The sequence below is a fragment of the Micromonospora sp. CA-248212 genome (genome assembly GCF_050948405.1).
GTDB lineage: Bacteria > Actinomycetota > Actinomycetes > Mycobacteriales > Micromonosporaceae > Micromonospora.
Map to the genome: position 1 here is coordinate 4,358,913 of NZ_CP192023.1, position 115,343 is coordinate 4,474,255.

Genomic DNA, 115,343 nt, shown 5'->3' on the forward strand with positions numbered 1-115,343 from the left:
CGCGGTGCGGGCGAGCAGCACCAGGCGGCCGGCGCCGGCGCGGGCCAGCCATTCCGCGACGGTCAGGCCGATCCCGCCGAACGCCCCAGTGATCAGGTACGTGGCCTCGCCGTGGACCGGCGGCCGACGGCGCAGCGCCTCGGCTGGCAGTGGGGGCGCGGGGGTCAGGCGCAGCGCGTACCGACGGTCCGCGCGCAGCGCCTGCTGGTCGTCGTAGCCGTCCTGTGCGTCGGCCGGGCCGACGCCGGACGGGTCGCCGGGGACCAACCCACCCGTGGTCAGCGCGGCCAGCAGCATCAGGTCCTCGCCGGGTCGGCGCCGCGGGTCCAGGTCGATCGCCCCTCCCCACCGGTCCGGGTGCTCCAGCGCCAGCACCCGGCCCAGGCCCCACAACGTGCCGGCGACCGGGGCGGCCGCGTCCGGGACGGCGGTCGCCGTGCTCACCCGCAGAGCGGCGCGGGTGACGAGGCTGAGCCGGGCGTCGGCGCACGCCGGGTCGTCGAGCATCGCGCGCAGGAGGGCGAGGGTCGTCAGGTCCGCGCGCCCGGCGTACTCCTGAAGGCTCGCGGCGTCGCAGTCCTTGGACCCCGGCGCGTCGAGCCCGGTCAGGACCACCGCGAGCCGGGGACGACCCGGGCCGGCGGACCAGGTGGCGACCAACTCCCGGACGGCGTCCGGGTCCGGACGGCAGTCCGACCCCTGGCCCACCACCGGCGGCGCCGCCACCGTCACGGCGGCGTCGCGCTCCCGCAGCAGCGCGGCCAGCCCGGTCACCAACGCGGCATCCGGACCCGTCGGGTCGGCCACCAGCAGGTAGCTCTGTCCGGCCAGGTCGGCCGGCGGCTGCGGGGACGGCCCGGGCAGGGGCACCCAGGTCTGCTCGTAGAGCAGGTCGGCCGGGACCTCCCAACGGGCCGGCGCGGGCACCGACGCGACTGTCACGTCCTGCGCGTACCCGATCGGGACGCCCCCGGCGTCGAGCAGGTCGACGGCCCCGGTCAGCACGTCGCCGACCGCCCGCACGGACCCGACGCGGACCCGCACCGCCCGTACGCCGCCCGGGGGCAGGACGTCACTCGACGTCGCGGCCGTGCCACCGAGCGCGCCGCAGCCGGCCAGCGTCGACCCGTTCTCCGACTCCGCCCCGCCCGCCACCGTGACCGCGACCCGCGCGGCGTCGAGCACCTCGGGCCAGCCCGCGCCGTCCGGCACCGGGACCTCCGGCGCGGTCTCGACGTCGTTGTCCCCGTCGGGGTACGGGCGGCCGGCCGGCCACCGGCGCCGCAGCACCCCGCTGGCGTGGCGGATCCACGGCGCGGCCAGCGCCTCCCGGGCCGCGGTGGCCCCGACCAGCTCCCAGTCGGCCGAGCCGTCGTCCCGCGCCGTGACCGTGAGCCGCAGGTGACCCCGCTCGCCGGTCGGGACCGACGTGTGGACGCTCAGATCCTCGGCGCACCGCCACCCGCCACCGAGGCAGTCCGTGGCGGCCCGGACCGCCACGTCCAACACCGCGCCGAGACCCGGCGACTCACCGGCCAGCGCCTCGGGCGTCACCTCGTACGCCGGCACGGGTCCGGGCAGGCGGCGGCCGACGCCCGGGATGTCGCCGGCCACGACGGCGGCCCCGGTCTCCTCGGCGGCGGCCGCGACCGGCGCGGCGACCGGCCCGACCTCGCGGAACCAGTAGTGCGCGCCGCGCCACGGTGTCGTCGGCAGCGGTACCGCGCGCACGTCCTCGCCCTCGTGGAAGGCCCGCCAGTCCGGACGTGCGCCCCGCAGGCTCACGCTGCCGACCGCGCCGAGCACCTCACGCAGGTCCTCACCGCCCCGCCGCAGGGTGGGCACGAACGCGCAATCCGGCTCGCCGGCGAGCGAGCGGGCCGCGAGGGCCGTCAGCACGGGCGCGGGCCCGAGCTCCACGAAGGTGCGCATGCCCGCGTCGTGCAACGCGCGCACCCCGTCGCGGAAGCGGACCGCGCCGGCCGCGTGCCGCAGCCAGTAGTCCGGGCCCAGGTCGTCGTCGCCGAACAGCCGACCGGTGACGTTGGACGCCAACGGAATGCGCGGCGGGCGGAACGACAGCCCGGCCAGCACCGACCGGAACGGCTCCAGCATGGGTCGGATCAGCGGCGAGTGGAACGCGTGCGACACGGCCAGCCGCCGGGTGCGGACGCCGTCGGTCGCCAGCCGCTCCAGGACGGTGGCCAGATGCGCGGCGTGACCCGAGATCGTGACGTCGCCCGGCCCGTTGACCGCGGCGACCGCGACCGTGCCCGCGTACCCGTCGATCGCCGCGACGGCGACCTCCTCCGCGCAGCCCGCGGCGGCCATCGCGCCGCCCGCCGGCAGCTCCGCCATCAACCGCGCCCGCGCGGCCACCAGCGTCGCGGCGGCGGGCAGGTCCAGCACACCGGCGACGCAGGCGGCGACCAGCTCGCCGACGCTGTGGCCGGCCACCGCGGACGGTCGCAGGCCCCAGGAGAGCCACATCTGGGCCAGGGCGTACTCGACCGCGAACAGCGCCGGCTGCGTGTACCGGGTGTCGTCGAGCGGCGTCGGACCGTCGGCCCACAGCACGTCCGCCAACCGGCGGGGCAGCTCGCTGTCGAAGAGCGCCGCGGCCTCCTCGAACGCGGCGCGGAAGGCGGCGTTCCCCAGCAGCCCGCGGGCCATGCCCGGGTACTGGGCGCCCTGGCCGGTAAACAGCCAGGCGACCTTGCGATCGCGGCGGCGGGGCAGCGCGGCGACCGTCAGCCCGCGCGGGTGGCGGCCCTGCGCGTACGCCGACAGGACGTCCGCCAGCTCGTCGGTGTCGGCGGCGGTGACCGCGAGGCCGTGCGTCTGGACCGCGCGGCCGACGTGCGTCGTGTAGCAGGCGTCGCCGAGGGACACCGCGTGCGGACCGCGGAGCCACCGCGCGTGCCGGTCGGCCAGCTCACGCAGCGCCTCCTCGGTACGCGCGGAGGCCAGGAACAACCCGTACGGCGGTTGGGCACCAGCCCGAGCGGCACCGGCCGGCGGCGCCGCCAGCACCACGTGCGCGTTCGTCCCGCTCGCCCCGAAGCTGCTCACCCCGCCGGTGCGCGGGTGGCCCCGATCCGGCCACGGCGTACAGGTCACGGGCACCCGCACGTGCAAGGCGGACCAGTCCAGGTTCGGGTTGGGCTCGTTCAGGTGCAGGTGCGGTGGGATCTCGCCGTTCGACATGGCGAGCACGACCTTGAACAGGCCGGCCATGCCGGCGGCCGGCTCCAGGTGCCCGATGTTCGTCTTCACCGAGCCCACCAGCAGCGGGTCGTCGGGTCGGCGGTGCCGACCGATGACGGCTTCCAGCGAACGCAGCTCGATGGGATCGCCCAGCGAGGTGCCCGTCCCGTGCGCCTCGACGTAGTCCACGCCGTCCGGCCCGACGCCGGCCTGGCTCATGGCCGCGGCGACCACGTCCTGCTGCGCGAGCGGGTTCGGCACGGTGAGGCCGCTGGAGCGACCGTCGTGGTTGACCGCCGAGCCGCGGACGACCGCGACGATCGGGTCGTTGTCGGCCAGCGCGGCGGAGAGCCGCTTGAGCACCACGACACCGGCGCCCTCCCCGCGGGCGTAGCCGTCCGCCGACGCGTCGAAGGTCTTGCACCGCCCGTCGGCGGAGAGCCCGCGGAACTTGCTCATCATCACGAAGCCGTACGGGGACAGCAGCAGGTTCACCCCGCCGGCCAACGCCAGGTCGCACTCCCGCAGCCGCAGCGCCTGGCACGCCTCGTGCAGCGCGACCAGCGACGACGAGCAGGAGGTGTCGACGACCTTGCTCGGCCCCCGCAGTCCGAGCAGGTACGAGATGCGGCCGGCCAGGAAGCTGGGCTCGCCGGTGAGCTGGTAGAAGTCGACGTCGTCGATGTCGCCGACGCTCTGCCGGGCGCGTACGTAGTCGGTCGTGCTCAGTCCGAAGTAGACGCCGGTGCGCGAGCCGTCGAGCCGGTCGGGCGCGTAGCCGGCGCGCTCCAGCCCTTCCCAGCAGATCTCCAGCGCGATGCGGTGCTGCGGGTCCATGCCCAGCGCCTCGCGCGGGGAGATCCCGAACGCCTCCGGCTCGAACCGGTCGACCTGGTCGAGGAAGGCGCCCCGGATCGTGTACGCCTTGCCCGGCGCCTCCGGGTCCGGGTCGTGGTACGCGCCGGCGTCGGCGCGCTCCGCCGGGAACTCCGAGGTCGTGTCCACCCCGTTGCGCAGCAGCGTCCAGAACTCCTCCGGCGAGTGCGCGCCGCCGGGGAACCGGCAGGCCATCCCGACGATGGCGATCGGTTCGTCCAACCAACCGTCCCGACTGTCGGCAAGGCGGCGGCGCAGGTCCTCGATGGTGCGCAGCGCGTCGGCCATGAGCCGGCGGCTGTCCGGTGTACGGGAAGCGGTCGTCGACATCTCAGCCCCCCTCCGCGAGCGCGGCCGACAGCCGCGCGATCAGCTCGTCCTCGGACATCGCCGCCAGGTCGTCGTCGGCGTCGTCGGGCCCGCCGGTCGCCGTGGTGGCCGGCGTGGTGGCCGGCGCGCTCGACCGGTCCACAGCGGCGGCCGGATCGAGCAGCGTCAGCAGGTGGTCGGTGAGGGCCGCCGCGTTGGGAAACTCGAACGTGAGCGTCGCCGGCAGGTCCACCCCCAGCGCGCGCTCCAACCAGCCGCGCAGGCTCAGCGACATCACCGAGTCCATGCCGAGGTCGAAGAAGCCCTGGTGGGCCAGCACGTCCACCCCGGACGCCTCGCCCAGCACCTCGGCCACCGCGTCGAGCACCGCCTCCAACAGGCGCTCGGCCCGTTGCTCGGCCGGCAGCGCCAGCACGACGGCGGCCAGCGGCGCGACCGGCGGCCCGTCCTCCTGCGATCGGCCGTCGCCCGCCACGGATTCGCCGCCCACCTCGGCCAGGAACGCGCGGTCGGCCCGCTCCCGGCACACCCGCGCGTACCGGGGCGCGTCCACGTCCGCCACCGTGACCTGGGTCAGGCCCGCCCGGAGCGCCACCTCGAAGGCCTCGCCCAGCTCCGCGCCGGCCAGCGGCCGCAGGCCGCTGTCGACCATCACCATCCGGTCCCGGCGGGACAGCTCGGCCGGGTCGTCGACGGGCATGAACCGCACCACCTGGACGGGTAGACCGGCCCGCTCCCGCGCCGTGGTCACCGCGTCGACCGCGCCCTCGGCGGCGGCCCGCGCGGCCATCCCGGTGGCCCCCAGACCGCGGCCGCCGCGCCGGTCACGCAGAACAGCGGCGGCGCGAGGTCCCGGGTCGCCAGGTCCAGCCGGTGTACGACCGAAGCCCAGCGCACGGCCGACGACACCGCGCCCTCGTCGAGGGTGTCGAGCGGGGCGGCCGGCGCGGGCTTCCCGACCAGCAGCACGCCACCGAGCGGGGCGCCCAACGCGTCCGGCGTCAGGTCGGCCGCGAGATCCGCCGCGCGGTCTGCCGCCGATCGTTCGTCCGCCCCACGGTCCGCCCTCGTGAGGTCGATCCGTCGCACCTCCACGCCGGCCGCTGTCAGCTCGGCGAGCCGTACGTTCCCCGGGGACGCACCGTCGGACGGGGTGGCGTCGAGCGGGGTGGCTTCACCGACGATCAGCCGACGCAGGCCACGGCGTACGAGCACGTCCACGAACGGTCGGCTGGCCGGGTGCAGCGCGTCGGTCACCAGATACCAGGCGTCCGGATCACAGTCGAACTCGGGCAGCGCGGTCGGCAGCGGGTCCGCCGTGGACAACCGTCCGGCGTACCAGGCTCCTTCGCGCAGGAGCAACTCGTCCTCGACCGGCTCGGTCGCGGGCCCGCGCGGCGCCGTCAGCGCACCGGCGAGCCCGGCAGCGTCGCCGGGAGTCCAGCCGGGGTCCTGCTGGCCCGGCTCGCCGCCGACCTGACGCGGCGCGGTGCCGAGCAGGCGCGGGTCGACGTCGACCAGACCGCCCCACCCGGGCGCGGCCTCCATGGCGAGCACCCGCCCGGCCGCCCACACCGCCGCCTGCGCCGGGTCCGCCTCGCCGGCACCGGTCGGCTGGTACGCCCCGGCGGTGACGACGCGCAACCGCCCGGACGGCACGTCGAGTCCGGCGCGAAGCTGACGGGCTGCCCGCACGACACCCGCTACCAGGACCTCGACCGGCACACTGCCGGGTGCGGCCGCCGCGACCAGCACGATCCCGTGGTCCGGCGGAACATCGGCCCACGGCGGCAGGTCGCCCTCCCCCACGCCGGCGGTCGGCCTACCGCCCCGGTCGTCGTCGGGGCCCGCGCCGGCGGACGGTGGCCGCCAGGTCACCTCGACGCCGGCGAGCCGCAGACCGTCGACCACCCGCTGACCCGCCTCGACGGACGCGCCCGTGAGCGGGACGACGAGCCACCGCCCGGCCGCCGCCTCCGGGGCGGGGGGCAGGACGCGACGCCACCGGACGGTGAACGTACGCGCGGCGCAGCGGTCCCGGACATCGTCGGGCAGGGTGGTGCCGGTGAGCGCCGGAGTGGTCGGGACAGCCGGCGTCGTGGTCACGGAGGCCGACCGCTGGGCGACGGCCGCCGAACCGGTCGCCGGGTCCGACGTATCCGCCCAGTGCCGGCGTCGCTGCCACGGGTAGCGCGGCAGCACCGCCCGGTACGGGCGGCGGCCGAACAGCCTCTCCCAGTGGATGCCGACACCGACCACGTGGAGCTGGGCGATGACGTCGAGGAATCCCTCCGGACGGCCCAGGTCCGCACCGACCGCCAGGAGGCTCGCCTCCCCACCCGCGGCGACAGCCGCGGCGTCCGACCCGCCGTCGACCGCGAGCCACACCCGCTCCCCCGCCGCCGCGAGCGACGCGGCCAGCGCGTCCCAGCCCGACGCCGGTGACCGGGCGGGCACCGGGTGCGGACCGGACACCGGACCGCCCGCCGAGGCCAGCCACAGCACGGGCGTCGAGGAGGTGTCGGTGGGTGCCGCCACGGTGACGGTCGTGCCGTCGAGCGCCGCGCCGATCGCCCGCGCCCGGTCGAGCGCACCCGCCGCGCACGCCGCTGCCAACTCACCGACGCCACGTCCGACGACCGCGTCGGGCCGTACCCCGTATGCCTCCCAGACGGCGGTGAGAGCGAGTTGGACGGCCAGCACGGCGGCCGGCTCGCCCCGATCCGCGTCGCCGGCGGTAAGCGCCGTACGCAGCGCGCCGCTGTCGTCGAGCGCGTCCAACGTGGCCCGGAAGGCGGGCTCGTCGCGATCGAGGGCACGCCAGTCGACCGGCGCGCGGTCCCCGTACACGAGGACCAGGCGCTCGGACTCGTCGGACACCGCGCCCTGGTGCGCGCCGTCGCCACCGGACAGCCCGGCGGCGAGGTCGGCGATCCCGCGACCGACCACCGCCAGCCGGTGCTCCAGGTGAGCGCGCCGGGTCGCCGCTGCGTGGCAGATGTCGGCGATGTCCGCGCCGCCCTGCGCGGACAGCACGTCCGCGAAGCTCTCCCGGGCGGCGGCCAGGGCGCCGTCCCCGGCGGCCGACAGAACCAGGAGGTGAGCCCGGCCGGAAATGATCGCGCCGGCCCTGGCGGACGCGGCGACGCCCGGTGTCCGGTGCCCGTTCGGCGACGCCGGGGTGGCCGGCCCGCTGAGCACCACGTGGGCGTTGGTCCCGGTGAATCCGAACGCGCTCACCCCGGCGACCCGGGGTCGCCCGCCGGTGGCCGGCCACGCCGTCGTGGACGTGGTGATCCGGACCGGCAGCCGCGCCCAGTCCACCTGGGAGGTGGGACGGGTGACGTGCAGGTGCGCGGGCAGCTCGCCGTGTCGCAGCGCCAGCGCGGTCTTGATCAGCCCGGCGATACCAGCGGCCGCCTCCAGGTGGCCGATGTTGGTCTTGACGGACCCGACCAGCAGCGGCCGGTCCGGCTGCCGCCCGCCGCCGAGCGCACGCGCGATCGCCCGCAGCTCCACGGCGTCCCCGAGTACCGTGCCGGTGCCGTGCGCCTCCAGGTAGTCCACGTCCGACGCGGCGACACCACCGGCGGCGAGCGCCGTGCGGATCAGCTCCTCCTGCGCCTCGCCGCCGGGCACGGTCAGGCCGCCGCTCGCGCCGTTGTGGTTGACCGCGCTGCCACGGATCACGGCGTAGACCCGGTCGCCGTCGCGCTCGGCCTGCGCGAGTGTCTTGAGCACCACCACCCCGGCACCCTCACCGCGCCCGTAGCCGTCGGCGCTGGCGTCGAAGGTCTTGCAGCGACCGTCGGGCGACAGCGCGCCCGCGGCCGACATCGCCAGGTGCACGGTGGGCCTCACCATCACGTTCACCCCGCCGGCGAGCGCGACGTCGGCCTCCCCGGCGCGCAGGCTCTGCACGGCCAGGTGCACCGCGACCAGCGACGACGAGCAGGCCGTGTCGATCGCCAGACTGGGGCCGCGAACGTCCAGGAAGTACGACAACCGGCCGGCCGTGCCGCTGAAGGAGTTGCCCGTGCCGTAGTAGAGGTCGACGTCCCGGGCCCGCCGGGTGAGCAGTTGCTGGTAGTCGGTGGTGTTCATGCCGACGAAGACGCCGACCCGGGCGGATCGCCGGTGCTCCCGCGTGACCCCGGCGTCCTCGAGCGCTTCCCAGGCCACCTCCAGGAAGAGGCGCTGCTGCGGGTCCATGGCCCGGGCCTCCCGGGCCGAGATCCGGAAGAACGCGTTGTCGAACAGGTCGACCCGGTCCAGGAAACCACCACGGCGGGTGACCACGGTGCCGGGGGCGCCGGGACCGGCGCCGAGCAGCGCCTCGGCGTCCCACCGGTCCGCCGGCACGTCGCCGGTGGCGTCGACCCCGTCGGACAGCAGCCGCCAGAACTGCTCGGGACCGTCGGCCCGCGGCAGCCGGCAACCGATGCCCACGATGGCCACCGGCTCGGCCGGCCCGCGTACGACCGACGCGACCGGAACAGCCGCCGCCGCGGCGATCGGCGGTGACGCAGCCTGGCGGGGCGGCTCAACCGGGCGCGCCGGCTCTGTTGACTCGGCGGGAGGCGGCGGCCCGGCCGGGAGTGCCTCGGCGACAAGGTGGTCGGTGAGAGCGTCGATGGTCGGGTGCTCGATGCCGACGGCAGCCCCGAGGACAGCGCCCAGCTCGCGTTCGAGCCGGCTGACGAGCGCGACCAGGGCTAGCGAGTCCATGCCCAGCTCAAAGAAGCCGCGCCCGCGCGCCAGACGGCGGCCGGGCTCGTAGCCGAGGGCCTCGGCGACGGCATCGTTGACCAGGGCGGCGATCCGCTCCCGCTCCACCGGGGTGCGAGCGCGGGCGCCGGCCCCGTTGGTGCCGTCACGGCCGCCGATGCCGCTCCCGCCACCGCCGACACCCGCGCCCGCGGCATCCGTACCGCCGGCAGTCGCGCCGTTGGCAGTCGCGCCGTTGGCCGTCGCGCCGTCGGCCGTCGCGCCGCCGACACCGCCCCCGCCGGCGACACCGTTGACGGTCGTACCGCCGACACCGGCGCCGTTGGCGGCCGCACCGGTGCCGCGTCGCTCGCCGACACCCTCGCCACCCCGGCCACCGGCACCGTTGGGCGCGGCGGTCGTCGGCACACCGACACCGGCCAACGTCTGCACGACGGTGCCGTCCGGCGCGATGAGGCGTACCTCGGCCCGCAGCTCACCGAGCGCCACGCCGGCGACGCCGTGCGCGGAGCCGACGGGATCCGTCCCCACCGCCTGCGGTGCGGGCAGGGCGACGGACTCGGGGGTCGGCAGCCAGTACCGCTCCTCGGAGAGCCGGACCGGCGGCAGCGGCCGGTACCGCCGACCCTCGCCGTACACCGCTGCCCAGTCCACCGCGACACCGGCGGTGTACGCCTCGGCGAGGGCTCGGGTCAGGGTCTCCACCGGCGGTCGGCCCCGCGCCAGGCTGCCGATCGCCGCGCCACGACGGGAGCGGGCCACGAGTGACGCCGCCAGCGGCCCGGTCAGGACCGGATGCGGACCCAGCTCCACGAAGACCGCCGGCCGCCGGGACAGCAGCCGGTCGATCGCCGGCCAGAACAGCACGGGCTCGCGCACGTTGCGGCCCCAGTAGGCCGGCCCGAACTCCGGTACGACGCCGCTCGGGTCGACGCTGGACAGCATCGGCACACGCGGCTCGGCCGGTGTCAGGCCGTCGAGCCGGCGCTCCAACTCGTCGCCGTACGCCGCGACCGCCGGACTGTGGAACGCGTAGTCGCCGGCCAGCGGCACGCACCGCACCCCGGCGGCGGTCAGGTCGGCCAGCAGCCGGTCCACGGCGACCGTCGGGCCGGCGACCACGACCGAGCGAGGCCCGTTGACCGCGGCGATCACCACCTCGGCGTACCGGCCGATGGTGGCGGTGACCTCGTCGGCGGAGAGCGCGATGGCGGCCATCCGTCCGCTGCCGGACGCCGGCTGCAACAGCTCTCCCCGCAGCACGATGACCCGCAGCGCGTCTTCCAGCGGCAGCGCGCCGGCCGCGCAGGCCGCGGCGACCTCCCCCATGCTGTGGCCGACGACCGAGTCCGGCGGAACACCCCACCGGGCCCAGAGCCGGGAGAGCCCGATCTGGATCGCGAAGATCGCCGGTTGGGCGAACCGGGTCTCGGACAACCGGCTGCCGGTGCGGCGACCCAGCTCCTCCAGCAGCGACCATCCGGCGATCCGCCGGGTCAACGCGTCGCATTCGTCGAGCGTGGCGCGCATCGTCGGGTCGGCGCGGTAGAGGTCGAGACCCATGCCGGGGTACTGCGAGCCCTGGCCGGAGAACACCTGCACCACGTACGCCGGACCGTCGTGCAGCAGTTCGCCGCTGACCGCGTTGGCGGACCTCTCGCCGGCCTGGTGACCGGCCAACGCGCCGCGCAGGTCGGCGGCGCTCCCGCCGGTCAGAGCGAGCCGGTGCGTGTGGTGGCTACGCCGGGCACCGATGCTGAACAACAGGTCGCCGAGCTGGTCCGGCTCCGCCGTCGCGGGGTCGTCGAGCAGTGCCGCGTGCCGGGTGACCTGGTCGGCCAGCGCCGACCCGGAGGGGCCGGACAGCACCAGCACCGGCCACGACACGGGCGCCGGCGGCTGCGCGGCGCGCTCCTTTGGGGGCGCGGCGAGCACGACGTGCACGTTGCTGCCGGACAGACCGAACGCGCTGACGCCGGTGAGGCGGTGGGGTGCGTGGGGCAACACCGTGCGGGTGGTGGGGACCGCCAACCCGGAACCGGACCAGCCGAACCGTGGCGTCGGCTGCGCCAGCTTGATCTGCGGCGGCACCACCCCGGTACGCGCGACCAGCAGGCCCTTGAGCAGGCCGAGGATGCCGGCGGCGGAGTCGAGGTGGCCGAAGTTGGCCTTGTGCGAGCCGACGAGCAGCGGGCGCTCCGGCGCACGTTCGGGACCGAAGACCGCTGCCAACGCGCTGAGCTCGATCGGGTCACCCAGCGGCGTGCCGGTGCTGTGCGCCTCGACGTACTCGATGTCGGCGGGCGACACGTCGGCGTCGCGGAGCGCGTTGCGCAGCAACTGCTCCTGGGCCAGGGCGTTGGGCGCGGTCAGGCCGGCGCTGCGGCCGTCGTGGTTCGTCGCGCTTCCCTTGATCACGCCCCAGATCTGGTCGCCGTCGGCGACGGCGTCCGCGTACCTCTTGAGGACGACGACCGCGCCGCCCTCGCCGCGCACCACGCCGTCGGCGTCCGCGTCGAACGGGCGGCAGAGCCCCTGCGGTGACAGCGCCTGGATACGTCGCATGTAGAGGGTCAGCTCCGGACCGACCATCAGGTTGACCCCACCGGCCAGCGCGGTGTCGCAGTCGCCCGCCGCCAGGGCACGCGCGGCGAGGTGCACCGCCAGCAGCGACGACGCGCAGGCGGCGGTCAGGGTCATGCACGGCCCGTTCAGACCGAACGTGTACGCCACCCGGCCTGACCCGAAGCTGAACTCCTTGCCGCTGGCGTAGTGCGCCCCCACGTGGTCGACGCCGAGGGTGCGGGCGTGCAGGACGGCGTAGTCCATCGCCAGGATGCCGAAGTAGACCCCGGTGTTGCTGCCCGCCCAGGCTGACAGCGGCACACCGCTGTGCTCCATGGCACGCCAGGCGAGCGTCAGCAGGAGCCGCTGCTGCGGGTCCATCTCGCGCGCCTCGTGGGGTGAGACGCCGAAGAACTCGGCGTCGAACAGGTCGATGTCGGGCAGGAACCCGCCGGTGCCGACCGTGTCGAGCGAGGCGGCGCCGGGTCGCCCGGCCGGGACGGGGCCGGTGACGTCACGCCCCTCGTCCAGGACGCGCCACAGCGAGTCGAGGTCGTCCACTCCGCCGGGGAACCGGCAACCGACGCCTACCACCGCGATGTCGGTGGCACCTGCCCTGGCGGCTGAGCGACGGTCGCGGCGCATCCCCACGGCACCCCCCACGCGCATCCGTTCGGTGAACTGTAGCGGCCATTCCCCGCCTGATGATTTCCCTGTACGTTGAAGTACATCGGACGAGAAGCGAGATGTCAATGCTGATAGATCACGTCCTGGTTGCCGAAGAAGCACGGAATAACGGGCGTTCAGGTCCACCGTCGTTGACGGTGTTCGGCTTCCCGGCCGCCGGTGGCTCAGCGTCGCATTTCACCAGGTGGAGGCGGTGGCTGCCGGCCGGAGTGGTCGTCGAGCCGGTGGAGCTGCCCGGCCACGGCACCCGCCGACAGGAGCCGGCGATCGACGACTGGCCCCGGCTGGTGACCGCCGCGTGCGACGCGGTGCGCGGCCGCCTGTCGGGTCCGTACGCCCTGGCCGGGCAGAGCTTCGGCGCGCTGCTGGCGTACGAGGTGGCGGCGACGCTGGCGCGCACCGGCCCGGGCCCCGAGCTGGTGATCGTCGCGGGGCGCAACGGGCCCGCCGCCGGTCTCGCCCACCGCCCTCTGCACGGGTTGGACGACGACCGGCTGATCGAATCGCTGGGACGTCTCGGCGGCACCCCGGCCGAGGTCCTCGCCGAACCGGCGCTGATACGGCTCGCCCTGCCGGTGCTGCGGACCGACCTGCGGCTGGCGGAGACCTACGCCCGCCCACCCCGGACGGCGTTGGGGTGTCCGATCGCCGCCCTGGTGGGCCGCCACGATCGGATGGCCGACGCGGCGGGCGCGCTGGCCTGGCAGCAGGAGACGGCGGAACGCTTCGACCTGACCGTCGTGGACGGCGGGCACTTCATCCTCGACCACCCGCAGGTCGTCGACGCCGTTACGGCGCGGATGACCGAGCTGCTTCGGCGGGTGGGTCGATCCGGGGCCGGTACCACCAGCGGTTGACCCGCCCGGCCACCACCACGGCCAGCACCGCGAGAACTGTCCCGGCCAGCAGGTCGACGGCGTAGTGCTTGCGTAGGTACAACGTGGACAGCAGCAACCCCAGGCCGATCGGCAGGTACCACCAGAACAGGCGACGGGCGTCGCGCCACAGATACACCATCAGCACCACCGTCATGGCGGTGTGCAGGCTGGGAAAGAGATCCCGCGCCGGACCCTGGACGGCGGTGATGGCGTCCAGCGCGCCGCCGATCGATCCCTCGTGACCGGGGAGCGGGTCGGCGTAGACGTCGGTCTGGTAGATGTGCGGACCCACCCCCGGCACCAGCACGTAGCCGGAGTAGCCGACCACCGCGGTGATGGAGATCGCGAGCGCGAAGTCGTGGTACTCGCGCACATGGCCCCGCACGTACGAAAAGATGGCGTACGCCCCCTGGGAGAGGCCGTAGCTCAGGTAGCAGATCGCCATGAACAGCGTCAACGCGGGCGAGCCGAGGGTGTCGTTGAGCCAACGGCTCACGTCGCCGCCGAAGACCGCGCGGTCGAACTCGATCAACGCGGGGTCGACGAGCGGAAAGTCCAGCTCCGGGGTGATGTCGCGCAGACTTGAGTAGATCACCAGGCAGGACAGGAACGGCACCGCCGTCCGGGCGACCCCGCCGACGAACCTGGCCACCCTCGCCGGGCCGCCCACCCGCGCGTCGAGCACCGCCGGCCCCGACGCGGCGGCGCGGCGGCGCCGGGACAGCGCGAACCCGGCGATCAGCGCGCCGACCAGCACGGTCGACGCGGCGATCATCGCCCAGGAGACCGCGCCGGTGACGAGGGCGAGCGCGGCGACGAGGGTGAGGGCCACCGCGAAGAGGCACTCCTCCGGCCACAGCAGCGGATCGCGCCGGCTGTCGCCCCGGTCCCGTGCGACTGCCACGGGCCGGGGCGTGCCAACGGTCATGCCGTCTCGCTCTGCGGGTTCGAGGAGCGCCAGAGAACCGGGCAGAACTGCGGGTCGCTGTAGTCGGGCAGACCCGCCTCGTCACGGCGTACCAGGGAATCGTGGTTGTAGACGACGAGGTCGCCGTCGGAGCGGTGGAACCGCCGGTAGCGGTTGTCGCCGTCCTGCAGGTGCAGAGAGATGGCGCGCCGGGGGCGCGGACTCCGGTTGGCCCCACTGCCGTGGTACGTACGGCAGTGGTGGAAGCTCATGTGGCCCTTGGGGATGTGCATCGGGATCTTGTTGACCTGCGCGCCGTTGTACTCGGCGTTGTTGACGAGCAGATCCTCCAGCTCGGAACGGTCGCGCTCGGCGAAGTGCCGCGTGGTCTTGTCGTCGCCCCCGACCTCCTTCCAGGTGTGGCTGCCGTCGACCATCGTGATCGTGCCCATCTCCTCGGTGCACTCGTGCATCGGGATGAAGGCGGTCAGCATCCGCTCGGAGGTGCAGGTCTGCCAGTAGTGACGGTCGAAGTGCCAGGGCACGATGTTGGTCGGCTCGCCGGGGCTCGGCGGCTTGAGGATCAAGGTGCTCTGGAACACCCGGATCTCGGCCGCCTCCGCCAGCCGCGCCGCGACCGCGCCGATGATCGGCTTGCGCAGGATCGCGGCGACCTCGTCGCTCTCGTAGTGCACGTAGTCGTTGTGTCGCTGCACGTCGCCGTGTTCCGGCTCCCAGTAGGCCAGCTTCGCCGGCCGCCGGGGCAACCGCCGGTCGCGGTGACCCGCGTAGAACCGCTCGGTGGCCTCGACGAGCGTGTCCACCTCGTCGTCGGTGAGCAGCTTCTGGCTGAGGTACCAGCCCCGCTCGGCGTACGACCGGACGTCCTCGTCGGTGGGCAGCGCGGCCCGCTCCTCGTCGGTCAGCGTGAATTCCGTCGTTGTCATCGCGCTCCTCTCATCGTTGATCCGTGGTGGTGACCGCCGCCGCCGGGTCCGCCTCCCGGACCCGCGCCGTGGAGGGCGGACCGAACATCAGGCTGACGTTGTGTCCGCCGAACGCGAAGGAGTTGGACAGGACCGCGCGGGGCCGGACCGGACGCGCCTGACCCCGCACGTGGTCGAGGTCGCAGGCCGGGTCCGGATCGTCCAGGTTGTTGGTCGGCGGCAGCATCCCGTAGGTGACCGCCAGGGCCGTCGCCGCCGCCTCGACGGCTCCGGCGCTGCCCAGCAGGTGCCCGGTCACGCCCTTGGTGGAGCTGACCGCCGGGGCGTGCGTACCGAATGCGCTGTGGACGGCGCGGGTCTCGGCCAGGTCGCCCCGTTTGGTGCTCGTGCCGTGGGCGTTGATGTAGTCGACGTCGGTGGGCGCGACGCCGGCGTCGGCGACCGCCCGGCGCATGCTCTGCGCGGCGCCGGCGCCGTCCGCCCGCGGCGACGTGGGGTGGAAGGCGTCGGTGGTGGCGCCCCACCCGATGATGTCGGCGTAGCCGGCAACCCCGCGCGCGTCCGCGTGCTCGGCGCGCTCGACGACCAGGATCCCGGCGCCCTCGCCGAGCACGAAGCCGTTGCGTCGCCGGTCGAACGGGCGGCTCGCCTGCGTCGGGTCGGACCAGCCGGTGGCGAGCGCCCGCGCGTTGGCGAAACCGGCGGTGCCGGTCGGCCCGAGCGGTGACTCCGCCCCACCGCACACGACCACGTCCGCGTCGCCGGACCGGATGAGTCGCAGCGCCTCCGCCACGGCGTGCGCGCTGGCCGCGCAGGCGGTCGCGATGCACGAGCTGTAGCCCTGGATGCCGTACCTGATGGCAATGCGCGCGGCGGCCATGTTGGGGAGGAAACCCGGATAGAGGTACGCGCTCACGGCGGTGCGGCCGCGCTCCTCGCGGGCCTTGGCCTGCGCCTCGTAGGTGGTGAGGCCACCCGCGCCACTGGAGACGACCACGGCGACCCGCAGTGGGTCGACGTCGCGGCCGACCTCCAGGCCGGCGTCACGCATCGCGTCGTCGGCGGCGGCCAGACCCATGATCAGGAACCGGTCGGCGGCCAGCACCTCGTTGGGCGGCAACACGGTGGTGGGGTCGATGTCCGGGGCGATCCCGACCACCTCCGTGGCGGCGGCCGCGCCGTGCCCCTCGGGCGGGCGCACCAGCCCGGAGCGCCCGTTGCAGATCGCCGCGAAGAAGTCCGTTACCCCCCGCCCGACGGGCGTCACCAGCCCCATACCGGTGATGGTGGCCGAGGGTCGGGTCGATCCGGTCATGTCAACCGCCTTGTCCGCCGCCGGTCGGCGGCCTGGTCATCTCGTGGTCCGGCGTGAGCAGCAGGGCGGTCGCGCCGGTGGGCTGGGCCGGGTCGGTGTCGTGCTCGACGACGATCACCAGCGCCTCCGCCGCGTCCCCGTCGGCGAACAGGCCCTCCGCCACCGCCCGGCCCTCGCCGAACGGATCGCCGCTCGGGCTGAGCGACACGACCGGTCCGGTCAGGGCCCACTCGGTGGCGACGTGGCCGAGGACCGAGTTCGGCACGGATTGGAAGAAGTACATCGGCGACACCCGCCGGCCACCGTCCACCTCCCCGGCGATGGCCGCCGCGGTGGCCTGGTCGGCGTACGCGCTGACCAGGACGACGGCGGTCGGCCCGTGGGCACCCGCGCCGGCGCGCCGTCGCAGGCAGCGGCTGGCGACGGCCACGACGAGCGGGGGGAACGGCGAGGCGACGAACCCGCGGACCGCGGGTGGCCGGCCGGCGTCGCCGGGCTCGGGCCACGCCGCGCGGGCCAGCTCACGGACCGCGCCTGAAGCGGTGTCGAGGCCGGTCACACCGCCCCCAGCACCAGAGCGGTGTTGGCGCCACCGAACGCGAAGTTGCAGCTCAGGGCGTACCGGCCGACCATCGGGCCGGGCTCGCGCACCACCCGTACCGGGCACTGCGGGTCCGCCTCGATAAAGCCGGCATTGACCGGCAACCGGCCGGCGTCGAGGGCCAGCGCGGTGACCGCGAACTCCAGCAGGCCGGACGCCTCCAGGGCATGCCCGTGCACGGACTTGGTCGAGCTCACCGCCACCGACTCGACCGCCGTGCCGAGGCCGACGCGCAACGCGCTGCTCTCGGCCGCGTCGGCACGTGTCGTGCCGGTGCCGTTGGCGTTAACGTACGCCAACTCCTGCGGCGTCACGCCGGCCCGGGCCAGGCCGGCGCGGATGGCCGAGCCCATCCCGGCGCCACCCGGATCGGGCTGGCAGACGTGGTAGGCGTCGCCGGCCCGGGCCCAGCCGGCCAGCCGGGACCGCACCCGACCGCCCCGTCCCTGGGCGGCGGCCGCCGACTCCAGCACCACGGCGACGACCGCGTCGCCCAGCAGCATGCCGCGCCGGCCGTTGCTGAACGGGCGGACGGCGCCGTCGTCGGCCAGGGCCCGGCCGGCGTCGAAGAGGGCCTGGTGGTCGGCGTCGACGAGGAAGCCCCCGGCGACCACGGCCCGCTCGCACCGACCCCGGGCGATCATCGAGGCGGCCTCGGCCAGCGCGGTGCTGCCCGCCACACACGCCGACGTGTAGACCCGCGCGACGCCGCCGAGGCCGGTTCGCCGGGCCACGGTGGCGGCCAACACGGCCGGCCCGTTGCCCGATCCTCCGGCGCGGACCACGCTGGTGCCCGTGCCGGTAGCGAAGTACAGCGCGCACTCGCCGCGCCGGTGTGCCAACCCGGCGTCGTCGCAGGCGTCCGCCACGACGGCGACCACCTCGGCGGCCAGGTCTTCGGTGTCGGCGAGGGTGGCCGCCGCTCGTACCCGGCTACGGCCCGGGTCGAAGCGACGGACCTCGCCGAACGCGGGCTTCCCGGCCAGCACCGCCGCCAGCAGCGGCGCGGGGCCGCGGCCGTGGGCCGTCAGGAGGCCCAGTCCGGTGACCACGACAGTCGAGCGGGTCACTCCGACTCCGCCGCCGTCAGGGTAAGACGACTGAGGATCTCCGCCGCACCGGTCACCGTGGACATCGCCGCCAGCTCGTCGTCGTCGAGGTCGAGGTCGAGGCCGTAGCGCCGCTCTATCTCGTAGACCAGCCGGGCGAGCTCCAGCGAGTCGATGCGCTCACGCGAGGCGTCGACACTCCGGTAGCCCACGTCGGCGAGGATCGACAGGATCTCGTCGCGGCGATCGCTGTCGCCCACCCTCACTCCGCCGAGGTGGCCGGTGCGACGGGGGCGCTCCGCGCTGGCTCCGCGCGCCCGGCCACCTCGGCGGCGAACCGGTCGAGCGTGTAGTCGGCCAGCTTCTCCAACTCCTCGTCGGTGAACTTGACGCCGAAGGTGTCCTCGACGCGGACCGCGAGTTCGGCGACGGCCAGCGACTCCAGGTCCAGCCCGGCGGGGCCGAGCACCGTGTCGCCGGTGACGTCGTCGACGTCGTAGTTCATCTGGGCCAGCGCATCGACGATGGACTGGCGAACCTCATCTGACATTGCTTGACTCCTCCCATGGAATGGGTCGTGGTGCGGATTGCGACGATCACCGGCGACCCCAGGGGCCGGGCGTCGGAGCATCTGGTCAGCACCGCTGCCGACCTGCTCGGCGTGCCGGCCGCCAACGTTGGCGTGGCACGGGACCAGACCGGCCGGCCGAGGCTCACCGGCGCGGCACGCGGGCTGCACGCGAGCATCAGCCACGGGCGCGGCGTGGTGGCGGTGGCCGTCTCCGCGGTGACTCCGGTCGGCGTGGACGTCGAGCGCGAACGCGCGCTGCCCGGCGCGGCGTTGGCTCGACGCTGGATGGCGCCGGCCGACGCCGACTGGCTGACCGACCAGCCGGAGGCGCTGCACACCAGCGCGTTCCTCTGGCTGTGGACCCAGAAGGAGGCCATCGGCAAGGCGCGCGGCACCGGCCTGCGCGGCGGCGGCCTGCGGCAGCCGCTGGTGCTGCCGCCAGTCTGGCCGGATCCGCCGGGGTCGCTGCCGCTGCGCCCCGTGCCCGGTAGCCGGGCCGGGGTGGCCTGCGGCACCCTCCCCGAGGGCCTGGTGCTGGCCGTCGCCGGACAGGACCGACCGGACCAGGGCGACACCGGTGGCATCCGACTGCTCGTCGACCCACCGGAGGCGCCCGCGTCATGACGGCCGGTCGGCCGCCGCGCCACCCACGTCCCGTCCCGGGGCATCATGACGACGTCGGCTCGGCCGACGCCCGACGCAACACGGCGACGTCGCGGACCAGCTTGCCGCTGGACGTACGCGGCAGCCGTTCCAGGATCTGCCACCGCAGCGGTCGCTTGTACGGGGCCAGGACGTCCTCCAACGCGGCGTCCAGCTCACGGCCGGTCAACGGCTGGTCGACGGCCGTGTACGCCTCGATGGCGCCGCCGTCGAACGTCACGACCACCTCGGTGACGCCGGGCAGGTCGAGGATGGCCTGTTCGACTTCGGTGAGGTCGACCTTGAGGCCCCCGATGGACACCTGCGAGTCGAGGCGACCGCGGATCGTGACCAGCCCCGTGGCGGGGTCGAGCGTGGCGGCGTCACGGGTGCGTAGCCAGCCGTCGGACCAGCGACTCTCGTCGACGAGCCCCACGTACGGGGTGACCGGCCGACGGACCTGCAGCTCACCGTCGACGACCCGTACGTCGATCCCGGGCGCCGGGCGTACGCCGGGCCGGTGCGCGCCGAACAGGTCGGTGGCGATGACGCCGACCTCGGTCATCCCGTACATGTTGCCCAACACGGTGTCGTAGCACTCCGCGAAGCGCTCGGGAACGCCGGGCCGGACCAGCTCGCCCGCCGTGGTCATCCGTACGAACTGCGGCAACGGCCCGGCGGGACGGCCGGCCATCAGCATTTCGAGGTGGACGGGCACGCCGATCACCGTGGTCGGCGTGGAGTCCCCCGCGATGACGCCCAGCACGCCGCCCACCGTCATCCGCTCCGGCAGCGTGAGCGTGACGCGGGCGTGCAGGGCGTAGAGCAGGCCGCCGACCAGGCCGAGCACGTGCGCCATCGACGCGAGCAGCACGAGCCGCTCGCCGGGGCGGGGCACGCCGTCGGTGAGCGTGTAGCGCTCGATCTCGGCGACGAGGTCGTCGACGGTGCGGCCGATGACCTTCGACGGGCCGGTGGACCCGGAGCTCAGCTGGATGAGGGCGTGCGGCGTCGACGCCGGCCGACCGGCCGGGCGTGCGATGACCGTCTCGTCGACGGTCACGAAGCCGCGCAGGGGCGGGAGCACGGCGTCGACGGGTTGGACGAGGAACTGCGCGCCGACCCGTTCGAGCGCCCGCTCGACCTCGCCGCGCGAGAGCCGGTGGTCGAGCAGCGTCACCTGGGCCCCGATCCGCCAGGCGGCGAGCAGGTTGGCCACGTACGCCAGCGAGGAGGGCAGTCGCAGCGCTATCGCGCCGCCCGGACGCAGCCCGGCGTCGGTGAGCCGGGCCTGCCGGGAGGCCACCTCGGCGCGCAGCTGCGCCCGCGTGATCGGCATGCCGAGGACGAGGCAGGTCTCGTTGCCCGGCCCGGCCAGCAGGACGTCGTCGACCCAGCCCGTGCCGTGCGCGGGCAGATCGTGCCGGACAGCCGCCAGCGGCGAATCTATAGTGGACACAAGGCCTCCACGCTGCTCGAACGGCGGGCCGGCTCGACTCGACGGGTATGTACGTGCCGAACGGAGGAGTTTCCTCATCTGATGACATCCCGGTTCGATGAATTATATCGGCGCGGTCTCCACCGTCAAGCGCCCACCGGACGGTGGCCCCGACGGTGACGCCCCAGGTGTCGCCGTCCAGGGCCAGGGCCGTCCTCGTCACGCTCTCCCTGGCCGCGTTCGCGTTCGTCACGACCGAGCTGCTGCCGGTCGGCCTGCTGACCCACATCGCGGTCGACCTCGACCGGTCCCACTCGCGGGTGGGTCTGCTGGTCAGCGGGTACGCCGTCGTGGTCGTGCTGGCGTCCGTCCCGCTGGCCCGGCTGACCCGGCGAATCCCCCGTCGACACCTGCTCGGCGTGACGATGTTCCTGTTCGCCGCCGCGAACGGCACCGCCGCGCTCGCGCACACGTACGCCATGCTGGCCGGCGCCCGGCTCGTGACCGCCGTGGCCCAGGCGCTGTTCTGGTCCATCGCCACGGCGACGGTGATCGGGCCCTTCCCCCTCGCGGTGCGGGGCCGGGTGGTGGCGCTGTTCGGGGCCGGAGTGACGCTCGCGCCGGTGCTCGGCGTACCCCTCGGCACCTGGATCGGTCAGCAGGCAGGTTGGCGCGCGTCGTTCGCGGCGCTGGCGGGGATCGGTCTGGTGATCGCCACCGCGGTGCTCGTCCTGGTGCCCACGTACCCGCCGGAGGCTGGCGGCGCGGCCCGGGGCACCGCACCGGACGGGCGGCGCTTCGCCGTGCTACTGACCGCCACCGCCCTCGGCGTCGGCGGCTTCCTGACCCTGCAGACCTACATCGCACCGTTCCTGCTGGACGTCAGCGGCTTCACCGACGCGGCCCTGACGCCGCTGCTGTTCACCGCCGGTGTCGCGGCCGTCGTCGGCACCCTGCTCTCGGCCCGGACCCTGGACGCCCGGCCGATCGCCTCGCTGCTGACGCCGCTGGGCATCGGTACGGCCGCGCTGTTCGGCATGTACGGACTCGGCGTGCTCCGACCCGGCGCGGTCGCGTTCCTCGCCGGGCTCGGCCTCGCCTACGCGGCGTTCGCGTCCGCCGTGCAGAACCGGATGCTGCACCTGGCTCCCGGCAGCACCGACATCGCGTCGGCCGGCGTCAGCACCGCCTTCAACGTCGGCATCGCCGGCGGATCGCTGCTCGGCGGCGCCCTCCTGCCCACGTCGGGAGCGCGCGTGCTCGCGCTCGTCGGTGGACTGCTGACGCTGGCCGCGCTCCTGCTGCTCGCCCAGGACGCGAGGACATCCGCCCGGTCCGACAAACGTCAGAAACTGTCAACTGGCTGACGTCAGGATGTCCGCGCACGACATCCCTGCGCGAGGACAAGGCTCCATGACCACGTCAGAGAACAGCACCCGGCTCCAGCCGGCGCATCCCGACGTCCACGGCGATCCGGACGAACCCCAGCAGAACGCTCCAGCGCAGCGGGCTACCGCCGCTCGGCCCGGTCCCCGCCCGGCACTGACCCTCCTCGCGCTGGCGCTGGGCACCTTCGCCATCGGCACCGGCGAGTTCGGCAGCAACGGGATCCTGCAACTCTTCGCCGCGGACCTGGGCGCGTCCATCCCGGTCGCGACGTACGCGATCAGCGCCTACGCCTTCGGCGTCATGATCGGCTCACCGGCGATCACGCTTCTCGCGGCGCGCGCCAACCGCCGTACCCTCCTGCTGGGTCTGATCACGTTGTTCCTGGTCGGCAACGTCCTGTCCGGCCTGGCCCCGAACATCGCGACCCTCGTCGTCTTCCGCTTCATCACGGGAAGCGTGCAGGGCGCGTTCTTCGGCGCGGGGGCGGTCGTCGCCGCGTACGTCTACGGTCCCGGCAAGGGTGGCCGGGCCTTCGCCACCGTGATGGGCGGCCTGACGGTGGCCACCATCCTCGGGTCGCCGCTCGGCACCCTCGTCGGCCAGCAGGCCGGGTGGCGGGCGACCTACTGGACCGTGGTCGGCCTGGGGCTGCTGGCCGGCGCGGCGCTCCTGGGGTGGCTGCCGCGCACCGACGACCTGCACGGCGGCGCGGTGGCGCACGAACTCGCCGCCCTCCGGCGACGCGAGGTCTGGCTCATGGTCGCGGTCGCGGCCCTCGGCATCTCCAGCATCTTCGCCGTCTACACCTTCATCGGGCCGTTCGTCACCGACGCGGCACGGGAGAGCACGTCGCTGATTCCGGTCGCCCTGGCCGTCTTCGGCCTCGGCATGGCGTTCGGGAACTACTTCGGCGGTCGCGCCGCCGACCACGACGGCAGCCGACCGCTGATCTACGGGTTCAGCTACGTCCTCGTGCTGCTCGTGGCCATCGGGCTCGCCGGCCGGGAGATTCTGATCCTCATGCCGGCGCTGTTCGGCGTCGGCGCGACCATGATGTTCGCCATTCCCGCCATCCAGGTACGGCTGACCCAGTTCGCACCCGACGCGCCGACCCTGATGGGCGCGCTCAACCTGGCCGCCCTCAACCTCGCCAACTCGCTCGGCGCGATCGGCGGCGCCGTCGCCCTCGGCGTCGGCTGGGGAACCCTCTCCACGGTGTGGGCGGGATTCGTCCTCACCAGCGCCGGCCTGGTCCTCTACCTCACCACCGTCGGTCGGCCCCGGCGAACCGTCGCGGCCGCGACGCCCCGGCCATGAATACGGCCCGAGGTGAGTGACACGACGCGGCGAACTCAGTGCCGATCCACTCCTCGTCAACACGGGGCACCTACCGTTCGACTGTGAGCATCCGAGACGCCGACGGTCCTGTCCTCGACGCGGAGCAGTTCGACCGCCTCGCCAGCTACGGCGCCGAGGAGGAGGTGCGTCAGGGCCAACATCTGTACGCCGCCGGGGACAGCACCTACGACTTCTTCCTGCTGCGTACGGCGACCGCCGAGGCGGTCCGCAACGCGACGGCGCTGGAGCCCGAACGGCTGATCTACCGGCGTGGACCGGGCGAGTTCCTCGGCGAACTGAGCCTGCTGACCGGGCAGCAGGTGTTCCTCACGGTCCGCGTCGTGACGGCCGGTACGGTTGTCCGGATCACCGCCCCCGAGCTGCGCCGAGTGCTCGCCGACCAGGTCGACATCGCCGACGTGCTGATCGAGACCTTCCGGGCCCGGCGCGAGCTCATGCGCGGCGTGGCCGGCAACGCCCTGGAGATCGTCGGTCGGCCGCACGTGGCCGAGTCGCTGGAGCTGCGGACGTACGTGAACCAGATGCTCCTCCCGCACACCTGGCTCGACGCGGCGTCGCTGCCCGGGCGGGCGCTCCTGCGGGCGGAGGACGTCGGCGCGGACGACCTTCCGGTCGCGGTCACCAGCAACCGCGTACTGCGTCGCGCCACTCCCGGCACGGTCGCCGAGGCCCTCGGTCTGACCTACGTCGCCACGGCGCGCGACCCCGACCTGGTCGTGGTCGGCGCCGGGCCGGCCGGGCTGGCCGCGGCGGTGTACGCCGCCTCCGAGGGTCTCGTCACGGTGCTGCTGGACGGCACCGGCCTGGGCGGCCAGGCGGCCAAGAGCGCGCGCATCGAGAACTACCTCGGCTTCCCCGAGGGGGTCAGCGGCGAGCAGTTGGCCCGGCTGGCGATGCTCCAGGCGCTGAAGTTCGGCGTTCAGATCTACGCGCCGTGCGCGGTGGTCGGCCTCGACGTCTCCGACCAGAGGCGTCCGGTCGTGGAATTGGCGGACGGCACCCGGATCGGGACGTCCGCGGTCATCGCGGCCACCGGAGCGCGGTACCGACGCCTCGACATCGAGCGGTGGGCGGAGTTCGAGCAGAGCGGCTGCGTCCGGTACGCGGCTACCGAACTGGACGTGCGTGGGTACGAGTCCCAGCCGGTCGCCGTGCTGGGCGGCGCCAATTCGGCCGGGCAGGCCGCGCTCTCCCTGGCCGCGCGCGGCTGCTCCGTACACCTGGTGGTGCGCGCGGCCGACCTCGGAGCCAAGATGTCGGCGTACCTGACCGACCGGATCCGGGCCGATCCCAGGATCACCGTCCACACCGGCAGCACCCTGCGGGAGCTGCACGGAGAGGACACCCTGACGGCGATCGTCGTGGCGAAGGAGGGTGATCCCACGCGGTTGGACTGTCGAGGGCTGTTCTGCTTCATCGGCGCCGAACCGGAGTCCGGATGGATGACGGGCATCGCGACGGACGACAGCGGTTTCGTGCTGACCGACAGCCGACTGCCTCCCGGCACGCACGACGCGCCGCTGCCGTTCCAGACCAGCTCCGCGCGCGTCTTCGCGGTGGGCGACATCCGCTCCGGCTCCACCAAGCGGGTGGCGACCGCCGTCGGGGAGGGGGCCGGTGCGGTCTCCGCGGTGCACACCGTGCGGTCCCGCTGACTTCGCCGGCGGCGTTGCCACCCGACGACGCCGTCCGGCGGGCGGTGGCACCCGCCGGACGGAGGTCACGGCTGCTACCCGTCGCTACGGCCCACCAGGGACATCAACTGATCCGCCGCCGGCCCTGAGGACGCCGGGTTCTGGCCCGTGACGAGCAACCCGTCGCTCACCACGTACGGCTCGAAGTTGCCCGCCCCGGAGAAGTCGGCGCCCTTCGCGACCAGCTCGTCCTCGACGAGGAAGGGCACGACCTTCGTCAGGCCCATGTACTCCTCCTCGCTGTCGGTGAAGCCGGTGACCCGCCGGCCGGCCACCAGAGGCTCGCCGTCGGGCGTCACGCAGTGCCGCAACACCCCCGGGGCGTGGCACACCAGCGCGATCGGCTTGCCCGCCGCGACGACCTGCTCGATCAGCCTGATCGACGTGTCGTCCTCGGCGAGGTCCCACAGGGGTCCGTGGCCGCCCGGGTAGAAGACGGTGTCGTAGTCCGCGACGGCGACCGAGTCGAGCCGTACCGTCGCCCCCAGCTGGCGTTCCGCCTCGGCGTCCGCGGTGAACCGGCGGGTCTGGTCGGTCTGGAAGTCCGGCTCGTCGCTCTTCGGGTCCAGCGGCGCCCGTCCGCCCTGCGGCGAGGCGAGCGTCACCTCCCAGCCGGCGTCCCGGAAGCGGTAGTAGGGCGTGGCCAGCTCCTCCAGCCAGAACCCGGTCTTGCGGCCGGTGTCACCGAGCTGGTCGTGCGAGGTCAACACCATCAGAACCTTGGTCATGTTCCACTCCTTGAATCATCGGGCCGGCACCGCCCCGTCCGTCGCGTCGGCGGTCATACCCACGGTCCGGCGGCTCAGACGCCGAAGGCGACAACTTCGAGCTGGATGTTGTCGATGTCCCGGAAGACGACGGTCGAGTAGCGGAACGGCTCCCTCGCGGTCTGGATGCCGGAGTGCGCGACGCCCAGGCTGTCGAGCCAGGCGGACCAGGCCTCAAGCCCCTCGCGCGTCTCGACGTTGAGGGAGAAATGGTCGAGGCCGGTACGGACCTCGTTGAACTCCTCGCCCCGGTTGCCCTCGTTGTGGTGCAGACCGATGGAGAAGCCGGTACGCGGATCGATGACCAGCTCGGCGTACCCGGTCCACTCCCGCCCGTAGTGCGGGAGCTTGCCGTCCGCGGGCGTGGCCTGGAAGACCTTCTGGTACCAGGCCACGCTGGCCTCGAGGTTTCGGACGGTGAAAGCGACGTGGTGCACGCCGCTGAACGACGGTGGGGTGACGTCGGCCATGAGGGCTCCTTTGTGCGGTGCGAAAAACGCTGCACCTGGAGTTGTAGGCAACGCCAGTTGAGGAGCACTTGACAGGAGCTGGACAACCGCCGGGCGAACCGCCGACCCGCACCGGCTCAGACGTCGGCCTGCGCGTCGCAGAGCACGTCGATGTGCACGATCCTGGACGTGCCGTCGCGCACCGCCTGCTGTTGGCTGCTGTTCAGGTCGTCATCGAGGTAGGCCACCGCCTTGGTCCGGTCCCGGATCTCGTACACCGTCACCCGACAGGCACCGGTGTCCGCGTCGCTGCCCTCGCCGGTGGCCAGGTAGTCGTAGAACAGGTACGACAGGTCCGTACCACCCGGGCTCAGGGTGAGGCCGGGCGCGGTGACCACCGGAACCTCGTCGCCGGCCGGCCCGAGATAGGACTGACCCTCGCCGTTCGAGTACGTGGTCTTGACCAGCGTGAATCCCTCGACCCGTATGTGGTCGGCGTATCGCTGCGTCTCATTGCCGTCGCCACAACCGGCAGCCGTGACGGCCACCAACGCGGCCGTCAGCGCGTACCGGGCCCGGCGGGACACCGACGTCAGGAACACGTGCACACTCCCGGGTGAGGACCGGCCGATCGGCCGTCCGATGATAGCGCCCGACGACCGTGGCGCAGGTCGTCGCGACGGCACGCACCCCCGGCTCCGGTCGACAGCTCGGAGCCGGGGGTGCTGCCGGGTGGGTTGTCAGACGGTCGTCCGCGTCCACTGTTGGTTGGTGCCGTTGTTGCAGGTGTATTGCTTGATGATGGTGCCGTCGGTGGTCGAGGCGGCGGGGACGTCGAGGCATTTGCCGCTGTGGCGGGCGCGGAGTTGGAAGTAGCTGCCGTTGGTGATCATCTGGAATTGTTGGTTGGTGCCGGTGCCGCAGGTGTACTGGATCAGGTCGGCGTTGTCGGCGGTGGAGGCGCCGACGATGTCGAGGCATTTACCGCTGTTTTTGCTGACGATGCGCCAGTAGCCGCTGCCGGCGTCCTGGAACTGCCACTGTTGCGCGGGGCTGCCCGTGTAGGGGTATTGGGCGATGCGGGTGCCGTTGTCGGCGGCCGGCGCTTGGACGGTCATCGTCTTGCCGCTGTGTCGGGCGTCGAGGCGGTAGGTGGTGCCGGTGCTCGGTGGTGGCGTGGTGGGATCGCCACCGACGGTGTCGCCCCAGGCGTAGCGCAGCCGGTCGGCGCCGGAGGTGTTGCGAACGGTGAGGTTGAGGTCGGTGCCGCCGCCGCTGAGCGCGTACATCGAGTACCAGTCGTAGCCGATGCTGCCGGGTTTGCCGCCCAGGGCGGGCCAGTAGGTGCCGCCCATCTGGTTGTCCCGCATGACCTGGGCCATGGCCCGGATGTACCGCACGAAGTTGTCGGTGCTGTTCGGGTCGGCGTAGTTACGGCCGTCGTTCATGGGCGCGCCGAACTCGGTCGCGACCGCCCGGGAGGCGCAGGAGCCCAGGCGGGTCTGGATGTGGCTGCGGAACGCGTCGTACGTCATCGCGCCGTAGAAGAACGCGTAGTAGTGGAACGACAGCAGCGTGCCGCTGAACCGACTGTCGGTACACAGATCCCGCAGATCCTGACTGAACCCGGTACCCCCGATCAGCACCCGCCCGGGCGGGGCCGCCGAGTGCGCGGTGAGCCAGTTCGCCGCCACGGTCCGCCACTCGGCCGAGGAGTAGCCGTGCGGCTCGTTCATCGGCTCGAAGTACACGTTCGGATTCGATGCGTACGCCGTGATCACCGTGGACCACATCGCGTTCCACGCCCCCAGGTTCGTGATCCGCCCGCCCGAGGCCGCCCCGTCCTCCCAATACGCCAGGATCACCTTGAACCCCCGAGCGGTCGCCGCGTCGATCGCCCCCCGGTACGCCTCCCACCACGCGGTGCCGACGGTGTGCGTGTTGACCGGCAACCGAACGGTGTTCACCCCCAACGTGGCGGCCATGTCGTCATACAACGAGGTGGCCTTGGCCCGCACCGTCGCGTTGCTGTCCGACATACTCAGACCCTGCACCACCAACGGACCGGTGCTGAAGTTGTCCCCCAACACCGCCCAGTTCATCCCCCGAAACTGACTCGTCGCGGCGGCGGCCGGCGCGGACACCACCACCACCCCACCCACCAGCGCCGTCAACGCGGCCACCAGCGCGACCAGGAGTCGGCGCGGCGACCGGGTGCTCCGCGATACGTGGCCGTGGAACAGTCTGCTCCGCTTCATGACGTGTCCAATCAACGTGGGAAGAGAATCGGCGTTTTCCATCGCTACAGGCCCAAGCTGCGCAGGGTCGGTACGGTCTGGCCCACCCAGGCGAGCGCGGCGTCTTCGCGGGCGCCCTGGGTGCGCTGGGTGCCGGCCAGGAACCACAGGAAATAGGTGGTGTAGCCGGGCGCGCTGACCACGGTGTGGTACCCCTCGGGCATCATCTGCATCACGTGCTCGCGGATGGTGACGTTCTCCTCGTACCCGTCGTCGGTATAGACCCGGCTGATACCGAACCCGTCCGCCGGGTTGACGCGGTAGTAGTACATCTCCTCGTGCGCGGCCTCGGCGGGCAGGTCGTCGATTCTGTGCCGGTGAGGCGGGTAGGTGCTCCAGTTGCCCGAGGGCGTGTAGGTTTCGCCGACGATGAGCCGGCGGGCGGGCAGGTCCGGCTGCGAGATCTCGGTGAGGATCTGGTGGTAGGTACGGCCGAAGTTGGCCGCTCCCCAGCGTCCGCTGACGACCTGTTCCGGCGCGATGACATAGGGGTCGGTGCTCAGCTCGCTGGGGGCGCTGGGGAGGGCGATCTCCACGTCGGTGACCGCCTCGACTGTCACCGAGGAGCCGGCCGGGAGGTAGACCGAGTGCGGCTTGCCGGAGAAGACGTCCGGACGCCCACCGACCTGTGGGAAGTGGCGGCCGGCGACGGTGAAGCTGGCCGTGCCACCGAGGATGACGGCCAGGATCTCCCGGTCACCGGACTCGCCGGTCCAGGACTCGCCGGCCGACAGCCGCAGCAGGGTGAAGTCCAGCAGCCGGCAGGGATTGAAGGGCAGCGTGTTCCGGCCGTCGACGGCGGGGATGGCGCAGTGGTAGCGGTAGTCCATGGTCACCTTTCGAAGGATGCGGACGGTGCGGGTCGATCGCGGTGGTCACCAGGGGCTGGTCCAGCCAGGGATCGTGGCGCGGGTGAGGGCTTCCAGGTAGAAGTAGTCGCCCCACAGGGTTCCCTCGTCGACGCCGATGCCCTTGGGTTTGTCGTACACGCCGTGCAGGATCAGCGCGTTCGAGACCGGGTGGCCGCCGGTGGAGTAGCGGGCGATGAGCGAGCGCAGGATCTCCGCGGCGGCGGTCCGGTACCGGTCGGCGCTGGCCGTGTCGGTGACGCCGTCGGCGAGTTCGACCAGGCCGCAGGCGGCGATGGCCGCGGCCGAGCTGTCCCGCTCCTGGCCGCTGCCGTCGCCGAACTCCAGATCCCAGTACGCGACGTGGTCGTCGGGCAGGTGGACGAGGAAGCGGTCGGCGCAGGTCCTCGCGGCGGCAAGCAGCGCCGGGTCGCCGATGTGCCGGTGGTTGAGGCTGAACCCGTAGATGCCCCATGCCTGCCCACGCGCCCAGCAGGAGTGGTCGGAGTGGCCCTGTTCGGTTTCCCCGCGGAGCGGCACACCGCTGTCCGGGTCCCAGTAGAAGGTGTGGAAGGTGGTGCCGTCCGGACGCAGGATGTGCTGGCGCAGCTGGGCGGTGTGCCGGCGGGCCGCTGCGGCGTAGCGGTCGTCGCCGGTGGTCTGGCTGGCCCAGAAGAGCAGCGGCGTGTTCATGAGGCTGTCGATGATCGTGCGGCCACGTTGGCGGGGGTCGTTCAGGTCGCCCCAGGCCTGGATGATTCCGGCGGGTTCGAGGACGCGCGTCATCAGGTGGTCGGCGGCGGCGAGGGCCGCGCCTCGGGCCCGCGGGTCACCGGTACGGCGGGCCGGGGTGACGCAGGCGAGGGTGTAGAGGAACCCGAGGTCGTGGGTGTCCAGGTCGATGCCGCGGGTGATCCGGGCCGCGAAACTGTCCACGTGGGAGAGCGCGGCCCGCTGGTGGCGCTCCGCTCCGGTCAGGTCATGTGCCAGCCAGAGCATCCCGGGCCAGAAGCTGGTGGTCCAGCCGACGTTGGCGCCCTCGGGCTGGCCTCCGCTCGCTGGCCGCAGCGGGTAGCGGTTGGCGGCGGTGGTGTCGGCGGGGTACCGGTCGCCGAAGGCGGCGATGTTCGCGTCGACCGTGCGGATCGCGGCGGCCACCGCGGCCGCCGTGGCTTCTGCGTCGGAGTTGGGACGGACGTCGGTCGCCGTCATGGATGCTGTTCTCCCTCGTGGGTACGGTCCGGTGCCGGGCAGGTGCGGTTGTCGGCGTCCCGGCGCGGTGGCCGGAACGCGGTGCTCAGGTGCTCTGCGGTGCGGTCGCCGGCGGGTCGAGGGCGGCGCGCAGGGTGAAGCGGCTGTTGGCCCACACGACGTAGAGCAGTGGCGCGGCGGCGAGGCCGAGCGCGATCGCGGGGCGGGCGGCCAGGATCCGTGCGAGCAGCACGAGGACGAGCAGAGACACGGCGGTGAGGTACCACCGGCGCACCGCCAGATACCCGCAGGCGCGGGCCACCTCACGCAACCGCGCGGTGGGTCGCTCGGCGACGGTCACCAACCCCAGCAGCGTGGTGGCGACGGTGAGGACGATCAGGGTCGCCAGCACCGGCAGGGCGAGTGCCCCGACCCGGTGGCCCCAGGCGGCGCGGGCGTCGACGACGAGCACGACCAGGGCCGCCATGGCTGCCGCCGTCCAGAGCATCGCCGGCCGGGCGGTGGCCCGCCAGGCGCGGCCGTAGGTGCGCAGCACGCCGCCGGTGTCGCCAGCCGAATAGGCGGACATGACCGCGAAGACCGCACAAAGCCCGGGCGCGCAGAGCGGGGCGGTCAGCGCGTACAGCGGCCAGGAGCGCGCCGCCTCGGTGGTGAACGCGAGCGTCACCAGGGGCAGGCAACCGAGCACCAGCAGCAGGTTGCTGACGAGCGCGACGTAGACCCCGTCGAAGACGGCGGTGAGGGTGTGGTGGCGCGAACGCATGGGCCTCAACCCTTCAGTCCGGTCGTGGCGATGCCCTCGATGAAGTAGCGCTGGCCGAGCAGGAAGATGACCGCGACGGGCAACACGGACAGCACCGAGCCCGTCATGATCAGCGCGTACTCGGCGTTGTACTGGGAGATGAAGGTGTTCAGACCCAACTGGATGGTGCGCAGCTCCGGACTGCGCAGGTAGATCAGCGGGCCGAGGTAGTCGTTCCAGGTGGTCACGAACGTCAGCAGGGCCAGGCTGGCCAGCGCCGGTCGGGACAGCGGCAGCATGATCCGTCGGTAGATGCCGAACTCGCCGAGCCCGTCCACCCGCGCCGACTCGCTCAGCTCCTCGGGGATCGTCTCGTAGAACTGCTTCATCAGGAACACGCCGAACGCGCCGAACGCCTGTAACGCGACGATCGACCACAGCGTGTTCGACAACTGCAACTTCGACATGAGGATGAACTGCGGAATCATGTACGACTGCCAGGGCACCGCGATCGTCCCGACGTACGCCAGAAAGAGCGCATTGCGGCCGGGAAAGCGGACCCGGGCGAAGCCGTAGGCGGCGAAGCTGCCGGTCACCACCTGCAGGAGGCTGACGACCACCGACAGCAGCAGCGTGTTTCCCAACCAGGTCGTCATGTCCGAGCGCTGCCAGATGTCCAGGTAGTTTCGCCACACCACGGGATCGGGGAGCCAGGTGATCGGGATGGTGAAGACGTCGCTGTTGGTCTTCAACGACGCCACCACCATCCAGTAGAACGGAAGCAGCAGCGCGGCCGCCGCGAGCACAAGGGCGGCGTACCCGACGAGCCGCCAGCCCCGGGACCGGACCGGCCGGCCGGGCGCGCTGCGGTTGCCGGGCGCGGCGACGGCCGGGGTGGGCAGGGAGAGGTCGGTCGCGGTCATCAGCTGTTCCTCCGCTTGTTGACCATGAACTGGATGACCGTGATGCCGAAGCAGATGGCGAACAGGACGATGGAGACCGCCGAGGCGTAGCCGAACTGGTTCTCCTCGAAGCCCTTCTGGTAGATGTACTGCGAGAGCACCAGTGTCGACTGGCCCGGTCCGCCGCCGGTCATCACGAGGATGAGGTCGAAGACCTTGAAACTTTCGATGGTGAGCAGCACGGTGACGAAGAAGGTGGTGTGTCGTAACCCGGGGAGGGTCACGTGCACGAACCGCTGCCACGGTGTGGCGCCGTCGGTCTCGGCCGCCTCGTAGAGCTGGGCCGGGATGGTCTGCAGGCCGGCCAGGAACAGCAGCATGTAGTAACCCATGTACCGCCAGGTGCCGACGATGATGACCGCCGGCATCGACCAGGTCGACGACGTGGTCCAGCCCGGCGCACTGTCCACCCCGAGGGCGCCGAGCAGCGCGTTGATCGGGCCGTACTCCGGGCTGAACAGCTGGTTCCAGACGATCGCGATCGCCACGATCGAGGTGATGTAGGGGAAGAAGGCGACGGTGCGGAAGAACCGTACGCCGCGCAGTTTGCGGTTGAGCAGCAGCGCCAGCCCGAGTGCCGCCGCGAGGGTCAGCGGGATGTGGAAGACGGTGTAGTAGACGGTGTTGCGCAGCGCGGTCCAGAAGCTCGCGTCGCCCCACATTCGCCGGAAGTTGGCGGTGCCGGTCCACTCGGCCGCCCCGAAGACGTTCCAGCTGGTGAAGGCCACGTAGAACAGCACGACGACGGGTAGCAGGGTGAGCACGGCGAAGCCGACGAAGTTGGGCAGGATGAACGACCAGCCGGCGACCGTGTTGCGCGACACCAGCCGCCGGTTCCTGGGTCTCGTGCGCGGCAATGTTGCCATAGGGAGTCTCCGGAAGCGTTCGGCATGGTGGCGGGACCGGCGTACGACGCAGGCGCGCCGGGCCCGCCATCAGCTCACTGGTTGAGGACCTCGTTCTTGGCACGGGTCTGCGCCTTGCTCAGCTCCGCGTCGACGCCCTTGCCGTCGGAGAGGATCGCCGAGTGCGTCTCGTTGAGGAGGTTCTGCAGGCCGGCGGTGTGCTTCGACACCGGGTTCTCCGGCTTGACCGTGTGCTTCGCGTAGGCGAACTTCGACAGGTCGTCCTGCGGTACACCGTCCAGCCCGAACAGCGTCGCGGTGACCGCGTCGGTGACCTGGGCCGGGGTGATGCCGATCCCGGCCAGCGCCTTGGCGGCATCCGGACCGGCCGCGTACTGGAGGAAGGCCTTGGCCGCGGCGGTCTTGGACTTGCTGATCTTCGGGTTGATCCCCAGGCCGGTCGGGTCACCGAAGGTGACCGGCGTGGCGGAGGTGCCGGTGGTGGACTTGTCGAACTGCGGCGCCGGGGCGATCCCCCACTGGAACGTGTCGGCGTCACCGCTCTTGCGCTGGTTGAGCAGCGTGGCCACGTACCAGGTGCCCATCAGCAGCATCGCCGACTGCTGCTTGCCGAACTGCGCCTGGTAGGTGAGCTTGTTGGTCTTCGCGGTGCCGAAGGTCGGCTGCGCGCCGGCCGCCTGCAGGTCCAGTGACCGCTCGTAGTACGGCTTCAGGTAGCCGAAGTTCCCGGAGAGCAGGTCCGCGTTGGGGGTCTGGGCGAGCGCGAATCCCTGCACCGTCGACTGGAAGGTGTGCTGGTACGCGCCGGTCGCGTTCGAGCCGGCCCCCTTCAGCCCGGTGTGCAGCCGCTTCGCCGCGTCGGTGTAGTCGTCCCAGGTCCAACTGCCGTCCGGCGGCGCCACCTTCGCCTTCGCGAACAGGTCCTTGTTGTAGAACAGCACCCACGCGTCCTGCCGGTACGGCATCGCGTACGCCTTGCCGTCCACCTGGTACGACGCGAGCGCCGGGCTCGAGCCGAGACCGGAGGTGGCGTCGGAGACGTCGAGCAGCTGACCACCGCTCTGGTATGTGTAGAAGTTCTTGAGGCTCTTCATGACGTAGACGTCCGGGGCGGTGCCGGCGGCCAGATCCGTGATCATCTGGGTGTCGTAGTCGTTGCCCGGGGCGTACTCCTTGAGCTCCACCGTCACGTTCGGGTGGGTCGCCTTGAAGCCGTCGGCGAGCGTCTTGAACTCGGGCGTGGACGACAGGGTCCAGCCGGCCAGGGTGATCGTCACCGGGGCGTTGGGGTCGACTGGCTCGTCTCCGCCGCCGCAACCGGCGAGAACAAGCGTCAGGGCCGCCGCGGCGCTGATGACGGCCGGTATCGCACGCTTCATCCCTTTCTCCTTAGGTTAAGGGGCCCGGACGGGCCCGCACTGCTACCAGGCACCCGGGCGGGCCCGGCATGCTCCGTGTCCAGACGGGTCGACGTGCTGATCCCGTCGGGCCAGTCGACCGCCAGGTGGAGGCCGTCGGCGTTCTCGTCGGCCACGACCCGGCCCGCCTGCCCGACAGTGGCTGCCGACACCCCGGACAGCTCGATGAAGGCGGCGACCCAGCAGCCGGGCCGGACGGGGTGGTCCAGCCAGGGCACCACCAGCCCGCCGGCCAGCGGTCCGCCGTGCGGAACGGCGCTGGCGCCGGCCGTTCCGTCCCCGCGAACGCTGTCGAGCCGGCTGGTCAGGCCGGCCCCGGTCACGGTCACCGCCCGCTCGCCGACGGTCGCCGTCGCGTCCCCGGCAATGGCCCAGCCGCCGATCCGCAGCCGCAGCGCGGCCGCCTCGACACCGTCGGCGAGGTCGTCGACGCGGGTCAGACGTAGCTCCCAGGGGCCACGGACCAGGGAGTACACCGTGAGGTGCCCGGCCGGTCGGGACGAGCCGAGATGGCCGCCGCCGTGATCGCGCTGACCTGGATCCGGGTCGACCCAGTGGGCGAGGGCACGTGATCCGGCCACCCCCACGCCGTCGCTGTCGACGTGCACGGTCAGCTGACGCATGCCGGCGCGGTGGGTGACCCGGCCGGCGTCGTCGACGAGAGTGACCGACTGGTCGAGCGGACTGGCCCAGCCGCTGTCGTCGAGGACGGGGCTGGTGGCGGTGGAGTAGCCCAGTCGCGCGTAGAGCGGGGAATCTCCGACGGTGGCGCCCTCGACGGCGTGGTCGGTGCCGTGGTTGACGACGCGGACGATGCCGTCGGCGCGGGTGCCGGAGACGAGCCAGCCCGGCGCGTGTATCGCCCGCACCGTATTCCGCTCCTCGACCGGCAGCGGCTCCTCAGAAGCGGTCCACACCGGATGGTCGGTGGGTAGCGCGATGCCGAGCAGGCCCTTGCTGGCCCAGTACGGCGAGCCCGGCCCGGAGTACGACTGGGCCAGTCGCGGCCACGGCCGGTGCCAGCCGAGGGTGAGCAGACCTCGTTCGTCCAGAGCCCCGTTAGCGACGAAGTGGCGCACGATGCGGGTGGCCGCGCCGCGCAGCTGGCCGAGGCCGACCGAGGGCACGCCGGCGATCGCGCCGACCCAGAACGGCGCCGCCGCGGCGAAGCGGTAGATCAGGCTTCGTCCCTGGATCAGCGGTGACCCGTCGGTGCCCACGAGCGCCACCGCGTCGCTCAGGAAGCGGTCGAGGCTGGCCAGGTCCCGATCGCGGCGCTGCTCGGCCAGGTCCGCGGCGCCGGCCATTCGGGCCCACAGCGTCGGATACAGGTGCAGGGCCCAGCCCACGTAGTGGTCGTACGCCCGGTGCGGCCCGTCGGACATCCAGCCGTCCGCGCGGGCGAAGCTGTCGTGCGTGCGCAGGTCCGCGGCCATCTCGTCGAGCGAGTGCGGCCCACCCACCGAACGCAGGAACGTCTGTACGACCAGCCGGAACCAGACCCAGTTGATCTGTGGATACGTGTCGTCGCCGACCGCCGGGCGCAGGTAGTCGACTACCCGCTCGTGCACCGCGGACGGCATCCGGTCCCAGATCCACGGGCGGGTCATGTCCAGGACCAGCGCGATGGAAGCGGCTTCCACCTTCGCCTGGGGGTGCTCGTCCAAGCGCACCCAGCGGTCCGGGGAGGTCGGGTCGGTGCCGGCGGCGATACCGGCCGCGTACCGGTCGGCCAGCTCGTCCAGGCCCACTCCCCTGGCCCCCGCGAGGCGGAAGCCGGCCAGCAGGAAGGTGCGGGCGAAACCCTCAAGGCCGTCGACGGCCCGCCCGTAACCGCCCTCGGCACCGGGAAGGTTGACGAGAGCGTGGCCGGGCGACGCGAACGGCCGGACCGCGGCGAGCATCCGGTCGGCGAGGGCCAGCCAGTCGTCCCGGCTCCAGGTCGCGGCATCCGAGGCCGTCCCCGGCGTTGACCGGCCGGCCGTCCCGGACGTCATCGCAGATCCTGTCGCATCGGTCCGTCTCCATGGAGGGTGGCGAGCGGGGCGTTGCCGGGAATGTGACGCTCCGGCTTCCGCAGGGTTTCCGAAGTAAAACGCTCACATCAGATCAAGTCAATGCTGTTCTCAAACCAGACGAACACATACGATCAAAAGGACACACGCTGTCACCCGGATCGACTGCGGCCGGAGCTGTCGATGCCCTGCCCCCAGCGCGCACATATGCCTCAATCCTGCAGTCTTCGATCGTTCCGCCGGCTTGCGGTCGCCGCCGTACAGCGACTCAACGGCGTCTTCAACGCCATAACTGATCTGATACGATCAGAACCGCTCACAGCCGCTCGGGCAGCCGAGGGCCATGGCCGTCGCGCGCCGCCGCGTTCAGCCCGGTTGGCAAGCTCGTCGTCACGGCGCGATACCTTTCGCCGCACGAAGCGTTCCTCGGAGGTCCCCAATGACCAAGGACAGTCCTGTCGTCGCCACGGCGGAGACTTCCCGCGCGCCGCTTCAGGTCGCCCGCCGCCAGCAACTGTTGGCAGCGCTGCAGCGCGACGGCTCGATGCGCATCTCCGACCTGTCGCACGTGCTGGGCGCCGCGCCGGTCACCATCCGGCGCGACATCGCGGAGCTCGCCGCCGAAGGGTTGGTTCGCCGGGTCCACGGTGGAGTCGCCCTGATCCTGCCGGACGACGTCCCGGCAACCGAGGAGCCGCCCGACGCGGGCCTGAACCCGCTCGTCGGGCGCGCGGTCGGCATGCTCGTGCCCTCGTTGGACTACTACTGGCCGGACGTGGCGCGCGGTGTCGAGGGCGCCGCCCGCGAGCTGGACATGCGCGTGGTGCTGCGCGGCTCCTCGTACGACACCGAGGACGACCAGCCACAACTGGCCCGCCTGGTGGGGCGGATGGACGTGGACGCGCTGATCATCGCGCCGAGCATGGACGCGCCGACCGCCGAACGCACCATCGAGTGGCTCGACCAGGTCGGCGTCCCGGTCGTCCTGCTGGAACGCACCGCCACGGTGGGCAGCCATCACGCTGTCATGGAGTCGGTGGTCACCGACCACGCGCTCGGTGCGGCCATGGCCGTACGCCACCTCACCTCGCTCGGGCACCGCAAGGTCGGCCTGGTGCTCGACGCCAACAGTCCCACCAGCCAGCACGTGCGGCGTGGCTGGCTCGACGCCACGACCGAGTGCGGCCTCGATCCGAATGCGACAGTGGTGGCCGTGGCACCCGATACCCGGTCACCGGAGCGGGACACGGTCCTCGACGACGTGCTCGACCGGTGCCGGGCGACCGGAACGACGGCGCTGCTGGTGCACGCCGACGCCGAGGCGATCGCTCTGGTGCAGCACTGCGAGGAGCGGCAACTGTCCGTTCCCGGCGACCTCTCCATCGTGGCGTACGACGACGAGGTCGCCGGTCTCTTCAGCCCGCCGCTGACCGCGATCCGACCGCCGCGACGCTCGATCGGACGCGCTGCCGTGCGTCTCGTCGCCGACCGGCTCGCCGACCCCGACCGCCCCACCCACCGGGTCGTCATCAGTCCGTCGCTGCGGGTCCGGGGGTCGACCGCGCCGCCACCCGCGTAACGGGTCTTCCCGTCCCGCCCGGGGACCACGACCGACGGTCCACCTACGACCACCACGGCGACTGACCGGCGACGTGGCGCGGTGGGCGGTGGCCCCAGCACGGCGGCCACGCGCCGTTCGGGCGATCCGTAACAAGCCCGAAACTACCGGTTGAAAATGCTGGAACTTTCTGCGAGCCTGAGAGCCATCGATGGCTGTGAACGTTAACACGATCCACTCAGCTCCGGAGGCGCCGCACGCGACCGTCAGGCCTACCTGTCCGCCCGGCGGCCAGGTCCACCACCAGGAGAAACCACCGCACCGCCACCACCGGGCGGACCGACCGCGAACGTTCTCCAGTTCCGGAACTGTCGCGATAATTGTCGCCCTGGTGGTGTCGCTGCTGCCCGACCTGGCCCGGGTGGCCGAGGCGTTCGCCCAGCTTCGGCGGCGACTACGGCCTCCCGCCGTACCGGCCGGCAGGCTGACGCTGCAACGCTGACAATTCGGACACCGCCGGGGTGATCGGGGCTCCGCACGGGACTTTCCCGCCCGCCCCTCACTCCCCCACCACCAGGAGGTACCGACAGTGCGAGGATCCGCAGACCACTCCCCGCCCGCGGGGAACACCCATGCCGACCGGAGGTCGCCCGGCCTCCGGGGACGTCTGTTCACAGTGGCCGCAGCCGGGATCGCCGCCGCGGTCGGGCTGCTCACCATCACCCTGGCGACCGGGTCGGCGTCAGCGGCCGACAACCCGTACCAGCGCGGCCCGGACCCGACCCGGACCAGCGTCACCGCCGTGAACGGCCCCTTCGCCAACACGTCGGTCGCCGTCCCGACCGGGTACGGCTTCAACGGCGGCCGGATCTACTACCCGACCGACACCAGCCAGGGCACCTTCGGGGCCATCGCGATCTCACCGGGCTACACCGCGTTGTTCTCCGCCGAACTGGCCTGGATGGGACCGTGGCTGGCGTCGCACGGCTTCGTCGTGATCGGCATCGAGACCAACAGCCGCAACGACTTCGACACGGCGCGCGGCACCCAACTCCTCGCCGCGCTGGACTACCTGACGCAGCAGAGCCCGGTACGCGACCGCGTCGACCCGAACCGGTTGGCCGTCGCGGGCCACTCGATGGGCGGCGGTGGGGCGCTGAGCGCCGCCATGCGGCGGCCGTCGCTCAAGGCCGTGGTCGGCATCGCGCCGTACTCGCCGTCGTCGAACCTGGCCACCGACCGGGTACCCACCATGATCTTCGCTGGCCAGGCGGACACGGTGGTCACCCCGTCCTACGCCACCGGTCTCTACAACAGCATCCCGAGCACCACTGAGAGCGTCTACCTGGAGGTCGCCGGCGCGGACCACGGCTTCATGGTCGGACGGTCGAACCCGGTGATGGTCCGGACCATGTTGCCGTTCGTCAAGATGTTCATCGACAACGACGCCCGGTACAGCCAGTTCCTCTGCCCGCTGCTGGACAACAGCGGTGTGGTGACCTACCGCAGCACCTGTCCGCTGCTGCCGTCGACGCCGACCACCCCGACGCCGACCACCACCCCGACGAGCAGCCCGACGCCGACGCCGACCACCTCACCCACCACTGGGCCGCCGAGCTCGGCGAGCCAGATCATCGGCGCGCAGTCGGGCCGATGCGTCGACGTACCGAACGCGTCGCGCACCAACGGCACCCGGGTCACCCTCTACGACTGCAACCGACAGATCAACCAGTCCTGGACCTACACCTCGGGCAAACAACTACAGGTGTACGGCAACATGTGTCTCGACGCCGCAGGCAGCGGCAACGGCGCGGCCGTGCAGATCTACAGCTGCCACGGTCAGACCAACCAGCAGTGGAACATCAACGCCAACGGCACCATCAGCAGCGTCCAGTCCGGACGCTGCCTCGACGTCTGGAGCACCGCCAACGGCGCCCAGATCCAGCTCTACGACTGCCACGGCCAGACCAACCAGCAGTTCCGGCTCGCTGCCCTGACGTGAGCGCACCCGGGCGGGCTCGGCATCACGCCGGGCCCGCCCCGCCGTGCGGCGGCGCCGTGCTCTCACGCACCACGAGCGAGGGTACGACCAACGGCAGGGGCCGCGGCACCGTGTCGTCGATGGCCTGGGTGACCGCCGTGATGGCCCGTCGACCGACCGCGTCGAAGTCCTGCTGGATCGTGGTCAACGGCGGAATCAGGTACGCCGCCTCGGGCACGTCGTCGAACCCGATGACCGAGACATCCTGCGGCACGCGCCGACCACGCTCGTGCAGCGCGCGCAGCACGCCGAGGGCCATCTGGTCGTTGGCGGCGAAGACCGCGGTGGTGCCGCGCAGCTCGCAGATCCGCAGCCCGGCGAGGTAGCCGCTGTGGGCCATCCAGTCACCCTCGACGGGCTCGGGTGGGCGTACGCCCGCGGCCACCATCGCCGTACGCCAGCCGTCGCGGCGGGCGCGCGCCTCGGCCCAGTTGAGCGGACCGGACACGTGCACGATCTCGGTGTGTCCGAGGCCGAGCAGATGTTCGGTCGCCATCCGGGCGCCGAGCACCTGGTCGACGCCGACGGTGACGCTCGCCCTGGACAGGTCGCCCTCCACCACCACGAAGGGCACCCCGGACCGGGTCATCCGCACCACTTCGAGAGCCTCGTCGTTGCCGGCGATCATCACGACGCCCTCCACGCCGACGCGCATGAGGTGTTCGGTGGCGTCGCTGAGCGCCCGTACCGTCACCTCCGAGAGGCTGACCGAGGTGGCGAAGTAGCCGGCGGCGCGGGCGGCGTCCTCGACGCTGCGGTGGATGCTCGTCGGACCGAACAGCGTCCGGGCCGTGCCGATGATGCCGATCATTCCGGAGCGTCCCCGGACCAGCGCCCGGGCGGCGGTGTTGGGGCGATAGTCGAGTCGCCGGATCGCCTCGAGGACCCGCTCCCGCGTCTCGCGCCGGATCGCGGGCGCTCCGTTGATCACCCGGGACACCGTCTGGTGGGACACGCCCGCCAGGCGGGCGACGTCCGCCATGACCGCTGGCCGGTGGGCGGTCGTCACCGCTTCCTCCGCGTGAACTCGCACTGGCGGGCCGTCCGTTCTTCCATGAGTCGGGTTCCTCGTCCGTCAGTGTGAGTGACGGGGCACGTCACTGCCGCTGCCACCGACCAGGAAGTCGAGGTCGGCCCCACTGTCGGCCTGGAGGACGTGTTCGCTGTACAGCCGTGCCCAACCCCGCTCGGCCACCGGCGGCGGCGGCTTCCAGGCGGAGCGACGCTCGGCGAGTTCCGCCTCGTCGACCAGGAGGTCGAGGCGGCGGGTGGCGACGTCGAGCTGGACCAGGTCGCCGGTTCGCACCAGCGCGAGAGGACCGCCCACGGACGCCTCCGGCGCCACATGCAGGACGCACGTGCCGTAGCCGGTGCCGCTCATGCGCGCGTCGGAGATCCGCACCATGTCCGTGATGCCGTCGGTGAGCAGTCGGCGGGGCATGGGCACGTTGCCCACCTCCGGGAAGCCGGGGTAGCCGCGCGGACCGGCGTTGCGAACGACGATCACCGTGTCCGGTGTGACGTCCAGGTCCGGGTCGTCGGCGGCGACGACGTACTCCTCGATCCGGTCGAAGACGAGCGCCGGGCCGGTGTGCGTGAGGAGGTGGGGGGTGGCGGCGGAGACCTTCAGCACCGCTCCGGACGGCGCCAGTGACCCGCGCAGCACCACGGTGCCGGAGCCGGCGGCCTGGAACGGCTCCTTCATGGTGGCGATGACCTCGGAGTTCCAGCACTGCGCGCCGTCGACGTTCTCGGCCACGCTCCGGCCGCTGACCGTGACGTGCTCGGTGTGCAGCAGCGGCGCGAGCTCCTTCATCACCACCGGGAGGCCGCCCGCGTAGGCGAAGTCCTCCATCAGGTACGCCCCGGACGGCATGAGGTTGACCAGCAGCGGAACGTCGGCGGTGAGGGTGTCGAAGTCCTCCAGTGACAGGGGCACGCCGAGGCGTCCGGCGATGGCGAGCAGGTGCACGACGGCGTTCGTGGAGCCACCGATCGCGGCGTTGACCCGGATGGCGTTCTCGAACGCCTCGCGGGTGAGCACCGAGGACAGCCGTTGGTCCTCGCCCACCATGGCGACGATCCGCCGTCCGGCGGCCTGCGCGAGCGCGTACCGCCGGGAGTCGACGGCGGGTACGGCGGCGGCCCCCGGTAGCTGCACGCCCAGCGCCTCGGTCACGCAGGCCATGGTGGAGGCGGTCCCCATGGTCATGCAGTGGCCCCGGCTGCGGGACATGCCGACCTCCGCCTCGGCGCAGTCGGCGGCGCTCATCCGGCCGGCCCGCATCTCCTCGGTGAAACGCCAGACGACCGTGCCCGAGCCGATGTCCTGGCCCCGGAACTTGCCGTTGAGCATCGGCCCGCCGGTCAGCATCAGCGTCGGCAGGTCCACGCTCGCCGCCCCCATCAGCAGGCCCGGGGTGGTCTTGTCACAGCCGGAGAGCAGGACCACCCCGTCGAGGGGGTTGGCGCGGACCGACTCCTCCAGCTCCATCGCGAGCAGGTTGCGGTAGAGCATGGTCGTGGGACGCATGAGTGGCTCGCCCAGGCTCATGGCCGGGAACTCCAGCGGCAGGCCGCCGCTCTCCCACACGCCGCGCTTCACCGACTCGGCCAGGTCGCGCAGGTGGGCGTTGCAGGGGGTCAGCTCCGACCAGGTGGTGGCGATGCCGATCACCGGGCGACCGTCGAAGACGTCGTCCGCGAATCCCTGGTTGCGCATCCAGGACCGGTGGATGAACCCGTTGCGGCCCTCGGCGCCGAACCACTGCGCGCTGCGCAGCGGTCGATCTGTCGTCGACATCAGCACACCTCTCTGTCATGCCTCAAGGTCGCTCGGCGCGACCTAGCGAAGGCCTCCGACGGACAGGCCGCCGCGCCAGTGCCGTTGGAGGCTGAAGAACGCGATGACCAGTGGGATCACGGACACCAGTGAGCCCAGGATGATGAGGCTCCACAGCGAGGTGCCGCCCGAGTTGTTCGCCGAGGCGATCCCCTGCCAGAGGCCGAGACCGACGGTCACCGGGAAGAGCCGGTTGTCCGAGAGCATGGCCAGCGGCAGGAAGTAGTTGTTCCAGGACGCCACGGCGGACAGCAGCAGCACGGTGACCACCGCGGGACGCATCAGCGGAAGCGCGATCTGCAGGAACGTGCGCACCTCCCCCGCGCCGTCCACGCGCGCCGCGTCGAGCAGCTCGTCCGGCACCGCGTCGCGCGCGTACACGTGCATCAGGTAGACGCCGAACGGGTTGAGCAGCGACGGCAGGATCACCGCCCAGACGGTGTTCGTCAGGCCGAGCCGGGAGAACATGATGAAGGTCGGGATGACCAGGGCGGTGGCTGGCACCATGAGCGCGCCCAGCACGACGGCGAAGCTGAAGCGCCGCGCGGCGAACCGGTACTTGGCGAACCCGTAGCCGGCCATCACCGCCAGGACCGTGGCGCCGACTCCGCCGGCGATGGCGTACAGCGTGGAGTTGAGGATCCACCGCAGGTAGATGCCACCGTCGTAGGTGAAGAGCTGCCGGAGGTTGCCGACGTAGTCGATCTGGTCGGAGAACCACAGGGTGTTGCCGCCTCCGAACAGGCCCGGCGCGTTCTTGGAGCTGTTGACGATGACCCACCAGAACGGGACCAGGAAGTAGATCACCAGGAAGCCGAGGAGGATCTGCAGGGGAAGGTAGCGCTGCGGCCGGCGGACGCCGGCGCGGACGCTGGTGTGGTCGGCCATCTAGAGGAAGCTCCTCCGCTTGCGGGTGAAGAACAGGAAGGCGTACACGCAGATGAAGACGATGCCGCCGAGCGCGAACGAGATCGCCGACCCGTAGTTGAAGTTGGCCAGCGAGAACGCCTGCTGGTACGCGTACATGTTGGGGGTGAAGTCGGCCCCGATCGTGCCCGCGGCGAGGTAACGCAGGATCTGCGGCTCGTTGAAGAACTGCAGGGTGCCGATGAGCGAGAAGACCAGGATCAGGATCAGCGCGGGCGCGATCAGCGGGATCTTGATACGCGTCGCGATCTGCCACCGTCCGGCGCCGTCCATCCGGGCGGCCTCGTAGAGCGTCGGGTCGACGCCCTGCAACGCCGCGTACAGGATGATCATGTAGTAGCCGGCCCACTGCCAGGTGACGACGTTGAGCAGGCCGTAGAAGATCAGGTCGCTGCCCAGGAAGTCGGGCGCGGTGGCGCCGAACAGCCCGAAGATGTCGGTGAGCGGGCCGAAGCCCTTGCTGTAGAGGAACCCCCACATCACGGCCCCGATGACGGTGGGGATCGCGTACGGAAGAAAGATCATGAGGCGGGAGAAGCGCGCGAACAGCGTCGTCACGGCGTCCAGGATGAGAGCCATCACGAGCGCCAGGACGATCTGCAGCGGGATCGAGACGAGCGAGAAGCGGATGACGAACCAGGCTCCGGACAGGAAGCTCGGGTCGGTGAACGCCTTCACGTAGTTGTCGAAGAGGACGAAACTGGTGCCGCCGATCAGCTTCTTCTGAAAGAGGCTGAGGTACAGCGCGTACGCCAACGGCGCGATGAGGAACGCCAGGAAGACGATCGCGAAGGGCCCGACGAAGAGCCACCCCATCAGGTGCTCGCGGAGGTGCACCTTGCCACGGATCTTGCGCGTCTCGCTCGGCGGACGCGGTGTGCGCTTCTCGGTCAGGACTGTCATCTGTGGTCTCCGAAGGGCGTGGACGCGGGGGGTCGTGGGTGGGCCGGCCGGCCACCGCCGGCGCGACCCACCCGGAGCGGTCACTGAACGGTGAAGCCCTGCTCCTTGGCGTACTTCGCCACGTCGTCCTGGAGCTTGTCGGCAGCCTGGGAGCCGGTGGTCGAGCCCTTGATGACCTCGCTGATCTGCTTCGTCATGGCGTCCAGGTAGTACTGGCCGAAGGGCGCGTAGGACACCCCCTTGTAGGCCTCGGCGGCGGGCAGGTAGACCTCCTTGTTCGCCTGCTGGCCGCTGAAGAACGCCACCTTCAGGTCGACGAACGCGGGATCCTTCAGCGCGGTGAGGTTCAGCGGGAAGATGATCTGGTTGGTCCAGCCGTCGGTGAGCGACTCCTTGTCGGCGTAGAGCCCGTAGGCGACCTTCGCCGCCAGCTCCGGCTTCTTCGCCTGCTTGGTCACCGAGAAGGCCGACCCACCCCAGTTCACCTGCACCGGGTTGGCCGAATCCCACTGCGGCAGTGGCGCGACCGCGAACTTGCCGGTGTCCTGGCCCTTACCGACGCCCGCCCCGGTGAGGTAGCCCGGCGCCCACGCCGCCGAGATGTACGTCGCGTAGTTTCCGTTGATCACACCGGAGATGTACTCCGGGGTGAACTGGTCCTGCGTACCGACCAGGCCCTTCTTGGCGAGGCCACCCCAGTAGTCCAGCACGTCCTTGGACGCCTGGTCGTTGAGCTTCACCCCGATCGACTTCGGCTGGGCCGGATCGAAGGTGAAGGGCGACGCGCCCTTCTGGATCTGCAGCGCCATCATCACGGCCGGCACGTTCGCGCCGAGGTCCCCGAACAACGGGCCGCCGGCGTCCTTGACCTTCTGCGCGGCCTGCTCGTACTCGGCCCAGGTCTTCGGCGGGGTGATCTGGTACTTGTCGAAGATGTCCTTGCGGTAGATCATGCCCATCGGGCCACCGTCGACCGGGACGCCGTAGACCGCGTCGCCCACCGACACGTCCTTCCAGGCGCCCTCGCCGTAGTTGGCCTTGACCGCGTCGTAGCCGTACTGCTTGATGTCGACGAGCGCGCCCTGGATCTGGAAGGTCGGGATCCGGTCCGCCTCGACCATGATCACGTCGGGCGCCCCGGTGCCCGCCGAGATGGCCGTCTGGAACTTGTCGTACTCGTCGCCGCCCTGACCGACGTTGGTCCAGCAGACCTGCACGTCGTCGTGCAGCTTGTTGAAGTTGTCGACGACGAGCTGGGTGTTGGGGTACCAGCCCCACATCGTCACGACCGGCACGTTCTGCTTGGTGATGGTGTTCGTGCAGTTGCTCGCGTCGCTGCCGCCGTCGTCCGAGGAGCAGGCGACCAGGCCACTCCCGGCCGCGAGCATGGCCACCGTGGCGAGTATGCGTCTTCTCTTCATTGAGATGGTTCCCTTCAAAGGTGGCGGTGCACGGACATCCATGCGCCAGCGGCGCCACCGGAGGCGCTGGGACCCGGCTCCCGGTGGCGTCGCCTGGGCAGGCTCCTAGCGCTTGAACAGACGGGGCGCCAGGTCGATGAGGTTCTTCTGCCACACGTCCCAGCCGTGCGGTCCGGGGGTGACCCCGTCGAACTCGTAGCGGATACCGAGGGCGTCCATCGTGGTCAGCGAGGCCATGAAGCTCGGGTACACGAAGTCGGTCTGGTCACCGACGTAGAGGCGCAGCATCCTGGTGCCGTTGTTGATGGCCGCGACGTCGACGCCGGTGCCGCTGCCGAAGCCGGCCGAGAACGCCGCGACGTAGGCGAACTGGCCCGGATAGGCCTTCAGCACACCGAACGCCTGCCCGCCGCCCATCGACAGCCCGGCGAGGGCCTGCTGGGAGGGGTCGCTGGAGACGTGGTACCGGGACCGGGCCGCCGGCACGATGTTCTCCAACAACTCCCGGTTGAAGTTCGACGAGTTGCCGTTGCCCATCACGACGACCATGGGTGTCAGGTCCCCGTCGAGGAACTGGTGGTCGAGGATCTGCTTGGCCCGGCCCATCTCGACCCAGTCCGTGTAGTTCTGCCCGCCACCGTGTTGGAGGTAGAGGACGGGATAGGGCTGTGCTCGCTGCGGGTCGTACCCGGGCGGGGTCCAGACCAGCGCGGTGCGGTCCTGGCCGGCCACCGTGCTGGTGTAGGTCATGCTCTCGACCGTGCCGCCCTGGCCCGCCGGCACGTCGGTCAGCAGTCGGGCCGCAGGACCCGGGACGAGGAAGGTGCTCCACATCGGCTCCGTGGTCACCCTCGTCGGGTTGGAGACGTCCTTGAACGGCACCCGGTCGACGATCAGGCGGTAGTAGTAGAACCAGGGCTTCAGCGGCCCCACGGTCGCCCGCCACCGGTCGCCGTCACGCGTCAGCGGCACGCGCAGCCAACTGCCGCCCGGCGCGATGTTGGCCCACACGGTGACGTGCTGGGCGTCCGCGAAGTCGGTGGTGGTCTCGAAGGTGACGAACCCGTCCGCGGTGACGAAGGGCGTCGGGGTGGTGCCGGCCGGCGGAGGCGAGAACTCGCCCGTGAACCGGCCGTGGCCCGGGCTCGGCCCGTGGTCCGCCACGTGCCGGAACAGCCGTGGCACGAAGTCGACGAGGTTCTCCTGCCAGGTGGTCCAGTTCCCGCCGCCGTCCGGGTTGACCCCGTCGAACTCGAACCGGACGTCGGCCCGGTCCAGCGCCTTCGTCAGCCGGTAGGTGGTGTTGTAGGCCGGGTCGGTCACGTTCCCGGTGTAGAGGCGCAGCAGCTTGAGGTGGTTGAGCGCCGTGGCGTCCCGGCGGTCGATCGTCGGGGTCGACGTGCCCGAGAACCAGCCGACAGAGCCGAACTGGCCGGGCTTGGCGAGGGCCGCGCGGACCGCCCGCGCCGCGCCGTCGGTGACACCGGCGATGGCCTGGTGGGCCGGATCGCGAAGGACCCGGTAGTTGTCGCCGACCGCCTTGCGGAGATCCTTCAACTCCCGGTCGTCCGTGCTGTCGGCGATCACCACGACCATCGGCTGCATCGCGCCCGCCGCCGAGAGGTTGTCGAGGATCTGCTTCGTGCGACCGAGGTCGAGCCAGTCGGTGGCGGCCACGCCGCCCCCCGACTCCAGGAAGAGCGTCGGATAGCCCTTCGGCTTCTTCGCCGCGTACCCGGGTGGCGTCCAGACCAGGGCCGAGCGCTGCTCGGCGCGAACCCGGTAGGTCAGCGTCCCGACCGTGCCGCCGCTGCCGGCGGGCGCGTCGGCCAGCCAGCGCGCCGACTCGCCGGCGACCAGGAAGGTGCTCAGGAGCGGGTCGGACGCCACTCCCGCGCTGTTGGTCGGATCCTTGATGGTCTTGTTGTCGTCGGCGGTCACCTGGTAGCGGTACAGCCCGGGCGTCAGCGCGCCGAGCACCCCGGACCACACGTCACCGCGGCGGGTCAGACCGAACTCCGCCCAGGTGGCGGACGGGCCGAAGTTGCCCTCGACGACCACCTGCGAGACGGTGCCGAGGCGCTCCTGGACGTACGCGGCCGGCACGCTGAACGAGGCGTAGCGGTCCGGGGAGACGTCCAGCCACGGCGTGTCCGCCGCCGCTGCCGGTTGCGGCGCGAGCAGGGCCGCCGCCAGGGCGACGACTCCGGCGCTGAACACCGCCGCGAGCCGGCGTACGCCGAGGCGGCGTCGGCGCCCGTGATAATGTTCGGTTGTCACGCTCCACTCCTTTCCTGTGCCGGCAGCGGATGCGACCCGCTGACCAGCTCAACCCATCGGTGGATCTCGCCGTGCGGTAGCGCTCACCTCCTTCGGTCCCTCGCCGGTGCTGCGGTCGAGCCACGGACCACGAGGTTGGTCGGCAGGACTATCTGGTGCGGCTCGTCCCACTCGCCGGTCACCAGTGACTTGAGCATTCGCGCGGCTTCGTACCCGAGCTGGTACATCGACTGGTCGACCGTGGTCAGACCCGGAACGGTCGACGCCGACTCGGGGATGTTGTCGAAGCCGACGACGGACAGGTCCTGCGGGACGGAGAGCCCCAGTTCCCTGGCGACCTCAAGGACCTTAAGCGCCATCCCGTCGCTCGCCGCGAAGATCGCCGACGGCCGGTCCGCCCGTTGCAACAGGGCGCGCGCCAACGGAACGGCCGACTCGGGATTGAAGTCCCCCCGGCCGATCAACGTCGGGTCGACCGGGATACCGGCGGCGACGAGCGCCGCCCGGTAGCCCTCCTCCCGGGACCATGCCGAGGCGAGGCTGTCGCGACCGGCGATGAAGCCGACGCGTCGGTGGCCCAGGTCGAGCAGATGCTCGACAGCGGTGGTGGCGCCGGCGAGGTTGTCGGCCATGACCGAGGGCGCCGTCGCGCCGCGCACCGGGTCGATGGCCACGACCGGCGTACGGCTGCGCATCTCACCCCAGGGCGTGACGACGATGCACCCGTCGGTGAGGGTGCCCGACAGGCGGGTCAGGTGCCGCTGCTCCCAACCCTCCGAGTAGGACCCGTAGAGGTCGCTGTTGGCGTAGATGATGAGGTCGAAGCCGGAGCGGCTGAGCGCCTTCATGACCCCCTTGAGCACCTCTGCCGTGTACGACTGGAAGCTGTGCGCCACGAGGCCGAGGACGTTGGTGCGGCTGCGCCGCAGGCTCGAGGCCACCAGGCTCGACTCGTAGCCGAGCTGTTCGATGGCGGTGCGGACCTGAGCGATCGTGCGGGCGCTGACGCCGTAGTGCCCGTTGACGACGCGCGAAACGGTGGCGGTGGAAACGCCGGCGATCCGGGCGACATCACTCATTGTTACCGGCGCATTGGCTTCGATCATGCCGCTCTCTCTGGACTGCAATCGTTATCGGTTACGTTTCCAGGATGTTGCCAACGTAACCGACCACGATTGCGAACACAAGACCTCTTCATCCCCGCGCGAGAGCCGGCAGCGGGTCCTAACGGGATTGTGCAAGGTGGACTTCCCGGGGTGCAAAGCCGCGCCATTTCGCGCACGCGATCTACCCATCGACAACGGGACGGCACGCTCTGTCAGGCGCCATTCCGGAACGCGGTGTTCCCTCCGGGGAGCATGATCGGTAACGTTTACATCGATCGCGAACGTAATCGATGATCATGGCGATGTCCAGAGCTCGCACCGACCCACCACCCCCGGGTCCCCGGCGCCGCGACACGGATCCCGACGTCGGAGGCCTCCTCCGAGAGGAGCCCGCCCTGAACACCCACCTCGACGCAGCGCCGCACCCACTCCCCCACCGCGCCGCCTCGCCCGTCCAGCCTCGTCCGGGCCAGCCGGGACGGCTGTCGTGAACACCGCACGCCTGCTCCTGGACCCGCGGCGACGTGTCGCACCGGTGCCGCGCCGGATCTTCGGCTCGTTCGTGGAGCACCTGGGCCGCTGTGTCTACGGCGGAATCTACGAGCCCGACCACCCCAGCGCCGACGCGGACGGCTTCCGGGGCGACGTCCTCGCGCTCGTCCGCGAGCTGGGCGTCACGACGGTCCGCTACCCGGGCGGCAACTTCGTCTCCTCCTACCGCTGGGAGGACGGCGTCGGCCCGGTCGAGAAACGACCGGCCCGGCTCGACCTCGCCTGGCACAGCCTGGAGACCAACGCCTTCGGGCTGGACGAGTTCATGCGCTGGGTCGGCAAGGCGGGCGTCGATCCCATCATGGCGGTGAACCTCGGCACCCGGGGCACCGCCGAGGCTGTCGACCTGCTGGAATACGCCAACCACCGGGCGGGGAGCCACCTCGCCGACCAGCGCCGCGACAACGGCGCCGCAGACCCGTACGGGATCCGGCTGTGGTGCCTGGGCAACGAGATGGACGGCCCGTGGCAGGTGGGCCAGCGAAGCGCGACCGAGTACGGGCGACTCGCGGCGCAGACCGCGAAGGCGATGCGCCGCTTCGATCCCGACCTCGAACTGGTCGCCTGCGGCTCGTCCCATCTCGGCATGCCGACCTTCGGGAGCTGGGAGCGCGACGTGCTGACCGAGGCGTACGACGACGTCGACCTGATCTCGCTGCACGCCTACTACCAGCCGGTCGACGATGACCTGCCCAGCTTCCTCGCCTCGGCCGAGGACATGGACAGGTACATCGACGCCGTCACGGCCATCGCGGACTCGGTGGGCGCGATCCGCCGGTCCACCAGGAAGATCATGATCGCGTTCGACGAGTGGAACGTGTGGTACCAGTCGGCCGCGCCGTCCACCCCGCCCAGCGGCGAGGACTGGCCGGTCGCGCCGCCGCTGCTGGAGGACCACTACAGCGTGGCCGACGCCGTCGTCGTCGGTGGCCTGCTCATCAGCCTGCTGCGGCACAGCGACCGGGTGACCGCGGCGTGCCAGGCCCAACTGGTCAACGTCATCGCGCCGATCATGACCGAACCGGGAGGCTCGGCCTGGCGGCAGACCATCTTCCACCCGTTCGCCCGCACGGCCCGGCACGCCCGGGGGGTCGTGCTGGACGTACTGCGCGACGGCAGCACCACGACCACCGACCGCTACGGCGTCATCGACGCGGTCGACGCGGTCTCCACCTGGGACGACACCGCCGCCGAGATGACCGTGTTCCTCGTCAACCGGGTCGTCGACACCCCCGCCGAGGTGACCGTCGACCTCGCCGGCGCCCAGGTGGGCGAGATCATCGAATGCGTCACCGTGGGCGGCGCCGACCTCGATGCCAAGAACACGGCCGACGGCCCGGACCACGCCGAGCCGCGCCCCAACGACACGGTCCAGGCGAGCGACCTCGGCGTCCGCCTGACTCTCGCGCCCGCGTCGTGGACCATGCTGCGGCTGCACGTCACCGACGTGACCCCGTAGCACACCCCGGCCGCGCAGCCCCGGCTTTCACCAGGGGGTGCGCGGCCGGGGATTCCCCACCACGGGGAGTACGGAGAATCGCGTCGACGGTCCGGCCAGGACCGACACAATTGCGGCCGAGGAAAACGCGGTGAGCGCCTGTCGAATTGGCGTGCGGAATCTCGGTCCGCTCTATTTCGCGACGGAATCCACGCGTCAGCGGCGGGTGTCGTAAGAATGCACCCGAGAGACCGTCGACGCAATTATTCGACCGCTGGCGTCAACCTCCCGTCGATCCGCCGCACAATCGCGGTGTACTCGTCGCGCAACTCCTCGGGAAGCACCCAGGCCGGCGCGTCCTGCCATGCCAGCGGCCGGAGGAACCGTCGGATCGACGTCGCGCCCACCGACGTGTGCACGGCGTTCGTCGACGGCCAGGGCCCACCGTGGTGCTGGGCCCAGGACACCCGGACACCGGTGGGATAGCCGTCGAAGACGATGCGACCCGCGCGGGCGGAGAGCACGTCGACCAACCCACGGACCACGTCGGCGTCGTCCTGCGGGCCACGGTGGACGGAGCCGGTCAGCGACGGCGGGACGGCGTGCAGCGCGGCGTCGAGGTCGGCGGTGTCGTCGTACCGGATGACGATCATGAGCGGCCCGAAACACTCGTCGGCGATCTCGGCGGTCAGCCCCGGCAGGTCGACCTCCAGAAGCCTCGGCGCGACGGCGAAGCCCGCGCCGTTCTCGACCCGCGGCTGCGCCGAGACGCGGACGCCGGCCCGCTCGAACTCGGCCGCCCGGATCTCGTACGCGTCCCGGATGCGCTCGTTGAGCAGGATCGCGCCGCCGGAGCCGGCGACCCTCTCGCGCAGACCGTCGACGAGCTGGTCACCGCCCCGACCGGCCGGCACGAACGCCAGGCCCGGCTTGGTGCAGAGCTGGCCGCCGGAGGCGGTGAAGGAGGCGAACAGTCCCTCGGCGATCCCCTCGGCCCGGTCGGCGGCCGCGCCCGGCAGCACGACGATCGGGTTCACGCTGCTCAGTTCGGCGTACAGGGGAATGGGATCGGGTCGCTCGTCGATGGCCGCCTGGATGGCACGGGCGGCGTTGACCGAGCCCGTGAGGGCGGCCGCACGGATCGCGGGGTGCCGCACCAGCCAGCGACCGGCCCGCTCCCCGTAGACGACGCCGATGACGCCATCGGGCCCGCCGAGGTCGCGGACGGCCGCCTCGATCGCGGCGGCGGACGCGTGCGAGGTCAGCGGATGCGACGGATGGGCCTTCAGGACCGTGGGGCAGCCGGCGGCGAGCGCGGCGGCCGTGTCCCCGCCCGCGACCGAGAAGGCGAACGGGAAGTTGCTGGCGCCGAAGACGGCGACCGGCCCGAGGGGTACGAGCATCCGCCGCACGTCCGGACCGGGTCCGAGTGGGGTGTCGGCGGCGTGGTCGATGGCGGCCTCGACGTACGCGCCGTCGCGGAGCACGTCGCCGAACATCCGGAACTGGACCGCGGCCCGGGTGAGCTCGGAGTCCAGCCGCGCGTGGGCCAGCCCGGTCTCCGCCTCGGCGGCCGCGACCAGGTCCTTCCGACGGGATTCCAGGGACGCGGCGATGGCGTCCAGCAGCTCCGCCCGGCCGTGCCTTCCCAGGTCGGCCAACCAGCGCGTCGCCCGGGACGCCTGGCCGGCGACCACGTCCACCCCTGACTCGTCGGTCTCGGTGAGATCCGTCGCGCGGCGCTGGCCGTCGCGCGGATCGACCGTGCTGACCACGTTCACAGCAGTCCCCTCCTTGCCAGATTGCCCATGAGGTCGCGGATGCCGAAGTGCCAGGGCTCGCACTCCTGGGCGTGCCGCACCCGGTTGACCAGGGTGCCGAGCGCCGGGCAGCTGATCCGTACCACGTCGTCGACCTGGTGGGTGAAGCCCTCACCGGGGCTACCCCGGTCCTGGATGGGCGCGAACATGGTGCCGAGCATCAGGGCCGCGCCGTCGGGATAGTGGTGGTGCGGGCCGATGAGCTGCCGCACCAGGTCCTCCGGGTCGCGCGACATCCGCGTCATCTCCGATACCGCCTCGAGCCGGAAGTCGTCCGCGCCGTGGACTTCCAGGCGGACCTCGAGTTCGCGCACCCGTTCCAGGCCGAACCGGTCGTCGAAGAGCCGGATCAGGGGACCCAGGGCGCAGGAGGCGTTGTTGTCCTTCGCCAGGGGAAGCAGCAGCGCCGAGCGGCCCTCGATGTCGCGCAGGTTCACGTCGTTGCCCAGGGTGGCGCCGACGATCCGGCCGCTGGACTGGACGATGAGCGTGATCTCGGGTTCCGGGTTGTTCCAGGTCGACGCGGCGAGCACGCCCACGTCGACGGCGGTGCCGACGGCGGAGAGGATCTGCCCCTTGGTGAAGATCTCGGCGTCCGGACCGATCCCCACCTCCAGGTACTGGCTCCACATGCCCTCGGCGACCAGCAGGCTCTTGAGTCGATCGGCCTCGGCCGAGCCCGGTTCCAGGTGGTGCAGGTCGACGCCGATGTCGGCGAACATCCGTTGCCGGATGTCCGCCGCGAGCGCCAGGTCGCCGCGGGCCCGCTCCTCGATGACGCGCTCGATCATCGAGATGGGAAAGGTCACGCCGGCGGCCTTGAGCGCGTGCAGGTCGACCGGGGTCAGCAGCCAGGGCCGGTCGCGGTCGCGGGTCGTGACCGCCGTGTTGGCCAGGATCTCCCCGAAGTCCCCCACCCGCGCCCCGTCGAGCCCGACCACGGTCGCGGCGGGGTCGGGCAGCTCGCAGATGTCCCGGACGGTCGCAAACCGGTGGCTCAGGTCGAGGACCTCACCGTCGCGGACGACCACGGGTGTGGGGCCGCTGACGGACGGATCCCAGATCCGGCCAATCAGGACGCTGCCCGCGTCGTCCGGCAACGCCTCGGCGGCGGTGCCGACCCAGTCCTCGCGTCGGGGTTCGTCGGCGGTCCCGGAACGCGAGGGCCTGTCGGTCGTCGTCAATTCGTCGCCCCGGCGAAGCCGATCCGAGCGCACCACTTACCCATCGTCGCTCCACCGTTACAAGTCGGAGTCAAGCTCATAAATTGCAACGATCGTAGCGACATGTGCAACGTTGTCAAGTGGCGGTTGCGCATCGCGTCATCTACATTGCACATGATGCAACGGAAGCGGCGACGCCGCGCCGTGCGAGGGGAGACACAGCCTTGGCGCAATCGATCCGCCGCGCGATCGACCTCATCCGTCGATCGGCCGAACGTCCGCTGTCCCTGACGGAGGCCGCGGACGTGCTCGGCGTGCACAAGTCGACCGCCCTACGGATTCTGCACACCCTGGAGTCCGCGCGCTTCGTGCGCCGTACCGGCGCGGGCGCCTACGTGCTCGGCAGCGGGCTGATCGAGCTGGCGGACCTCGCGCTCGGCTCGATGGACCTGCGCCAGCCGGCCGCCGCGCACCTGCGTGCGCTACAACGCGAGACCGGCCACACCGTGCACCTCGCACAGCAGACCGGCGACGAGATCATCTATATCGACAAGGTGGACAGCCCGGCGTTCGACGCCGTCAAGCTCCCCTCCCGGGTCGGGCGCGCGGTGTCGATCTACGCGAGCGCCGTCGGCAAGACCATCCTGGCGTACCTGCCCCCTGAGGATCGCGAACGGCTGCTCTCGCACGTCGTCTTCGAGAGGTTCACCGACACCACCTTCGCCGACCGCGGCGCGCTCGACGCCGAACTCGCCGCCATTCAGGAACGCGGCTGGGCCGTGGACAACGGTGAGCACGACACCTACGTGATGTGCGTGGCCGCACCGATCAGGGATTCCCGAGGGCAGGTCATCGCCGCCGTCTCGATCACCGCGATCGAGGTCATCGCGAGCCTCGACGAACTGCGGAGCAATCTGCCGCTGCTGCTGGAGACCGCCGACCAGATCTCGTACGAGATCGGCTACCCGCGGCCCTCCGCGACCTGACCGCGCCCCCGCCGTCCGGTGTCGCCACTGCGGAGGCGGCCCACCTCAGGGTAGGTCGCTGAGCGTGGACCGGACCTCGGCGGCGAAGAGGCCCGCCGGGTCGAACGGCATGCCGGTGAAGTGCCCGGCGACCTCCAGGCTGATCACCCCGTGCACTCGGGTCCAGAAGGTCAGCGACCGGCGCATCGACTGATCTTCACCCGCGTGCGCGAAGGCATCTCGCACCGGGGCGAAGATGCGGCGGGCGAGTTCGGTGGCCTCGGCCGGAGCGGCGTAGCCCGGCACCGGTGTCCCGTACAGCAGTAGGTAGCGGTGCGGATCGCTTCGGGCCCAGTCACGGATCACCGTGGCGATCGCGGTCAGCCGGTCGCGTGGGGTCGCGCCGGCGCCGGCCGCGGCCTCGACCACGTGTGCCAGGTCGCGGTAGGCGGCAAGGATCAACTCGGTGAGCAGGTCGTCGCGACTGGCGAAGTACCGGTAGAGAGCCGGTGCGGTCATCCCCATCTGCTTGGCGATGGCCTTGAGCGACAGCCCCGCCGCGCCGGCCTCGGCGAGTTGCTTCCACGCGTGTGCGCGTACCTCGGCCTGCACCTGCCGCCGATAGCGCTCGCGCGGCCCGACAAGCGACTCCGCCGACTGCTCACCGGCCGTACGGGTCTGGTCCGCCATGCCATACCTCCCCTTCGCGTTGACATCAGGTTACTGCAGTTATATGGTGTAACGGAAGCGAACGACTGTTACCCACCTGAGGAGTCACCGTGAAGCATCTCCCCGCAGCCACCATCGCCACCCTCCTGATCGGCGGCTCGGCGCTCGCCAGCGGCGCCGTACCCGCTCTGGCCGGCGGCACGGCCTTCGCCCACCAGCAGCCCGACGAGCACGGCACCGCCGGTCAGGCGCGGCAGGTGACCCGCGCCTGGGTTCAGCTCTGGAACGGCGACTACACACAGGCCGAGCGCATCATCTCCCCGGACGTCCGGGTGAGGGCCGCGCTGCTCGACGGCGGCGACGGCAGCGCCGTCAAGGGTCCGCACGGCATGGCCGACCTGGTCGGCCAGATCCGGTCCGCCTTCCCCGACCTGCGCTTCACCGTCGAGGTCGGCCCGATCATCGACGGTGACCACGTGGTCGTGCGATGGGTCGCCAACGGCACGTACGGCGGAGGCTTCCCCGGCGCGACCGCCGCGCCCGGCACCCGGGTCCGCTTCACCGGCACGGACACGCTGCGCATCAGGCGTGGCCTCATCACCGACTACTGGCTCAACGCCGACACTCTGCTGCTCGTCACGCAACTCAAGGTCACGGCGGCTCCCGAGCGGTAGGTCACCGGTCCGCATCCGTGCGGGCGGGACACCGACGGTGCGCGCTGCGATCGACCGCAGCGCGCACCCGGCTACCCGCGGCCGTCCGCGGACCCGGAGAGCGACGGCCGTTCACCGGCCTGACCGCGTGCCCGCTGCGCGGTGTCGCCACCACGGAGGCGGTCCAACTCGGCGAGGTACATCGCCTGCATGCGGTCATAGTGCCGGACCAGCAGCGCGACCTCCTCGACGCTGTAGCCCTCGACGAGTCGTTCGGCCCCCTCGGCGAACCGCTCGTACGGCCGCGTCAACTCGGCCATCCGCTCCGGGCGCAGGGTGACGATCACCCGCCGCCGGTCCGCCGGGTCACGCTCGGCCGTCACGTAACCCGCCTGCTGAAGCCGGCGCAACATGCTGGTCACCGCTCCGGTGGTGAGGTTGGTCCGCTCGGCGACCTGCCCCGCGGTAGCGGACCCGACGTCCGCCAGGTAGTCCAGGCACTCCAGGTCACTCACGGTCAGGCCCAGCCGGTCCGCGATGGCGTACCGGAACACCATGGAGAGCCGGGACATCTCCCGCCCGGCGCGCATGAGGTCGGCGATCGCGGACGCGCGGGCCGGCACCTGGGACATGCCGCAATCATGCCTCCGGCACGGTCACCCGGTGCAGCCGAGGTAACAGGCGGGTCAGCACCCAGTGTGGTGCGGTCGCGCCCCCGGTGAGACGGCGCATCAGCCGGCCGGCGGTGTCGACGGCGCGGAAGGCGTAGGGCACCATCTCGTCCTGGTAGGCGGCGATCGCCTCCTCCACCGCCCGACCGGTCGCCCGAGCCTCGAGCAGCCGGCGGCCGAGCAGGGCCGCGTCGCGGAGCGCGGTGTTACCACCATGGGCGCCGAACGGTGGCATGACGTGTACGGCGTCGCCCATCATCGTCGCCCGGGGCACCGCCCACCGCTGCGGGCGTCGGCCGGTGGCGAAGAGGTTGAGCACAGTGGCGTCCAACTCCGCCGTGGCGACCACCCGTCGGATGAGCGGGTGGAAGCCCGTGCTCATCCCGGCGGCCAGTCGCCAGAGCGCCAGCAGGTCGCCGCGGACGCCGATGGGCACCTCCTCCTGCGGTAGCAGCAGTCCCCACATCACGTAGTCGTCGCCGGTGGGCGCGTAGCTGCCCGGGGCCAGCCGCGCGAACGCCTCCCGTGGCCTCTCGCCGAACCGCATGGAGGTGAAGAAGAAGGCGAGGCCGGGTCGATCGGCGATGGCCAGGACGCCGCTGTCGCGCAGCGCGTCCGGGATCATGCTCTCCCCGTTGCGGCGCAGGGGCGACCGGCCGTAGATGCCCGCCATCGGCGCGCTCGCCGGGGCCGCGTCGGGCATGAGCTGCGCCCGCAGTGCCGAGCCCACGCCGTCCGCGCCCACGACGACGGTCGCCGCGACGGCCCCACCGTCGGAGAACCGCAGTCGCAGCCCGGCCGGGCCGCCGCTGTCCACCGCGACGGCCTCCTTGCCGTAGTGGATCCGCCCGTCGAGCCCGGTCTGCAGGATCGAGCGCAGCGTCAACCGATCGACCTGGCGGGTCGCGTACGGCTCGTCCTTGAAGGCGATGGTGAACGCGTCCCGGAGTCGGCTGTCGGTGAAGCGGAGGTGTCCGCCGGGCTCGTCGCCGGTGGCCAGCGCCAGGTTGTACAGCGGACGGGGCAGGCTCTCGCGCAACGCCGCCAACCCGTACCGGTCGAGGATGATCCGGTAGCCCTGCCGCCGGACGAAGGGGCCGGGGTCCCGCTCGTAGACGTGCGCGTCGATGCCGGCTCGCGTCAGGTACTGGGCGAGGCAGAGACCGGAGAGGCCGCCGCCGGCGATAGCCACCGAGAAGTCCGTCGATATGCCCATGCCGTTATCTTAATGACTAAGATGATTTTCGCAAGGTCGCCCGCGACCACCGGCGGCGATGGTCTTGTGTCCACGCGCCGAAAAGCGAGATCATCACGCATGCTCGACGCCTCAAACGAGGACGACGGGATCGCGCCAACCGTCGCCACCCCGCGCTTCGTGGGTCGTGACCGGGAGCTGGCGGCACTGCGGGGCGCCCTGGCCCGGCCACCGGCGATCGTGCTGGTGGAGGGCGAGGCGGGCATCGGCAAGAGCCGGCTGCTACGCGAGTGGCACTCCGCCCCGGCCCGGCGCACCGCCCTGGTGTCGGTGTGCCCACCGCTGCGCGAGTCGCTCACGTTGGGGCCGATCGTCGACGCGTTCCGGGGGATCGACAGTCCGGTGTCGCGGCTGCGGCTCACCGCGCTCGCGGGCGCGCTCCGGCCCCTGTTCCCCGAATGGTCCGCGAGCCTGCCGCCCGCGCTGCCGCCCCTGGACGACGCGAAGGCGGCCCGGCATCGACTGTTCCGCGCCCTGGAAGAGCTGCTGCGGGCGCTGCGGGTCGACGTCCTCGTCCTCGAGGACGCGCACTGGGCCGACGAGGTGACGCTGGAGTTCCTGCTGTTCGTCATCTCCCGACAGCACTCGGACGGTCCGAGCCTCGTCATCTCCTACCGGCCCGAGGAGGTCGACGACGGATCGCTGTTGCTACGGCTGACGTCCCGGCTGCCCGCTGGCGTGACGCAGCTGAGGATCGCCCTCGCGCCCATGCGACCCGACGACACGGCGGCGCTGGTCTCCTCCATGCTGGACGGCAATCCGATCTCGCAGGAGTTCACGGCGTTCATGCACGAACGGACCGGCGGCGTCCCGCTGGCCCTGGAAGAGTCGGTCCGTCTCATGTGCGATCGGGCCGATCTCGTCTTCCGCGACGGCCAGTGGGTCCGACTGAAGCTGCGCGAGCTACAGGTGCCGCCGACGGTGCGCGACTCCACCCGGGAGCGGGTGAGCCGCCTGTCGCCCACGGCGCAGCAGGCGTTGCGCGCCGCGGCGACGTTGGCGGAACGGTCCTCGGCGGCGACGATCGCGATGACCGCGGGCCTGTCGCCGGCCGCGTGCCGGGCCGCCATCGCGGAGGCGGCCAACGCCGGTGTCCTGGACGGAGACGACCGCGGCAGGTGGCGCTTCCGGCATGTGCTGGCCGCCACCGCGGTCTACGAGTCGATTCCGCTGACCGACCGCAGACACGTTCATCTGCTGGCCGGGCGCGCCCTGGAGCACCTCCACCCGCCGCCCGTGGCGCGCCTCGCCCACCACTTCCGAGAGGCCGGCGAGACCCCGTCCTGGGCGCGGTACGCCGAACAGGGCGCCGAGTTGGCCATCGCCTCGGGCGACCACACCAAGGCGGTCGACCTGCTTGTCGACCTGCTGTCGTGGGCCGTGCTGCCGCCGGTGGACCGGGCGCGGGTCGCCCGTATCGCCGGAGTCGCCGCCCTGGGCCGCCGGGAAGAGGTCGACCAGGTCCACCACCGGGTGATCCGTACCCTGCGCTCGGTGCTGGAGACCCCCGGCCTCTCCGCCCGGCAGCAGGCCGAGATCCGCAACCCCCTGGGTCGGCTTCTCATCACCGGGGGTGAGGCGCAGGCGGCCCTGCGCGAGCTGGAGCAGGCGGTCGCCAACCTCGACCACGACCCGGTCGAGGCGGCTCGGGCGATGACCTACCTCGGCTGGGCCTACGCGGGACCGTGGCCGGCGTCCACCCATCGGCGATGGCTCGATCGCGCCGCCGATCTCACCGCCCAGATCGACTCCCCCGCCGAGAGGCTGAACCTGGCCGGGAACCGCGCCGCGGCGTTGCTCATGCTGGGCGAGGAGGAGGCGTGGGAGGTCGTCGCCGACCTGCCCCTCGGTGGCTCGACCTCGGCAGAGCGTCTCGACGTGGCCCGCATCCACACGAATGTCGGTACCGGCGCGCTGATCTGGGGCCGGTACGCCGACGCCGAGCAACACCTCGACGTGGCCATGAGTCTCGCCGAGGTCGAGCAGGCGTCCCGGTTGCAGCACAACGTCCGACTCGAACAGGCCAACCTGGCGTGGCTCACCGGTCGGTGGGACGGCCTGGCGGAGACGAGCGCGGCACTCGCCGAGGCCGACCGGGACCGGCCGGCGCACTACCTGGGCAGCGTTCGCCTCGCCGCCCGCCTGGCGGCCGCAGCCGGACGGCGGCGGGTCGCCGAGGAGCAGTTCCGACTCGTCCTCGAGGAGTCCGCCCGTCTCGGCGCGGCCGACGACACGATGGAGGCCGCCGCGGCGCTGGCCAGGTTGTGGCTGACGGACGGCAACAGCGGCCGAGCCCTGCGAATCACGAACGAGCCGATGGAGACCGTCCGGCGAAAGGGCGTCTGGGTCTGGGCGACCGACCTCGTCCCCGCCCGGATCGAGGCGCACCTCGCCGCCGGTGACCTGACGGCCGCGACCCGCCTGACCGACCAGTTCGCCAGGGGACTGCGCGGTCGTACGGCGCCCGCGCCACGCGCCGCGCTCACCGTGTGTCGTGCCCTGCTGCTCGCCGCGACCGGGGAGCACGCCCGCGCGGCGACGGCGTACGACCGCGCGGCGCGCGCCTGGAGCGCGTTGCCGCGTCCGTACGACGCGCTGCGCGCCCGCGAGCGCCAAGCCGAAGCGATCATCGCGCAGGGCCGGACCGAGCAGGGCGGCGAGCTGCTGGCGGCACAGTACGAGCGGCTGTTCCGGCTCGGCGCCCGCGGCGACGCGGACCGTGTCGCACAGCGGCTTCGCGAACACGGCGCCGAGGTCCCGCGACTGTGGCGCGGCGGCCGACGCGGGTACGGGGACCAGCTCTCACCCCGCGAGCTCGACGTGGTCCAACTGGTCGTCGCGGGCAAGACGAACCGGGAGATCAGCCGGATCCTGGCCAAGTCGCCGGCCACGGTGGACCAGCAGCTACGCGCGGCGATGCGCAAGCTGAAGGTGAGCAGCCGGACCGCGCTCGCGGTCAAGGCGGTGGAGGCCGGCGTGTTCGCCGAGGACGAATCCCTCGACAACGCATCGTGAATTTTGACGTATCCGCCGGATAGCTAAGGCCACCCGGCTCACCGAGCATGAGTCCATGATCCATAGCCCATGGGCGATGAATGCCTGAGCGTCCCGTCGTGCCTGACGACTCCGCCCTCGAACACCAGCCGCCACCCGAGCGGCTCGGCGAACCGCGCGTCACCCCGCGCGACGCCTCCGACGTACGCGACGCCGACGGTGCCGTCGACCACGAGAGCCACGACCCCTACCAACCCCTGTAGGCGAAGGACCCCGATGAGATTCAAAGCCCTCGCGGCAACGCTGGCCGCAGCGGTCGGCCTGAGCATGCTCCAGCCGATACCGGCGTCCGCCGCCGAGCCGGATCCCGGCACGGCGGCCAGGAAGATCGCGCCGACCCTGAAGGACCGCTTCCGCACGCAGCCGGCCTCCGACTTCTGGATCACGTTCGACACGAAGCCCGACCTCGGGCCGGCGAAGAAGATCGCCGACTGGACGGCCCGTGGTCAGTTCGTCTACGACGCACTGGCCACGGCGTCGAAGAGCTCCCTGGCCTCCGTCTCCACCGAACTCGACCGGGCCGGGGTCAAGTACACCCCCTACCCGATCGCCAACGCCGTACTCGTCAAGGGCGGCACCGAGAAGCTCGCTCTCGACGTGGCCGCGCGGGTGCAGGTCGCCGAGATCCACGCCACGCCGCAGGTCGCCCTGGTACAGCCCGTGGAGCAGAAGCTCCCCGCTGACCAGGCTGCCCGACCCGCGGCCCCGAAGGCCGGCGCGGACGACACCGTCACGTGGGGTCTCGAGGCCATCCACGCCCCGCAGGCGTGGGCCATGGGCGCCACCGGCGCGGGTATCACCGTCTCCAACCTCGACTCGGGCGTCCAGTTCGACCACCCCGCCCTGTCGCGTCAGTACCGTGGCGCGAAGCCGGACGGCACCGTCGACCACAACTACAACTGGATGGCCACCCGGGGATCGTGCTCGGCCGCGCCGTGCGACGACAATGGACACGGCACGCACACCATGGGCACCATGGTCGGCGTCGACGGCACCGACCACGTCGGCGTCGCCCCGGACGCGCAGTGGATCGCGACGAACGGCTGCTGCGAGAGGACCGGTGTCGAGTCGCTGCTGCGCTCCGGCTGGTGGCTGCTCGCCCCGACCGACCTTGAGGGCAACAACCCCGACCCGTCCAAGCGCCCGCACGTCGTCAACAACTCGTGGGGCCAGGACGTCGAACACAACTTCGACGACTTCTTCCAGGCCATCGACGAGGCCTGGACCGCCGCGGGCATCTTCAGCACCTGGTCGTCGGGCAACACCGTGCCGTACGCGGCCTGTGACACGGTCTCCTCGCCGGGCTCGGCGGCGACCGCCTACTCCGTCGGCGCCTACGCGGAGGACGGCACGCTCGCGGCGTTCTCCCGCAAGGGCGCGGGTGAGGGCGGTCGGATCAAGCCCGAGATCTCCGCGCCGGGTGTCAACGTCCGCTCGTCCTATCCGAACAACAGCTACGTCGAGATGGCCGGTACGTCGATGGCGGCACCGCACGTCGCCGGCGCGGTCGCGGCGCTCTGGAGCTACGACCCGACCCTGATCGGGCAGGTCGACGAGACCCGTCGCCTGCTCGCCGAGTCGGCGACCGACGTCGACGACACCGAGTGCGGCGGCACCGCCGAGCTCAACAACAAGTACGGCGAGGGCCGGCTCGACCTCGTCCGCCTGCTCGAGCTCGCGCCCCGCGAGGGTGGCACCCTCACCGGTGTCGTGACCGCCAACGGCGCCCCGGTCCCCGCCGCCGAGGTGACGATCAGCGGGCCGTTCAGCCGGTCGATCGGCACCGACAAGGACGGCCGCTTCACGACGAACCTGCCGGTCGGCGACTACCAGCTCACCACCAGGGTGTTCGGGTACCTGACCGCGACCGCCACCGTCGCTGTCACCCTCGGCCAGGACACCTCCGTCACGCTGCCGCTCACGGCCGCCGCGAAGCACGACATCGGCGGCCGGGTCGTGGACGACAGGAAGCGGCCCGTGCCGAACGCGGACGTCGCGATCCGGGACACGCCGCTGAAGCCGGTACGCACGGACGCCAACGGCGCGTTCACGATCACCGGTGTCCCCGAGGGCGCGTACAAGCTGGCCGTCACGCCCAACTCCTGCTTCTCGCCGAAGACGCTCCCGCTGACCGTGGGAGCACAGAACGAGTCGCCCGAGATCCCGGTCGGGCTCGTCGTCGACAAGGGCGGCTACAGCTGCGCCGTCACCGAGGGCGAGTACCTGCGCGGCACCGAGCAGGTCACCTTCGGCAGCGGTGTGTGGGCGACGGTGAAGCTGCCGTTCCCGATCGCGCTGTACAACGGCAGCCACGACACCCTCGGCGTCGGCCTGCGTGGCGTGATCGCCCCGGACGGCAGCACCGGTCCCGGCTACGGCGGCGCGGGCGCCTTCCCGTTCTACATGGAGAGCCCCGCCGAGTTCGCCCCCGGCGGGGGTGTCTTCACGGCCGCCACCAAGGTCAACGGTGAGGACGCGTTCGTCGTCGAGTACCGCAACACCAAAATCTGGGCCTACCCGACCCGTTCGGAGTACACCGAACCGGTCAACTTCTCGGCCACCTTCACCCGTTCGGGCACGATGATCTTCGGGTACGGCGACGGCGTCGGAACCGACGACCCGGTGACCGCCGGCGCGAACGCCGTCACCGGCATCCAGGGCTGGGCCGGCGTCGACGGCATCCGGTTCTCCGATCACGCCCCGGTGCTGCGCGACGGGATGATCGTCACCTACGACCTGCCGGACTTCGGGTACCTCGACGCGACCGTCGTGGACAAGAACGACGGGTTGCCGGTGGCCGGCGCCAAGGTCTCCTTCAGCACCAAGGACGGGCTCGTCGAGGCCGTCACGACCAACGGAACCGGTCTCGTGCACCGCCAGCTTCCGCTGGGCGACTACACCATGACGGTCGAGGCGCCGAACTACACGACCGGGTCGTACCCGTTCTCGCTCGACAAGCTCTACGCGCAGGCCAAGATCGACGCGCGTCTGACCACGGGTGTCGCCGGTCTGAAGGCCGACGGCCTCGAGACGCTGTTGGGTACCGACCAGAACGGCGTCGGCTCGCTGACGCTGACCAACACCGGCTCCGCCCCGCTCATGTACGACCTGGGCGAGGCCGCGCGGCACCCCGAGCTCGACGCCACCGGCGCCACCGCGCGTACCGGCGTGGGCGCGGCAAGCACGATCGACCTCGCCGGCTGGAAGGCCGGCGCGAGCGGCATGAAGCCGTCAAACGTCGACGGCAAGCCCGCCACGCCGAGCCTCGCGGAGGCCCAGGCGGCAGCCAGGGTCGGCGCGACCTCCGGCGGAGACGTCATCACCCGGATCGCCATTCCCGGCACGATCGCCGAGAAGGAGCCCTCCGGCATCGGGTACGACGGCGACGTCTGGGTCCACGACTACAACGCGCGGACCAACACCGCCTACACGGTGACCGGCAAGAAGACGTCGAAGGTCTTCGACGCGTCGTGGAACCCCGCGTACCGGGCTTTCGACATGGCGCTCGACACCAAGACCGGTGACATGTGCCAGATGGAGGACAGCCCGGCCAGCTACATCCACTGCTTCAGCCGGGAGACCGGCAAGGAGACGCGGCAGATCAAGGGTGACTGGTCCACGCTCCAGCTCACCGGCCTCGCCTACAACCCGGCCCGGGACGTGTTCTACGTCGGTGGCCGGGCGAACGGCATGATCGGGACGGTCGCCGGCACCTCGCACGACAACCCGGGCGCGCTGCTGTCCTTCTGCACGCCGCCGCTGCCCGAGGTGATGGGCCTGGCCTACAACCAGGCGTCCGACACCATCTGGTACACCGACCTCACCTCGAACCGGCCCACCCGCCTGTTGCAGGTCGACCCCGACGACTGCTCGCTGGTGAACGCGTGGTGGTTCCCGGGCCAGAAGGTGGGCCAGGGCGGTGGCCTCGAGACCGACTCCACCGGCGCGCTGTGGGCGGCGGACCAGATCGCCGACGACGTCGTCCTCGTCGACGTCGAGGACGACCTGCTCACCGACCTGCCGTGGCTGTCGCTCTCCTCGACCGGCGGCACCCTCGCGCCGGGTCAGTCGACGACCGTCCAGGTCTCGATCTCGTCGAAGGACGCCAAGCCGGGCGTTCTCGGCGCGAACATCGTCGTGCGGTCCGACTCCGGACGCCAGTCCAAGACGTACGTGCCGGTGACGCTCACGACCACGAAGTACCAGGTCGGCGTCAACGCCGGCGGCGCGAAGGTCACCGACGGCACCGGCTACACGTGGTCCGCCGACCAGCCGGCGAGCAAGAAGTCGTGGGGCTACGAGGGCAAGACGAAGGTCACCTCCACGAAGGCCGGGATCGCCGGCACGACGGACGACCTCCTGTTCCAGTCGCAGCGCACCACGCCGGAGAAGCAGTTGTTCTACCGCTTCCCGGACGCGCCCAAGGGCACCTACGCGATCGACTTCGGCTTCGCCGAGATCGAGAAGGCGCCGAAGGGCAAGCGGGTGTTCGACGTCCTCGTGGACGGGACGCTGACGAACTACGCGTACGACCCGACCGCCGCCGTGGGATCGAACACCGCCGACTGGCGTACCGCGGTCGTGCAGCACGACGGCGGTCCGCTGACGGTGGAACTGCGGGGCTCGAAGGGCCTGAAGGCCCCGAGCATCGCCGCGCTGCGGGTGACGCTCGACCCGCGGGCGGACGCGGCGGAGCCGGATCCCCAGCCCGAACAGCCGGACCCCGGCCCGGTACCGGTGGCCCCCGCCGGTCGCTCGTACTCGATGAAGGTGACCGAGGGGCTCTACCGCCAGGGCACCCAGGAGTCCGGGTGGCTGGGCGACGACCTCTGTGGCCCGTTGTGGTTCAGCTCCGACTACCTGCAGCCGTTCTACGACACGGCCTGGGACGGCGTGTGCGTCACGACGAACGGCACGCTCGTCTTCGACCGCGCCGCCACGTCGGGGAGCAACACGGCGCTGCCGTCGCCGTACCCGATTGACGCGATCTACCCGTTCTGGGACGACCTCGTCGTCGACGACGAGGCGGGTATCTACTTCGGCACGACCGAGGTGGACGGAGTGGCGGCGCAGGTCATCGAATGGCGCAACGTCACCTTCTTCGCCGACCCGAGCGCCCGGGTGAGCTTCTCGGTCACCCTGATCGCCGACGGACGGATCCAGATCGGGTACGGCGAGGGCGTCGGCGGCGACAACCCCCTCACCAAGGGTTCGTCGGCGACGGTCGGTGTGGAGAGCCTGAACCGCAACCCCGCGGGCCAGTACTCCTTCAACCAGCCCGTCCTGAAGGCCGGCCTGGGCCTGGAGTACACGCTCCCGGCCGCGGGCACGATCGAGGGCACGGTCACCGACAGGAACGACGGCAAGCCGATCGAGGGCGCGATCGTCACGCTCAAGGGGCCGGCCGGTGAACGGGTCATCACCACCGACGTGAAGGGCCGGTGGAAGGCCCAGGCGCTGGTCGGCGGAAACACGGTGCAGGTGGAGGCGCCGAACTACGTCACCGCCAGCCACCCCGTGACCATCGCCAAGAAGGACCAGGCCGAGGTGGTCGACACGGCGCTGACCACGGGCATCGCCACCGTCGCCGCAACTGACCTCGACTGGCTCCTCGACAAGGGCCAGCAGGCGACGGCCGACGTGACCGTCACCAACACCGGTTCCGCGCCGCTTCAGGTGCGGGTCAGCGAGCAGAAGCGCACCGACGACGGTGGGCACGAGGCCGCCGACCTGCCGTGGCTGACCCTCACGGGCCCGGCCGCGACCGGCCCGGTCACGCTCGCGGTCGGCACGTCGACCACGGTCACGGTGACGGCCGACAACGCCCGCATCAAGCCCGGCGTACTCGTCGGGGACGTGCTCGTGGCGTCCAACGCCGGCAAGGGTGAGAGCCAGCTCAAGCCGGTCCGCCTGGCGACGTCGGCCTACTGGAAGGGCGTCGACGCGGGCGGGTCCGGGTACGTCGACGCCTCGGGCTTCTTCTGGGCGCCCGACCAGGCGCTCGGCTCGCGGCAGTGGGGCTACGTGGGCGGTAAGGCGCACACCACCAAGGCCGACATCGCCGGTACGACGGACGACGCGCTGTTCCGCACCCAGCGGACCGGCGACACGTTCAGCTACGTGTTCAAGAACGCCCCCGCCGGCACGTACCGGATCGGCCTCGACTTCGCGGAGCTCGAGAAGGTCAAGGCCGGCAAGCGCGCCTTCGACGTGCTCGCCGACGGCAAGGTCGTGCTGTACGACCACGACGTGCAGGCGAAGGTGGGCGCGCTGACCGTCGATGCGAACACGGTCACGGTCGAGCACCCCGGTGGCGATCTGACAATCCAGTTCACCCGGGAGAAGGGCGAGGGCGATCCGATCCTCAACGCCCTGAAGGTGCAGGAGGATCCGCGCCTGAAGAGATAGCCGCGCACTGGTCAGAGCCTCCCCGGCGACGTCGCCGGGGAGGCTCTGCCGTTTCCGCACGCGCTGCGGCGATCCCTACGCCCTTGACGGGAAGCCGGCCTTCTGCTGAACTTTTATCTATGCAGATAACACCGGAGGTCGATCGAAAGACGCAGATTCTGGAGGCGTTCGTCGAGCTGCTGGCCGAGCACGGCTACGCGGGGGCGACGTTCGCGCGGATCGTCGAGACGGCGCGACTCAGCAGCACCCGGCTCATCACGTACCACTACGACACCAAGCAGGAGTTGGTCGCCGCGGCGTTGCGCCACATCGTCGACCGGGCGCAACAGGTCATGGTCCCGGCGATCGAGGCTGAGTCGACGGCACGTGGCAAGCTCGCCGCGTACCTACGCTCGAACTTCCGCTTTCTGGGCGAACGACCGGCGTACGCCCGCGCGGCCGTCGAGATCGTCCGCAACCTGCCCAGGGACACGGCGGATGCGGATGCTCGCGAGGACGTACCCGTGATGCTGCTGGCGCACCTCTTCGTCGCCGGCCAGGAGTCCGGGGAACTGCGCACGTTCGATCCGGTGGTGATGGCGGTGACGGTCCGCGCCGCCGTCGACGCCGCCGTCGAGCGGTTCGCCAGCGGTGGCGGATTGGACCTGGCCGCCTACGCGGAGGAGTTGTGCGCGCTCTTCGACCGCGCGATCGCCGCCGAGCCGGCCACGAGGGATCGCGGGGAGGTGCTTCGGTGAGGCCGGTCAGGAACGACACCCAGCCGACGCCGACTGCCGCCGGGCGTACGAGCGAGCGCGCGCGCCGCGCTCTGGTCGGACGAATCGTCGTCGACGTGGTCCTGCCCCTGCTCGTCTACTACGCGCTTCGCGCCTTGGGCGCCGGCGTGCTGGCCGCCACCCTGGCCGCGGGGGCGGTCCCCGCGGCGAACGCCGCCCTGGTCGCCGCCCGCAGCCGGCGGATCGACGTCGCGGGCCTCGTCGTCGTCAGCCTCTTCCTGGCGGGGGGCGCGCTGAGCGTGGTCACCGGGGACGCGCGGCTGCTGTACATCAAGGACGGCTGGCTCACCGGCCTGCTCGGCGCCTGGGTGCTGCTGTCGCTGGCCATGAAGCGGCCGTTCATGCTCCACCTCGGCACGGCCATCGCCACCGCGAAGGTCGGTGATGAGGGCGCCGCGGCGTGGCAGCGACGCTGGACCGACGATCCCGTCTTCCGGCGCCGCCTGCGCCTGGTGAGCGTGGTGGTCGGCGTCGTGCTGATGCTGGACGCCGTGGTCCGCGTCGCCATCGCGTCAGTGATCGACCTCGACGCGGTCGCGACGGTCACCAACGTGCAGTACGTCGTCATGCTCGCCGGCCTGCTGTCCTGGTTCTTCTGGTACACCGCCCGACACGGGCTGCGCGCATGAGCACGAAGGCCAGTGCGCACGTCGCCGTCCTCGCCGTCGGGGCCACTGGTCACCTGCTGCCCGTCCTCGACGTCATCGAGGAGTTGCGGGCCCGCGGGCACCGGGTCACCTGTTTCGCCCCGGACGGCGCCGCACCCGCCGCGCGACGTGCCGGCGCGCACGTCGTGACGTACGAGTCCACGCTTGTCACGCGCCCGTCGTCGACGGTGCCGCCGGCTGATTTCGCGGTCTGGCTCCCGTTCGTGCTCCTGGCGGAAGCAGCCGCCGTCGTCCCCCAGATCATCCCCGTGCTGCGCGGCGACGTCCCCGACGTCCTGCTCTACGATCGGGCCGCGCATCCGGCCGGCCGCGCGCTGGCGCAGTTGCTGAACCGGCCGGCGGTGGCGATGTTTCCGTCCTTCGCACAGGGGCCGGCGTGGTCCTTGGCCGCGGCCACCGGGCAGGCGAGCGTCCTGGACCCCGCACATCCCGCCTTCGCCCCGTTGCAGGACCAGCTCGACCAGTTCTCCGCGCGCTGGGGACTGGAGCGCGGCACCGTACGCGACCTGGCCGAGGCACGCGAGCGGCGATCGATCGCGTTCCTCCCGCGGTGGTTTCAGTGCAACGGAGAGGGCTTCGGCCCGGACCACCACTTCGTCGGACCGTGCCTGCGCTCGCGGCTCGGCACCGGACCGGCAGTGCGCGAGCGCCTCGTGTACGTGAGCGCGGGCACCGCGGCGGCCGAGCCCGAGGCGCTACGGCCACTGATCCGAGCGGCGGCCGCCGCGGCGCCCAACCGCCGGGTGCTCGTGTCCACCGGCGGGCTCCCGATCGCCGCTCTCGGGACGCTGCCCGACCGGGTCGAAGCCCACGAGCACGTCGACCAGCTCGCCGCGTTGGCGCAGGCCGACCTGTTCGTCACGCACGCCGGGATGGGCAGCGTCATGGAGTCCCTCTGGTTCGGCGTTCCGATGGTCTGCGCGCCGCGTACCAGCGAACAGCACGTCGTCGCGGCACGGGTCGAGGCTCTCGGTCTCGGGGTGAACCTGTCGAACGGTGCTGGTCCGAACAGCGACGTCGAGGCCCGCATCCGCGACCTCCCGCACGATCCGACGATCCGTGAGCGCCTGCGTACCGCATCCGCGACGGTGCGGGCGGCGGGCGGGCGTCGAGCAGCCGCGGACGCGGTGCAGGGGGCCATCGCGTCCGACGGGGATCAGGTCCGCGCGTGAGCGCAGGCGAGTCCTACGTTGAGCTTGCCCCGCTGCCAGGGCTGGTCGACCACCTTCGGACCGTGTGGGTGCAGACCACCGGGACGGCGCCCTACCTGCAGCGGCACCTGCCCACCGGTGGCGCGGAGCTGCACTGGCCGCTCGGCGGAGAGCCACGCCTGCTCGGCCCGTTGACCGGACCCCGGGTCGAGGTGATCCCCGCGTCGACGATCCTGCTGGGCGTCCGATTCCATCCGGGGGCACCCGTTCTGATACCTGGTGGCGTCGGGGACCTGCTCGACCGGCAGGTCGCGCTGGACGAGCTCGGTCACCGGTGGGTGGACCGGCTCGGCGAGGCCATTGCCACCGCCGTCACACCTCGGGCGGGGCTGCTCGTCCTGCAGGAATTCCTGCTGCGCCGCACGCGGACCGCTGGCGGGGATCCCCTCGTTCGCGCGGCGGTACGCATGCTCATGCCCTGGGCGCCGCGTGAGATCGGCGTCGTCGCCGACCACCTCGGACTGTCGGTCAGCCAGTTCCGTCGCCGCTCTGTGTGGGCGGTGGGAACGGGTCCGAAGTCGTTGCAGCGGACGCTGCGGTTCCAGGGTTTCCTGGCGTTGGCGCAGTCGGGCACCATGGCGGCCGGACGACGCGGGGCCGACGGAATGGTGGGACTCGCGGTCGATGCGGGGTACGCGGATCAGGCCCACCTGAGTCGAGAGGTGCGGCGTCTCAGCGGGCTGACGCCGGCCGGACTGCTCGGCGCACAGGTCGACCGGTGCTCGTGCGGGCACGACCACACCGCGTCGTACGCGCCGTTCCTCGCGGCTCGATCGCCCGAGAAAGTCCATGTCGGTGGAGACGCAGACCACGTGACGGTGCGCGATTCGTTCAAGACCGGTAAGCGCGTCGCTCGATAACGTCCCCCTCCGTGGCAGGCCGGCACCTACCCGGTCCCGCGACGAGTGAGAGGCGATACATGAGCAAGGTCCTCGCAGCCCTGTCGGTCTCGGTCGACGGATACATCACCGGTCGTGACCCGGGACCCCGACGCGGCCTCGGTGACGGCGGCATGCTGTTCGACTGGTATTTCGACGGCGACACACCGAGCGCGGTGTTCGACGGTTTCCGGCTGAGCGCTCCCAGCGCCCGCGTGTTCGACACGGCCGCGGCCAGGGTGGGAGCGAGCCTGGCCGGGCGCAACACCTACGACGACTCCGGCTGGGACAGCGGCGGCACCCCTCACCCCGACGCGCCGCTCGTGGTGCTCAGCCACCGATCGCTGCCCGCCGAGCATCCGCGCCAGATTCTGGTGACCAGTGGCATCGAGGAGGCCGTCGACACGGCCCGCCGCCTGGCCGGCGACAAGGACGTGGCCCTCATGGGGGGCGGAGTGACCACCGCCGCGCTGGCCGCGGGTCTGGTCGACGAGCTGATCCTGCACCAGCGGCCGGTGCTGCTGGGCGCCGGCCGGCCGTACTTCCAGGCCCTGTCCGCACCCGTCGAACTCCGCCTGATCGAGGCCGTCGCCGCGCCGGCCGTGACCCACCTGCACTACGAGGTGGTCCGGTGATCCTCGTGACGGGCGGCCTCGGCATGATCGGCGCCCAGACCGCGCGCGCCCTGACGGACCTCGGGCACACCGTCGTCGCGACCGCCCACCGGCGAACCGAGCGCCCGTCGTTCCTGCCCGACGACGTCATCGTCGAACAACTCGACGTCACCGACGCCGCCGCGGTGTCCACCCTCGGCGACCGGTACCGGATCACCGACATCGTCCACCTGGCCGGCAGCATCCCCGGCGAGGATCGAGTCGCGTACTTCCGGGCCGACACCGCCGGGCTGCTCACCATGCTCGACGCCGCACGCAGCTGGCGCGTGCGGCGTTTCGCCGTCGCCGGCAGTCTCGGCTCCTACCTGGGCAGCAGTGCGATCACCTGGCACGAAGACCTGCCCCTACCTGCGGTGGCCGTACCGCACCCGATCATCGCCTTCAAGAAGGCTGTCGAACCGCTCACCACGAATGCGCTGCGGGACACCGGGATTCAGGCGCTCGTGCTCCGCATCGGCAGCACCTGGGGACCGCTCATGGACCCGGCCACTCCCTTCAACGCGGTCCCGCCCTACATCAGCTCCGTGCTACGCGGGGAACGCCCCACCGCCCTGCACGCCCACGACGGGGGCGACTTCTGCTACGCCCCCGACGCTGGACGCGCAATCGCCCTGCTCATCACGGCAGACGCCCTCGGCCACGAGATCTACAACATCTCGAGCGGACAGCCCTTCACCAACGGGCAGCTGATCGACGCCGTACGCGCGGCCATTCCGGACGCGCGGCTCGACGTGCTCGACGGTCGCAGTGGCGGACCGGGGCGCGATCCCTACCTCGACATCTCCCGCCTCACCACCGACACCGGCTTCGAACCGGCGTTCGACCTCACGGCCGCCGTCGCCGACTACATCAGCTGGCGTGCCCATCACGCCCGATAACCACCACACCACCGGAGGGACCACCGTGCTGCGTCTCGACATCCGCCGTGTGCTCGACGGGTCACCGATCGCCCACCTTGCCACCGTCCTGCCGGACGGCGCACCGCACGCCACCCCTGTCTCCGTCGGAACGCACGGCGAACACATCGTCATATTCACCGGGCCCGGCAAGCGCAAAGCGCGCAACCTGCGCCGCGACCCGCGCCTGGCGTTGTCCATCGCGCCGGCCGACGATCCGTTCACTCCGATTGTCGTACGCGGCCGTGTCGTCAACTGGCTCGACGGCGACGCCGCGTGGTCGATCATCGACCGCATCGTCGCCAAGTACACCGACGGGACGTACCCGCGCGACGACGAACGCGTCGTCGCCGTCATCGAACCCGAGCACCAGAGCATCGGCATCCGCTGACGCGCAGCCCGTCCCCGCACACTGGCAGCGGTCGCCCAGGTCTGTCTCGTCTCGGTCGTCGCCGCCCAAGACATTGACACCCCTAATTGCGTGATCTAGCGTCGAGTCGAATCGGTTCGACCCTCGGATCTGGTGCTCCGGCATCCTCCGACGGCCGGGCGCGTGGTGTTCGGGCGAACGTTGTGGGCCACCGACGATTCGACGACCATCCGGTCCCGCACGGGCCGCAGGACCGGTGGCGTCCAGCCGGCCCTCGTCATGGGCACGTCCCGCGCCGCGCGTGGATCACCTCGTACCGAACAGACGAGGCGTCGTGCGGCAGGCCGACGTTCCTTTTCGCACAAGGAGATTCAACTGTGCCACTTCGCAGACTGTCCGCCCCCTGGATCGGGGCAGCCATGGCGGTCCTGGTCCTGATCGCCGTCGGAACCTACATCGTCACCAGCGTCACTCCGGCAGCCGCGGCCAGCACCGCCGGCTGCGGCAAGGCGCCGGGCTTGAACAGCGGCACCCACACCATCCAGAGCGGCGGGAAGAGCCGGAGCTTCATCCTTCGGCTACCCGACAGCTACAACAACACCTACGCCCACCGGCTGGCCTTCGGTTTCCACTGGTTGGGCGGCACCGCCAGCCAGGTCGCGTCGGGCGGCACCGACGGCGCGCCGTGGGCCTACTACGGCATGCTCTCCCAGGCGAACAACACCACGATCTTCGTCGCCCCGCAGGGACTCAACAACGGCTGGGGCAACGCCAACGGTGAGGACGTCACCTTCACCGACGACATGGTCCGCGTGATCGAGAACGCCCTCTGCGTCGACACGACGCAACTCTTCTCCGTCGGGTTCAGCTACGGCGGAGCGATGAGCTACTCGCTGGCGTGTTCCCGGCCGACGGTGTTCCGCGCGGTCGCGGCCATCGCGGCCCCGGGAGCGATCAGCGGATGCAGCGGCGGCACCCAACCCGTGGCGTACCTGGGGATCCACGGCATCAACGACAACATCGCGAACGGCCGGGCGTTGCGTGACAGGTTCGTCCGCAACAACGGATGCGCCGCGCAGAACCCGCCCGAGCCCGCGGCCGGCAGCCGGACCCACATCACCACCGCCTACTCCTGCCAGCCCGGATATCCGGTGCTCTGGGCCGCGTTCGACGGCGGACACCAGCAGGGCCCGGTGGACGGGTGTGCGGGCTGCGAGAGCGGCGCGCGGAGCTGGGTCAAGCAGGAGGTGTGGAACTTCTTCGCGCAGTTCGGCGGCGGCGCGCCGCCCACCACTCCCCCGCCGACGACTCCCCCGCCGACGACCCCGCCACCCAGCCAGCAGAGCGTGCTGATCGTCGGCAGCCAGTCCGGCAGGTGCGTCGACGTCCCCAACTCCAGCACGGCCAACGGCGCGCGCCCGCAGCTCTGGGACTGCCACGGTGGCGCCAACCAGCGTTGGACCCGGACCGCCAACCGCACGCTGACCGTCTACGGCAACAAGTGCCTGGACGCCAGCGGCAGCGGCAGCAGCAACGGCACCGCGGTCATCATCTGGGACTGCAACGGCCAGTCGAACCAGCAGTGGAACGTCAACTCCAACGGCACCATCACCTCCGCGCAGTCGGGGCTCTGCCTGGACGCCGTCAGTTCCGGCACGGCCAACGGGACACAGCTGCACCTCTGGGCCTGCCACGGCGGCGCCAACCAGCAGTGGAGCACGCGCACCTAGGGCATCGCCCACCACCTGTCAGAGACGCGCCGCCCGGGTTCTGTCCCGGGCGGCGCGTGTCGTTCGGGTCCGATCGAACGGCCGAACGAGTGGCCGCCGGATGCTCGTACACCGGGTTTCGCGGTGCTGACGCCCGTTGCAGAATGCGCCGCATGGCGGACATCGACCCACGACGGCGCTGGCGCGAGCAGCGGCGGGCGGAACTGCGCGGACGGTTCCACCCGGATGTCGCCCAGGGTGACCTCGAGGGATTCGCGTTGGTGCGTCCGGACGGCACGCTGACGGCCGAGGTCGTCCATGTGCAATGGCTGGACAACCACCCGGCCGGGCCCGACACCCACGTCACGGTCTCCTTCGCGGACGGCGCCAGCGTGCAGTTCACGTTCGACACGCGGGTCGTCAAGGGGCGAGCGGCCGATCTGGAGGTGCTGAGTCGAGACGAGCTTCGTCTGGCAGCGCCGTCCGGATGGGGAGCGAACGTCGGACACTGGGACCAGCGCTGACTCGGGTCCCGCGACACCCGAACCGCGTGCCGACGCGCAGACCGGGGAGCGTCAGAGACGAGGGCGATCGGCCAGTTCTCGGCGTGAGGTGATGTCGAGCTTGCGAAAGATCTTGCGGAGGTGATAGTCCACCGTGCTCGGGCTGATGAACAGTTGTGCCGCCACCTCCCGGTTGGACGCGCCGTCCGAGACCCGGCGAGCGATGTCGCGCTCCTGACTGGTCAGGCGACGGCTCTGGGCGAAGCGATCGGTCGTGCGGTGGCTCAACCTCCCGCGCAGTTCGCGGCGGGATGCGACGTTCAGCCGGTGGAACACTCCGCGCAGATGGTGTTTGACGGTGTGGGGGCTGATGACCAGGTGTCTCGCGATCTCGATGTTGGTGGAGCCGGCCGCCACCAGCAGGGCGATCTGTTCCTGTCGGGGGGTCAGTGCCGCACCCGGATGAACGCGGGAAGAGTCGGCTGGGGGGCAGTGCATGGTGCTCCTCGGGCGCGGGTTCGGGGTCTCGACGACCATCCGACCGCACCGCTGTGCGCGACGAGTGCAAACTGAGTGCTCGCGCCCCTAGCCGCTCACGACGCGTCGCTCATCAGACTCAGCCGGGCCCGGACGTACGCAACCATGGTCCGATACGTCTCGGCGTCCTCGATGCCGGCGAACTCGATGAGTTCCCGGAAGCCGTTGTCGGCGATCAGGCCCTCGAACCGCTGGCAGCCCTGTTCCGCGCGCGCCTGGTCGCCCAGGTCGAACGCGGCACGCGCGAGGATCGCCGCGACGGCGCAGCGGGGACCGTTCGACTCACTGACGCCTTCGGCCAATCCCCACTCCGAGATCGTCACCGCTCGCTCAAGCTGACCGAGTTTCCAGGACGATTCCGCGAGGAGTTGCGCGTAGCGGACGTTCAGGTGATCAAGGTGCTGCACCATCGCGATGGCCAACCCCTCGTCCGCGATCCGTACGCCGTCGTCGAACCGACCCGAACCGAGCCGCGCTCTCGCGAGTGTCAGCAGCGAGACGGCGAGCGGTTCCTGACGCTCCGTCTGCCGAGCGAGAGCCACCGAGCGTTCGCCGTACGCGTTGGCGGCGTCGTGGTCGCCACGCGCCGACGAGAGCACGGCCAGGTTTCGCAGGACGTCGGCCTGCCCGGCGAGGTCGCCGGCGCCGGCGAAGATGGACAGGGCTCGACGGAGGTATTCGTCGGCCGGTGGCAGCGGGGCGAAGACCTCACCGATGGTACGAAGAAGCTCGGCCTCCATCAGCGGCTCGCCGAGCGCGCCGGCCAGGTCGAGGATCGCGAGGACGGTCGGTGTCCGGCCCGCGGGGATGGAGTTGCTGCCCGGCGCCGAGGCCGCGAGGACCATTGCCGCCGCATCGCGCGCCAGGCCGTGGGCGAGGGCCAGCTCGATCGTCGCCCACAGCGCTGGCCGTTCCCGTGCGTACCAGGCGGCAGCCTGGGACACGCTGTCGAACGACTCGGGCGTGACGTCCGGTGGCGTCCCGGTGGCGGTGCCGACCGGCTGCCGGTGGTGTCTCGCGTACGCGGCCCGGGCCGAGTGCAGGTAGTGCATGACGAGACGCCGCTCGTACTCCGGTCGCTCTCGATCCTCGTCGAGAAGCTCACCCGCGTAGGCCCGCAGCAGGTCATGCAGGAAGTACCGCCCGGACTGCGCCTCGTCGAGCAGGTTCGCGGTCACCAGTTCCGTGAGCAGCGTGCGCGCCCTCGTCCGACTGACCCCGGCGACGCTCGCCATCGACTCCAGCGAGACCCCCGGACCCGGGTGGACGGCGAGAGCGCGGAACACCTGCGCTGCCGATGGATCGAGAGCGCGGTACGACCACGAGAACACCGACCGGACATCGTCTGACGGGTCCGCGCTGGACAACGCGTCGAGTCTGGCTGACGGGGCCGAGACGGCGCTGACGACAGCGCTCAATGGCAGGGCCGGATTGAGCGCCACGCGGGCGGCGACGATCGCCAGTGCGAGCGGCAGCCCGGCACAGAGGCTGATGACCTTGTCGAGCGAGGCCGGGTCCATGGTGGCGCGGCGGGTGCCGAGACGGTTGATCAGTAGCTGCCGGGACTCGGCCCCGGTCAGCCGGTCGACCTGCAGGTAACGTGCCCCCTCCCGGGTGACCAGGCTCGTCATCCGGTGGCGGCTGGTCACGATGACCAGACAGCCTCGGGAGGCCGGCAGCAGCGGACGGACCTGATCGGAGTCGCGGGCGTTGTCGAGGAGGATCAGAACGCGACGACCGGCGAGGCGACTGCGATAACGAGCCGCCTGAGCGTCGACGGTCTCCTGCGGTGACGAGACCGCCGGCTCGCCCAGTGACGCGAGCAGCGTGGCGAGCGCCTCCTGCGGTGACATGACCCGTCCGTCCGGGTCCAGGCCCCTCAGGTCGAGGAACAACTGACCATCGGGAAACTCGTTGGCGATCTGGTGGGCCCAGTGCACGGCGAGGGCGGTCTTACCGATGCCACCCATACCGCCGAGCACGGTGATCACGATCGTCGCGTCGCTGAACGCGTCGGAGAGTAGGCCGTCGAGCACTGCGGCCAGGTCGTTCCGTCGGACGAAGCCCGCGACCGGCGGCGGCAGCTGCGCGGGCCGGGGAGCCTCCAGCGGACGCAGCTCGTCCGGCGAGCTTCCGCCGCTGGCGAGCAGCTCCCGGTACGCCTCCCGCAGTTCGGGCCCCGCATCCACCCCCAGTTCCTCGGCGAGACGTTGGCGCGTCCGCTCGAATACCTGCACCGCTTCCGCCCGGTGGCCGGTGGCCACGTACGCGCGCATCAGGCACGCCTGCAGCGCCTCGTCCAGCGGCGCCGCGGCGGCCACGCTCACCAGCGGGGTCAGCGCGGCGTCGGCCATGCCATGGGCCAGCGCGGCTTCGCTGGCCGCGAGCGCCACCGCGACGCGCTCCCGTTCGATGGCCACGAACTCCGGCGAACGCAACGCCCCGGTCGGCAGGTCGGTGAACGCGGGGCTGCGGCCGAGTTCCAGGGCGGTCAGGTAAGCCCGCACGCCGGACACCGCATCCCCGCCCGCCAGCGCCTCGCGGGCCCGCCGGACCAGCTCGCGATACATGGCCAGATCGGATGCCTCGGTCGCGAGGATCAGCCGGTAGCCCGTACCGGCCGGTAGGAGGTAACGACCGGTCTCGCGGACGTCCAGGTCCGGTTCCAGAATCCGACGGAGGTTCCCGACGTGCCGGTGGATCTGGTTGGCGGCGCTGGCCGGAGGTCGGTCGTCCCACACGCTGTCGACGATGCTGTCGAGGCTGACCGCGTCACCGCCGGCCGCGAGGAGCTTGGCGAGGATGACCCGCTGGCGGACCGGGCCGAGATCGACGTCCGAGCCATCCCGCCGGCAGCCCATACCGCCGAAGACCTTGAACTCGCAGTGCGACGGCGGCCCGTCCGAGAGCCTGCGGTCGGGCATGGTCACGATTGACATCCTAGAGACGAAGGGGTGGCGGCTTCGCTTTTCGGCCCAAGCCTGCGACTCCTGCCAGGCCCGCCGCATCGCCCATCGCTCGTTGTCTTTCGGGCGGCCGACGACGCCGGGGACTACGTGATTCGGGTGATTCCGAAACGCCGCCACCTCCGTACCTTCGGCAGGGTTCCCAGCGTGGAACGCAAGCCCAAGGAGTACGCATGCCCCATGTCAGCGTTGGCTCAGAGGGAGCCAACCCGATCGACATCCACTACGAGGACCACGGCGCCGGCACGCCGGTCGTGCTCAGCCACGGCTACCCGCTCAGCGGGCAGGCCTGGGAGAAGCAGGTCGCCGCACTGCTCGCCGCCGGGTACCGCGTCATCACGTACGACCGGCGCGGTTGGGGCGATTCCAGCCAGCCCGCGGGTGGATACGACTACGACACGTTCGCCAGCGATCTGAACGTGCTCCTCACGACACTGGACGTACGCGACGCCATTCTCGTGGGCCACTCGATGGGGACCGGTGACGTCGCCCGGTACCTGGGTCGCTACGGCACCGAACGCGTCGCGAAGGCCGTGCTGATGTCGCCGATTCCGCCGTTCCTCCTGAAGACGGACGACAATCCCGAAGGCGCGCCGCAGGCGTTGTTCGATGGGTTCATCCAGGCCGCGCGGGCCGACCGGAACGGGTGGCTCAAGCAGTTCCTGGAGAACTTCTACAACCTCGACGTGTACGGCGGATCGCTGGTCGGCGACGAGGCGTTCCAGGCCAGTCTGGCCGTGGCCGAGGCCGGGTCCCCGGTCGCCGCGGTGGCGTGTATCCCCACCTGGCTCACCGACTTCCGCGAGGACCTGGCCAAGGTTGACGTGCCGGTGCTCGTGATCCAGGGCGACCAGGACCGCGTGCTGCCCATCGGGGTGACCGGCCAGCGGGTTGCCGCCTTCGTCGGGGATTCCCGGTTGCTCGTCATCGAGGGCGGGCCGCACGCCATTGCCTGGACCCACGCCGATCAGGTCAACGCCGCCCTGCTCGATTTCGTGCAGCAGTAAGGAGAAACCGTGAAATTGTCCTTCAAGCGCCGCCTCGTCTCGGTAGGCGTGGCCATCGGTGCCCTCACCCTGACCGGTGTCGGTGTCGGCACCGCGCAGGCCTCGGCGACTCACGTCACGCAGTCGCGCCCCGCCGCGACCAAGCCGACAGTCGTGCTCGTGCACGGCGCGTGGGCGGACGGGTCGAGCTGGGACAAGGTGACCGCCAAGCTCCAGCACGACGGCTACCGGGTGGTCACCCCGCCGAACCTGCTGTCGGGCGTGGCGAACGACGCCGCGAGTCTCCGCGCGTACCTGGACACCATCACCGGGCCGATCGTCCTCGTCGGGCACTCGTACGGCGGCATGGTGATCACGAACGCCGCCCTGGGCAACGAGCGGGTCAAGGCCCTGGTGTACGTCGACGCGTACATCCCGGACCAGCACGACACCGTCTTCTCGCTGACCTCGGCCGTGCCGGGCTCGGTCTTCGGGGGCGACACGTCCGCCGTCTTCGACCAGGTCGCGATCCCCGCTGAGACCGGCAACGTCAACCTGTACGTGAAGCCGTCGGTCTTCGGTACGGCGTTCGCCGGCAGGAGCATTCCCGCCAAGGACGTGGCGGTGCTGGCCGCCCGGCAGCGTCCGCTGGCCTTCAGCGCTCTGGTCGAGGAGTCCGGCGCGCCGGCGTGGAAGACGATCCCCTCGTGGTCGGTGATCGGCAAGCAGGACGCCGTCATCCCTGCCGCCGAGCAGGTCGTCATGTCCGAGCGGGCCAAGGCGCACAGCGTCCAGATCAACGCACCCCACCTGTCCATGGTCACCGACTCGGGTGCGGTCACCAACCAGATCGAGGCCGCCGCCAAGGCGACCAACTGACACGGCGGCCGGCCGTGGCACCGCACAGCGCGATGCCACGGCCGGTCGGGAAGTGGCCGCGTGGGCTGGTCCAGCCCACGCGGCCACTGCTGCCGATGTCACGAGACCTCGTCAGGCGGTCGTCCGGGCCGCCTCCAGAATGACCCTGGTGACCTGGTCCGGGTGCGAGATCAGGCCCAGGTGACCGGCGTCGATCCGGGTGATGTCGGCCCCCGCCCGCTTCATCATCTCCTCCTGGCGGGCCGGCGGAATGACCAGGTCCTCGGTGCCGACCACCGCCCACGCGGGGATCGTCTTCCACGCCGGCTCCGTGGCCGGCTCGCCCAGCGCGTTGGTGGCCAGGGCGGTCTGGGTCACGGCGAGCACCTCCGCCTGCCGCCGGGGCAGACCGTTGGCGAAGCCGGGGATGAACACCTTCGGCAGGACGTACGCGTCGGCCGCGCCCTCCGGGGCACCGGGGAACGGCACGAGCCGGAAGACGCTCGTGGGGTCGGTCAGGGCCGGCTCGAGGATCGAGCCGGAGCCCGCGGTGAGCTCCTCCACGGTCTCCCCCTTGTCCGGCGCGAAGGCGTCCACGAACACGAGCGCCTTGACGTTCTTGTTGCCGGTGGCGGCGTCGCTGATCACGAAGCCACCGTACGAGTGGCCGGCGAGCACGATGGGACCTTCGATGGTGGACAGGAAGTCCTTCAGGTAGCCGCTGTCGATCGACGGCCCTCGGCCGGGTTGCGGCGCGACCTGGACGTCGAAACCGCGCGCCTGGAGTCTGCGGATCTCCCCATTCCAGCTTGAGCCGTCGGCCCAGGCGCCGTGCACGAGGACGATCGTCGGTCTGCTGCGGTGCCCCTCGTCGGGGGTTGGTCGCACACCGCCGTCCGCGAACACGCTTGGGGTGCTTGAGCCGAGCACCGTCACCAGAGTTGCGGCGGCGAGCGCTGCGGCGATCACCTTCGGCCGACGTAGCGAGATTCTGAGCATGTCTGTTCCCCCTCGTTGGTCAGTGGATGCCGAACGCGGGCAGATGCGGGTGGCCGCCAACGCTGCCCGGTCGGAGCCGCGACCGGTCGGGTCCACCGCCGAGCGGTGCGTCGACCGGTGACGGGCCGGCCTCCGACGCCTCGGTGACTGCACGATCGCCCGACTTCACGGTACTCACAATGAGTCGGAATAATGGACGAAACAGGAGAAGTGCTCAGATTTGCTATCTTCCGAGGAAACCCGCCAAACGGGTTGCTTCCCCAGTCGCCGCGTGTGCTCGGAGCCGACCGCCCCCACCGGCCCGGCGCCGGGAAACGCCCTCCACGGAGGTGCGAGACGTCCCTTAGGTTTCGGCAATGCAGATCATCGAAGGGGCGGGCCGGTGGACCACACCCGGCGGAGCCGTCAACGACTGGATCGAACACCTGAGGGTTCCGGACCTGTCGGTGGGAACGTACTGCATCCCGGCGGGAGGTCTCGACGATCAGAGCCCGCACACCGAGGATGAGATCTACGTGGTCACCGCCGGCCGGGCCCGGATCGTGACCCCGGACGGCACGGCCGAGGTGGCCCCAGGTTCGGTGATCTTCGTGCCGGCCGGCGAGGAGCACCATTTCGACGAGGTGACCGAGGACCTGACGCTGCTGGTGGTGTTCGGTCCGGCGTACGGCTCGCGCGCTCCAGATCGGCGAGCCGACCAGTTCGGCCGGGGTACGGCAGCAGAGCCGCACCCCGGCAGGAACGTCGATCGCGACTGACATCACGACCACCGGCGTCGAACGCCCCCGCGCACCTGCGGGGGCGTCAGCTCAGCAGCCGAGCCGCTTGGTCGACAGGGCGATGTCGTCGATCCAGAGGTCGAACTCACCCGGCGTCGTGCCGCCCTGGTAGAGCTGCCAGCCGATCTTCACCGTGTCGACGCTCGGCAGGACGAAGGGAACGTCATTACCGCCGTGGTCGTTCGTGGAGGCGGTCAGCTCCGGGTTCGCCACGCCGTCGATCCACACGGCGACGCTGTTGTCCGCCCCGTCGATCTTCCACTCGAAACACTGCCAGGTGTCCTCGACGACCGGGGCGGACTCCCGCCAGTTGGTCCAGTCGCCGGTGGGACCGCCGTCGGCCCCGATGCCCCAGAACGTGCCGGGCACGGTGGGGGCGTACTGGCCACCGATCGGACGCACGACCTCCGCGCTACCGCTACCGGTCGCCTCGACCAGCGTGAAGTGCGCCCAGTCCGGGGCGGTGGGGAAGGCGTCGACGCGCAGGCGCATCCGGCCGTAGAAGCGGTTGCCCGGCGCGGCGAAGTCGTCGACGCGCAGGAAGGCACGTCCGTTGTCGACCGTGTGGACGTGCAGCACCTGGTTGCCCCGGCGAGCACGTTCGACGGTGAGCGTGCCGTGGCGGGTGTCGACGCCCCAGTTCACCGTGCTGGCCCCGCCGGCGGGCAGTCGCTCGAAGTCCTCACAGAAGAGCAGGCCACGGGGGCACGAGGGCCGGGACGCGCCCGACGCCCCGGCCGGAGCGCTGCCGACCGTGGTGCCGAGGATCAGGGCGGCGCTGAACACCGCGAGAAGTCTGCGCATGGTCGTTCTCCCTATCGACGAGGTGCGGTACGCGAGGACGGTTACTTCGGTCGCGTACCGGTCCGACCACGACGGCGCCCGGGCCCGGAGCGGGTGGCTCCGGGCCCGGTCAGCGTCCCGACGCGGAGGGACCGGTACGCGTCGTCGCGCGTCAACTGGTGCAGGAGAGACCGCTCGGTGCGGTAGTACTGCTGCCGTTGACCAGGAAACCGAAGGTGGTCGAGGCGTTCGCGCCGAGAGACCCGTTGTAGTCGGCGTTACGGACGCTGACCGTTCCGCTGGTGCCGGTGTTGATGCCATTCCAGACATTGGCGATGCTCTGCCCGCTGGCCAGCGTCAGCCGTACGGTCCAGCCGCTGAGGGTGGCGGAGCCGTTGTTGGCCACCGTGACCTCGCCCTGGTAGCCACCGTTCCAGCTGTTGACCATCCGGTACGTCGCGCTACAGGCACCCGGCGGCGGCGTGGTCGGCGGAGGCGTGGTCGGCGGAGGGGTCGTCGGCGGAGGGGTCGTCGGCGGAGGGGTCGTCGGCGGAGGAGTGGTCGGCGGAGGGGTCGTCGGCGGAGGGGTCGTCGGCGGCGTTCCCGGCACGGTGGTGGAGGCGGCGTTGAGCGCGTTGAGGACGGCGGTGTACGCCGCCTTCGGGTTGCTGTTGCGGTCGAAGAGCAGCGGGTTCTCGCTGCCGCGCCACGAGTCGCTGTCCCGGATGCCCCACGTCGTGATGCCAACGCAGCGGGGGACGTTCATGCAGGCCTGGGTGAGGCCCTGGTACTGGCTGGTCGAGGCGTTGGTGACGTCGGCCTCGGTCAACGCCACGTCGACCCCGAGGGCGGCGAAGCTGGACAGGGTCTGCTGGAAGTTGCCGGGCAGCGAACTGCCGCCGGTGAAGTGGGTCTGCAGGCCCACGCAGTCGACCGGCACGCCCCGGGACTTGAAGTCCCTGATCATGTTGTAGACGCCCTGCGTCTTGGCGTACGTCCAGTTCTCGATGTTGTAGTCGTTGTAGCACAGCTTCACGCTCGGGTCGGCGGCGCGCGCGGTCCGGAACGCGACCTCGATCCAGTCGTTGCCGGTGGACTGCAGGTTCGACGACCGCCGACTGCCGTTCTCGGCGAAGGCCTCGTTAACCACGTCCCAGTACGCGAACTTGCCCTTGTAGTGGGCCATGACCCCGTTGATGTGGCTGATCATCGCGTTCCGCAGGGCGGTGCCGCTCAGGCTCCCCCAGAACCTCGGCTGCTGGGCGTGCCACGCCAGGGTGTGACCACGGAACCGCATGCCGCGCTGGGTGGCCCAGTTGTAGATCGCGTCACCGCGATCAAAGTTGAACTGGCCGGGGTTGGGCTCGGTCGCGTCGGGCTTCATCTCGTTGACGGCCGTCATCATGTCGAACTCACGGCTCGCGATGGTCAGGAAGCCCGAGTCGTTGAGGCGGTCCGCCCCCATGGCGGCGCCGAAGTACCGGCCGCTGCGCTCGGCGGCGGCCTTCAGGGTGGTCCCGGGCGATCCGGGGAGGTCGGCGCGGGCGAAGGTCGCCACGGCCATCGAGGACACGGTGATCGCCAGGGCGCAGGCCCCACCCAGGAGCAGCCTGGCGGCCCCCCTGGTTCGGCGCTTCGGTCGAGCGGGTAGGTCGTTCATCTGTGCACTTCTCCTCGGTGTTTCGTCTGGTCCGTTGCCGACTCGAGGCACGGAACCGAGGAGCACCGCACGGCCGACGACCGGAGCACCGCGCTCGCCACTGGACCAGCACGCCGCAGGTGACGCCGAGCCGGCGTCAACCCCGCCGCGCCCGAAATCGGTGGCCACCGCCGGCTGCCCGGCCCGCCCGGTGGATGGCGAACACTCCGCGCCGCACGCCCCTGCGGAGTAACACTGCCCTGCCGCGATGCTATATCGAATCAGCTCGATCTGGACAGCCGGCGACCGACAACGGTGGCGCGCACGGCGGAGGACCAGCCGGTTTGGCATCGACTTAGATCGATGTAGTGTGGAAACGCTCCCACACCACCACCCACCTGATCGAGGAGCCGAACATGCAGCGACGGCGACAACGTCCGGCCACCATGCTGGCCGGCCTGCTCATCCTGACCCTGTCCGTGCTTCTGTCACCACCCGCGTCGGTGGCCAGCACCGCGGCGACCGGCACATCCCACGCCCGCGCGACGCCACTCACCGAGCTGACCGTGGTGTCCGAGCGGGTGGCGTTCGGACTGCAGCGCCCGATCGCGATCACCGGCCTGCCGGACGGTCGAATGTTGATCGCGGAGAAGAACGGCACCGTCCGCGCGTACCACCCCGCCACCGGCCTGGCGGCCGATCCGGTGCTCGACCTGACCGCCCGGATCGACACGTCCGACAACGAGCGCGGCCTTCTCGGCATCACGCCCGCACCGAACTTCGCGCGCACCGGGATCCTCTACGTGGCCTACACGAGCCTGCCGGCCGGAGCGCTGACCCTGGCGCGGGTGCCGCTCGGCGCTCCCGACCGGCTACAGGTGCTGCTCACCCAGGAGCACGCCGAGTTCGGCAACCACAACGGCGGACAGGTGGCCTTCGGCCGCGACGGCTACCTCTACTGGTCCACCGGCGACGGCGGAAACGCGAACGACCCGTTCAAGAGCGGCCAGAACCTCGGCACCCTGCTCGGCAAGATCGTACGGATCGACGTCAACCGCAGCTGCGGGGGCAAGCCCTACTGCGTACCCCTGGACAACCCCTTCGTCCGCACGGCGGGCGCGCGGCCGGAGATCTGGGTCTACGGGCTGCGCAACCCGTGGAAGTTCTCCATCGACCCGGTCGACAACTCGCTCTGGATCGGCGACGTCGGCCAGGGCCTGATCGAGGAGATCAACCACATCCGCCCGTCGCAGCGTGGCGCGAACCTCGGCTGGTCCTGCAAGGAGGGCACGCCGGTCTTCGACCAGACGCAGTGCCGGCCGGGCGTACGGCTCACCGACCCGGTCGCCGAGTACGAGCACTACCTGACGGACAACTGCTCCATCATCGGCGGCCTGGTGTACCGGGGGTCCGTCACCCCGGAGGCGCGGGGGACCTACATCGCGAGCGACTACTGCTCGACCCGCGCGTTCGCCGTGCGTCCCACGTCCACGGGCGGCTACGAGTCCGCCGAGATCGGCACCTTCCCCACCCAGCCGACGGCGTTCGGCGCGGACGTGAACGGGGAGCTGTACGTGCTCAGCGACCTCCCGGGCTGGCTGAGCAAGGTCCGGTTCGAGCGGGTCCAGCCCACCCCGACCGCCGGGGTGGCCAACCGCTGAGCCTCGGCGGAAACCGGCACCGGTGACACCGCGGTGGACTGCCACGCACCCGTGGCGGTCCACCGCGGCACGGGGCCAACCACGTCGTCGGTCCTGGTTGGCCGCCGCCGGCTCACGGGCCGGGGAGGACGACGCGTTCCCGGCCGGGGAGCTGATTCCGCGCGTAGTTGCCGTAGGTCTCGGCCACACGCCTCGACAGGAACGCCTGCCGGGACGCTACCCAACCACCGACCCGCACGCGCCACCGTTTCCCGGCGGACCGGGCCGACGGTCGTTCCCGACCAGTGGTACGTCATCGCCAGCAGCGGCCGAACGAGCGCGACCCGGCAGGCCCACGATGTCATCCAGTTCATCGACCACATCGCCCGGAGGCGGTCACCCAACGCGAACATGGTCCACACTCTGGGCGACGGCTATGGTTGGGGCATGCACGACAGACGCGGCCCCCGGCGCGTCGGCGAGCGGACGCCGCAGCTGACATTGCTGCTGCTCGCCGTGCTCCTGCTGGTGCTCTCAGCCACCCGCTCGATCGGGTTGTGCATCGTGTTCCGTTCCGCACGGCGGGCGACCCCCGGTTGCGTGCCCGCCTGGTCAGCGGATCGCGCTCCCCCGCGCCACGCGCTGCGCCTCGCCTGATCCACCCGCCCCGGCTCGCGCCGACCCATGGTGTGTCCAGTTCGCCGCCATGACCGGCCGTGCCACCACCACGCCCACCGCACTTCGCCCGGCCACGCTCGCCGGCCTGCGCGCCGCCGAGCCGCTACGCGGATGCGCCGCCCTGCCCGCTGGAGTCCCCATGATTGTCGAACTGACCCCGCTGCCCGGTATCGGGGTACGCCGCATGTTCACCACCGCTGACGGTCGTCGAGTGGGCGTGGTCACGCACCACCCGGGCGGGCGACGAGATCTCGTCTACGAGTCCCCCGACGACCCCGACGCCACCTGCTCGCTCACCCTGACGCGCTCCGAGGCCGTGACGCTTGCCGGACTTCTGGGCATCCTCGACATCGTCACCGTGACGGAGCCATCTCCCGCGTGACGGCCGGTGTGGCTGCCGTACCGCTGCGGCACGGCAGCCACACCGCCGGTCAGCCGTTCTGCTTCGCCTGGCAGGACACGCAGAACTGCGCATGCGGAAGGATTTCGAGCCGCTCGGCCGGGATGTTCTGGCGGCACTTCGCGCAGGTCCCGTAGGTACCGGCGCTGATGCGGCTCAGCGCACCGGTGATCTGCTCGATGTTGCGCCGGGTGGCCACCAGCAGCGCGGCCCGGTTGTGGGCCTCGCTCGGGTCGCCGGTGTCCGCGTTGAGCTCGGTCAGTTCCCGCAGCCGAGCCGTCTGCGTGGCGAAGTCTTCCGCCAGCGAGGCTCGCAGATCAGCCAGCCAACGCTGGTCGACAGCTCGTTGATCGACGCTCATGGTCCTACCTCTGCTTCCGAAGGGTAAAAAGAAAAGGGCCGAAGCTGGATAGCTTCGCCCTGGCGGTCGTTCCGTGATGCAACGGTTCCGCTGGGGGCCCTCGGCCGGTTCGCGCCGGGCTCGTCAACCACGAGATGGGCGCGATGCGCGGCACGCGGACAACCGGTACCCGCATATCGACCGTCCGGCACGCCGCCATCGCCACATGGGCAGCCCCGACCGCCGCCACGCCGGTGACGGCAGGAGAGCGGAACGTAACCGAGGACATGTCTCCACCATAGGCGGCGACCACGGCGATGCCAACGCCGGAGGAACGGCCGGCCTCACGCGCGGTGTGGGTGACGGGTCACTCCTCCGGCGCGATCAGCCGGTCGTCCGTGACGTCCCGGACGATTATCGCCTCCACCGGGCACGAGTTGGCGGCGTCGAGGACGACCTCGGCCGGGGAGACAACGCCGGCCAACGGCGCGGACACACCGTCGACCAGGCGAAAATGCTCGGGCGCGGTGCCGGCGCAGATGCTCGTGCCGATGCAACGAGCCGGGTCCACCCCGACCCGCCAGGCGGTGCTCACCACGCCACCGGCATGCTGAGCAGGCCCCGTACCAACATGCCGCGCTTCCACTTCAGCTCGGCCTCCGGTACGGCGAGCCGCAGGCCGGGCAGACGGGTGACGAAGGTGCTGACGGCTACCTGCAACTCCATGCGGGCCAACTGCGCGCCGACGCAGTGGTGTACGCCGTGCCCGAAGCCCAGGTGCGGTTTCTGCTCGCGATCGAAGTCCAGCCGGTCCGGGTCGGCGAAGACCGTGCCGTCCCGATTCGCCGACGACAGTGAGCCGAGAACCGGTTCACCGGCCCGGACCAGCACCCCGCCGACCTCGACGTCCTCCTTGGCGTACCGGGCGAAGGAGGAACCGACGCCGAGCGGCACGTACCGCAGAAGTTCCTCGACCGCGGCCGGCACCAGCGACGGATCGGACCGCAGCCGCGCGAGCTGGTCCGGATTGTGCAGCAGGACGTAGACGAAGTTGGGGATCTGGGTCACGGTCGTCTCGTGACCAGCGGCGAGGAGCCCCGCGGCCAGCTCCACCAGTTCGGTCTCGCTGAGCCGATCCTGGTTCTCGTCGCGGGCCCGCACCAGCGCGCCGAGCAGGTCGTCGATCCCCGGGTCGCGGCGACGCTCGGCGACCAGGCCACCGATGTAGCCCCAGAGATTGTTCAGGTACTCCTGGATCGTCTCCAGCGGCAGTGAGGTCGTCGAGACGATCGCCTCGGACCAGACGTGGAAACGGTCGCGGTCGGCGTACGGGACGCCGAGCAGCTCACAGATCACCTGGATCGGCAGTGGCGTGGCGACGTGCTCCACCAGGTCGGCCGGGGGACCGAGCCGGAGCATGTCGTCGACCAGCGTGTCGGCGATCTCCTGGGTGCGAGGTCGCAGCGCCTCCACTCGACGTGCCGTGAACGCCTTGGCCACCAGCCGGCGCAGCCGGGTGTGATCGGGCGGATCCATGGTCAGCATGCCGCTGTACTGCTGGCGCGGGGTGAGCCGGGGCTCGTCACGGTCGACGGCTGGCGCGCGGCCGAACCGCACGTCACCGAGGACCGTACGGACGTCCTCGTACCGGGTGGCGAGCCACGCCTCCTCCCCGTAGGGGAGCTGCACCCGGGTCATCGGCTCGTGCTCGCGCAGCTCGCCGTAGGTCGGATCGACGACGAGGCGGTCGGGCACACTGAACGGGTACGACCGCACGGGCGGAACGGTTCGGCTCTCGGTGCTCTGCGCGCTCTCGGTCATCCGGCTTCCCTTCGTCGAGACGGGCGTGATCCGCAGGCCGGCGCCACCTTCACAGCGGCTTCAGATCGCCTACGCCCAGGGCGTGGATCAACACACCCCTACGCATCGTGACGTTTCAATGTCGGATCGTAGCGAGGGACGTCGATGATCGCCATGGAAACCGATCCGCGCCCCGTACGGGACAGCCGTGCTCCCAGCGGATCGCTCGCGGCAGGATTGAGCTTCTCGCACGGACTGCGGACCGTAGCGGCGACCGGCGCGTGGTTCAGTGACCTCGGTCCTGGCCGAGGAAGCACGACAGCAGTTGCCGGAACTCGCGCGGGTGTTCGACCGCCGGCACGTGCCCGCATCGACCGAACACGTGCAGACGCACGTCGGCCAGGTGTTCGAGCAGGGGTCGGGTGGCTGCCTCGATCGGGGTGACACGGTCCTGGGCGCCGTGCACGAGCAGCACGGGCGCGTGGATCGCTGCCAGCCGCTGCGCGGTGAGGGTGAGGTCGTCGACCCATCGTGCCCTCGGTGCGGGGAACAACGACGCGTACGCGGACGCCCCATCCCGCATCGCCGCCGCACGGGCCTCAACGGCCGCGTCGGTGACGAGAGCCTGGTCGAGGAGGAGGCGGCTCAGCATGTCCCGCGCCCCGAGCGGGCCGGCGGGGGCGGCCCAGACCGCGTCGAGATCGGCGGACAGCGGCGCCCCCGGAGCGCCCATCGTGGAGACCGCCACGACACGGGTCACCCGCTCAGGGCGGGCCGCCGCCAGTGCCAGCGCCACGGCGCCGCCCATGGAGTGACCCACCACGGCGTAGGACTCGATACCGAGAGCATCCATCAGGCCCGCCGCCTGCTCCGTCCACAGCCGGAGTCCGCTCGGGGAGCCGGCCGGCACGGGCGTACGGCCGAACCCCGCCTGGTCAGGAGCCACCACGTGCCAGGACGTGCCCAGCGCCTGCGCCGTCGATGCCCAGGCGCCGGACCCGGTCGTGCCGGGTCCGGAGCCGTGCAGCATCAACACCGCGGGCCCGGCGCCGCTCTCCAGAACGTGGACGGGTGAACCGTCGACCGCGACGGTCCGAAGTGCTGTCACCGGGGCAGGCCGGGCGTGCTCACGCCGAGGCGGAGCTGACGGACTTCGAGAAGACCTCCATCATCGCCCTGCCGAACTGCGGCATGTCGGGCCATCCCCGGCAGGAGACGAGGTTGCCGTCCACGACGTCGGGTGCGTCGATGACCGTCGCGCCCGCATTCTCCATGTCCCCCGTGATGGGCGGGAAGCACGCCGTCTTCCGACCCTTCAGGAGCCCGTACACCGCTGGCACCTGCGCGCCGTGGCACACCAGAGCGATGGGGAGGTTGCGCGCGAAGAAGTGCTCGGTGATGCGCCTGACGTCGGCGTCGACCCGGATCCACTCGGGGGCACGTCCGCCGGGGATGATGAGGGCGTCGTAGCGCTCGACGTCGACCTCGGCCCAGGGCACGTCGACCGGCAGCTTGCGCCCGTTCTTCTCCACGTAGGCGTCGGAGTTGGGGTCGAACTCGTGGATGACCAACTGCACGTCACGCAGCGTCCGTGACGAGACGTCGACGTCCCAGCCGCCCTCCTGCACGCGGTAGTAGGGATACATGGTGTCGAGTTCCTCGGCGGCGTCGCCGGTCAGGAGCAGCGCTCTGGGCACCTGCTTCTCCTCGCGTCTGGTGGCGGGTGGTGGAGATCCAATCCGATCCGATCCGGTGGCGATAGCATTCCTCGACCCAGCCCACCCGTCAAGCCTCTACCGCCATCGATTCCGCGTCCGTGACCTCGTCGAACAATCGCCGGAACCGGTCGCCGGAGCGCAGGATATGCCGACGCATCGCGTAGGCGGCGGCGTCGGGGTCACGCGCGGCGATCGCGGCCACCACGTCCTCGTGCTCGGCCATGGCCAGGTGGGTGACCTGGGCGTCGTGGTGCAGCCGGAAGAGGTGCACGTGGCTGTGTAGACGGGCGAGCGCCTCCCGGATCACCTGGTTCTCCGCGCTGCGGGCGACCAGGTCGTGAAACGCGGCGTCGCGGAGCCCGAAGGCGCCGTACGCCGCAGGCCCCTTGCCCCCCTCCAGCTCGGCCATCTCCTCCAGCATCCGTCGCAGGCCGGTCACCTGTTCCACCGAGGCGCGTTCGGCGGACCGGCGCGCCGCCGCGGGCTCGAGCAGCAGGCGGACCTCGAGCATGTCCTCGAATCGGTGGCGGGTGATCTGGGGAGGGATGCGGTAACCGGCGTGGGGCACCCGCACGACCAGCCCCTCGGCCTCCATGCGGTTCAGGGCGTCCCGGATCGGCGTCTGGGAGACTCCCAGCTCTCGCGCCAGGACGTCGATCGTGACGCGGGAACCGGGTTCGATCCGTAGCGACATCAGCTGCCCGAGCAGCGTGTCGTACACCTCGTCGGCGAGCCGGCCGCCCGATCTTCCCACCGACATTCCTCCCGTCACGGCCTTGCGGCCCCGCGCGATCATCGCTCCGTCGTCCATCGTGACGTGAGGTCCCTTCTTGCGCCGTTGCGGCCTGTTGACATCAGTCACAGCGCTGCGGCATGCTGACGCCCCCACCAGATCGTATAGGAAAAGTGGCGGATGATCTTCATTCTCCACCTCGCGGCGCAGTTCTGACGCCGGCCCTCACGACGGCCCGGCGCCACGCCCAGAAAACCCAGCAACCGCTCGGCGAAGCACATAGCGAGGCCTAGAAGTCCCCATCCAGAAAGCAGGCATAACATGCGCGCTCAGAAGCGAATAGGACGAATGCCCGCTCCCGGTCGCAAGGCACGGCTGGCGACGGCGGCCATGCTGCTGGTGGCCACGACCCTGGCGGCGTGCGGCGGCGACAAGGACGACGACGCGAAGGCGAGCGCCCCCAAGGCGCCGGCGGCCGTCCCGGAGCTCAGCAAGGACCCGCTGACCCTCAGCTTCATCTGGTTCGACTGGCCGCCCGCCCAAGCGCTGGAAGCCTTCGCCAACGCGGAGTACAAGAAAGAGCGGCCGAACGCGACCATCAAGGTCAACACTGTGCCGAACGCGAACTGGCACGACGCGATGTTCACCCAGTTCGCCGCGCGCAAGACCGACTTCGACATCGCGATCCTGGACTCGCAGCACATCGGCGAGGCCGTGACGAACGGCAACATCCTCGACCTCACGGACTTCGTCAAGAACAACATCGAGGTGCAGGCCTACGACCCGTACCTCCTGGCGGCCTACGGTCAGTTCCCCCAGGCGGAGACCGGCAAACGCGACGAGAACGCCAGCCTCTACGGGCTGCCGCTGCTCGGCGACACCTGGACGATGATCTACCGCAAGGACCTGATCGGCGACAAGCCGCCGCAGACCTGGGACGAGATGATCTCGGTCGCCGGGAAGTGCCAGGCGGAGCACCCCGGCGTGAGCGGACTGGCCTTCCACCAGGCCAACGGCTCCGACGCCGCGGCCGTCACCTACAACACCGTGAACGGCGTCTACGGCGGCAACCTCTGGGACCCGAAGGCACGCAAGATCCAGGGCGTCCTCAACGACGCGGCCGGCCAGGAGGCGATGGACGTCCTGGTCAACAAGATGAAGCCGCTGACCGCCAAGGGCTCCGGCAACTGGTTCATCGACGAGACGAACGCGGCCGTCGCCCAGGGCAAGGCGTGCATCGCGTTCAACTGGATCGCGGCGAGCGGCGGCCTGCTCGACCCGAAGCAGTCGACGCTCGGCACCACGCGCGAGCAGATCCTCGACAAGTTGGGCTTCGCCACCCTGCCGACCCAGAAGACCAACCTCGTCCCGCTCGGCGGCATGGGCATGCACATCTCGGCCTACTCCGGCGCGGCGAACCAGGCGGAAGCCCTGAACTTCATGAAGTGGTTCGAGCGGGCTGACGTCCAGAAGAAGTGGGCCGCCGCCGGTGGCGTGCCATCGCGTACCGACGCGATCCAGTCACCCGAGTTCCTCAACGCCGGGCCGTTCAACAAGGTGTACGCCGACTCGGTCCCGCGCATGCGGGACATGTGGAACGTGCCCGAGTACGCGCGCCTCGTCGACATCGAGAACACCAACGTGAACGCGGCCCTCAACGGCGCGAAGAGCCCGAAGGACGCGCTCGACGACATCGCCAAGGAGCAGCAGAGCGTGCTCGACTCGAGCAACCGCAAGGGCGGCGGCGGGCTGTGAGCGACGCCCCTCTGACGACCGAACACCCCGGGCAGGTGGCGTCCGCGACGCCACCTGCGCCGGGTCGGTCCCGCCGGTTGAGCGACCGTGGGCTCGCCGTGGCCTTCATCTCCCCCTCGCTCCTGCTGTTGCTCGCCATGTCGGTCTTCCCGTTGCTGTGGTCGTTGTACCTGTCCTTCACCGACTACTCGGCCACGCGCGGGGGTCCCGCCGAGTTCGTCGGGTTCGGGAACTACACCGCCATCCTGACGTCGGCCCAGGTCCACACGAGGGCCCTGACGACTCTGGTCTATGTGATCGGCGCGGTCTCCCTGCAGACCGTGCTCGGGTTCGGCATCGCCTACCTGATCTCCCGGCGCACGCGCGGGCGCGGCGCGCTGACCACCCTGTTCCTGGTCCCGATGATGCTGTCGCCGGTCGTGGTCGGGTTGTTCTGGCGCTTCATGCTCGACGCGCAGTTCGGCGTGGTCAACAGCATGCTCGGCTCGGTCGGCCTCGGGCAGGTGGAGTGGCTCACCCGGCAGCGGACGGCCCTGATCTCGCTGATCGTGGTCGACACCTGGCAGTGGACGCCGTTCATCATGCTCATCGCGCTCGCGGGCCTCAGCGCGGTGCCCAAGTACCTCTACGAGGCCGCCTCGATCGACCGCGCGTCCGAGTGGTTCAAGTTCCGCACCATCACCCTGCCGCTGGTGTGGCCGCTGCTGCTCATCGCCGTGATGTTCCGGGCCATCGAGGCGTTCCGGCTGTTCGACCTCGTCTACATCCTCACCAACGGAGGCCCGGGGGTCTCCACCGAGACGTTGTCGTTCCACATCTACAAGGTCGCGTTCCTGGGCTTCAACACCGGAACCGCGTCAGCGTACGGAATCCTCATGGTCCTCGTCGTCATCGTCCTCACGCAGCTCTACCTGCGTTATCTGAACAAGCTCAAGGAGGACTGATGGCCGTCTCCGTCGACGAGGCCGTGTCCACCGGTCCGGCCGGGGACCACACACCTCCCGCGCGCCGCCCCGGCGGCCGGGGCCGCTCCGCGGTGGAGGTGGTGCTGCTGACCGTGCTGGCCGCCGTGATGCTCTTTCCGGTGCTGTGGATGATCGAGACGTCGATCAAGGAGAACCGGGACGTCTACGCCATCCCGGCCAAGTTCTTCGACTTCGCCGTCACGTTGCAGCATTACAAGGACGTGTTCGTCGCCCAGGGCGACGGCCGCACGCCCGTGTCCGTCAGCTTCCTCAACTCCTTCTTGGTCGCCGGCGCCTCCACGGTGCTGGCCACCGTGCTGGGAGTCCCGGCGGCCTGGGCCTACTCACGATTCGCCGTGAAGGCCAAGAAGGACCAACTGTTCTTCATCCTGTCCACCCGCTTCATGCCGCCCGTGGTGGTGGTGATCCCGATCTTCCTCATGTACCGCCAGGTCGGACTCATCGACAACAAGATCGGCCTGATCCTCATCTACGCCGCGTTCAACGTGCCGTTCACGATCTGGATGATGAAGGGGTTCGTCGACGAGGTGCCCGCGGAGTACGAGGACGCCGCCATGCTCGACGGCTACACCCGGCTACAGGCGTTCTGGCGATACACACTTCCCCAGCTCTTACCCGGCATCGCCGCGACGGCGGTCTTCGCGCTCATCTTCTCGTGGAACGAGTTCGTGTTCGCCATCTTCCTCACGTCCAGCGACAGCGTCCGGACGGCCCCACCCGCCATCGCCGGCCTGATCGGCGGCACCACCACCGACTGGGGTCTCGTGGCAGCCGCCTCCGTGGTGTTCGCCCTACCGGTGCTCATCTTCGCCTACCTGGTGCGCAGGCACCTCATCGCCGGTGTGACGCTCGGGGCGGTGCGACGCTGATGGCGGGTATCGAGGTAACCGCGCTGCACAAGCGCTACCCGGACGGCACGGTCGCGGTCGAACAGGTGGACCTGTCCATCGGCCACGGCGAGCTGTTCGTGATGCTCGGCCCGTCGGGCTGCGGCAAGACGACCACGCTGCGGGCCATCGCCGGCCTGGAGAGGCAGACGTCCGGCGACATCCGCATCGGTGACACGCTGGTCAATGATCTGCCGCCCGCCGAGCGCGACATCGCCATGGTGTTCCAGTTCTACGCCCTCTACCCGCATCTGCGAACCCGCGACAACCTGGCGTTCCCCCTGCGGGCCGAGGGACTGCCCAAGCAGGAGGTGCACGCGCGGGTCGAGGAGGCCGCCCGGCTGATGCGGCTCGGTGCCCTTCTGGACCGGCGACCGCGCCAACTGTCCGGCGGGGAGCAGCAGCGCGTCGCGCTCGCGCGCGCCCTGGTGCGACGACCGCGCGCGTTCCTCATGGACGAACCTCTCACCAATCTGGACGCCGAGTTGAGGGCGGACATGCGCACGGAGATCAAGCACCTGCAGGGGGAGCTGGGGGCGACGATGGTCTACGTCACCCACGACCAGGTCGAGGCGATGTCGCTCGGTCACCGGATCGCCATCCTCAACAAGGGCCGCGTGGAGCAGATCGGCACGCCGCTGGAGGTCTACGACCGCCCGGCGAGTCTCTTCTGCGCCGCGTTCATCGGCTCCCCGCCGATGAACCTGGTCGACGTGGAGGTGGTCGACGGCATGCTGCACAGTCAGGGCGGACTGGTCCTCACACCACCGTCAGGCCTGCCGCGCGATCGTCGCCTGGTGGCCGGCGTCCGGCCGGAGGCGCTGGAAGTCACCGCGCCAGGGACGGAAGGCACGATCCCGGCCCGAGTGGTCTCGGCGGAGTGGCTGGGCGACGAAATCATCTACGTGGTCGACCACGGCGGCGAGCGCGACGTACGGGTTCGGATGCCACCGACCATTCGTTTCGCCCCCGACGCGAAGGTCGGGCTGCGGCACACCGGCGGAACCCCGGCGGTCTACGACGTGCGCACGGAAGAGCTGGTGGCCTGATGGGAACCGTGGCAGCGCACGGGCTGCGCAAGTCCTTCGGCAAGGTCCAGGCCCTGGACGGGGTGACGCTCGACGTGCCGGACGGCTCGTTCTTCGTCGTGCTCGGGCCCTCCGGGGCGGGTAAGACGACGACCCTGCGGGCGATCGCCGGCCTGGAGAAGCTCGACGCGGGTTCGGTGCACCTGGACGGGAGAGACGCGACCGCTGACGCGCCGGCCGAGCGGGACCTGGCCATGGTCTTCCAGAACTACGCCCTCTACCCGCGACACACGGCGTACGAGAACATCGCCTCACCGCTGCGGGCACGCCGCCGTTCGGCGAGCGAGATCGCGGCCGCCGTCGAGCAGATGTCGAAGCTGCTGCACATCGAACGTCTGCTGAAGCGTCGTCCCGCCCAGTTGTCCGGCGGTGAGATGCAGCGGGTCGCGCTGGCTCGGGCGCTGGTCCGCAGCCCCCGGGCTTTCCTCATGGACGAGCCGCTGACGAACCTCGACCTCAAGCTCCGCGTCGAGATGCGCACCGAGCTCACCCGTATCCACCGGAGCCTCGGCGCGACCTTCGTCTACGTGACCAACGACCAGGTCGAGGCCCTGTCCATGGCCGATGCGGTCGCGGTCCTCAAGGAGGGGAAGGTGCAGCAGGTCGGGACACCGACCGAGGTGTACGAGCGTCCCGCCAACCAGTGGGTGGCGGGGTTCGTCGGGAGCCCGCCGATCAGCCTGCTCGCCTGCCGCGCCGAGGGGGATCGTCTGGTCGGTGCGGACGGCTGGACGTTGCCTCGGCCCCACTGGACCACTGCCGAGGAAGGTCGTGCGCTGCTGCTGGGCGTACGCGCGGAGGACCTGTCCGTCGAGCAGCGCGGGGACGCGTCGTTGTCGGGAGAGCTCTACGGGCTCGAGCCGCTCGGCGACCGCACGGTGGTCGACGTCCGGGTGGGAACCGAGATCCTCAAGGTCAAGGCACGACCCACCATCACCGGTACGCCGGGCGAACGGCTGTCGGTCACGGTCGACCTGGACCGTGCGCACCTGTTCGACGCGGACACCGGGCTGTCGCTGTCCGAGGCGGGGCGGTAACCGCGCCGGACAGACCGAGACACCTTCGCCCCCGCCCCGACGAGGGCGGGTGACCCGTCCGTCCACCCGCACGGCGCGATCGCTGGGGCACTCCGCACAGCACCACGAAGATCACAGGAGGCGACGCAATGAGTGACCCGATGACCGTCCTGGCCCCCGAGCACCGGCGGCTCCGCATCGGCGACGCCTGGCGCGACGCCACGAACGGGGCCACCTTCGCCGTCGAGGACCCGGCCACCGGCACGACCATCGCCGAGGTGGCGGACGCCGACGTCGTCGACGGGCTCGCCGCCCTGGAGGCGGCGAGCACGGCGATGCCGGGGTGGGCGGCGACCCCACCACGGAAACGGTCGGAGTTGTTGACCGCGACGTACCGGGCACTGGTCGAGCGGTCCGAGGAGGTCGCCCGGCTGATCACGCTGGAGATGGGCAAGCCACTCGCCGAGGCTCGGGCGGAGGTGTCCTACGGCGCGGAGTTCTTCCGGTGGTTCGCCGAGGAGGCGGTCCGCGTCGAGGGTCGCTACAGCGCCGCCCCCGCCGGCGGATACCGCATCCTTACCGTGCCGAAGCCGGTCGGACCGTGTGTCTTCGTGACGCCCTGGAACTTCCCGTTGGCCATGGGCGCCCGCAAGATCGCTCCTGCGCTGGCCGCCGGCTGTACGACGATCACCAAGCCCGCGGGCCAGACGCCGCTCACCATGCTGTTCCTGGCCCGCCTCATGGAAGAGGTGGGCGTACCGCCGGGCGTCGTCAACGTGGTGACCACCAAGCGTTCCGGCGCGGTGGTCTCGGCGCTGCTGGCCGACAACCGGACCCGCAAGCTGTCGTTCACCGGGTCGACCGAGGTCGGACGCGTGCTGCTCCGGCAGGCTGCGGACAACGTGCTGCGTACCTCGATGGAACTTGGCGGCAACGCGGCCCTGATCGTGTGTGCGGACGCCGACCTGGACGTCGCCGTCGACGGCGCCATGGTGGCCAAGATGCGCAACATCGGGGAGTCCTGCATCGCGGCCAACCGGATCTACGTCGAGGAGCCGGTGCGCGAGGAGTTCACGGCGCGCTTCGTCGAGCGGATGGGCGCGCTGTCGGTGGGTCATGGTCTGGACGACGGCGTGGACGTCGGGGCGTTGATCGACGAGGCCTCGGTCACCGCGATCGACGAGCTCGTCGGCGACGCGGTGGATCGGGGCGCCCGGGTGCTGGTGGGCGGCAAGCGTCCGGATGGGCCGGGCCACTTCTACCCGCCCACCGTGGTCGTCGACGTGCCCGACGACGCGCGGATGCTGCAGGCGGAGATCTTCGGTCCGGTTGCGCCGATCATCTCGTTCACGTCCGACGACGAGGTGCTGGCGAAGGCCAACGACACCGAGCACGGCCTGGTCGGGTACGTCTTCACCCGTGACCTGCGGCGGGCGCTGAGGTTCACCGAGGGGCTGGAGACGGGGATGGTCGGCATCAACCGTGGTCTGATCTCGGACCCGTCAGCTCCGTTCGGGGGCGTGAAGCAGTCCGGCATCGGCAAGGAGGGGTCGCACGAGGGCATCCTCGAGTACCTCGACCTCACCTACGCGGCGATCGACCTGCCGTGACCGGCCCGCCGCCCCGAGCTTGCGCCCCGCACATCAGCGACGTTCTGGAGAGGCACCGACATGCTTGAGACCGTCCGCGGACCGCGCCAGCTCATCGTGGGCGAAGGGGTCGCGCAGAACATCCCCCGGGTGGTGGCCGAGAGTGGATCGCGGGTCCTCGTGGTGACCGACCAGGTTCTCCTGGGCCAACCGGGCGTCGCCGAGATCGTGGCCGCCGTGCGGGAGCGGGTCGACGTCGTCGAGGTGTTCTCGGACGCGACGTCGGACGTGCCACTCTCCGACGTCGCCGTGGCCGTCGCGGTCGCCAACGAGATGGAGGCCGACGTGATCCTCGCCATCGGGGGTGGCACGGTGATCGACCTCGCCAAGATCGTCGGCGTCATCCGACGCCACGGGGGGACGCCGCGCGACTTCTACGGCGAGTCGAGGGTGCCGGGGCCGACCCTCCCCCTCGTCGCGGTCCCGACCACGTCCGGGACCGGTTCCGAACTCACCCCCGTCTCGGTGTTGACCGACCCGGACCGCGAGCTGAAGGTGGGGGTCTCCAGCGTCCACATCGTGCCCGACTTCGCCATCGTGGACCCCGAGCTCACCTATTCCTGCCCGGCGACCGTCACCGCCCACTCCGGCATCGACGCGTTCTGCCACGCCGTGGAGAGCTACACCGCGCGACCCCGGGCCCACGGACCACGCGACCCGGTGGAGCAGGTGTTCCTCGGCCGTAACCCGATCACCGACCACTACGCGCTGCTGGCCGCGGAGCGGATCGCCCGGAGCCTGCGTCGTGCGGTCCGCAACGGCGGCGACAGGGACGCGCGCGCGGACATGTCGTACGGGTCGATGCTCGCCGGGCTCGCCTTCTCCCACGCGGGCAACGCGGCCCCGCACGCCCTCCAGTACCCCATCGGCGCGGCCACGCACACCCCGCACGGCCTGGGCGTCGGACTGCTCCTGCCGTACGCGTTGGACGCGGCCCGGGATGCCATCGAAGACCGGTTGGCGATCCTCGCCGGGGTGTGCGGGCTGGACGTGGCCGACGCCTCCGATGCCGAGGCCGCGGACGCGTTCCTCACCTGGCTCGACGGTCTCCTCGCCGACATCGGCATCCCCCGCACCCTGGCGGACATCGGCGTGGCCCGCGCCGACCTGCCACGTTTCGCGGAGATGGCCACCGGCGTCACCCGCCTCATCCAGAACCACCCGGGCCCGACCGACACCGCCAGCCTGACCGCGATCCTCGAAGCGGCCTGGACCGGGGACCGGACCCGACACGTCCTGACTCCGAGCGGAGATGGTGCCGGCAACGGGTAGCCCGACGACGCTCGCCGCCGGCTTCCGCGCGTCGAGGACGATGGCCGGTGCGACCACTACCATGCGAGCGTGGCTCACGTTGCCCAGGCTCGCAGGCCGTACCCGCTGCTCGTCGCCGTGGCGATCGTGGTGGCGCTCGGCGCGGCCACCGCCTGGGCGGTCGGCGACACGCTGGGGCTGACCCACTCCCCCGCCGCCGTGCCGGGCGAGGAGGCGGTCGCGGCGCCGGCGCGGACGCCCGCGCCGGTCCCGCCGTTGACGTCCCTCGTCGTACCCGACAATCCCCGGCTCACCAAGGCCGCGACCGCCGTCGCCGACGCGGTCGTCTTCCGCGGCCGGCCCCGGCCGGTGTTCGCCCCAGCCGGGTCCGTGACCACCGCGCCGGGCACCGGTACGGCGGGCGGCGGGCCCCCCGACCTGTCCGCGGTACGCACGCTGCGGGCGGGCGTGCTGGCCGCGCTCGGTGGGACGCCCGAGTCGTACCGGCTCGACGTGCGTGGCACCGAGTTGGCCGTCCAGGGTGGTGATGTCGCGGGCGTGGCAGCCGGGATGTACCAGCTGGCCGACCGGATCCGCTCCGGAGTGGAGGCGCTCCCCCCGGCGGACACCGGCCGGGTGGTCACCCCCCGGCTCGGCCTGCGGCTGACCGACGCCGGTTCGGTGGGCCGCGAGCCCGACCCGGCCGCCTTCGCCGCCGGCGACGACTACGGCCTGAACACCGACGTGGTCGCGTCGGCGGTGCTGCCCCGCTCGCCGTGGGTGGACGCCGCCGCGGTGGCCCGCATCGACGCGCAGTTCCGCCAGCTCGTCGACCACTCGGTGGCGCAGGGCTACAACGGGATCGTCGTGCCCGGCTTCCTGGAGTACGTCACGTTCGCCACGGTCGGCGACGGACGCGCGGTCTATCCGCCCGGCGACCCGCACGTCGACCGGGCGCGGGCGATGGTCACGGCGTTCGGGCCCGTCTTCCGGTACGCCGAGGACATGGGGATGAAGGTCTTCCTGCTGACCGACATGCTCGCGGTGTCGCCCCCGGTGGAGGCGTACCTGGCGCGGACCGTCGGCGGCCTCGACGTGGCCGACCCCCGGCTGTGGGCGGTCTACCAGGCCGGCCTGGCCGAACTGTTCGAGAGCATGCCGTTCGTCGACGGCCTGATGGTCCGCGTCGGCGAGGGCGGCGAGGTGTACGCCGGAACCGGGTGGGACTTCTCGTCCCGGCTCGCGGTCACCACGGAGGCGTCCGTACGCGCGATGCTGCGGGCGCTGCTGGACACGGCGGGCCCGGCCGGAAAGGAGATCATCTTCCGGACCTGGACGGTGGGCGTCGGCGCGGTCGGCGACCTGCACACCAACCCGGAGTCGTACGCGCAGGTTCTCGGCGGGCTCGACGACCCGCACCTGATCGTGTCCACGAAGTACACCCTCGGCGACTTCTACAGCCACCTGCCGCTGAACACCACGCTGCTGGGCGGCGGGCACCGCCGCATCGTGGAGTTCCAGGCCCGGCGCGAGTTCGAGGGGTTCGGCTCGCTGCCCAACGACCTCGGCCCGCTGCACCGCCAGGCGCTGCGCGCGTTCCTCGCCGCCAACGCAAACGTCGAGGGCGTCTGGAACTGGACCCAGGACGGCGGACCGCTGCGCGCCGGGCCCATGTCGCTGTACCTGCGCGCCGGGTTCTGGCAGCTCTACGACCTCAACACGTACGCCGTCGGCCGCCTTGCCTGGGATCCGCAGGCCGACCCGGCGCAGGTGACGGCGGACTGGGCGTACCGCACGTTCTCCGGCGACCCGGGGACCGTCGCCGCGATCGGGCAGGCCATGGCGCTGTCCCGCCCGGCGGTCACCAGGGGCCTCTACATCGGTCCGTACGCCGACCGCTCGGTACGGGCGCTCGGGCTGGAACCGCCGCCCATGATGTGGATCTTCGAGTGGGACATCCCGACCGGCGACTCCGCAGCTCAGGACAGCATCTACGCGGTGACCGGCAGCCGCGTCGACGAGGCGATCCAGGAGGGTACGCAGGCCGTCGCGCTGGCCCGGCGCATGCGCGACCTGGTGGCCGCGACCGACCCGGCGACCTGGCGGGACGCCGAACTGCGCGGACGCTTCACCGCGACGCTCGACTACCAGGTCGACCTGTTCGAGACGCTGAGCGCGTACCGGACCATGGTGCTGCGGCACGCGCAGTGGCTGGACACGGGCGCACCCGCCGCCCGTCACGACTGGCGGCGGGCAGCGGCCGCGTACCAGGATGCGCGCGACGCGCACCGGCAGCGCTACCACGCCGACCTGGACCTGCCGGCGTACAACTTCACCGCCGCCGACCTCGGCGCACGCCGCGCCGACCGGGACCCGGCGATGGCCTGGGCGGCCCGGGCGCTGCTCGCGTCGATCCTGCTGGTGCTGCTGCTCGGCCTGCGCGGGCGCGGGTTCGGCGCGGCCGCCGCGCGCGGATTGCTGCTCGGCGCGCTCCGGCCGTGGCGGGTCGCCGCGCTGCCGACACCCCGCACCCGGGCGGACCGGCTGATGGTGTGGCTGGTCCCGGCCGTGGTCCTGGTGGCCAGCCGGCTCGTGTTGACCTGGTTCGCCGCGCCGGCACACCTGCTGGTCACCCTCGGTGGATGGGCGCTGTTCGCCCTCGTCGTACGCCTCGTCGTCGGCCGTCGGGATCCGTTCCACCTGTGGGCCGCGCTCGGCGGTGTCGCGCTGCTGCGCAGCGTCCTTCTCCTGGCAGCGCTCGCCCCGCGCGGACCCGGCGGCTACTGGTTCGCCTTCTGGACCGCGCCGGGCCTGCGCGCGGCGTACGTCACCGTCGCGTTCGCGGCGTTCTGCTGGCTGTTCGTGGTCACGGCGGTGGTCCTGCGGGACCGCTACGGCCTGCGTCGCGCAAGCGCGGTCGGACTGACCCTCACCGCCGTGGGCGTGCCGCTGGGCGCACTGTCCGCCCTGGTCTCGGCGGTGGGCCTGGAACGCGCGCTGACGGTGTGGAACGACCAACTCGCGCTGCTGCCCTGGGGCCTGTCCCGCATCCTCGGCATCACCGTCTACCTCGGCATCCCGGCCCAGCTTCCGGCATACACCGCCACCGCCGGGATCGCCCTGGTCGCCGTCGGTCTGCTCCTGTCCCTCGGCCGCGAGTAACGCTCGGATGAGCCTGGTATCGGCGTTCGTACCGATCTGGATCCTCACCGCGGTCGGCTACGGGGCCTGTCGCCGGGGCCTGCTGGGCGAGGCGGTGGTGACGGTGCTCGGCCGGTTCGTGTTCCACCTCGCGATGCCGTCCGCCCTGTTCCTGGCCCTGTCCCGAATGCCACTCTCCGGGTTCGCCGGCCGCTCGCTGCTCGCCTTCGGGATGAGCACTGCCGCGGTCGTCGGCTTCGGCTGGGTCGGCGCGAGTCGGCTGTTCGGTCGTCTGCCCGGCGAACGGCCGATCTGGGGCATGGCCGCCGGCTACGTGAACTCGGCGAACCTCGGCATTCCGATCGCGACACAGGTGCTCGGCAACGTGTCGTTCCTGGCGGCGGTGGTACTGCTACAGGTGCTGGTGGTGACGCCCGTGGTCCTGATCGCCCTGGACCGGCACAGCGACCCGGCCGGGCGGGTGCGGGTCCGCCGTATCGCCTCCCTACCGGTACGCAACCCGGTGATCCTGGCGTCGCTGCTCGGTGTGGCGTGCTCGGCTGCCGACCTGCACCTGCCGTCGGCAGCCGACGCGTCGCTCACCCTGCTGGCGGGCGCCGCGGTTCCGGCCGCCCTGGTCGCGCTCGGCGCGTCGCTGCACCGCCCGGCGGGGGCGCGGGCAGAGCCGGCCGACCTGGCCGAGCTGGCCGTGCTCGCCACGCTGAAGCTCGTCGCGCAGCCGGTGATCGCGTACGTGGCCGGGCTGGCCCTGCACCTGTCCGCGCCGCAGTTGCTCGCCGTGGTGGTGTGCGCGGGCCTGCCGACAGCGCAGAACACGTTCATCTTCGGCCAGGAGTACGGCGTCGGCGAGACCATCGCCAACCGGGCGGTCGTCGTGACCACGACCCTGTCGCTGGGCACGCTGGCCGCGACGGCGACGCTGCTCGGATAGGCCTGGGGGGGTACGTGTACCCAGGAGGGGCTGAGTATGCCGGCCGATCCATCGGTCGCCGACGATGCGCAGGATGGTTCGCATGCGAAGGACACTGATGGTGATGACGGCCATGATCCTGGGGCTGGTCTCGGTGAGCGGGCCGGCGGCGGCGCAGCAGCGGCCACGGGGAATCCCTGACCGGGTCATGTTGCAGCCGGACGATCTCGGCGGAGCCGTGCCGGGGCCGGTGGAGGACGGGCTCGTGTGGCCGCTGCTACCCCAGCCGTGCGCGGACACGCCCGTGCCCGGGCCCGTCGTGAGCCGCACCCAGGCGGCCGATCTGGGTACCCGCTTCCGGATCTACGAGAACGTCGCCCGTTACCGCGGCGATGGCGCACACGCGTACCTCACCGAACTGAAGGCGCAGCTCGCCCGGTGCGGGGTGGGTGGCGACGAGGAGGGCTTCGACCCGGTCGCCGAGGACCACCTCGGGCCGGACTCGGTGCTGTTCCTCGGCACCTACGACGAAGGCGACCGCTACGTCGGCTATGTCGCCGCCGCGGTCGGCCACTACGTGGTGGTGGTCATGATGTCGGACTCGTACCTGGGTGCGGCTGACCTGACCACGTTGAACGGCCTGGCGAACGCCGCGCGGCACCGGGTGGCCGCGGCTTGACGCGATCGGAGGCCGGCCCTCTTGGGAAGGGTCGGCCTCCGGTCGGTACACAGGTCGCGGCGGCGACCATGTCAGCAGTCGGTCCAGCGCGCCGGGAGCAGTCGGGTGCCGCCGTTGACCGACCCGACGACGAGGCCATCGTCGGCGATTCCCCAGCCGATGATGATTTGGACGCCCGGGATGGCGCCGGGCAGGGTGACGAGCCGGCCGTCGTGATCGACGGCCGGGTCGCCGAGCACCGTGCCCTGACTGTTGACGCCCTGCGGCGACACCAGCGCCGGGTGCACGGCGGCGGCCACGCCGGTGCGCAGATCCCAGCGCACCAGGGTGCTCTCCTCGTCCTCGCTGCCGGTGCCGAAGCGGCCAACCGCCCAGTTGCCCCGGGCCGCGTAGACCCACGCCCACCGGGCGCCGGGCACGGTGAGTCGATCGGTCGTCCCGTCGGGATGGCGTACCCAGCCGAATACGGGGGTGCCGCCGACGATGGTGCCGTCGTCGAAGATCTCCGTCGTGCCAGAGTTGGACGGGGCGTCGATCACCTCGACAGTGCCCGGCCGGTCGGCGGGCCAGAGCAGCGGCAGAGCCGTCTCGGTCTCCTCGACGGCGCCGCTGCCTACGATGTCACCGCGCGAGTTGATGCTCTGCGCCGAGACGTTGGCGACCACTGGCGGGACGGGTAGCCACTCCAGCCGCCCCTGCACATAGCGCCAGGGGCGGTAGACGTCGCCGACGTAGGCACTGCCGACGGCGACACCGTACCGGTTGATGCTCTCGACCTGCGGCGTCGCTGGAACGTCGACGACGGTGAGGCGGGGCTGGTTCCACACCCCGGGCCGGGTGGCCCAGAGCAGCAGCAGCGGCTGCCGATCCTCGCCATCGATCCGATAGCCGGTGCCGGCGATGAATCGACCGGTCGGGTCGACCACCCGAGCGTCGCCATTCAGGTCCGCTGGTAGGGGCAGTGGTCGTAGCGTGCAGGCCGACACGGTTCGCGCCCGCGGCCCGGCCGTGGCGACGCCGGGCAGGCCGAGCGTTGCGATGAGGACGCCAGCGGTCAGACCGGCCAGGAAACCTTTACCAACAACCCGGGTCATCTCTGCCTCCAGCGACGCGCGGTGGTGATGTGCTCACACCAAAGCACGCCGACGTCGCCACCGGAAGTGCTCCGCCGGCAGCTGTGCAGGCGGCCGGTTCGGGGTTGCTGTGCCAGGTCGCGGCCCGGTCCGGATCGACCGGGCCGCGATCCTGATCCCGGCTGATTGCGCCCGTCTCGCGGTCAGGGCAGCGCCTTGAGGAACGGGCCGTGGTTCAGCCGGAATTCCCAGGAGTAGTACCGGTCCCAGTTGATCGACCAGGTCATGAGCCCTCGGAAGTTGGGGTTGGTTCCGCTGCGCGGGGTGTACGCGCCACAGTTCTGGCCTCGAACCAGGCAGGTCACCGCCTGCTGCACGCCCGCCGGGGCGAGGTAGCCGTTGCCGGCGCTGGTAGAGGAGGGCGCGCCGAACGCGACCTGGTCCTCGCGCAGTGCGGGGAAGACCGCGTTGGCGTTGCCGGCCACGGGGAAGCCGGCCAGCAGCATGTCGGTCATCGCGATGTGGAAGTCGGCGCTGCCCATGGTGTGGTACTGACCATCGAGCCCGACGATGGGACCGGAGTTGTAGTCCTGGACGTGCAGGACGGTGAGGATGTCCCGCAGCGCGTAGATCACCGGCAGGTACGACCCGGCCCTGGGATCCTGGCCACCCCAGGGGCCGGAGCCGTAGAACTGGTAGCCGAGCTGCACGAAGAACGTCTCCGGGGCCATCGTGAGCACGAAGCCGCTTCCGTAGCGCTGTTGGAGCTCGCGGATCGCCGAGATCAGGTTCACCACGACCGGGGTGGTCGGGTTGCGGAAGTCGGTGTCGCCGGTGTTGAGGTAGAGGGAGTGGCCCTCGAAGTCGATGTCCAGGCCGTTGAGGCCGTACCGGTCGATGATCGCCGACACCGAGCGGACGAACGTGTCACGGGCGGCGGTCGTGGTGAGCTGCACCTGCCCGTTCTGACCGCCGATGGACAGCAGCACCTTCTTGCCCTGCTGCTGCTTGGCGCGGATCGCCGCCGTGAACTGGGCCTCGGTCTCCACACTGGGGCACTCGGCAACCGGGCAGAGTTGGAAGCGGATGTCGCCGGAGGTGACGGAGGTGGGTTCGCCGAAGGCGAGGTTGACGATGTCCCAGTCGTCGGGCACGTCGGCCATCCGCAGGTATCCGGCGCCGTTGGCGAAGCTGGCGTGCAGGTAGCCGATCAGCGCGTGCTTCGGCAACCCCGTGTTCGGCGGCGGGCTCGTGGGCGGTGTGGTGGTCGGCGGCGGTGTCGTGGGTGGCGCGGTGGTCGGCGGTGTCGTGGTCGGGGGTGCGGTGGTCGGCGGTGTCGTGGTGGGGGGTGCGCCACCACCGCACGCGGCACCGTTGAGTGTGCAGTCGACGGGCGAGCCGGAGCCGGTGGCCAGGAAGCCGAACGACGCCGACGCGCCGGGGGCCAGGGCGCCGTTCCACGAGCGGTTGGTGAAGGTGTGCCGCTGCCCGATGCTGCTGACGGTGGCGTCCCAGTACGAGCCGAGGGTGGTGCCGGTCGGCAGGGTGAAGGCCACCTGCCAGCCGGTCATCGTGCTCGACCCGCCGTTGGTGATGGTGTAGCGACCCTCCCAGCCGGTACCCCAGTCGGACGTCTTGCTGAAGACCGCCGTCGGGCCGGCGGCCAGGGCCGGGTAAGCGAAGGTCAGGGTCGCCGCGGCGGCGGAGACCAGGGCTGCCAGGGCAGCCAGCAACGGTGTACGTGATCTGCGCGCCATCCGGTCCTCCCGAGGGGTGCCCGGCCGAGGGATATCGACGGGAGGCTAATTATTAGGTTTGTTAACTGAAGATGTCCAGGGGTGGCCGGACTACGCGAACTGAAACCATCGGTCCGCTTCCCGGTAGCCGTGACGGCGCTCGGCCCCGTCACCCACTCCCCCCACTGGCGGCCGCCATCATGATCAGGGTGCGCCTCCGCCGTCGACTCATCAGTGCGAAGCAGGCGGTGAGCACCACCAGCTCCACCTCGGCCCACTCGCCAGTGACGTCGACGCGGATCGGCCCGCCCAGTGGGCCGGGGAGGCGCACGACGATGCGGTTCCCGTCGCGGACCAGCTCACCTCCGCCATGACCGGCCTTCCAGCGGGTCACCCCGCCGGGCCCTGGCACATGCGACCGGTCCGGGTCGAGCCGCACCGGCACGCCGTGCTGACCCTGGGCGGTGAAACCGGTGCGTCGGCGGCCGGTCGGTTCGACCGTCCAGCGGCCGGTGCCGGTGCGGATCTCGCCGCACCGCCAGGTCCAGCCGGTACGCAGCGAGGCACGCGGCCCGGTCGAACCGGAGTCGAGGACGAAGGCCCCGTCCTGTTTGCGTACGGTCAACGCGGTCATCGCTTCGCTCCTTCCGGACGCGGCCGGGGCAGGCCGAGGAGGAGGATGAGGCCGACGCTCAGGTGCAGCAGCGCGAGGGTCGCCTTCGCTCCCCCGCCGACACCACTGGGTGGGCCGACCACGAGCGAGAGCAGCAGGACCACGACCGCCACCGAGGTCCACCAGACGTGGGCGCGGTTGGTGAAGCGGTGCAGCGCCGCGAGCAGCGCCCAGCCCGCCAGTGCCGCGACCGTGGTCGCCCCGATGACCGCGCCCATCGTGACCTGCCGGGTCGAGCCACCGGAGCGGACCGCCAGGTCTACGCCGGCCACCGAGCGCAGGAGCGCGAACTCGGCCACCGCCACTACGACCGCACCGGCCGCCACCGCGGCTTGTCGAAGGAGAGGGTTGTTCGTCATGGCCTGAGTCTGCGGACCGGGCCGGGCCGGACACGTCGGTCCAGACGCCACGACGGGTACGTCCTCCGGTGACCCGGCGTACTACCAAAGGAGGTGGTCCGGCGCGTGGCGAGCCCAGTAGCCTGCGCGATGTGGATGCCGCGGCGTGCGAGGTCAGGCGGCCGAGGACGTGGCGTTCCGTCCCGGCGGGCGTGACGACCCTGGCGGTCGGCGTCCTCGTCGCGACCATGCTCTGGTCCGCCACCCGATCCAGCTCGGCCGGTCTGGCCGCCCTCGACGTCGCGCTGGCGGTGACCGCCCTGGTCCTCGTACCGGTGGTCCTGCGCCACCCGCGGGTCGGTGGCGTGCTGGCCGGTCTGCTCGTCGCGCTGTCTGCGGTGGCCACGCCGGTGGCCAGCTTCGCGGTGCTCTTCACCGCCCGCAACCGGCCGTTTCGGCAGGCCGCGGTGGTGGCGGCGGTCGGCGTGGCGGGTGAGGCGGTGCAGGCGCTCTGGCGGCCGGTACCCAGCCTGCCGTTCGGCTGGCGGCTGGTGCTGATGTCGGTCGCGTACGCCGCCCTGCTCGGCTGGGGCACCTGGGCGCAGGCCCGGCACGCGTTGCTGGCGGCGCTGCGGGAGCGGGCCCGGCGGGCCGAGCAGGAGCAGGAACGGCGGGTTGGCGAGGCACGCGCGGCGGAGCGCAGCCGAATCGCGCGGGAGATGCACGATGTGCTGGCCCACCGGTTGTCCCTGCTGGCGGCTGCCGCCGGTGCGATGGAGTACCGGCCGGACGCGCCGCCCGAGCGGCTCAGCGCCGCCGCGGGGGTGATCCGAGCGAGCGCGCACCACGCCCTCGACGAGCTACGCGAGGTCATCACCCTGCTGCGCAACGACGACACCGATGCGCCGACCGACGCGCCACCCGGACAGACCCTCGCCGACCTGCCCCGCCTGGTCGACGAGGCGCGGGCCGCCGGGCAACAGATCGAGGTCCACGACCCGCTCGGCCCACCGGCCGAGATTCCGCCGCCGGTGGGCCGCACCGCCTACCGCATCGCGCAGGAGGCACTGACGAACGCCCGCAAGCACGCCGCCGGGCAGCCGGTCCGGCTGGTGCTCGGTGGGGCGCCCGGCTCCGGGCTGAGCATCGCCGTGAGCAACCCGACCACTCCGGACAGCGGTGCCACCGACAGCGCCGGCACCGGCCTGATCGGCCTCGCCGAACGCGCCGCGCTCACCGGCGGTCGCGTCGCCCACCACGTCGACGCCGCAGGCCGGTTCCACCTCACCGCGTGGCTGCCATGGCCGACGTGACCCCGCCGATCCGGGTCGTCATCGTCGACGACGACCCTCTCGTACGGGGAATGCTCACGCTGATGCTCGACGGCGCCGACGGGATCGCCGTCGTGGGCGAGGCCGCCGACGGCGCCACGGCGATCACCGCGGTGGACCGGCACCTGCCCGACGTGGTGCTGATGGACATCAGGATGCCCGGCGTCAACGGCATCACCGCCACCGAGCGCCTGCGCCGCCGCCACCGACCACCCGAGATCATCGTGCTCACCACGTTCGACACCGACGAGCACGTGCTACGAGCCCTGCGCGCGGGCGCGAGCGGCTTCCTCCTCAAGGACACCCCGCCCGAGCAGATCAGCCAAGCGGTACGCGCGGTGGCCGCCGGCAACCCGATGCTGTCTCCGGGCGTGACCCGCCGCCTCATGCAGCGGGTCGCCTCCGACGCCGAGTCGTACGATCGGGCGAACAACCGATTGGCCCTGCTCACACCCCGGGAACGCGACGTCGTGCTGGCCATCGCGCAGGGCCGCTCCAACGCCGAGATCGCCGGCGAGCTGCTGATGAGCGTGACGACGGTGAAGGCCCACGTCTCGCACATCCTGACCAAGCTGGATCTTGACAACCGTACCCAGATCGCCCTGCTCGCCCACGACGGCCGGCTCCTGTGACCCACCTCGTCGGCGGAGGCAGGGTGGCGGCCGGCCTTCGGGACGACTCAACCCAGCGAATCCGCTGCACCCTTCGGCATGGTCTTCTAGGCTGCGTGGGCGGGCCGTCCGGTTCGAGCAGGCGTCGTGTCGACGCGGTACGAATCGTCGGGGCGCCGCCCTCGGCGGCCTGGCTCCACCACCATGTCAGTCGGCAAGGGATCTGCCGTGACGACGCCTCAACGCCCCCGGCACTCGCCGTCGGCGCCGAGCCCGACCACCGGTGAGGAGCAGCGGTGACCCAGAGCGAACGACAGGGCCCGGAGATCGTCGTGGGACTGGTAGCAACCCCACCGGATCACCCCGCCCGGGTCGCCGCGCGGCTCACTTCGGAGCTGGCCAGAGGGCTCACCGAGCGGGTGAGCGCGGACGTGCGGTGGACCGTCCGGGAGGGTTGGGGGGAGGTGGTGCCGCGCCGCGACGGCGGCGCCGAAGCGTTGCTCGATGATCTTGCTAGGCGGCGCGCGGACGACCAGTGGGACGTCGCCATCTGCCTGACCGACCTGCCACTGCATGCCGAGCGGGCGCCCCTGGTCGCGCAGACGTCCGGCCAACGTCACATCGGGGTCATCTCCCTGCCCGCGCTGGGACTGCGTCAGATGCACTCGGTCCGCGCAGCCGTTCCGGATCTCGTGGGCCGGCTGCTGGCCGACGCCTCCGACCACCGGATACCGCCGGCCGAGCGGGCACCGGCAGAGACGAAACGGCGTGTTCCCGCCGTCCATCGAGTGATCGGCGGGGCCGACTCCGGCGAGCGGCGTTACCTCGCCTCGGGGCTGATCGGCCGAGTTCGCCTGTTGACCGGCATGGTCCGAGCCAACCGACCTGGACGTGCACTGCTGGGCCTGTCCAAATTGCTGGTCGGCGCGTTCGGCACGGCTGCGTTCGCGCTCACCACGGACACCATCTGGCAGATGGGCGATGCCCTCGGCGGACTCCGGCTCACGGTGATCATGGTGCTCGGGTTGACCGCGTTGGTGGCCTGGTTGATCGTTGCGCACGACCTGTGGGAGAGACCGAGCCGCGAGACGCCGGTTGAGCTGGCACGGCTCTTCAACCTGGGTACGGTCCTCACTCTCACTCTGGCCACCACGGTGTCCTACGTGGTGCTGTTCGTGGGTACGGTGCTCGTCGGGGCGCTGTTGATCGACACATCCGTGCTGGAACAGGTTCTGCAGCGCCCGGTGAATGCCGGTGATTATCTGGCGCTCGCCTGGATCACCAGCTCACTGGCCACTGTCGGCGGCGCCATCGGCTCGGGGCTGGAGAACGAGCAGACGGTACGAGCTGCCGCCTACGGCTATCACCCCCAACCCGGCGGCTGGCGGGACGAGAAGGGCGGGGAGCGGTCCCACACCGGAAGATAGTCGCGCCGGCAGAATCAACCGACCGGCCCTACAACATCTCCAACGGCTGCGGGCCAGCAGGTGGCGGGAACGCCACGTCGAGTGCCCTGATGTCTTCCTCGGTCAGGTGCAGGTCGCGCGCTTCCGCATTCTCCCGGGTGTGTTCCGAGTTGGACGATCGGGGAATGGCCGCGACCATCTCCTGCCTCAGCACCCAGGCCAACGCGACCTGGGCGGGCGTCGCCCCGTGCCGGGCGGCGACCTCCGTGACCTGGTCGTGGCCGAGTACCCGCCCCTGCTCGATCGGGGAGTACGCCATCACCGGGATCCGGTGTTCACGTAGCCACGGCAGCAGGTCGTACTCAGGACCTCGCCGGGTCAGGTTGTAGAGGATCTGGTTGGTCGCGCAATCGTTCCCACCCGCGTCGAGTAGCTCGGTCATGTTGGAGAGGTCGAAGTTACTCACGCCCCACTGCCCGATGTCGCCGGCTTCGACGAGTTCGGCGAACGCTTCGATCGTCTCGGTGAGTGGATGGCTGCCGCGCCAGTGCAGCAGATAGAGGTCGATGTGGTCGACGCCGAGTCGCTGCAGGCTGCGGCGGCAGGCCTGCACGGTCCCCTGCCGGCTCGCGTTCGACGGCAGCACCTTGTCGACCAGGAACACGTCATCGCGTCGTCCGACAACGGCCTCGCCGACAAGCTCCTCGGAAGCACCGTCGCCGTACATCTCCGCGGTGTCGATCAAGGTCATGCCCAGGTCCAGGCCAGTACGCAGTGCGGATATCTCCGCCCCGCGTCGCTCCGGGCGTTCACCCAGGTACCACGTGCCCTGGCCGAGCACGGGCATGGTCTGGCCCGACGGCAGTGGGAGGGAGGCGGTAGGGAGAGTCATGTCGGCCTTTCCGGGTCCTCGGCGCCAGTGGTTCAGTCCGTTACCCGCATCGGCAGGAAGCAGTCCCGCCCTTCGTCCGCGCTCTGTCTGATCGGCGAGCGGGTCACCCCGTCCGCCCTCGATCGGCGATCGGCGCTGTTTCCCGGTTCCCACACCGGGAAGGCGACCGCGAGCGCAACGATGCGCCGCCGACGGGGCGGCGCCACGAGGGAGAGGCCACCCAAGATGGCGCAGAGCCAGCAGCCACTGACCGGCAAACGAGTCGCTTGCCTCGCCGCCGACGGGGTGGAGGACGTGGAGTACACCCAGTCCCGGGCCGCCGCCGAGCAGGCGGGTGCCGAGGTCCACCTGATCTCCTTGAACTCCGGCGAGATCCAGTCGATGAACCAGGACATCGACCCGGCCAACCGCTATCGGGTGGACCGGACCGTCAACGAGGCCAATGCGGCCGACTACGACGCCCTGCTGCTGCCGGGCGGGACGGTCAACCCCGACCGGCTCCGGATGAACCCGCAGGCCATGGACTTCGTCCGGGCGTTCTTCCAGCAACAGAAGCCGGTGGCGGCGATCTGCCACGGCCCCTGGTCGTTGGTCGAGACCGGCATGGTCAACGGTCGGACCGTCACCTCCTTCCCCAGTCTGCGAACCGACATCCGCAACGCGGGCGGAAACTGGGTCGACCAACAGGTACAGGTCGACAACGGCCTGGTCACCAGCCGCAACCCCAATGACCTGCCGGCCTTCTGCGCCAAGATGGTCGAGGTGTTCGCCCAGGGCGAGAACGTCCGCAAGATGGCGACGGCCTGACCCGGCGAGCTCGGAGTCCGGAGGATCAGGACCCGACCTGAGCCCGCACCGCGGCGGCGCTTCGCCG

At 71.2% G+C, this 115,343-nt stretch carries 92 protein-coding genes and 1 pseudogene (1 of these 93 only partly in view); 42 read left to right on the forward strand and 51 right to left on the reverse strand.

The features are described from left to right. The 3 genes in view from ACQP03_RS20695 to ACQP03_RS20705 are tightly spaced (at most 1 nt apart) and all read right to left on the reverse strand, a layout consistent with a single transcriptional unit that may run on beyond the window. Positions 1-4,413, reverse strand: partial view of a thioester reductase domain-containing protein gene (locus ACQP03_RS20695; protein WP_433458032.1) — the 5' portion only. The gene continues 2,265 nt to the left of window position 1, outside the view; 4,413 of the gene's 6,678 nt are visible here — the first part of the coding sequence; it begins with the start codon at positions 4,411-4,413; the stop codon falls past the left edge of the window. 1 nt (position 4,414) lies between these two features. After that, positions 4,415-5,203 carry an acyl carrier protein gene (locus ACQP03_RS20700; RefSeq protein WP_433458034.1) on the reverse strand — a complete coding sequence of 263 codons (789 nt, stop codon included), beginning with the start codon at positions 5,201-5,203 and terminating at the stop codon, positions 4,415-4,417. Then, complete coding sequence (locus tag ACQP03_RS20705) at positions 5,161-12,351, reverse strand: type I polyketide synthase (protein ID WP_433458036.1); 7,191 nt, start codon at positions 12,349-12,351, stop codon at positions 5,161-5,163. The genes ACQP03_RS20700 and ACQP03_RS20705 overlap by 43 nt, the downstream gene beginning before the upstream one ends. Before the next feature lie 179 nt (positions 12,352-12,530). On the opposite strand from ACQP03_RS20705, the gene ACQP03_RS20710 reads away from it, so the two are divergent. Further along, a complete protein-coding gene (locus ACQP03_RS20710; protein WP_357169055.1) occupies positions 12,531-13,250 on the forward strand; it encodes a thioesterase II family protein in 720 nt (239 codons plus the stop codon). Here ACQP03_RS20710 and ACQP03_RS20715 read toward each other — a convergent pair. The 7 genes from ACQP03_RS20715 to ACQP03_RS20745 are packed head-to-tail and all read right to left on the reverse strand — an operon-like array spanning position 13,183 to position 18,640. Beyond that, positions 13,183-14,175: a phosphatase PAP2 family protein gene (locus ACQP03_RS20715; protein WP_357125207.1), complete on the reverse strand. Its 993-nt coding sequence runs from the start codon at positions 14,173-14,175 to the stop codon at positions 13,183-13,185. The two genes, ACQP03_RS20710 and ACQP03_RS20715, sit on opposite strands and share 68 nt — an antisense overlap. A 20-nt stretch (positions 14,176-14,195) precedes the next feature. After that, positions 14,196-15,125, reverse strand: coding sequence for a phytanoyl-CoA dioxygenase family protein (locus ACQP03_RS20720; RefSeq protein WP_433458039.1), 930 nt, complete (start codon positions 15,123-15,125; stop codon positions 14,196-14,198). A 10-nt stretch (positions 15,126-15,135) separates the two neighbouring features. Then, positions 15,136-16,440 (reverse strand): beta-ketoacyl-[acyl-carrier-protein] synthase family protein, encoded by a 1,305-nt coding sequence (locus ACQP03_RS20725; protein WP_357392595.1) that lies wholly within the window; start codon positions 16,438-16,440, stop codon positions 15,136-15,138. 1 nt (position 16,441) lies between these two features. Beyond that, positions 16,442-16,999, reverse strand: coding sequence for a beta-ketoacyl synthase chain length factor (locus ACQP03_RS20730; protein ID WP_357125198.1), 558 nt, complete (start codon positions 16,997-16,999; stop codon positions 16,442-16,444). Then, a complete protein-coding gene (locus tag ACQP03_RS20735) occupies positions 16,996-18,111 on the reverse strand; it encodes a beta-ketoacyl synthase N-terminal-like domain-containing protein (protein ID WP_357125195.1) in 1,116 nt (371 codons plus the stop codon). Before ACQP03_RS20735 ends, ACQP03_RS20730 begins: the two co-directional genes overlap by 4 nt. Then, positions 18,108-18,350, reverse strand: a complete 243-nt coding sequence (locus ACQP03_RS20740) for a hypothetical protein (RefSeq protein WP_357125192.1) — start codon at positions 18,348-18,350, stop codon at positions 18,108-18,110. Before ACQP03_RS20740 ends, ACQP03_RS20735 begins: the two co-directional genes overlap by 4 nt. A 2-nt stretch (positions 18,351-18,352) precedes the next feature. Next, complete coding sequence (locus ACQP03_RS20745) at positions 18,353-18,640, reverse strand: acyl carrier protein (RefSeq protein WP_357125188.1); 288 nt, start codon at positions 18,638-18,640, stop codon at positions 18,353-18,355. Positions 18,641-18,655: 15 nt separating this feature from the next. Between ACQP03_RS20745 and ACQP03_RS20750 the strand changes: the two genes are divergently transcribed. Next, positions 18,656-19,285, forward strand: coding sequence for a 4'-phosphopantetheinyl transferase family protein (locus ACQP03_RS20750; RefSeq protein ID WP_357392596.1), 630 nt, complete (start codon positions 18,656-18,658; stop codon positions 19,283-19,285). 43 nt (positions 19,286-19,328) lie between these two features. Here ACQP03_RS20750 and ACQP03_RS20755 read toward each other — a convergent pair whose 3' ends face one another. Continuing rightward, a complete protein-coding gene (locus ACQP03_RS20755; protein WP_433461195.1) occupies positions 19,329-20,642 on the reverse strand; it encodes a class I adenylate-forming enzyme family protein in 1,314 nt (437 codons plus the stop codon). A 275-nt stretch (positions 20,643-20,917) separates the two neighbouring features. Here ACQP03_RS20755 and ACQP03_RS20760 point away from each other — a divergent pair, with 275 nt between their 5' ends. The 3 genes from ACQP03_RS20760 to ACQP03_RS20770 all read left to right on the forward strand — a co-directional run bounded on the left by ACQP03_RS20760 (position 20,918) and on the right by ACQP03_RS20770 (position 25,144). Next, on the forward strand, positions 20,918-22,108 hold the full coding sequence (locus tag ACQP03_RS20760) for an MFS transporter (RefSeq protein WP_357392597.1): 1,191 nt from the start codon (positions 20,918-20,920) through the stop codon (positions 22,106-22,108). Between the two features lie 46 nt (positions 22,109-22,154). Next, positions 22,155-23,447 carry an MFS transporter gene (locus ACQP03_RS20765; RefSeq protein WP_357169045.1) on the forward strand — a complete coding sequence of 431 codons (1,293 nt, stop codon included), beginning with the start codon at positions 22,155-22,157 and terminating at the stop codon, positions 23,445-23,447. An 83-nt stretch (positions 23,448-23,530) separates the two neighbouring features. Next, positions 23,531-25,144 (forward strand): FAD-dependent oxidoreductase, encoded by a 1,614-nt coding sequence (locus ACQP03_RS20770; protein WP_357392598.1) that lies wholly within the window; start codon positions 23,531-23,533, stop codon positions 25,142-25,144. Positions 25,145-25,218: 74 nt separating this feature from the next. Here the strand turns inward: ACQP03_RS20770 and ACQP03_RS20775 are convergent, their stop codons facing one another. The 11 genes from ACQP03_RS20775 to ACQP03_RS20825 all read right to left on the reverse strand — a co-directional run bounded on the left by ACQP03_RS20775 (position 25,219) and on the right by ACQP03_RS20825 (position 36,741). Next, the gene (locus ACQP03_RS20775; protein WP_357125173.1) at positions 25,219-25,911 is read right to left on the reverse strand and encodes a type 1 glutamine amidotransferase domain-containing protein; all 693 of its coding nucleotides are present in this window, start codon (positions 25,909-25,911) and stop codon (positions 25,219-25,221) included. Positions 25,912-25,985: 74 nt separating this feature from the next. Beyond that, entirely contained in the window at positions 25,986-26,420 is a 435-nt protein-coding gene (locus ACQP03_RS20780; RefSeq protein WP_357125170.1) for a VOC family protein, read from the reverse strand. Positions 26,421-26,536: 116 nt separating this feature from the next. Further along, the gene (locus ACQP03_RS20785) at positions 26,537-27,001 is read right to left on the reverse strand and encodes a hypothetical protein (protein ID WP_357125167.1); all 465 of its coding nucleotides are present in this window, start codon (positions 26,999-27,001) and stop codon (positions 26,537-26,539) included. A gap of 138 nt (positions 27,002-27,139) precedes the next feature. Continuing rightward, positions 27,140-28,657: an RICIN domain-containing protein gene (locus tag ACQP03_RS20790; protein WP_357392599.1), complete on the reverse strand. Its 1,518-nt coding sequence runs from the start codon at positions 28,655-28,657 to the stop codon at positions 27,140-27,142. A 44-nt stretch (positions 28,658-28,701) separates the two neighbouring features. Beyond that, positions 28,702-29,526 (reverse strand): 5-deoxy-glucuronate isomerase, encoded by an 825-nt coding sequence (gene iolB, locus ACQP03_RS20795; RefSeq protein WP_357125703.1) that lies wholly within the window; start codon positions 29,524-29,526, stop codon positions 28,702-28,704. Positions 29,527-29,571: 45 nt separating this feature from the next. Then, on the reverse strand, positions 29,572-30,756 hold the full coding sequence (locus ACQP03_RS20800; RefSeq protein WP_433458045.1) for a glycoside hydrolase family 88 protein: 1,185 nt from the start codon (positions 30,754-30,756) through the stop codon (positions 29,572-29,574). 85 nt (positions 30,757-30,841) lie between these two features. Continuing rightward, complete coding sequence (locus ACQP03_RS20805; RefSeq protein ID WP_357169033.1) at positions 30,842-31,519, reverse strand: hypothetical protein; 678 nt, start codon at positions 31,517-31,519, stop codon at positions 30,842-30,844. Between the two features lie 5 nt (positions 31,520-31,524). Continuing rightward, positions 31,525-32,421 (reverse strand): carbohydrate ABC transporter permease, encoded by an 897-nt coding sequence (locus tag ACQP03_RS20810; protein ID WP_357125155.1) that lies wholly within the window; start codon positions 32,419-32,421, stop codon positions 31,525-31,527. Next, the gene (locus tag ACQP03_RS20815; RefSeq protein WP_357125152.1) at positions 32,421-33,284 is read right to left on the reverse strand and encodes a carbohydrate ABC transporter permease; all 864 of its coding nucleotides are present in this window, start codon (positions 33,282-33,284) and stop codon (positions 32,421-32,423) included. The genes ACQP03_RS20810 and ACQP03_RS20815 overlap by 1 nt, the downstream gene beginning before the upstream one ends. Positions 33,285-33,400: 116 nt before the next feature. Beyond that, positions 33,401-34,705 carry an ABC transporter substrate-binding protein gene (locus ACQP03_RS20820; RefSeq protein ID WP_357125149.1) on the reverse strand — a complete coding sequence of 435 codons (1,305 nt, stop codon included), beginning with the start codon at positions 34,703-34,705 and terminating at the stop codon, positions 33,401-33,403. Then, complete coding sequence (locus ACQP03_RS20825) at positions 34,702-36,741, reverse strand: DUF2264 domain-containing protein (protein WP_363660520.1); 2,040 nt, start codon at positions 36,739-36,741, stop codon at positions 34,702-34,704. The genes ACQP03_RS20820 and ACQP03_RS20825 overlap by 4 nt, the downstream gene beginning before the upstream one ends. A 457-nt stretch (positions 36,742-37,198) precedes the next feature. Here ACQP03_RS20825 and ACQP03_RS20830 point away from each other — a divergent pair, with 457 nt between their 5' ends. Then, positions 37,199-38,338, forward strand: a complete 1,140-nt coding sequence (locus ACQP03_RS20830) for a substrate-binding domain-containing protein (protein WP_357125143.1) — start codon at positions 37,199-37,201, stop codon at positions 38,336-38,338. A gap of 655 nt (positions 38,339-38,993) precedes the next feature. Next, the gene (locus ACQP03_RS20835; RefSeq protein ID WP_433458049.1) at positions 38,994-40,319 is read left to right on the forward strand and encodes a ricin-type beta-trefoil lectin domain protein; all 1,326 of its coding nucleotides are present in this window, start codon (positions 38,994-38,996) and stop codon (positions 40,317-40,319) included. A gap of 22 nt (positions 40,320-40,341) precedes the next feature. Here ACQP03_RS20835 and ACQP03_RS20840 read toward each other — a convergent pair whose 3' ends face one another. The 7 genes from ACQP03_RS20840 to ACQP03_RS20870 all read right to left on the reverse strand — a co-directional run bounded on the left by ACQP03_RS20840 (position 40,342) and on the right by ACQP03_RS20870 (position 49,837). Further along, positions 40,342-41,367, reverse strand: coding sequence for a LacI family DNA-binding transcriptional regulator (locus ACQP03_RS20840; RefSeq protein ID WP_357125136.1), 1,026 nt, complete (start codon positions 41,365-41,367; stop codon positions 40,342-40,344). Positions 41,368-41,433: 66 nt separating this feature from the next. Next, the gene (locus ACQP03_RS20845; RefSeq protein ID WP_357125133.1) at positions 41,434-43,161 is read right to left on the reverse strand and encodes an IlvD/Edd family dehydratase; all 1,728 of its coding nucleotides are present in this window, start codon (positions 43,159-43,161) and stop codon (positions 41,434-41,436) included. 42 nt (positions 43,162-43,203) lie between these two features. After that, positions 43,204-44,088: a carbohydrate ABC transporter permease gene (locus tag ACQP03_RS20850; protein WP_363660522.1), complete on the reverse strand. Its 885-nt coding sequence runs from the start codon at positions 44,086-44,088 to the stop codon at positions 43,204-43,206. After that, entirely contained in the window at positions 44,089-45,030 is a 942-nt protein-coding gene (locus ACQP03_RS20855) for a carbohydrate ABC transporter permease (RefSeq protein WP_357125127.1), read from the reverse strand. It lies immediately after the preceding gene. A gap of 80 nt (positions 45,031-45,110) precedes the next feature. Further along, the gene (locus tag ACQP03_RS20860; protein WP_357392600.1) at positions 45,111-46,451 is read right to left on the reverse strand and encodes an ABC transporter substrate-binding protein; all 1,341 of its coding nucleotides are present in this window, start codon (positions 46,449-46,451) and stop codon (positions 45,111-45,113) included. A 105-nt stretch (positions 46,452-46,556) separates the two neighbouring features. Further along, positions 46,557-48,731: an alpha/beta hydrolase gene (locus tag ACQP03_RS20865; RefSeq protein WP_357169017.1), complete on the reverse strand. Its 2,175-nt coding sequence runs from the start codon at positions 48,729-48,731 to the stop codon at positions 46,557-46,559. 83 nt (positions 48,732-48,814) lie between these two features. Beyond that, positions 48,815-49,837: a LacI family DNA-binding transcriptional regulator gene (locus tag ACQP03_RS20870; protein WP_357125118.1), complete on the reverse strand. Its 1,023-nt coding sequence runs from the start codon at positions 49,835-49,837 to the stop codon at positions 48,815-48,817. A gap of 487 nt (positions 49,838-50,324) precedes the next feature. On the opposite strand from ACQP03_RS20870, the gene ACQP03_RS20875 reads away from it, so the two are divergent. Beyond that, positions 50,325-51,848 carry an alpha-N-arabinofuranosidase gene (locus tag ACQP03_RS20875; RefSeq protein WP_357125116.1) on the forward strand — a complete coding sequence of 508 codons (1,524 nt, stop codon included), beginning with the start codon at positions 50,325-50,327 and terminating at the stop codon, positions 51,846-51,848. Between the two features lie 242 nt (positions 51,849-52,090). On the opposite strand, the gene ACQP03_RS20880 is transcribed toward ACQP03_RS20875, so the two are convergent. Together ACQP03_RS20880 and ACQP03_RS20885 are read right to left on the reverse strand one after the other, a co-directional pair. Then, positions 52,091-53,608, reverse strand: coding sequence for an aldehyde dehydrogenase family protein (locus ACQP03_RS20880; protein ID WP_357392601.1), 1,518 nt, complete (start codon positions 53,606-53,608; stop codon positions 52,091-52,093). Further along, positions 53,605-54,831, reverse strand: a complete 1,227-nt coding sequence (locus tag ACQP03_RS20885) for a fumarylacetoacetate hydrolase family protein (protein WP_357125110.1) — start codon at positions 54,829-54,831, stop codon at positions 53,605-53,607. Before ACQP03_RS20885 ends, ACQP03_RS20880 begins: the two co-directional genes overlap by 4 nt. 119 nt (positions 54,832-54,950) lie before the next feature. Here ACQP03_RS20885 and ACQP03_RS20890 point away from each other — a divergent pair, with 119 nt between their 5' ends. Then, the gene (locus tag ACQP03_RS20890; protein ID WP_357125107.1) at positions 54,951-55,796 is read left to right on the forward strand and encodes an IclR family transcriptional regulator; all 846 of its coding nucleotides are present in this window, start codon (positions 54,951-54,953) and stop codon (positions 55,794-55,796) included. A gap of 45 nt (positions 55,797-55,841) precedes the next feature. On the opposite strand, the gene ACQP03_RS20895 is transcribed toward ACQP03_RS20890, so the two are convergent. Then, on the reverse strand, positions 55,842-56,465 hold the full coding sequence (locus ACQP03_RS20895; protein WP_357125104.1) for a TetR/AcrR family transcriptional regulator: 624 nt from the start codon (positions 56,463-56,465) through the stop codon (positions 55,842-55,844). Positions 56,466-56,554: 89 nt separating this feature from the next. On the opposite strand from ACQP03_RS20895, the gene ACQP03_RS20900 reads away from it, so the two are divergent. Then, positions 56,555-57,118 (forward strand): ester cyclase, encoded by a 564-nt coding sequence (locus tag ACQP03_RS20900; protein ID WP_357125101.1) that lies wholly within the window; start codon positions 56,555-56,557, stop codon positions 57,116-57,118. A gap of 71 nt (positions 57,119-57,189) precedes the next feature. Here the strand turns inward: ACQP03_RS20900 and ACQP03_RS20905 are convergent, their stop codons facing one another. Beyond that, a complete protein-coding gene (locus ACQP03_RS20905) occupies positions 57,190-57,729 on the reverse strand; it encodes a MarR family winged helix-turn-helix transcriptional regulator (protein WP_357169009.1) in 540 nt (179 codons plus the stop codon). Positions 57,730-57,736: 7 nt separating this feature from the next. After that, positions 57,737-58,984 carry an FAD-dependent oxidoreductase gene (locus ACQP03_RS20910; protein ID WP_357125094.1) on the reverse strand — a complete coding sequence of 416 codons (1,248 nt, stop codon included), beginning with the start codon at positions 58,982-58,984 and terminating at the stop codon, positions 57,737-57,739. A gap of 99 nt (positions 58,985-59,083) precedes the next feature. Here ACQP03_RS20910 and ACQP03_RS20915 point away from each other — a divergent pair, with 99 nt between their 5' ends. The 12 genes from ACQP03_RS20915 to ACQP03_RS20970 all read left to right on the forward strand — a co-directional run bounded on the left by ACQP03_RS20915 (position 59,084) and on the right by ACQP03_RS20970 (position 76,191). Then, positions 59,084-62,038 (forward strand): ATP-binding protein, encoded by a 2,955-nt coding sequence (locus tag ACQP03_RS20915; protein WP_357169006.1) that lies wholly within the window; start codon positions 59,084-59,086, stop codon positions 62,036-62,038. Between the two features lie 98 nt (positions 62,039-62,136). Beyond that, positions 62,137-62,280 carry a hypothetical protein gene (locus ACQP03_RS20920; protein ID WP_433458057.1) on the forward strand — a complete coding sequence of 48 codons (144 nt, stop codon included), beginning with the start codon at positions 62,137-62,139 and terminating at the stop codon, positions 62,278-62,280. Between the two features lie 13 nt (positions 62,281-62,293). Continuing rightward, the gene (locus ACQP03_RS20925) at positions 62,294-68,485 is read left to right on the forward strand and encodes a S8 family serine peptidase (protein WP_433458059.1); all 6,192 of its coding nucleotides are present in this window, start codon (positions 62,294-62,296) and stop codon (positions 68,483-68,485) included. Positions 68,486-68,604: 119 nt separating this feature from the next. Next, a complete protein-coding gene (locus ACQP03_RS20930; protein WP_357125085.1) occupies positions 68,605-69,222 on the forward strand; it encodes a TetR/AcrR family transcriptional regulator in 618 nt (205 codons plus the stop codon). Beyond that, positions 69,219-69,890: a VC0807 family protein gene (locus ACQP03_RS20935; protein ID WP_363660523.1), complete on the forward strand. Its 672-nt coding sequence runs from the start codon at positions 69,219-69,221 to the stop codon at positions 69,888-69,890. The genes ACQP03_RS20930 and ACQP03_RS20935 overlap by 4 nt, the downstream gene beginning before the upstream one ends. Beyond that, a complete protein-coding gene (locus ACQP03_RS20940) occupies positions 69,887-71,101 on the forward strand; it encodes a nucleotide disphospho-sugar-binding domain-containing protein (RefSeq protein ID WP_363660524.1) in 1,215 nt (404 codons plus the stop codon). The genes ACQP03_RS20935 and ACQP03_RS20940 overlap by 4 nt, the downstream gene beginning before the upstream one ends. Further along, positions 71,098-72,000 (forward strand): helix-turn-helix domain-containing protein, encoded by a 903-nt coding sequence (locus ACQP03_RS20945; protein ID WP_357168991.1) that lies wholly within the window; start codon positions 71,098-71,100, stop codon positions 71,998-72,000. The genes ACQP03_RS20940 and ACQP03_RS20945 overlap by 4 nt, the downstream gene beginning before the upstream one ends. A 59-nt stretch (positions 72,001-72,059) precedes the next feature. After that, a complete protein-coding gene (locus ACQP03_RS20950) occupies positions 72,060-72,653 on the forward strand; it encodes a dihydrofolate reductase family protein (protein ID WP_357125073.1) in 594 nt (197 codons plus the stop codon). Then, the gene (locus tag ACQP03_RS20955) at positions 72,650-73,570 is read left to right on the forward strand and encodes an NAD-dependent epimerase/dehydratase family protein (protein ID WP_357168988.1); all 921 of its coding nucleotides are present in this window, start codon (positions 72,650-72,652) and stop codon (positions 73,568-73,570) included. The genes ACQP03_RS20950 and ACQP03_RS20955 overlap by 4 nt, the downstream gene beginning before the upstream one ends. Further along, positions 73,551-73,979 (forward strand): PPOX class F420-dependent oxidoreductase, encoded by a 429-nt coding sequence (locus ACQP03_RS20960; protein ID WP_433458063.1) that lies wholly within the window; start codon positions 73,551-73,553, stop codon positions 73,977-73,979. The genes ACQP03_RS20955 and ACQP03_RS20960 overlap by 20 nt, the downstream gene beginning before the upstream one ends. Positions 73,980-74,335: 356 nt before the next feature. Then, a complete protein-coding gene (locus ACQP03_RS20965) occupies positions 74,336-75,688 on the forward strand; it encodes a ricin-type beta-trefoil lectin domain protein (RefSeq protein ID WP_357125064.1) in 1,353 nt (450 codons plus the stop codon). Positions 75,689-75,840: 152 nt separating this feature from the next. Continuing rightward, positions 75,841-76,191: a hypothetical protein gene (locus ACQP03_RS20970; RefSeq protein WP_363660526.1), complete on the forward strand. Its 351-nt coding sequence runs from the start codon at positions 75,841-75,843 to the stop codon at positions 76,189-76,191. Positions 76,192-76,242: 51 nt separating this feature from the next. Here the strand turns inward: ACQP03_RS20970 and ACQP03_RS20975 are convergent, their stop codons facing one another. Both ACQP03_RS20975 and ACQP03_RS20980 read right to left on the reverse strand, forming a co-directional pair. After that, on the reverse strand, positions 76,243-76,707 hold the full coding sequence (locus ACQP03_RS20975; protein WP_357125058.1) for a response regulator transcription factor: 465 nt from the start codon (positions 76,705-76,707) through the stop codon (positions 76,243-76,245). A gap of 56 nt (positions 76,708-76,763) precedes the next feature. Further along, positions 76,764-79,631, reverse strand: a complete 2,868-nt coding sequence (locus tag ACQP03_RS20980; protein WP_363660552.1) for an AfsR/SARP family transcriptional regulator — start codon at positions 79,629-79,631, stop codon at positions 76,764-76,766. Between the two features lie 215 nt (positions 79,632-79,846). On the opposite strand from ACQP03_RS20980, the gene ACQP03_RS20985 reads away from it, so the two are divergent. Next, on the forward strand, positions 79,847-80,680 hold the full coding sequence (locus tag ACQP03_RS20985) for an alpha/beta fold hydrolase (protein WP_357125055.1): 834 nt from the start codon (positions 79,847-79,849) through the stop codon (positions 80,678-80,680). Positions 80,681-80,689: 9 nt separating this feature from the next. Next, entirely contained in the window at positions 80,690-81,538 is an 849-nt protein-coding gene (locus ACQP03_RS20990) for an alpha/beta hydrolase (protein ID WP_363660527.1), read from the forward strand. A gap of 111 nt (positions 81,539-81,649) precedes the next feature. On the opposite strand, the gene ACQP03_RS20995 is transcribed toward ACQP03_RS20990, so the two are convergent. Beyond that, complete coding sequence (locus ACQP03_RS20995; RefSeq protein WP_357173888.1) at positions 81,650-82,516, reverse strand: alpha/beta fold hydrolase; 867 nt, start codon at positions 82,514-82,516, stop codon at positions 81,650-81,652. A 356-nt stretch (positions 82,517-82,872) separates the two neighbouring features. On the opposite strand from ACQP03_RS20995, the gene ACQP03_RS21000 reads away from it, so the two are divergent. Continuing rightward, entirely contained in the window at positions 82,873-83,274 is a 402-nt protein-coding gene (locus tag ACQP03_RS21000) for a cupin domain-containing protein (protein WP_357173891.1), read from the forward strand. Between the two features lie 51 nt (positions 83,275-83,325). Here the strand turns inward: ACQP03_RS21000 and ACQP03_RS21005 are convergent, their stop codons facing one another. Continuing rightward, positions 83,326-84,099: a hypothetical protein gene (locus tag ACQP03_RS21005; RefSeq protein ID WP_357173894.1), complete on the reverse strand. Its 774-nt coding sequence runs from the start codon at positions 84,097-84,099 to the stop codon at positions 83,326-83,328. A 151-nt stretch (positions 84,100-84,250) separates the two neighbouring features. Next, positions 84,251-85,738 carry an endo-1,4-beta-xylanase gene (locus ACQP03_RS21010; RefSeq protein WP_363660528.1) on the reverse strand — a complete coding sequence of 496 codons (1,488 nt, stop codon included), beginning with the start codon at positions 85,736-85,738 and terminating at the stop codon, positions 84,251-84,253. A gap of 395 nt (positions 85,739-86,133) precedes the next feature. On the opposite strand from ACQP03_RS21010, the gene ACQP03_RS21015 reads away from it, so the two are divergent. Continuing rightward, entirely contained in the window at positions 86,134-87,378 is a 1,245-nt protein-coding gene (locus ACQP03_RS21015) for a PQQ-dependent sugar dehydrogenase (RefSeq protein ID WP_357173900.1), read from the forward strand. Positions 87,379-87,526: 148 nt separating this feature from the next. On the opposite strand, the pseudogene ACQP03_RS21020 reads toward ACQP03_RS21015, so the two are convergent. After that, a pseudogene (locus ACQP03_RS21020) lies at positions 87,527-87,598 on the reverse strand (nucleotidyltransferase); the annotation flags it as partial. 206 nt (positions 87,599-87,804) lie between these two features. Between ACQP03_RS21020 and ACQP03_RS21025 the strand changes: the two are divergent. Next, positions 87,805-88,014 (forward strand): hypothetical protein, encoded by a 210-nt coding sequence (locus ACQP03_RS21025; RefSeq protein WP_357392479.1) that lies wholly within the window; start codon positions 87,805-87,807, stop codon positions 88,012-88,014. A gap of 49 nt (positions 88,015-88,063) precedes the next feature. Further along, positions 88,064-88,417, forward strand: coding sequence for a hypothetical protein (locus tag ACQP03_RS21030; protein WP_357392478.1), 354 nt, complete (start codon positions 88,064-88,066; stop codon positions 88,415-88,417). Between the two features lie 49 nt (positions 88,418-88,466). Here ACQP03_RS21030 and ACQP03_RS21035 read toward each other — a convergent pair whose 3' ends face one another. The 6 genes from ACQP03_RS21035 to ACQP03_RS21060 form a co-directional block, all read right to left on the reverse strand. Then, complete coding sequence (locus ACQP03_RS21035; RefSeq protein ID WP_355047864.1) at positions 88,467-88,796, reverse strand: TraR/DksA family transcriptional regulator; 330 nt, start codon at positions 88,794-88,796, stop codon at positions 88,467-88,469. 346 nt (positions 88,797-89,142) lie between these two features. Then, on the reverse strand, positions 89,143-89,370 hold the full coding sequence (locus ACQP03_RS21040; RefSeq protein WP_357125017.1) for a ferredoxin: 228 nt from the start codon (positions 89,368-89,370) through the stop codon (positions 89,143-89,145). Further along, on the reverse strand, positions 89,367-90,596 hold the full coding sequence (locus ACQP03_RS21045; protein ID WP_357125014.1) for a cytochrome P450: 1,230 nt from the start codon (positions 90,594-90,596) through the stop codon (positions 89,367-89,369). The genes ACQP03_RS21040 and ACQP03_RS21045 overlap by 4 nt, the downstream gene beginning before the upstream one ends. Before the next feature lie 265 nt (positions 90,597-90,861). Continuing rightward, positions 90,862-91,683 carry an alpha/beta fold hydrolase gene (locus ACQP03_RS21050; RefSeq protein ID WP_357125011.1) on the reverse strand — a complete coding sequence of 274 codons (822 nt, stop codon included), beginning with the start codon at positions 91,681-91,683 and terminating at the stop codon, positions 90,862-90,864. Positions 91,684-91,702: 19 nt separating this feature from the next. Beyond that, positions 91,703-92,272 (reverse strand): DJ-1/PfpI family protein, encoded by a 570-nt coding sequence (locus ACQP03_RS21055; protein ID WP_355047859.1) that lies wholly within the window; start codon positions 92,270-92,272, stop codon positions 91,703-91,705. An 88-nt stretch (positions 92,273-92,360) separates the two neighbouring features. Beyond that, complete coding sequence (locus ACQP03_RS21060; RefSeq protein WP_357174254.1) at positions 92,361-93,053, reverse strand: GntR family transcriptional regulator; 693 nt, start codon at positions 93,051-93,053, stop codon at positions 92,361-92,363. A gap of 294 nt (positions 93,054-93,347) precedes the next feature. On the opposite strand from ACQP03_RS21060, the gene ACQP03_RS21065 reads away from it, so the two are divergent. The 10 genes from ACQP03_RS21065 to ACQP03_RS21110 all read left to right on the forward strand — a co-directional run bounded on the left by ACQP03_RS21065 (position 93,348) and on the right by ACQP03_RS21110 (position 106,409). Continuing rightward, entirely contained in the window at positions 93,348-94,781 is a 1,434-nt protein-coding gene (locus ACQP03_RS21065; RefSeq protein WP_433458071.1) for an extracellular solute-binding protein, read from the forward strand. Then, complete coding sequence (locus tag ACQP03_RS21070) at positions 94,778-95,725, forward strand: carbohydrate ABC transporter permease (protein WP_357125004.1); 948 nt, start codon at positions 94,778-94,780, stop codon at positions 95,723-95,725. Before ACQP03_RS21065 ends, ACQP03_RS21070 begins: the two co-directional genes overlap by 4 nt. After that, on the forward strand, positions 95,725-96,636 hold the full coding sequence (locus tag ACQP03_RS21075; protein ID WP_396832369.1) for a carbohydrate ABC transporter permease: 912 nt from the start codon (positions 95,725-95,727) through the stop codon (positions 96,634-96,636). Before ACQP03_RS21070 ends, ACQP03_RS21075 begins: the two co-directional genes overlap by 1 nt. Then, entirely contained in the window at positions 96,636-97,703 is a 1,068-nt protein-coding gene (locus ACQP03_RS21080) for an ABC transporter ATP-binding protein (RefSeq protein ID WP_357124998.1), read from the forward strand. The genes ACQP03_RS21075 and ACQP03_RS21080 overlap by 1 nt, the downstream gene beginning before the upstream one ends. Continuing rightward, positions 97,703-98,779, forward strand: a complete 1,077-nt coding sequence (locus ACQP03_RS21085; protein ID WP_357124995.1) for an ABC transporter ATP-binding protein — start codon at positions 97,703-97,705, stop codon at positions 98,777-98,779. Before ACQP03_RS21080 ends, ACQP03_RS21085 begins: the two co-directional genes overlap by 1 nt. A 128-nt stretch (positions 98,780-98,907) precedes the next feature. After that, complete coding sequence (locus ACQP03_RS21090) at positions 98,908-100,368, forward strand: NAD-dependent succinate-semialdehyde dehydrogenase (RefSeq protein ID WP_357124992.1); 1,461 nt, start codon at positions 98,908-98,910, stop codon at positions 100,366-100,368. 60 nt (positions 100,369-100,428) lie between these two features. Beyond that, positions 100,429-101,679: an iron-containing alcohol dehydrogenase gene (locus ACQP03_RS21095; protein ID WP_357124989.1), complete on the forward strand. Its 1,251-nt coding sequence runs from the start codon at positions 100,429-100,431 to the stop codon at positions 101,677-101,679. 69 nt (positions 101,680-101,748) lie between these two features. Continuing rightward, positions 101,749-104,820: a hypothetical protein gene (locus ACQP03_RS21100; RefSeq protein WP_433458075.1), complete on the forward strand. Its 3,072-nt coding sequence runs from the start codon at positions 101,749-101,751 to the stop codon at positions 104,818-104,820. 7 nt (positions 104,821-104,827) lie between these two features. Continuing rightward, on the forward strand, positions 104,828-105,751 hold the full coding sequence (locus tag ACQP03_RS21105; protein WP_433458077.1) for an AEC family transporter: 924 nt from the start codon (positions 104,828-104,830) through the stop codon (positions 105,749-105,751). A gap of 82 nt (positions 105,752-105,833) precedes the next feature. Then, complete coding sequence (locus ACQP03_RS21110) at positions 105,834-106,409, forward strand: hypothetical protein (protein WP_396832365.1); 576 nt, start codon at positions 105,834-105,836, stop codon at positions 106,407-106,409. A 71-nt stretch (positions 106,410-106,480) separates the two neighbouring features. On the opposite strand, the gene ACQP03_RS21115 is transcribed toward ACQP03_RS21110, so the two are convergent. The 4 genes from ACQP03_RS21115 to ACQP03_RS21130 all read right to left on the reverse strand — a co-directional run bounded on the left by ACQP03_RS21115 (position 106,481) and on the right by ACQP03_RS21130 (position 110,250). Further along, positions 106,481-107,503 (reverse strand): hypothetical protein, encoded by a 1,023-nt coding sequence (locus ACQP03_RS21115; RefSeq protein ID WP_363660536.1) that lies wholly within the window; start codon positions 107,501-107,503, stop codon positions 106,481-106,483. Positions 107,504-107,685: 182 nt separating this feature from the next. Beyond that, positions 107,686-109,239 carry a chitinase gene (locus tag ACQP03_RS21120; RefSeq protein ID WP_396832363.1) on the reverse strand — a complete coding sequence of 518 codons (1,554 nt, stop codon included), beginning with the start codon at positions 109,237-109,239 and terminating at the stop codon, positions 107,686-107,688. A gap of 148 nt (positions 109,240-109,387) precedes the next feature. After that, positions 109,388-109,852 carry a hypothetical protein gene (locus ACQP03_RS21125; protein WP_396832362.1) on the reverse strand — a complete coding sequence of 155 codons (465 nt, stop codon included), beginning with the start codon at positions 109,850-109,852 and terminating at the stop codon, positions 109,388-109,390. Beyond that, positions 109,849-110,250, reverse strand: coding sequence for a DUF6069 family protein (locus ACQP03_RS21130; RefSeq protein ID WP_357124968.1), 402 nt, complete (start codon positions 110,248-110,250; stop codon positions 109,849-109,851). Before ACQP03_RS21130 ends, ACQP03_RS21125 begins: the two co-directional genes overlap by 4 nt. Before the next feature lie 191 nt (positions 110,251-110,441). Between ACQP03_RS21130 and ACQP03_RS21135 the strand changes: the two genes are divergently transcribed. From ACQP03_RS21135 to ACQP03_RS21145, 3 genes are all read left to right on the forward strand, one after another. Beyond that, positions 110,442-111,542, forward strand: coding sequence for a sensor histidine kinase (locus ACQP03_RS21135; protein WP_396832361.1), 1,101 nt, complete (start codon positions 110,442-110,444; stop codon positions 111,540-111,542). Further along, positions 111,530-112,192 carry a response regulator transcription factor gene (locus ACQP03_RS21140; protein WP_357392471.1) on the forward strand — a complete coding sequence of 221 codons (663 nt, stop codon included), beginning with the start codon at positions 111,530-111,532 and terminating at the stop codon, positions 112,190-112,192. The genes ACQP03_RS21135 and ACQP03_RS21140 overlap by 13 nt, the downstream gene beginning before the upstream one ends. Before the next feature lie 275 nt (positions 112,193-112,467). After that, a complete protein-coding gene (locus tag ACQP03_RS21145; RefSeq protein ID WP_357392470.1) occupies positions 112,468-113,598 on the forward strand; it encodes a hypothetical protein in 1,131 nt (376 codons plus the stop codon). Between the two features lie 28 nt (positions 113,599-113,626). Here the strand turns inward: ACQP03_RS21145 and ACQP03_RS21150 are convergent, their stop codons facing one another. Continuing rightward, entirely contained in the window at positions 113,627-114,469 is an 843-nt protein-coding gene (locus ACQP03_RS21150; RefSeq protein WP_396832360.1) for an aldo/keto reductase, read from the reverse strand. Between the two features lie 225 nt (positions 114,470-114,694). Between ACQP03_RS21150 and ACQP03_RS21155 the strand changes: the two genes are divergently transcribed. Then, positions 114,695-115,276: a type 1 glutamine amidotransferase domain-containing protein gene (locus tag ACQP03_RS21155; RefSeq protein WP_363660542.1), complete on the forward strand. Its 582-nt coding sequence runs from the start codon at positions 114,695-114,697 to the stop codon at positions 115,274-115,276. Positions 115,277-115,343: the final 67 nt, after the last annotated feature.

Excerpts from the sequence above, each read along its gene's own strand:
- ACQP03_RS20700 (WP_433458034.1), bottom strand. The coding sequence starts at position 5,203 with ATGGCCGCGCGGGCCGCCGCCGAGGGCGCGGTCGACGCGGTGACCACG.
- ACQP03_RS20705 (WP_433458036.1), bottom strand. The coding sequence starts at position 12,351 with ATGCGCCGCGACCGTCGCTCAGCCGCCAGGGCAGGTGCCACCGACATC.
- ACQP03_RS20720 (WP_433458039.1), bottom strand. The coding sequence starts at position 15,125 with ATGACAACGACGGAATTCACGCTGACCGACGAGGAGCGGGCCGCGCTG.
- ACQP03_RS20725 (WP_357392595.1), bottom strand. The coding sequence starts at position 16,440 with ATGACCGGATCGACCCGACCCTCGGCCACCATCACCGGTATGGGGCTG.
- ACQP03_RS20745 (WP_357125188.1), bottom strand. The coding sequence starts at position 18,640 with ATGTCAGATGAGGTTCGCCAGTCCATCGTCGATGCGCTGGCCCAGATG.
- ACQP03_RS20750 (WP_357392596.1), top strand. The coding sequence starts at position 18,656 with ATGGAATGGGTCGTGGTGCGGATTGCGACGATCACCGGCGACCCCAGG.
- ACQP03_RS20755 (WP_433461195.1), bottom strand. The coding sequence starts at position 20,642 with ATGCCGATCACGCGGGCGCAGCTGCGCGCCGAGGTGGCCTCCCGGCAG.
- ACQP03_RS20765 (WP_357169045.1), top strand. The coding sequence starts at position 22,155 with ATGACCACGTCAGAGAACAGCACCCGGCTCCAGCCGGCGCATCCCGAC.
- ACQP03_RS20775 (WP_357125173.1), bottom strand. The coding sequence starts at position 25,911 with ATGACCAAGGTTCTGATGGTGTTGACCTCGCACGACCAGCTCGGTGAC.
- ACQP03_RS20780 (WP_357125170.1), bottom strand. The coding sequence starts at position 26,420 with ATGGCCGACGTCACCCCACCGTCGTTCAGCGGCGTGCACCACGTCGCT.
- ACQP03_RS20790 (WP_357392599.1), bottom strand. The coding sequence starts at position 28,657 with ATGAAGCGGAGCAGACTGTTCCACGGCCACGTATCGCGGAGCACCCGG.
- iolB (WP_357125703.1), bottom strand. The coding sequence starts at position 29,526 with ATGGACTACCGCTACCACTGCGCCATCCCCGCCGTCGACGGCCGGAAC.
- ACQP03_RS20800 (WP_433458045.1), bottom strand. The coding sequence starts at position 30,756 with ATGACGGCGACCGACGTCCGTCCCAACTCCGACGCAGAAGCCACGGCG.
- ACQP03_RS20805 (WP_357169033.1), bottom strand. The coding sequence starts at position 31,519 with ATGCGTTCGCGCCACCACACCCTCACCGCCGTCTTCGACGGGGTCTAC.
- ACQP03_RS20810 (WP_357125155.1), bottom strand. The coding sequence starts at position 32,421 with ATGACCGCGACCGACCTCTCCCTGCCCACCCCGGCCGTCGCCGCGCCC.
- ACQP03_RS20820 (WP_357125149.1), bottom strand. The coding sequence starts at position 34,705 with ATGAAGCGTGCGATACCGGCCGTCATCAGCGCCGCGGCGGCCCTGACG.
- ACQP03_RS20825 (WP_363660520.1), bottom strand. The coding sequence starts at position 36,741 with ATGACGTCCGGGACGGCCGGCCGGTCAACGCCGGGGACGGCCTCGGAT.
- ACQP03_RS20830 (WP_357125143.1), top strand. The coding sequence starts at position 37,199 with ATGACCAAGGACAGTCCTGTCGTCGCCACGGCGGAGACTTCCCGCGCG.
- ACQP03_RS20845 (WP_357125133.1), bottom strand. The coding sequence starts at position 43,161 with ATGTCGACGACAGATCGACCGCTGCGCAGCGCGCAGTGGTTCGGCGCC.
- ACQP03_RS20850 (WP_363660522.1), bottom strand. The coding sequence starts at position 44,088 with ATGGCCGACCACACCAGCGTCCGCGCCGGCGTCCGCCGGCCGCAGCGC.
- ACQP03_RS20855 (WP_357125127.1), bottom strand. The coding sequence starts at position 45,030 with ATGACAGTCCTGACCGAGAAGCGCACACCGCGTCCGCCGAGCGAGACG.
- ACQP03_RS20860 (WP_357392600.1), bottom strand. The coding sequence starts at position 46,451 with ATGAAGAGAAGACGCATACTCGCCACGGTGGCCATGCTCGCGGCCGGG.
- ACQP03_RS20870 (WP_357125118.1), bottom strand. The coding sequence starts at position 49,837 with ATGATCGAAGCCAATGCGCCGGTAACAATGAGTGATGTCGCCCGGATC.
- ACQP03_RS20895 (WP_357125104.1), bottom strand. The coding sequence starts at position 56,465 with ATGGCGGACCAGACCCGTACGGCCGGTGAGCAGTCGGCGGAGTCGCTT.
- ACQP03_RS20905 (WP_357169009.1), bottom strand. The coding sequence starts at position 57,729 with ATGTCCCAGGTGCCGGCCCGCGCGTCCGCGATCGCCGACCTCATGCGC.
- ACQP03_RS20910 (WP_357125094.1), bottom strand. The coding sequence starts at position 58,984 with ATGGGCATATCGACGGACTTCTCGGTGGCTATCGCCGGCGGCGGCCTC.
- ACQP03_RS20915 (WP_357169006.1), top strand. The coding sequence starts at position 59,084 with ATGCTCGACGCCTCAAACGAGGACGACGGGATCGCGCCAACCGTCGCC.
- ACQP03_RS20925 (WP_433458059.1), top strand. The coding sequence starts at position 62,294 with ATGAGATTCAAAGCCCTCGCGGCAACGCTGGCCGCAGCGGTCGGCCTG.
- ACQP03_RS20930 (WP_357125085.1), top strand. The coding sequence starts at position 68,605 with ATGCAGATAACACCGGAGGTCGATCGAAAGACGCAGATTCTGGAGGCG.
- ACQP03_RS20940 (WP_363660524.1), top strand. The coding sequence starts at position 69,887 with ATGAGCACGAAGGCCAGTGCGCACGTCGCCGTCCTCGCCGTCGGGGCC.
- ACQP03_RS20950 (WP_357125073.1), top strand. The coding sequence starts at position 72,060 with ATGAGCAAGGTCCTCGCAGCCCTGTCGGTCTCGGTCGACGGATACATC.
- ACQP03_RS20970 (WP_363660526.1), top strand. The coding sequence starts at position 75,841 with ATGGCGGACATCGACCCACGACGGCGCTGGCGCGAGCAGCGGCGGGCG.
- ACQP03_RS20975 (WP_357125058.1), bottom strand. The coding sequence starts at position 76,707 with ATGGTCGTCGAGACCCCGAACCCGCGCCCGAGGAGCACCATGCACTGC.
- ACQP03_RS20980 (WP_363660552.1), bottom strand. The coding sequence starts at position 79,631 with ATGCCCGACCGCAGGCTCTCGGACGGGCCGCCGTCGCACTGCGAGTTC.
- ACQP03_RS20985 (WP_357125055.1), top strand. The coding sequence starts at position 79,847 with ATGCCCCATGTCAGCGTTGGCTCAGAGGGAGCCAACCCGATCGACATC.
- ACQP03_RS20995 (WP_357173888.1), bottom strand. The coding sequence starts at position 82,516 with ATGCTCAGAATCTCGCTACGTCGGCCGAAGGTGATCGCCGCAGCGCTC.
- ACQP03_RS21000 (WP_357173891.1), top strand. The coding sequence starts at position 82,873 with ATGCAGATCATCGAAGGGGCGGGCCGGTGGACCACACCCGGCGGAGCC.
- ACQP03_RS21005 (WP_357173894.1), bottom strand. The coding sequence starts at position 84,099 with ATGCGCAGACTTCTCGCGGTGTTCAGCGCCGCCCTGATCCTCGGCACC.
- ACQP03_RS21010 (WP_363660528.1), bottom strand. The coding sequence starts at position 85,738 with ATGAACGACCTACCCGCTCGACCGAAGCGCCGAACCAGGGGGGCCGCC.
- ACQP03_RS21015 (WP_357173900.1), top strand. The coding sequence starts at position 86,134 with ATGCAGCGACGGCGACAACGTCCGGCCACCATGCTGGCCGGCCTGCTC.
- ACQP03_RS21025 (WP_357392479.1), top strand. The coding sequence starts at position 87,805 with ATGCACGACAGACGCGGCCCCCGGCGCGTCGGCGAGCGGACGCCGCAG.
- ACQP03_RS21030 (WP_357392478.1), top strand. The coding sequence starts at position 88,064 with ATGACCGGCCGTGCCACCACCACGCCCACCGCACTTCGCCCGGCCACG.
- ACQP03_RS21035 (WP_355047864.1), bottom strand. The coding sequence starts at position 88,796 with ATGAGCGTCGATCAACGAGCTGTCGACCAGCGTTGGCTGGCTGATCTG.
- ACQP03_RS21045 (WP_357125014.1), bottom strand. The coding sequence starts at position 90,596 with ATGACCGAGAGCGCGCAGAGCACCGAGAGCCGAACCGTTCCGCCCGTG.
- ACQP03_RS21060 (WP_357174254.1), bottom strand. The coding sequence starts at position 93,053 with ATGTCGGTGGGAAGATCGGGCGGCCGGCTCGCCGACGAGGTGTACGAC.
- ACQP03_RS21065 (WP_433458071.1), top strand. The coding sequence starts at position 93,348 with ATGCGCGCTCAGAAGCGAATAGGACGAATGCCCGCTCCCGGTCGCAAG.
- ACQP03_RS21075 (WP_396832369.1), top strand. The coding sequence starts at position 95,725 with ATGGCCGTCTCCGTCGACGAGGCCGTGTCCACCGGTCCGGCCGGGGAC.
- ACQP03_RS21080 (WP_357124998.1), top strand. The coding sequence starts at position 96,636 with ATGGCGGGTATCGAGGTAACCGCGCTGCACAAGCGCTACCCGGACGGC.
- ACQP03_RS21085 (WP_357124995.1), top strand. The coding sequence starts at position 97,703 with ATGGGAACCGTGGCAGCGCACGGGCTGCGCAAGTCCTTCGGCAAGGTC.
- ACQP03_RS21090 (WP_357124992.1), top strand. The coding sequence starts at position 98,908 with ATGAGTGACCCGATGACCGTCCTGGCCCCCGAGCACCGGCGGCTCCGC.
- ACQP03_RS21095 (WP_357124989.1), top strand. The coding sequence starts at position 100,429 with ATGCTTGAGACCGTCCGCGGACCGCGCCAGCTCATCGTGGGCGAAGGG.
- ACQP03_RS21105 (WP_433458077.1), top strand. The coding sequence starts at position 104,828 with ATGAGCCTGGTATCGGCGTTCGTACCGATCTGGATCCTCACCGCGGTC.
- ACQP03_RS21110 (WP_396832365.1), top strand. The coding sequence starts at position 105,834 with ATGCGAAGGACACTGATGGTGATGACGGCCATGATCCTGGGGCTGGTC.
- ACQP03_RS21115 (WP_363660536.1), bottom strand. The coding sequence starts at position 107,503 with ATGACCCGGGTTGTTGGTAAAGGTTTCCTGGCCGGTCTGACCGCTGGC.
- ACQP03_RS21120 (WP_396832363.1), bottom strand. The coding sequence starts at position 109,239 with ATGGCGCGCAGATCACGTACACCGTTGCTGGCTGCCCTGGCAGCCCTG.
- ACQP03_RS21125 (WP_396832362.1), bottom strand. The coding sequence starts at position 109,852 with ATGACCGCGTTGACCGTACGCAAACAGGACGGGGCCTTCGTCCTCGAC.
- ACQP03_RS21130 (WP_357124968.1), bottom strand. The coding sequence starts at position 110,250 with ATGACGAACAACCCTCTCCTTCGACAAGCCGCGGTGGCGGCCGGTGCG.
- ACQP03_RS21140 (WP_357392471.1), top strand. The coding sequence starts at position 111,530 with ATGGCCGACGTGACCCCGCCGATCCGGGTCGTCATCGTCGACGACGAC.
- ACQP03_RS21150 (WP_396832360.1), bottom strand. The coding sequence starts at position 114,469 with ATGACTCTCCCTACCGCCTCCCTCCCACTGCCGTCGGGCCAGACCATG.
- ACQP03_RS21155 (WP_363660542.1), top strand. The coding sequence starts at position 114,695 with ATGGCGCAGAGCCAGCAGCCACTGACCGGCAAACGAGTCGCTTGCCTC.